Genomic DNA, 114,338 nt, shown 5'->3' with positions numbered 1-114,338 from the left:
TCGAAGCACCGCAAGGAGTTCGGCAAGGGCGCCGTCGAGGGCGTCGCCGGCCCGGAGTCGGCCGCCTCCGCCTCGGCGGCGGGCACGCTCGTCTCGATGCTGACCCTCGGGCTGCCGACGACCGCCGTCGCCGCCGTGATGCTCGCCGCCTTCCAGCAGTACGGCATCCAGCCGGGGCCGCTGCTCTTCGAGCGGGAACCCGAACTGGTGTGGGGGCTGATCGCCTCGCTCTTCATCGGGATGGCGATGCTGCTCGTCCTCAACCTGCCGCTGGCGCCCGTCTGGTCCAAGCTGCTGCGCGTTCCGCGCCCCTACCTGTACGCGGGCATCCTCTTCTTCGCGGCGGTCGGTGCCTACGCGGTCGGCGGCCAGGCCGTCGACGTGGTGATCCTCCTCGTCATCGGGCTCCTCGGCGTGCTGATGCGGCGCTACGGGCTGCCGGTGCTCCCCGCGATCATCGGCGTCATCCTCGGCCCCAACGCCGAGCAACAGCTGCGCAGGGCACTGCAGATCAGCGACGGGAGCGTCACCGGGCTGGTCGACACCCCGTTCTCCGTCACCGTCTACGCGGTGATCGCGACCGTCCTGCTGTGGCCCCTGCTGAAGCGCCTGCTGCCCGCACGGCGCGGCGGTCCTGCCCCGTCGGCCGTCGCGGACGGGGAGCGCGCCACGAGCGCGGACGGGACCGGCGGGAAGAGCGAGCAGGACCCGGCCGTGCGCGGAGACTGAGTCCCTCGACGACGCATCCCGCTGAGCCCCGCGTCCCGTCCCGTCCCGGTCCGCCGTCCGGGACGGGACGGGACGCGGTCTGCGTACCCGCAGCGCGTGCGCGGCTCACGTGCCCGCAGCTTGCCTCGCCTGGAACGTCCGGCCCGTCTTCGGGCGCTTCCGGGCGCTTCCGGCCCGTCGGAACCTGCCCGACGTACCGCGCCCGGGGGCGCGATGTCAGTGGCCTGAGCTAGTTTCGCCGGTCATGGACTCGGATTCGCTGCTCCGCCATCTGCGCGACGAACTCAGCACGTTCCAGGGGTACCTCGGCGGGGACGTGGGCGCACCGATCGAGCACTGCGGCGAGTGGACGCTGCACGACCTGGCCGAACATCTGGGCAGCTCGAATCTGTTCGCGGCGGCAGCCGTCACCGAACAGCGGGGTGACCATCCGGCCACTCCGGCTCCCCGCGATCCGTCGGAGCTGTCGCGATGGTTCGAGGACACCTCCCGGATGCTGCTCACAGCCCTGGACACGGACCCGGCAGCCCGTGCCTGGACGTTCCACCCACCAGGCACTGTCGGGTTCTGGCAGCGGCGCCGCGCCCTCGAGGCCCTCGTGCACCGGTGGGACGCGGAGAAAGCGCTGGGTGCCGCCCGGCCGCTCGACCCGGAACTCGCCGGAGAAGGGGTGGCGGAAGTCTTCGACACCCTGGCGCCCAGGCAGGTGGTACGAGGCAGGGCGCACCCGCCGCGGAGCGCCCTGCGCCTGGCGGCCACGGACCTCGGCACGTCCTGGACGTACGGTCCCGGGGCTCCTGTCGCCACACTCGCGGGGCCCGCGGATCATCTCCTGCTCCTGCTGTGGGGCCGGTTGCCCCGGACGAGCGCGGCAGTCACCTGGCACGGCGACCGCGAGGCCGGCCTGGAGCTGCTCTCCGGCCCCCTGACGCCCTGACCCCGAACTCCTGAACGGGGCCGGGCTGCTCGGGAGCTGCGGGGCCCCGGGAGCGCCCCGGACCGTCAGCCGATCCGCCGGACGTGTCTCAGCGGCGGGCGTGCCGACCGCGCCCGGTGCGGTTCTGGGGAGCGGACGGGTCCTCGGGCGGGGCGGGCGGGCCCTGCGGCGCCGCGCCGTCGTCGTACGCACCCGGCGCACCGTGCGGGTTCTGCGCCCCCGCATCGGCGCCGTAGGGGTCCTGGGGAACCTGGGAGGCCCCCGGTGCCGCACCACCGTACGGAGTGCCCTGCGGCGCGCCGCCGGGGGCACCGTACGGGACCTCCGGCGGAAGCGGACGGCTGCCGCCGTACTGGGCGCCGGGAGCACCGGGGGCACCGGGGGCACCGGGGGCACCGGGGGCACCGGGAGGCATCATCCCGCCATGGGCGGGTCCGTGGCCGGGTCCGTGGCCGGGTGCCGCCTGGCCACCCTGGCCCTGGTAGCCGCCGTGCCCCTGATACGCGCTCTGGCCCTGGTACAGGTCCCGGCCCTGCCCCTGGTACGGGTCCTGGCCCTGGTACACGCCCTGGCCCTGGTGCGGCCCCGGGCCGGGACGGCCCTGCCCCGGTCCGCCGGGGGCGCCCGGAGGGGTGCCGACGCCCGGGTGGTGTCCGGGGGCGCCGTAGGGAGCGCCGGGGGCACCCGGGGCCGGAGGGTGGTCCTGCGCCTGCGCGGGGGAGTTCGGTGACTCGTCCTCGGCGTCGGGGCCGCCCTTGCGGCGGCTGCGCAGGTACTCGATCACGATCGGGAGGACCGACAGCAGCACGATGCCGACGAGGAACGACTCGATGTGCTCGTGCACCAGGTCGATCTGCCCCAGCGCCGCGCCCAGCAGGGTGACACCCGCGCCCCACAGGGTGCCGCCGATGATGTTGAAGAGGACGAAGGACCGGTACCGCATCCTGCTGACCCCGGCGATGATCGGGGTGAAGGTCCGCACGATCGGTACGAACCGGGCCAGTACCAGCGACTTCGGGCCGTGCTTCTCGAAGAACTCGTGCGCCTTCTCGACGTTCTCCTGCTTGAAGAACCGCGAGTCGGGCCGCTTGAAGAGCGTCGGCCCCACCTTCTTGCCGAACAGATATCCGGCCTGGTCGCCCAGCACGGCGGCGAGCACGATCAGCAGGCACATCAGCCACAGCGGCATGTGGAGCTGGTCGGTGACGATCAGGAGCCCGGTGGTGAACAGGAGCGAGTCGCCGGGCAGGAAGAAGCCGATGAGCAGACCCGACTCCGCGAAGACGATCGCCAGGATCCCGACCGGGCCGAAGGTCTGGATCAGGAAGTCCGGATCCAGCCAGCTGGGTCCTAGTGCGAGGTTGGTCACGGAAGGCTCCTGATCAGGGGCGCGCGGGGCGGGGTGTCTCCCGGCCGGTGGGCCGGTGGGCGGCACGGAGAACGGCACACGGGCGGTATCGGACGCTACACGCTACCAACGCGGGCCCCCGCCCCCTGCGTTCCCGGCCCGCATTCCCGAGGCCGGGCGCCGGAGCCGGGAGCGGGACGCCGGAGCGGGACGCCGGAGCCGGAAGCTGCGCCCGGCAGCCGCGCCCGGCAGCCGGGAGCCGCCTCCGCAGCCGGGGCCCCGGAGCCCGCGGGTCGGGCCCGGGAGAAGGCCCCGGGACCGGGGCCCGGGACGGGCCGCGTACCCGCCGGGCGACGCGGCGGTACACGCACAGGCGTTCCCTCCGGGCCCGAGGGCCACTAGCTTCCCTCTCACCGAGTCCGTGCGTCCGGATCCCGGACGCACGGACATGGAGCACCGAGCACCAGAGAGCACCACACGCCGAACAGCCGTTCCCCGAAAGGATCACGACTGTGTCCGTACCGCTCCGCTCCCCTCGCTCCTCGCGCGCGCTGCGCCGGAGATCCGTGGCGGCGCTGGCCGCGACCGCGCTGGCCACTCCGCTGCTGCTGATCTCGTCCCCAGCAGCCGCGGAGCAGTCCGCCGCCGACCGGAAGCCGCCCCGGCAGTCCGCGAAGAAGGGCGACAAGCTGGCCAGGAAACTGGTCCGGCGCACCAGCGGGCACGGTGCCCGCAAGCATCTGGCGGCTCTCAGCGCCATCGCCCACTTCAGCGACGGCAACCGCGGAGCCGGCTCCGCGGGCCACGACCGCTCCGCACGCTACGCGGGCACCCTGCTCAAGGCGGCCGGCTACAAGGTCACCTATCAGAAGTTCGAGTTCACCTTCCGCGAGACCCTCGCCGAGAAGCTCACCGTCCTCGGCCCGAACCAGCGCGACGTCCCGATCACGCTGATGACCTACACGAAGAGCACCCCCGAGGGCGGCGTCGAGGCCCCGGTCGCGGTGGTGCCGGTCGACGCCGACGGCACCACGGGCTGCGAGGCCGGCGACTACGCACAGGGCACGTTCGACGGCAGGATCGCGCTGATCAAGCGGGGCGGCTGCACGTTCGCGCAGAAGCAGGCCGCAGCCGCCGACGCGGGCGCGGTCGGCGCAGTGGTCTACAACAACACGGACGGCGCGCTCAACGGCACCCTCGGCAGCCCGGACGCCGCCCGCATCCCCACCGGCGGCATCACGCTGGCCGACGGCGAGGCGCTCGCCGAGCAGGCAGCCGACGGCGACGTCACCGTCAACCTGGAGGTGCGCGAGCACCAGGAGCAGCGCACCACGCACAACGTCCTCGCGGAGACCCGCGGCGGCGACCCGGACAACACGGTGATGCTCGGCGCCCACCTCGACTCCGTCCCCGAGGGCCCCGGGATCAACGACAACGGCTCCGGCTCGGCGGGCATCCTGGAGACCGCCCTCCAGTTGGCCAAGGCCGACCACAAGGGCAAGCACGCGAACAAGGTCCGCTTCGCGCTGTGGAGCGCCGAGGAGCTGGGGCTGCTGGGCGCCGAGCACTATGTGGCGGAGCTGCCGGCCGCCGAGCGCGAGAAGATCTCGCTGTATCTGAACTTCGACATGATCGCGAGCCCCAACTACGGAATGTTCGCGTACGACGGCGACGACTCCGACGGCACGGGCGCGGGCCCCGGTCCGGAGGGCTCGGCGGTGCTGGAGAAGGACCTGGTGGACTTCCTCGCCACCCGCGGGACGGAGACCCGCGGCACCGACTTCACCGGCCGCTCCGACTACGGTCCGTTCATCGAGGCGGGCATCCCCTCGGGCGGCACGTTCACCGGCGCGGAGGGGATCAAGACCGCCGAGCAGCAGAAGCTGTGGGGCGGCACGGCGGGAGCGGCCTACGACGGCTGCTACCACCAGGCGTGCGACAACCTGGAGAACATCGACCCCCGCGCCTTCGATCTGAACGTCAAGGCCATCGCCAACGCCGTCGGCCACTACGCGTGGGACACCCGTGCGCTGCCGCGCGGCACCGACCGCCCGGCGGCCCAGCGCCTGGCCGCCACGGAGGCGGCCGACGACGCCCCGTCCGCGGCCCGGAAGCCGGCCACGGGCCCGTACAAGGGCTCCCGCCTGGTCCGCTGACCCGGCACCGGACGGTCCGCATGCGGCACCGAGCGCTCGGCGTCCGGCGCCCGTGCTGACGCGGAGGCGCCGTGTTGTCCACAGCCTGTGGACAACACGGCGCCTCCGCATTCCGCGCCTCGCCCTCCGACAGCTCCGCCACACGTTCTCCACCGTCCGCCCACGGTCTGCCCACTTTCTCTCCGCTTTACCGGCGAATCACCCGGATTGCACCACCGGCACAGGGCTGCGCCCGGTACCGGTGGCCCGGTAGGCTTTCCGTGTGATCTTCAAGCGAATCGGAAACGGGCGGCCGTACCCCGACCATGGCCGGGAGAGCACCCGTCAGTGGGCGGATGTGGCCCCGCGCCCGGTGCGCCTTGACCAGCTCGTCACCACCAAGGGCCAGCTCGACCTGGAGACGCTGCTCGCGGAGGATTCGACGTTCTACGGCGATCTGTTCGCCCACGTGGTGAAGTGGCAGGGCGACCTGTATCTGGAGGACGGGCTGCACCGCGCGGTGCGCGCGGCACTCCAGCAGCGCCAGGTGCTGCACGCACGCGTCCTCGAGCTGGACTGACCACCGCACCGGATCGGCCACTCCGCCGGATCGGCCACTCCGCCGGGTCGGCCACTCCGCCGGATCGCCGCCGCCCATGAGCCGCGCCCGGACCCGACCACCGGGACCCCGGCCACCGGGACCCCGGCCACCGGCACCACGGCCGGCCCGGCCGCCCGGACCCCGACCGGTCACGCTCCCGGTCCGGCAGCCGGAGACTCCCCGCGTTCCTCCGTTCGGGTGCGCGTCGCGGGCACGAGCGAGAAGCCTTTGATCATCTAGTAGGCAGTACCGCATCCGGCCACTACCCTGCGCACATGAGCATGCTCACTCCCCCGGGCCTGGGCGGGAAGTACCGCATCAAGGGTGACCGCTACCCGCGGATGCGCAGACCGCGCAGGTGGGGGCGGATCGTCGCCGCCTCGCTGGCCTCGGTGCTGGCCGCGGCCGTACTGGGATGGGGCACGCTCCAGGTCATCGGCATCTTCTCCGGCAGCGGCCCGGCCAAGGCAGCCGATCGCTCCGTCAAGCGGGCGAAATGCGCCTCTGCCGCCCCCGCCGCGGAGGCCCGCACCGGCGGCAGGAAGGCCGCGGAGGGCAAGGCGGGGAGCAAGGCGGAGGGCAAGAAGGCCGCAGGAGGCGGCGACGACCTCCCCGAACCCGGTGACATCACCGTGAACGTCCTCAACGCCACCTCGCGCAGCGGGCTGGCCAAGGACACGGCCGACGAACTGAAGAAGCGCGGCTTCAAGATCGGCAAGATCGGCAACGCACCGGCGGAGTTCGACGAGAAGATCAAGAAGGCCGCCTTCCTCGTCGGCGCTCCCGGCGCGTCGACCTCGGACCGCATGCACGTCCTGGGCACCCAGCTCGCGCACACCGAGACCCGGTACGACGAGCGGGACGGCAAGGACGTGGACCTGATCCTCGGCAACGGCTTCGCACACCTGGCGAAGAAGAAGGCGGCCACCGCGGCCCTGGCCGAACTGGCCGGCCCCGCGGCGGGGCCGGGAGAGCCCGGGAAGCCGGGAGCGTCACCCTCGGCCTGCTGACGCCCTGCGCCCCTGCCGTACCGGCCCCGCCGGGGCCCGCGGTCTTCTCCGGGGCGCGAGGCACGGGGCGCGGGGCGCGCGCAGGACGGCTACGGCGGACGCCTCAATCCGCTTCCGCAGCGGACGTCAGCCGCACAGCGGGCCGGAAGCAGGGGTCGGCAGGGGCTGAAAGCCGGGCCGGCAGCCGATCGGCCAGGGCCACGACCAGAAGGCCAGGTCCGCGGCCGACCAACCGACCGGACGACCGGATCCCTCAGGACGACCGGACGACCGGATCCGTCAGGACGACCGGACGACCGGATCCGTCAGACGGTCCCGTACATCCGGTCGCCGGCGTCGCCCAGACCCGGCACGATGAAGCCCTGCTCGTTGAGACGCTCGTCGACCGAGGCCGTCACGACGGTCACCGGCGTACCGGCCAGGTCGCGCTCCATGACGGCGACCCCTTCGGGTGCGGCCAGCAGGCACAGCGCGGTCACGTCGTCGGCGCCGCGCCGGATCAGCTCCTGGATCGCGGCGACGAGCGTGCCGCCGGTGGCCAGCATCGGGTCGAGAACGTAGACCTGCCGCCCGGACAGGTCGTCGGGCATCCGGTTGGCGTAGGTCGACGCCTGGAGCGTCTCCTCGTCGCGGATCATCCCGAGGAAACCGACCTCGGCCGTCGGCAGCAGCCGGACCATGCCCTCCAGCATGCCGAGCCCGGCGCGGATGATCGGCACCACCAACGGCCGGGGCCGGGACAACTGCACGCCGGTGGTGTCGGTCACCGGCGTGGTGATCCCGACCTCCTCCACGCGCACGTCGCGGGTGGCCTCGTACGCCAGCAGCGTCACCAGCTCGTCCGCGAGGCGGCGGAAGGTCGGTGAGTCGGTGCGCGCGTCGCGCAGGGTGGTGAGCTTGTGCGCGACCAGAGGGTGGTCGACGACGTGGGTCCGCATGCTTCGACAGTATCCGAGGCCCCGCGCACCGGATCCCTCCGGTACCCGGACCGGCGCTCGGCCCCGGTACCGAGGCGCCCGGCGCACCTGACCGGCGCGTGTCCGACCGGCGCACACCCGACCCGTCCGCGCGAGGTTGTCGCACCGGCCGCGCGGGGTCGCACGGGTCGCGACACAGTACGCACCGTGGCCGGATGCGCCGGGGCGCACTGGCATACGCCCGGCGGACCGGGGAAGGTGGCTCTACACCGGAGGTGCATATGTCAGAGCCACGCGAGCCCGGGCTGCGAGCGCGCCGACGTCCGGGAAGGTCCTCCCGGCCCCACCCGGGATCGAGCGCCCGCGCGGAACCCGACCGCCGCGGGGATCCCCGTACGCAGACGGAGTTCCGGACGGAGGGGGACCGCGACGCGGACGCCGAGCGGCTGCGCCGACGCGCACGCTTCCTCCGCGAGCTGAACGAGGCGAAGGAGCTGCGCGAACGCGTCCACCCCCGCCGGTCGCGGGCGGTGCGCCGACGCCGGCAGGCCCTGCGGATGCGCACCTTCCGCTGGTGACGTTCTCCGCTGCCGAGACCGTCCACGGGCGAAGACCGGCCCGCGGTGCGGCGGCCGCCGACAGGCCCCGGCTGCACGGCAGTCCGGCGACCCGAACGCACACCCCGCGCTGAGTGGCGAGTTGTCACACTGCGTCGATGCAGGCGGGCGCCGGGTGAACGTTTGTGCAACAGTCGGGCAAACAGCACGGCGACGCACTGCCGAAGACCCTTCGCACGGCGCAGGTTTCTGCCACGATTCCGATGGGGCGGGGCACGGTCCTCGTCAGCACTCGGGCACATCTTGAATCAGTGGGAGAGTCACGGTGTATTTCGCCGCGCTGCTCGCGCGCACCGAAGACGGGTGGGAAGCGAGCGACACAGAGCTGGACGATGTGGAGACCCTGGCCGACCTGGCCGACCTGGCCCGCGAGGCCACGACAGACGAAGAGACGGTGCTGGTCTGCATCGAGCAGGACGGCACATGGTTCGGCGTCGTCCGCGTGGACGGCGAGGAGGACCCGCGCGTGTTCGTCTCGGACGCCGCGGCGGCGATGCGCAGCTCGTACGGCGAGATACTGCTGTCGGACGAGCTGCTCGGCCGCCAACCGGAGGATCCGTCGGCCCTCGACCAACTCGTGGACCTGGACGGCACGGAGGACGGGGAGCCGGAAGGCAGCGAGGACGACGACGAGACGGCCGAGCGCGCCGCGGCAGCCGATGCGGAGACCGCCCCGGCGGGCCCGCTGGGCGACGCGGACCTCCTCACCGACCTCGGCATGGAGGAGAAGGTGCTGCTCACGCTCTCTCCCGAGGACGCACTGAGCGAGGTCGCCGACGCCCTCGGCTGCACCGATGTGCTGGAGGCCGTCCGCTGAGCCGGAACACAGCAGGCGCCACACTGGCACCATGACCCCCGCGACACCCGCACACGGCGACCGGCCGACCGCCGCGTCCCCCACCCCTGGCCCGGACACCGCCTCCGGGCCGGGGGCCGCCCCCGACGACCCCGTACGCGATCCCTGGCGCGCGCCCATGCGGCTGGCGCTCACGGAAGCGGCACGGGCACCCGGGACCGGGGACGTGCCGGTCGGCGCCGTCGTGCTCGATGCGGACGGCACCGTCCTGGGCCGGGGACACAACGCCCGCGAGGCGGACGGCGACCCCACGGCCCACGCCGAGCTGCTCGCCCTCCGCGCCGCCGCCCGGACCCGCGGCGGCAGCGACTGGCGACTGACCGGCTGCACCCTGGTCGTCACCCTGGAACCGTGCACGATGTGCGCGGGCGCGGCCGTGCTCTCCCGCGTCGACCGCGTCGTCTACGGCGCCCCCGACGCGAAGGCCGGCGCGGCGGGCTCCCTGTGGGACGCCCTGCGCGACCGCCGCCTCAACCACCGCCCCGAGGTCGTCAACGGTGTCCTGGCGACCGAATGCGCCACCCTCCTCACCAGCTTCTTCCGCCCCTCCGACCCCACACCCCCCACCGCACGGAGCACCGCCCCGGATACCGATTTCGGCCCCGGGCCCTCAGTGGGCTAGAGTTCCTCTCGGTAGCGTGTCCGAGCGGCCGAAGGAGCTCGCCTCGAAAGCGAGTGAGGGGGCAACTCCTCCGTGGGTTCAAATCCCACCGCTACCGCTTCTGAGCAGCACGAACGAAGGGCCGGACCCCGCTGGGGTCCGGCCCTTCGTCGTGCGGGGCCGGGCTCACCCTGATGTCGGGAAAGCGGGCAGGGTGAGGGCCGCATGGGCCGGTCGTCCCTCCGCGGGGGGCATGGTGTCGAGGTTGCGCAGCATGGCGTTGCGCTGGTCCAGGGCCTGGGCGGAGGTCGGGAAGAGTACGGCGTCGCCCTCGCCGACCAGGTCCTGGTTGGCGGTGACGAACTCACGGGTGTGCTGCTCGTAGGCGGCGAAGCCCGCGACGTGGTCCCGGTCGGCCAGGGAGGCGGCGAGCATGTACGCGCCGACGAGCGCGAGGCTGGAGCCCTGTCCGGTGAGGAACGAGGGTGCGTACGCGGCGTCGCCCACCAGCGCGACCCTGCCGCTGGACCAGCGGGGCATACGGATCTGGCTGACCGCGTCGAAGAACAGGTCGTCCGCGTCGTGCAGGGCGGCGAGCATGCCTGGGACCTCCCAGCCCGCGTCACCGAACACGCGGATGACCAGGTCGCGTTGGGCCCGCGGGTTCCGGAACGCCTCGAACGGCGGTTCCGGGTGGGCGAAGTTCAGGAAGGCGTGCACCTCGTCGCCGTCGGTGGAGCTGCCCTGGGCTGAGCTGTCCCCGGCGGTGCTGCCCCCTGCGGAGCTGTCCTCCGCGGAGCCGCCTCCGACGGCGTACAGGACCGCGGCCCGGCCCGGGGTGTTCCAGATCAGGGCCTCGCGGGAGAGGCCGAAGGCGTTGCGCATGGTGAACCCGGCGAAGCAGTAGCCGAGATAGCGGTGGAACTGCTCCTCGGGACCGAAGAGGAACTCGCGGGTACGGGAGTGCAGCCCGTCGGCGCCGAAGACCAGGTCGAACGTACGGGTGCTGCCCCCGTGGAAGGTGACGTCGACCCCGTGGTCGGTCTGGTCGAGGGTGTCGACGGAGTCGTCGAACACGAACTCGACGTCGTCGCGGACCGCCGCGTGGAGCGCGCCGACCAAGTCCCCGCGCGGCACCTCCAGGTCCCGTCCCTCGACACCGCCGGTGACGGTGTGCGGGTGGATCGAGGCCACTTCGCCGCCGTCCCCGTCGAGGAAGGCCAGCCGGCGCAGGTCGATGTGCGCGTCCCGCAGCCGAGGCAGGATTCCCATCCGCCGGACGACCTCGAGTGCGGTACCGCGCACGTCGATCGGGTAGCCGCCGCCGCGCAGCGCGCTCGCCTTCTCGACGACCGTGACCGCGAACCCGCAGCGGTTCAGCCAGAAGGCGAGAGCGGGCCCCGCGATGCTCGCGCCGGATATCAGGGCGGTGCGCCGGAGTGTGGCAGCTCCCGTACGTGTGATGCCGTGCGGCAGGTCGGTGCGGGTCATTCCGTGACTCCCTTGCTCATGGTTCGGGCGACGAAGAGGGACAGGGCTGTGACGGCGCCGGCGAGGACGAAGCCGGTGACGAAGGCCGATTCGGCCGGGACCTCCGACCCGGACGGGGTTCCGGCGGTGAGGATCGCGCCGCAGACCTGCATCCCCACGGCGTAGCCGAGCACGCGGGTCACCAGGACCAGGCTGGTGGCGATGCCGGTGTCGCTGTGCTCGACGGAGGTGGCGGTGCTGGTCACCATCGCCGTGACGCAGAGGCCGTTGCCGAGCGCGATCGCCGCCTTGCCGGCGACGAGGTGCCAGATCTCGGTGTGCACGGCTGCCAGGGCGAGCAAGGACGCGGCCATGAGGACGATCCCGGCGGTGACCACGGCACGCGAGCCGAACCGCCGCGCCCCCATGCCGCCGAGCGGCCCCGCCACCGACGCGGCCACGGTGCCGGGCAGCAGGAAGAAGCCGATCTCGGTGGCGCCCGCCCCGAACCCGTACGCGTCCGTGGGCACGTCGAAGAGCTGCGGGACGAGATAGAGGGCCCCCGAGGTACCGACGCAGATCATGAACGTCAGCACGCACGACTTCCACACCGCGGGCCGCGCCAGCATGTGCAGGTCCACCAGAGGCGAGGCCGCCCGGCGCTCGACGGCGATCCATCCGGTCACGAAGGCGGCCAGCACCACGACGAGTGCCCCCAAGGCGAGCGGCTGCGAACCGGCCTCGGGCGCCAACTGGAGCACGAGCATGAGCGTGATCAGCGTCCCGCTCAGCAGGGCCAGGCCGGGCCAGTCGATCCCGGTCCCAGTCCCGGCCCCGACCCCGGCCCCAGTCCCAGTCCCGGCCCCAGTCCCAGTCCCAGTCCCAGTCCCGGCCCCGACCCCAGTCCCAGTCCCAGTCCCGGTCCCAGTCCCGGTCCCGGTCCCGTCCGACCGGGCCGGCGGATCCTGCGGCATGAGCCGGTTCACCAGCAGGGTCGCCCCGATGACCGCGAGCGTCGGCAGCGCGAACATCCAGTGCCGGGACAGCCCTTCCGCCACCGGACCGGCCGACAGCGTCCCCGCCATCCCGCCCGCCACGAACAGCCCGCTCACCACCCCGATGGCCACCTTCGACTCGCCCTCGGGGAGGTGCGCGCGCACCAGGATGAACGACAGGGGCAGCGCACCGACCATCGCTCCTTGCAGCAGCTGACCGAGCAGCAGCACCGGCAGGTTGGGGGCCAGGGACGACAGCAGTCCCCCGACGCCGACCACCGCCATCAGCCGGACCATGACCCGTTTCCCGCCGTACCGGTCGCCGAACTTGCCTGCGACCGGTGTGACGAGCGCGCCCGTGATGAGCAGCATGATGCTGAGTAACGCCCCCTCGGCGGGGCTCATGTCCAGCTCGCGCTGCAGGAGCGGAAGCGTCGGCGCCACCACCGACTCCAAAGCGCCGGTGGCGACTGCCAGCAGGCCGAGCGCTGCGACAGCGGACTTGCCGATGCGGATGGGGGGAGCCGTCGTTGCGGTCATGGATGTCCTTTCGTCTGTGCCGGGCGAGTCGTCTGTGCCGCCCGGCCCGTCCCTGCCGGGCGTTCGTGCCCGGGCGGGGAAGAGGGACGGGGAGCGGGGCGGGGAGCGAGGCGGGGAGAGGGGCGGGAAGAGGGACGAGGAGGGGGGCGGGAAAAGGGGCGGCCTTGGGCGTGTACCGCCGCCGCTGTTGCCCGCCCTGACCGGCCCTCGGCCCGGTGCGGACTGCGGCTGTACGTGCTGCACGCAGCACATGGGCCGCAATGCGCGGGAGTTCTGTGGTCGGGTCCGGGGCCGCCGCGGCGGGTGGCCCCGGAGAAACGGGTGGTCGGATGGTGCCGGCGCTGCCCCGCCGGGGGCAGGGCGGTGCACGGGTGCGGTGCGGAGGAGCAGTGGGCACTGCGACGCGAGCTCGAGAACTACACTACACGGTGCAGTGTAGAACGCTAGGATGTGCCCATGCCGACCACGAAGACACTGCGCGAGGGGTCAGCGCAGAAGCGGGCCGCGATCCTCTCGGCGGCCCGGGAACTGTTCCTCGCCGACGGCTTCGACCGGTCCAGCGTCGACGCGGTCGCCGCGCGGGCCGGGGTGTCCAAGCGGACGGTCTACGACTACTTCGGCGACAAGCAGACGCTGCTGCACGCGGTCGTCGACACCGTCGGCCAGTCCCTGATCACCACGGTCCGGCGCACCCTGGACGACACCCTCACCGACCGCACCGAGGCGGCCGGCCTCGAGGACGCCCTGGTCGCGTTCTCGATGCAGATCGCGACCGAAATGCTCGACTCGGCGGAGTACGCGACGCTGCTCCGGCTGGTCCGGACGGAGTCCGGCCACCTGCCGCACCGGGGCTACAACCCCATGGCCGACACCCCCGACGAGGCGATCGGCGAGCGGTTCGCCGCCCTCGCCGCCGCCGGACTGCTGGACGTCCCCGACTCGCGGCTCGCGGCCGACCAGTTCCTCGCGCTGACCTTCGGTGTCGCACTGGACAGGCTCGGCTCCGCGAACGCGGCGGAGGACACCCGCGTCCGGCCGCTCATCGTCGAGGGAGTGCGGACCTTTTTGCGGGCATACGGCACGAAGTAGGAGCCGGCCGCGGGCGGCACGGAAGAAGCGTGCGCTGTCGACTCGCCTTCGGCGCTGTCTTCCGGTGTTCATTCGCGTGTGCCGACGTTTCTCGATGTGCAGTCGCGTTCATCGATCTTCGACGCGACGTGATGTTCACACCTCCTCCACCGATTTCTTCAGCGACTTCTTCATCGACACTTGCGACGACGCTCAGGAATGTCCGTCGATGTTTATTGGTGTCTGCTGGTGTTCACGGAAGTTCGCCGGTGTTTCCGGAGTTCGCTCCACCGCCGCCGCTCCGGGCGGTGCGCCGACGGAACGCCGCGCGGAGGGCCGCACGGAGGGCCGCACGGCTGAACGCCGAGGACCGCACGGAGGGTCGGATTCCGCGCGATTCATACTGATAAGCGCGCACGTGGGCGCCCTCGTCACCCGGTACTCGCCCGTTCGGACGGCCGTTGGGGAGCGTGAAGCTGCGCGCGCATCACGATCCGGAACCGATCAAGTGGTGCGGCGCCGGATTCTCTCGCCAGAAAGCGCTTCGCTTTCCTAAGCTCCAGCCTCCCGGCCCGAAAGTGTGACCGCATACGCGGTATGTGCCAAAGGGCGCTTCCGCAGCACAGGGAGTAATACATGATCGCCCTGACCGTCCCCGTCATGATCACCTTTGGCGTCTTCCTGATCGCGATGGTCATGGTCGGTGTTGTGACGCACGAAGAAACGACCACATTCGATGATTTCACCGTCGGCAGCCGCCGACTCACCGCACCGGTGGCGGCACTGTCCGCCGGAGCCGCCGATATGTCCGGCTGGCTCTTCCTGGGGCTTCCGGGCGCTGTGTACATGGCCGGGATCGGCGCCACCTGGATCGCCGTCGGGCTGATCGTCGGCACGTATCTCAACTGGCGTTTCGTCGCACCCCGCTTGCGCATCTACACCGCACGGGTGGGGGCTGTGACCCTGCCGTCCTACCTGGAGGAACGCTTCGAGGACGGAAGCAGGATGATCCGGCTGCTGTCGGCCGTCGTCACCGTCGTGTTCTTCACCGTGTACGTCGCCAGCGGACTCGTCGCCTGCGGACTTCTGGCGGACGAAATATTCGGTGCTGGCTTCGAGTTGGGGCTCACCGTCTTCGCCGTGGTGATCGTCATCTACACCATTCTCGGCGGATTCCGGGCCCTGAGCATCAGCCACTCCATCCAGGGAACCCTGATGTTCCTCACGGCGATCGCCCTCCCCGCGATCGCCCTGTGGCAGCTCGGCGGCTTCGGCGCCCTGCACGACCAGCTCACCACCGCCACCCCGGCGCTGCTCGACCCGCTGGCCGAGGCGTCCTTCGCCGACAAGGACTGGACGTCGGGCCACTCGCTCGGAGCCGTCGCGACGATCTCGCTGCTCGCCTGGGGGCTGGGCTACTTCGGCCAGCCCCACATCCTGACCCGCTTCATGAGCATCCGCAGCACCCGGGACATCCCGCTGGCCCGCCGACTGGGCGTCATGTGGGTGATCGTCGTCCTGACCGGCGCCTCGCTCGTCGGACTCGCCGGGATCGTCGCCCTCGACAAGCCGCTCGACAACCCGGAGACCGTCTTCATCGCCCTGTCCACCCAGCTGACCTCCCCCTGGCTCGCGGGAGTCCTGCTGGTGGCCGTGCTCGCCGCGATCAAGTCCACGGTGGACAGCCAGCTCCTGGTCTCGGCCACGTCCCTCACCGAGGACCTCTACCGGGGGTTCTTCCGACGGCGGGCCCAGATCTCGGACACGATGCTGCTGCTGATCGGACGGCTGAGCGTGGTGGCCGTGGCGCTGGTGGCCTATGTGATCGCCTTGAGCGGGGGCGCCGTGCTCGACATCGTCGCGTACGCCTGGGCGGGATTCGGCGCCGCCTTCGGTCCCGTCATCCTCCTGTCGCTGTTCTGGCCGCAGATGACAGCAGCCGGCGCGAAGGCGGGCATGCTCACCGGAGCGCTGACAGTGCTGCTGTGGAAGCACATCGATCCGCTTCTCGGGCCGCTGCAGACGGGCATCTACGAGATGGTGCCCGGAGTACTCGCCGCCACCGCGGCGGCCCTGTTCTTCGGCACGTTCGTCGGGCGCCGTCCGGCCCTCGACTGGTCGGGGGTGGCGGAGGAGCCGCTCCACACCGAACCGGAGGGCCAGGCCCAAGGGCCGGTCCCGGGACAGGTGCAGGGCCAGATGCAGGGCCAGATGCAAGGCCAGGAACAGAGGCAGAGCCAGGGTGCGTGGCAGGGCCAGGAGCAGCGTCGGCAGGAGCGCCCGCAGCAGGGGGCCTCGTATCCGGCGCCTCCCCAGTCGCCTTCGTATCCCACGTCCTACCCCTCCGCCTACCCCTCGTCCTGGCCCGCACCGCCCGCGGACGGCGGCGGCACCTCGTACCCCGGGCCGCCCGCCGACGGCTCCGGGCGGTGACCCGGTCCCGGGGCCGGTCTCGGGGCCGGTCCCGGGGCCGGTCTCGGGGCCGGTCCGGGGGCCGGCCCCGGCGCTGACGGGCGACCCGTGCGCATACCGCCACCGGGCACCCGGCCCTCAGCACCGCAGGGCGGGGACGGAGGGCCGGACGGAGAACCGGGCGGAGGGCCGGGCGGAGGGCCGGGGCGCGGGTCAACTCTCCGCGTCCGAGGTGCGGCGCGCCCGGGTCAGGCGCGTTCCGTACCGAACGCCTCCGCCAGCGCGGCGGGTGTCAGGACGCGCAGGAAGGGGAGGACGGCGACGGCGACCGAAGCGGCGAACACCAGGAACGCCGCGCGCATGCCGCACCATTCGGCCAGGAGGCCCATCAGCCCGGCGCCGAGGGGCATGGCGCCCCAACTGAAGAGGCGGCTCCCGGCGTTGTAGCGGCCGAGCATGCTGTCGGGCACCAGATGCTGGCCGATCGTCCGGGAGTTGACCGTCCACAGCGTGCCGCCTGCGCCTCCGGCGAAGGCCGCGGCGGCGACGGCCCAGACGCTGGTGGTGAGTGCCGGTACGGCCATCATGACGAAGGTGCCGACCAGGTCGGCGAACATCACCCTGCGACGGCCGAGAAGCCGGTTGGCCCGGGTGACGACGAGGGCGCCGACCAGGCCGCCGATCCCCAGCGCGCTCAGGATCGCGCCGTACTCCTGGGGACTCACCCCCATGACATCGGTGGCGAACAGCGGCATCAGCGCCAGCCAGGCGCCCCAGCACGCGCACAGGACGGTCAGGATCAGAGCCATCGTGCGCAGCAGAAGATGCCGCCACAGATAGCGCAGCCCGCCGGCGATCTGCCGGTTGACGCTCTCGGGCCGGTCCGGCACCGGGGTCTCCCGGACCGCGCGGAAGCGGCCGACGAGCAGCAGCGGCACGAACGAGACGGCCAGGTAGGACACCCAGGTCGTCCCCAGGGCCACGGCTGTGCCCGCGGCGAGCAGCAGGCCGCCGACGAAGGGGCCGCAGAACTCGTTGCAGACCGTCTCGGCCCCGGCGATCCAGGCGTTCGCCCGCTCCCGTCCCTGCGGCGGAGTCAGGGCCGGGATCAGGGCGGAGGCGGCAGTCAGCGCGACGACCTCGGCGAGGCCGAGCACGGTGCCGACGGCGCAGAGTGCGGGGACGGTGGCGCCGTCGGTCGCCGCGGCTCGGAAGAGGATGCCGAGCGCGAGCAGTCGCAGGCCGTTCGCGCCCCACAGCAGGCGGCGCCGGTCGACGCGGTCGACCAGCACTCCGACGTGCAGCGCCGCCAGCAGCCAGGGCAGCGACAGGCTGAGGGACACCGCCGCCACCTGGGCCGGGGAGCCGGACGCGCGGGTGGCGAGGAGCGGCAGCGCGATCTTGGTGACGCCGTCCGCGAGGTTGGTGACTGCCGTGAAGACCAGGAGGGCGACCGTGTTGCGCGTGCCGTACCGCACGGCAGGGTCCGGCGCCGACGACAGACCCGGTGCGGACGGACGGTCCGGCACGGAGGGATGATCCGTCGCAGGCGGACGATCCGGCACGGAGGGATGATCCGTCGCAGGCGGACGATCCGGCACGGAGGGACGATCCGTCGCAGGCGGACGATCCGACACCGACAGATGATCCGGCGCAGGCGGACTGTCCGACGCGGGCGGGACGGTGGACGGCGCTGCTGCGCGCGCCGCCGCCTCAGCCGCGGGTTCCGGTCCCGCGTCCGCCCCCTTCGGCGCTCTCGCGCTCCCGGTGGGCGCCACCGCGCCCGCTGCCGGTATCGGTCCACCACTCATCAAGTCGTCCCCCGTCACACCTCGGAACCGAAGAAATCGCCGCAAGCCGCCTGTACACGGCCGCACGGACACGCGGCGAGCCGCCCCAGAGCCACCTCGGAGCCCTCTCCCTAACCACCTAATCGTGTTCACCAGTTAGGGCGAGACCGGAGTCTGGCACAGCACCGCACACTTCCGCTACCGGTAAAACAGTTAGCCGGTTAGTCGGGGGTAGAGTGGGGCCGGGAGGAGGTGGCCATGCGTGATGCCCCGGCTTCGGCCCAACTGATCGAAGCCTTCGCCAACACCGTCGACGTGGAGCTCGGCACCGACGAGCTGGACTCGGCGGGCGGACTCGCCACCTGGCTCGCCGAGCGGGGGATGCTGGACCGCGGACACGAGGTCGGCCCCGGGGACCACGCCCTCTGCCTGCGTCTGCGCGCCGGCGTCCGGGAGGAGCTGGGAGTCAACGTCGGGGACCACGCCGACCCTGCACTCAGCGCCGGAGCCGACGAAGCACTGCGCGAACTTCCCGTACTGGTCAGCGTCGGCCGCGGCCCGGACGGCGGCGCCCTGTCCCCCGCGCCGGACCTTCCTCCGGCCCGAAGGGCCCTGGCCGCACTCGCGATCGCCTGGTGCGAGCTGACCCTCACGGGGGAGGCCGCACGGCTCAAGCGCTGCTCCGAGCACACATGCGCCTGGGTCTTCTGGGACGCCTCCAAGAACCGCAGCCGCCGCTGGTGCTCGATGCGCGTCTGCGGAAACCGGGCCAAGGCCCGGCGGCACAGCGCGAAGCAGGCCGGAGCCACCGGAGCGGCCGCTCCCGCCGACTGAGCCCCCGCTCCCCGGCGACGACCAGGAGGAGCCCGGACCGCCCGGACGGGAGAAGACTTCGCCCGGACAGAAGGAAGGCGCCGGCTGCTCGTCCGGCATGTGCAGCGCGAGCTACGCCTCCGGCGCGGGCGGCACGTACGGCACGGCTTCCCAGCGGCCCGCCGAGCCGGCCGAGTCCACCGAGTCCGCCGAGTCCGCCGAGTCCGCCGAGTCCGCCGAGTCCGCCGAGTCCGCCGAGTCCGCCGAGTCCGCCGAGTCCGCCGAGTCCGCCGGAGGGAGCAATTCACGCATTGCCCAGGATTGCCATTCGACAATTCGCCGGAACAATAATGGCGTTTTTCTTCGGGATGTGCTTGCACGTTGCTGTATCGTCATCCCAACCTCCCTTTGAGAGGGGGTGAGGAGAAATGGCCGGTGCGGGCTGGAAGTCTGAACCGGCGAGGACGACATTGCAGCGTTTCGCTGATCTCGCACGAGCGATCGCCGGCCTCTTCCAGGCGGTGTACTACGCCGTCCGGACAGAGCAACTGTGGTAGTTCCCCTACGAGATGATGGGCCCACCCCCGGCACGGGATGAGCCCATCGGAGGTCCTCGTCCGCGGCCCCGCTCTTCGTTCCGACAAAGGTGCGGGGTCCGCATCCTGCGGACCGTCAGCAATGACGCTGCTGGCTGCAGACTAGCATTGTTCCTGCCGTTTTTCCGGTACGGTTTCGGCTCCGCCTCGCCGGAAAACCGCGGCCGGAGAGAACCCGCTCTTTCCCGGAACCCCCGCCTCCCCGCGACGGTGCACAGCGCCGCCCGCCTCCTGTCGCGCTGCCGTTTCCCGCCTCGTTCCGCACCGGGAGCGCCGGTGCTCTGCGGGGGACTGTGTGCTGTCGTACGTTGAGAGAGGTCCGCTGGTCCCAGGGGGGAGCAGGGAGGCGCGGGTGGATGCGTGCTGTCGGTGTACGGGAGCGGAACGGGCGGCCCGAGATCCTGCAGGCGAGGCGGCCCGAGCCCGGCGAGGGCGAGGTGCTGGTCCGGGTCGTGGCGGCGGGCCTGAACCCGCTGGACTGGAAGATCGCCGAGGGCATGCTGGAGAGCCTGGTCCCTTACGACTTCCCGCTCGTCATGGGGGCGGACTTCGCCGGGACCGTGGAGAGCTGCGGCGCCGAGGCGTACCGCTTCACCCCGGGTGAACAGGTCTTCGGCCACGTGGTGAGCGAACCGGTGGGCGGCGGGACGTACGCGGAGTACGTGGTGGTCAACGAAGCGGGCAGCATCGCACGCGCCCCCACCAGCATCCCGCTCACCACCGCGGCGGGCGCCCCCACCGCGGGCATGACGGCCCTCGGAATCATGGACTCCGCAGCGCTGCGCTCATACGAGAGCGTGCTGATCATCGGAGCCGCGGGCGGCGTCGGCACCTTCCTCACCCAGCTCGCGTCAGCTCGTGGGCTGCGCGTGATCGCCGCCACGCACGGCCACGACCAGGCACGGATGGGCGCCTTCGGCGCGGCGTCGGCCGTCGACGTCCGTACGACGGAGCTGGCAGCGGCCGTCCGGGAGGAGTACCCCGGCGGCGTGGACGCGCTGGTCGACTTGGGGTCGACGTCGGCCGAGGAGTTCGCCCGGAACACGGCACTGGTCCGGGACGGCGGCGTGGCCGTCTCCACCCTGGACGCGGCCTCGCTGGACGCCCTCCACGGACGCCGCATCGAAGGCATCAACTACCACCTCGCGGCCTCCGCCGAACTGCTGGAACGGCTCGGCGAGGAGATCGACAGCGGTCCGCTGACCGTGCCGATCGAGGTCGAGGTGCCACTCGACGAGGCGCCGGGGGCCGTGGCACGCAACCGCGCGGGAGGCGCCCGGGGAAAGACCGTCCTCCTCACCTGAGCCGGCTTTCCCGGCACCGGGCCACAAGCCGCTCCGCGGCTGCCGTCCCGCACCGCCGCTGCCGTCCCGCACCGGACCTGCGCCCGTCCCGCACTGCGCTGCTCAGCGTTCGCGCTGCGGTTCACCCTGCGGTTCGCTCTGCGGTTCACCCTGCGCTGCTGGGACGCCCGCACAGCGCCGCTCCGGCAGTCGCGTCGGCGGGTCCGGGCGGGGCCGTCCCCGTCCCTCGTGCAGTGCCCCCGCACAGCCCCGCAGCGCCCTCCCCGGCCCCGCCACGGCGTCGCACAGCCTCGCAACGCCCTCCCACGGCCCTCCCAGGGCGTCGCACGGCCCTCGCCACGCCGACCGAAGAGGGAGGAGAAGAGAAGAGGAGGGGGGAGGAGGGGAGGAGCCGAGATGTGCGCGAGGCGGGAAGACACGTGCGGGAAGCGGGAGGCGGGAGAGGCCGGAATCTCCTTCACCTGCTGGCGGCTCACTGTTCCCGCTACACTCGCACCGCCACATCGGTGGACAGGGTGTCGATGATCGAACACTCGGGGGTCGGAACGCCCGGGGGAGGGACAGCGCGATGGCGCAGACGAAGAAGATCGCGGGCTACGTGCTTGTCGTCTTCGTGCTGTACACGATCATCACGTCCCCCGAACGCTCGGCCGACTTGGTCCAGATAGGTTTCGAAGGCATCTCCAGTGCGGCCCAGGGCGTCGGCCGGTTCATGACCTCGCTGATCAACTGAGCCCTCGCTCAGCCCTTCGCCGCAGCCCCTCGCGAACGGCGCCGCGAACGGCGCCGCGGGCCCCGTCCCGCCCTGTCACACCCCGCCGCGCCCCTACCGCTCCCCGTCGGCGCGCACATACCGCCGCTGCGGCCTGCGTTCTCCTCGGCAGTGCGACCGGCGTGCGCCCCGGCGCAACTGGTAGGCAACACGGAGTCATTCGGTGCTTGCACACGGTGCACATGTCTTGTGATGCTATGACCGCTTTTTGGCTGATGAATCGCGCCCGCACCGACACCGCGGGTGACATGGCAGGGGCACGCCGAGCAAGCGCAGCACGCGACGCGGTCCACATGATCGACCAGGACAGATCTGCACCGTAAGGGGTGGTGGCTGAGTGGACGGGACCCGTACCCCCACCCAGACTCCCTCCGGCGACGCCGAAGCGCCCCCTTCCCCCGCCGAGGCGCAGCGGGAAAGAGCGGCACGGACCCGGGCGCTGACCCAGTCCCTCTTCGAGCAGCTCGCCCGGCACGAGCACGGCTCGGCCGAGCGCGAGCGGATCCGCGCCGCCCTCATCGAGGCCAATCTGCCGCTGGTGCGGTATGTCGCGGCGCGGTTCCGCAGCAGGAACGAGCCGATGGAGGACGTCGTCCAGGTCGGCACCATCGGCCTGATCAACGCCATCGACCGGTTCGACGCGGGACGCGGGGTGCAGTTTCCGACCTTCGCGATGCCGACGATCGTCGGGGAGATCCGCCGCTACTTCCGGGACAACGTGCGCACCGTGCACGTGCCGCGCCGGCTGCACGAGATGTGGGTCCAGGTCAGCGGCGCGACCGAGGACCTGACGACGCTGCACGGCCGGTCCCCGACCACGGCCGAGATCGCCGAGCGGTTGAAGATCAGCGAGGAGGAGGTGCTGGCCTGCATCGAGGCCGGACGGGCCTATCGGGCCACCTCGCTGGAGGCCGCGCAGGAACGCGAGGACGGGATGCCGGGACTGCTGGACCGGCTCGGCTACGAGGACCCCGAGCTGGACGGGGTGGAGCATCGGGACCTCGTCCGCCATCTGCTCGTACAACTGCCCGAACGGGAGCAGCGGATCCTGCTGCTGCGGTACTACCGGAATCTGACGCAGTCCCAGATCAGCGCCGAGCTCGGGGTCTCCCAGATGCACGTGTCGCGGCTGCTCTCGCGCAGCTTCGCGCGGCTGCGCGCCGCGAATCGCATCGACGCGTAACCGGATCAAGCGACGTCAACTTCCGTCCCATCGCTCTCAACTGTGCAGTTTTATCGACATGAGGCTACGTCGCGTTGCCTACTTGTGACATTCTGCAAGAGCTGCGTTTGCCGCAGTGGCGTGCCCGGTATGGAGGGGGAGGTGCTTCCCTCCGAGCCGAGGGCGCCGCAGCGACCGTCCGCGACCTCAAGGGGGTGGCATGTCCGTAGAACTGGGCAGCTCCAAGGTGCTCGCCGAGAACACGTCCCCGACCCCGGGGGCACCTCCCGGGCCCGCCGAGCCCGGCAGTGTGCCACCGATGCTCGACGAAGTGGCGCCGGACGACCTCGCGGCAGAGGCGCCGGCAGAGCTCGCCGGGGCCGCGACGGCGTTGCCGGGCAGCGACACGCTCGACACCCGCACCCTGTCCCGCTCCCTCTTCCAGCGCCTCGCCGCGCTGGACAAGGCGGCGGCCGACCCACCGGGGAGGGCCAACACCGCGGAGCGGATGTACGTCCGCGACACCCTCATCGAGCTGAACCTGCCGCTCGTCCGCTACGCCGCGGCCCGCTTCCGCAGCAGGAACGAGCCGATGGAGGACATCGTCCAGGTCGGCACCATCGGCCTGATCAAGGCGATCGACCGCTTCGACTGCGAACGGGGCGTGGAGTTCCCCACGTTCGCGATGCCGACCGTCGTCGGGGAGATCAAGCGCTTCTTCCGCGACACCTCGTGGTCGGTGCGGGTGCCCAGGCGCCTCCAGGAGCTGCGGCTGGCGCTGACGAAGGCGAGCGACGAGCTGTCGCAGACCCTGGACCGCTCCCCGACCGTGACCGAACTCGCGAGCTGCCTCGGCGTCTCCGAGGAGGACGTGGTCGACGGGCTGGCCGTCGGCAACGCCTACACCGCCTCCTCGCTGGACTCCCCGGCGCTGGAGGAGGACGGCGGCGAGGGCTCGCTCGCGGACCGGCTGGGCTACGAGGACAGTGCGCTGGAGGGCGTCGAGTACCGGGAGTCCCTCAAGCCGCTGCTGGCCAAGCTCCCGCCGCGGGAGCGTCAGATCATCATGCTGCGCTTCTTCGCGAACATGACGCAGTCGCAGATCGGCGAGGAGGTCGGCATCTCCCAGATGCATGTCTCCCGGCTGCTGACGCGCACGCTCGCACAGTTGCGCGAAGGGCTGATCGCGGAGGACTGACCGGAACGGGGGCGGAGTGGCACGGGGGACGACGGCAGGGATATCGACCGGGACACCTGCAGAGAGATCAGCACACACACCGATACAAACGCCGACACAAACACCAGCAGATACGCCCGCAGAAACGCCCGCAGAAACGCCCGCAGAAACGTCGGCAGAAACGTCGGCAGAGACCCCGACAGCAGGGCCGCGACGCACTGTCCGCGGCACACCTGCGGGGATGTCGGGGAAGAGAGCCGCAGGGACACGGAGAGGGGTGCCGACAAGGGCCGGGAGAACGAGGAGCACCGCGGAAGGGACACCTGGAACCGCCGACAGAGGCTTCACTTCTGATGAGGCGTCAGCAACACTGACGCCATGCGGACCCAGGGGAGCACGACACGAAGCCGTCGAGGCAGCCGGTTAGCCGCCTCGGCGGCTCTCGTCTGTCTCGGGACGCCGCTGGTCGCCGGCTGCGGCGCGGGCGACGACGACGGCTATGTGGCGGTCGGCGCGGCGGATCCGGCGGCACGGAGCGGCGATCCGGTACGGCCGGACGGCAAAGTCCGGATGGTGCCGCTGCCCGACGGCGCGGACGATTCCGACAGCGGCTCCGGCCGCGGCGGCGACAGCACACCGAGCGGCGACAGCGCCTCGAAAGGGGCGCGCGGTGGCGGGAGCGCTGATGCGGAGCGCGCCGGGGGCGGACCGGGCGCGAAGAGCGGCACCGGCGGCACCGGCGGCGCCGGCGGCACCCAGGACGGCGGTGGTCCGGGCGCGGAGCGGTCCGGTTCGGCGGCCCCGGGCTCGGCCGGCAACTCGCCCGGTTCCCGCACAGGCGGCGGCTCCGGCGGCGGCTCCGGCGGGAACCCGTCCCCCGGAAGCGGCTCGTCCGGACCGGACGCCCCGGATTCGCCCGTCCCGGACCCGCCGAGCGGGCCCGCCGTGCTGGCAGCGGGCAAGCCGCGGCGGGAGAAGGCGGACGACCGGTGGTGCGAGAAGGTGACCGTCCGCCTCACCAACTCCGGCGGCCAGGCGGTCACCGGGGGCAGGGTCACCTTCGGCACGCACATCATCGGCGCCCTCGGCGTGGACTGGGCCACCCGCGAGAGCACACATGCGCTGCCCGTACCGATCGCGGCCGGGCAGGCGAAGGAGAAGACCTGGAAGGTGTGCGTGGCCGCCTGGCGCGTGCCGTTGGGCATGCACATCGAGACCCGCGAGGTCCGGCTGACCGGCTGGAAGTAGCCGCACCCGGTCCCGACCCCGATCCCGGTCCCGGAGCAGCCCTCCGGAGCCGCCGGGCGGTCGGCGGTCGGCGGTCGGCGGTCGGCAGTCGGCAGTCGGCAGTCGGCAGTCGGCAGTCGGCAGTCGGGGCGTCAGGATGGGGCCGCCGGGCTCGTCCGACGCCGTCACCCCCGTGCGGGCATCAGGCCATCGGACGCCCGCACATCGGCGGCACCTCACAGGGCGTCAGCCGACGACACGCCGTCAGGGCGTCACGCCGTCACGCCGCCACGCCGCCACGCCGCCAGGTGAACTGTCACGCCGTCAGGAGAAGGCGAGCCAGGCGACACCGGCGAGAACGACGAGCGCGACGACGACGCCGACGATCACGCCGACCCGGGGACCCGCGGGGGCCGGTGCGGCTGCCTGCCTGCTGCCGGGCCGGGGACTGCCCTCGTCGACGAAGGCGCGGAACATCTGCGTGCTGCCTGCCGGGTCGTGTGCCTGTCCGTCCGGACCCTGCGGCGCCTGCGGGTTGTGAGCCATGTCCCAGGACCCTAGCGAACCCTCCCCCGGATGGCACAGCCGCACCGGGGAGGAGGCTGTGCACTCCCTCACACCCGGCCCACCGCCGATCACCCCACCACCTCCTCCCGTACCTCCCTGCGCACAGTCGACCGCACTCCGTGTCCGGTATCCGGCCGCCCACGCCGGCCCCACCGCCCCCTCGCGGGCGCATACCAGCAGCACACACGCTCTTTGCCAAGCGTTTGCCTGGGTTGTCCGAAATCAATTTGCCTACAGCAACCAACCATCCGTATGGTTGCCTTAAGCAACAAGTACATGGGGTGCAGATGGCCGAACGCAGTCAGTACGAGGAGCTGGCCCGGCAGATCAGCGCCATCGGCGCCGTCAAACGAGAGATGGCGCGCGGCCTCCCCCCGGAGTGCCCACCCGCCTCGGCGGCCGTCCTGACGCTCCTGGACAAGCACGGGGAGATGCGCACCAGCAGACTGGCCGAGCTGATGGCGATCGACATGTCGGTCACCAGCAGGCACGTCACCCACGTCGCCGACCGCGGCTGGATCGAGCGCCGCCCCGATCCGCAGGACGGCAGGTCCCGACTGCTGCGGATCAGCGAGAGCGGTGAACGGTTCCTCGCGGACCTCACCGCGCATCTCGTCGAGGCATTCGCCTCCCACCTGCAGGACTGGAGCGACGAGGACGTCGCCCGGCTCAACACGCTGCTCAGCCGGCTCCGTACCAGCTTCGGGGACTGCCGCGCCCGCGGCGGGACGCCCCACGAGACAACACCGACCGCACCACTGAGTTAGAAGGACGCCGAATGGCAACAACCCGATCCCAGCCGCCGGCTGGGGGGTCACGCGACGCCGCGCAGGGAGCCGGCGGTGGGGCCCGGCACGCGGCGCACGCCGCGTCGTCCGGCCGCATCCAGGCTGCCGGGGCCGAGTCGGCCGCGGCGGCGGACACCACCGCGACGGCATCCGGGCGCACGGCACCGATGACACACCGGCAGATCATGGAGGCGCTCTCCGGGCTGCTGCTCGGCATGTTCGTCGCCATCCTGTCGTCGACGATCGTCTCCACGGCGCTGCCCAAGATCATCTCCGATCTGAACGGCAGCCAGAGCTCCTACACCTGGGTCGTGACCGCGTCGCTGCTGGCGATGACCGCCTCGACCCCGCTCTGGGGCAAGCTGGCCGACCTCACCAGCAAGAAGCTGCTGGTGCAGATAGCCCTGATCGTCTTCGTCCTGGCCTCGGCCGGAGCCGGCCTGTCGCAGAACCCGGGAACGCTGATCTCCTTCCGGGTCGCGCAGGGCATCGGCATGGGCGGCCTCTCGGCCCTCGCCCAGATCATCATGGCCGCGATGATCTCCCCCCGGGAGCGCGGCCGCTACAGCGGCTACCTCGGCGCCACCTTCGCGATCGCCACCGTCGGCGGCCCGCTGCTCGGCGGCGTGATCACCGACACGAGCTGGCTCGGCTGGCGCTGGTGCTTCTACGTCGGTGTCCCGTTCGCCGTCATCGCACTGATCGTCCTGCAGAAGACCCTGCACCTGCCCGTCGTCAAGCGGCCGGGCGTCAAGGTGGACTGGGCGGGCGCGTTCTTCATCGCCGCCGCCGCCTCCACCCTGCTGCTGTGGGTCACCTTCGCCGGGGACAAGTACGACTGGCTGTCCTGGCAGACCTACACGATGGTCGGCGGATCGATCGTGCTGGGCCTGATCTTCGTACTCGTCGAGTCGAAGGCCAAGGAGCCCATCATCCCGCTGCGGCTGTTCCGCAACAGCACCATCACGCTGGCCGCGATCGCCTCGCTCTTCGTCGGTATCGCGATGTTCGGCGCGACGGTCTTCCTCAGCCAGTACTTCCAGCTCGCCCGGGGGAAGTCCCCCACGATGGCCGGCGTCATGACCATCCCGATGATCGGCGGGCTGTTCGTCTCCACCACCGTCTCCGGGCAGATCATCACCCGGACGGGCAAGTGGAAGAAGTTCCTGATCTCCGGCGGCGTGCTGATGGCCGCGGGCATGGGCCTGCTGGGAACACTGCGGTACGACACCGAGTACTGGCACATGGCGATCTTCATGGCGCTGCTCGGCCTCGGCGTCGGCATGATGATGCAGAACCTGGTGCTCGCCACCCAGAACCAGGTGGCGGTCAACGACCTCGGGGCCGCCAGCTCCACGGTCAACTTCTTCCGTTCCCTGGGCGGTGCGGTCGGCGTCTCGGCACTCGGCGCCGTGCTCTCCAACCGGATCACCCACTACATCGAGGACGGCTTCGCCAAGCTCGGCATCAAGCCGGGCGGCGGCGCCACCGGCGGTGGCGGCAGCGCCCTGCCGGACCTGGACGAGCTGCCCCCGCCGGTCCGTACCGTCGTCGAGAGCGCCTACGGGCACGGCATCGGTGACATCTACCTGTACGCCGCGCCGGTCGCACTGCTGGCGCTGGTGTGCGTGCTGTTCATCCGGGAGGTCCCGCTGCGGACCACCTCCGGGCACCAAGCGAGCGAAGACGAGAACGGCTCCGCCGCGGCGGAGCACCCTGCCGACGCGGTCGCGGACACGGACGCCGCCAGAGAGGCCGAAGCCCCCGTTCCGGCCGCGGCGACGGCCGCACCGCACCGCGGGCACACGCCGTCCGCGGCCACCGCACCGCAGAACTCCGCGGTGACCGCCCCCACCTGGGCGCCCGCGGGCACCGCGTCGGGGGCCGACACCCAGCAGCTCAGGGAGTACGCGGCCATGGCCACAGCACAGTCCCCGGCACCGATGCCGACCAGCGGCTACGGCGTCTACGGCACCGTCCGCAACGCGGAAGGAATCGGCGTCGCCCGTGCGGCCGTCACCCTGATCTCGCTCAGCGGCCGCCAACTGGGCCGCTCCGTCGCCCACGCGGACGGCTCCTACGGGCTGGACGCACCCGGAGCCGGCTCCTACGTGCTGATCGCGGCCGCCGACGGCCACCAGCCGCAGGCGTCCACGGTCGTGGTCGGCGAGGAACCCCTCAGCCACGACCTGCTGCTCTCGGGCACCAGCGGCCTCTCGGGCCAGGTCCGCGGCCGGGCCGACGGCGCCCCCGTGCAGGGCGCGATGGTCGTCGTCACGGATGTCCGCGGCGAGGTGCTCGCCACGGGCGTCACCGGCGAGACGGGCGAGTACCGGTTCGACGAACTGGTCACCGGCAGCTTCACGGTCGCCGTGAACGCGCCCGGCCACCGGCCCACCGCCCTCCCGGTCGAGGTGCAGGGCCAGGGCACGACCCGGCTGGACGTCGACCTGGCCACGGGCGCCCGGGTGACCGGCACCGTGCGCGCCGGGAACGCGCGCAGGCCGCTGCCCGACGCGCGGGTCACGCTCGTCGACGCGGCGGGCAACGTCATCGCCACGTCCACCACCGGTGAGGACGGCGCCTACGCCTTCACCGACCTGGACGCGGGCGACTACTCGGTCATTGCCGGCGGCTACCCGCCCCAGGCGAACGCCCTGCATGTGACCGGGCCCGGAGTGGACGCATACGACATCGAGTTGCACCACCCGGACGAATGACCCCCCGGTCCTGGCGGCGCGTGACACGAGCGGAGCACGCACCGCCGGGTCCGGTTCGGGGAAGGGCCCCGGCGGCCCGGATCAGCGCACTGCGCGAGCGCGGGCAAGGGACGGCCCGCCGCCGGGACGCCGGGGCCCGTCATCCACGAGACCGTTGGGGCCATGGGGCTATGGATGCCATGAGGCCATGAGGCCATGGGTGCCATCAGTTCCATGGGGCTGTGAGGCTGTGAGGCTGTGCAGCCATGAGGCCGGGGTCCGTCGGCGCCCTCAGGACCGTGGTGGACGACCCGACACCAGGAAACCGGCGTGTACCTCGCCGGGGTTCGCCGTCGCAGGTGAGAGAGAGCTGGGAGAAAGATGACAGGCGGGGCAAACGGAGCGGACCCGGGCGGAGCCGACGGCGTCACCGGCAACGGGGCCGACGGCGGGTCCGAGGCCGGGTCCGAGTCCAAGGCCGTGTCCGAGGCCAAGGCCGGGACCGGGACCGGGGCTGCGAGCGGCGGCGTACGGGCCAGGGTGCGCACCCGGGACGGATGGGCGGTGCAGCACGCGGTGCTGACCGTCACCGACATGACGGGCGCCCAGGTGCTGCGCGCCGAGGCCGACGAACAGGGCGTCGTGCACAGCGGACAGCCGCTGCCGCAGGGCGCGTACACGGTCATCGCGACAGCAGTGGGCTACGCGCCCGCCGCGTCCACGGCGATGGTCACCGCCTCCGGGCGCGCGGACCTGGGGGCTTTGGTACTGGCCCGGCAGGGCGGTGTCGAGCTGCCGCCACCGGGTCCGTGGACCATCGACCCGATGCACTCCACGGTGGCCGCGAGCGCTCAGCACCTCGGGATGACCAGCGTGCACGGCCGGTTCACCGAGTTCGGCGGCCGTATCGAGATCGCGCAGGACCCGGAGAAGTCGTCAGTGGAAGCCGTCATCAAGGCGGAGTCCATCCAGACCGGCAACGCCATGCGCGACCAGCATCTGCGCTCGGGCGACTTCCTCAACGTCGAGAACCACCCCGACATCACCTACCGGAGCACCGGCATCGACGTGGCCGGACCGGACCGGTGGACCGTACACGGCCGTCTCGAGATGCACGGCGTCGTGCGGGAGGTGGACCTGGACCTCACCTACCTGGGCAGCGGCCCCGACCCCTGGGGCGGCCAGCGCGCCGCCTTCCGGGCCACGGCCGAACTGCGGCGCTCGGACTTCGCGATGAACTACAACCAGGTCGTCGCCGCCGGGATCGCCGCCGTCGGAACCACCCTGAAGGTGGACCTGGACATCCAGGCAGTGCAAGGCGAGTCACTGCCGTTCTGAGACCAGTCGCCCCGGCAGCCTGGAGGCGCCGAGGGCGGTCCCCGGTCCTCGGCGCCGGCCGGCCGGTCCCCCGTCCTCGGCGCCTCCTGGCCGGTCAGCGGTCCTCGGGAGCCGGGGGCTGGGGCGGAATCACGGGCGTGGCCCGGTCCTGCGGGGCCGGGCCACGCCCGTACCGCGCCATGGCCTCGATCCCGGCGATCACGCAGTCCAGTGCGACGCCGAAATCCCGCTGCTCGACCGGTCGTACGGCCTCTGCGCGTACGCCCGCGCCGCACTCCGCGTACTCGGGGCGCGCACCGACCGTGGAACGCAGCGCGTCCACGCAGTCCTGCGAACTGACCCCCGCCTCGCTGCACCGCCGTTGCCAACTGGCGTCTACGGCGGCGTGCCCGTAGACGAACGAGAACAGCGCCGCCAGCGCCCCGTCGGCCTGCTGCTCGGGCAGCCCGGAGCGCAGCAGCACGCGACGCACGCCCAGTTGGAAGGACATCGCGCTCGGCCCGACGTTCAGGAAGCTGCCCAGCGTCCCCGAGGCCCACGGGTGGCGGTGCAGGAGTCCGCGCAGCGCGTAGGCCGCCTGCCGCAACTGCTCACGCCAGTCCGCCCCCGCAGCGTCCGCGTCCGGCACCTCCAGCTCTCCCTCGACGGCGTCCAGCGCGAGCTCGAGCAGGTCGTCCTTGCGATCCACATACCAGTACACGGACATCGCGGTGACTCCCAGGCGGGCCGCCAGGCGGCGCATGGAGAACTTCGCCAACCCCTCGGTGTCCAGCAGCCGTACGGCAGCCGCCGTGATCTTCTCCCGGTCCAGCCCCTCGGTCTGACCGCTCCCGGTGGCTCTGCGGCGGCTCTCCGTCCGTTCCTCCAGCCACACGCTGGTCCTGCGCATCCGGCTCGTGCGGCTGCCGTCGCTCATGGCACGCGCTCCTTGGGGGGCCGGCTCCGCGGGCCGGTCGGAAGACGGAACGGGGCGGCAACGGCCGAGATCAGCACGGACCGTCACCCCTCGATATTAATCCGTATCCGGCCCTTCATCCGCCTTCGGCGACCGGAACGCCGGTATGACGGACTCGCCGGGTTTGAAGACATAGCCCGCGCCGCGCCGCGTGTGGATCAGCGGCTCCCCGCCTGTGTCGATCTTCCGTCGCACATACGAGATGTAGATCTCGACCAGGTTGACCCGGCGACTCACGTCGTAGTTCCACACCCGGTCGAGAATCTGCGCCTTGCTGAGCACCCTGCCCGGGTTGCGCATCAAGAAGCGCAGCAACTCGAACTCCGTCGCGGTCAGCCGGATCCACACCCCACCGCGCCGCGCCCTGCGGTTCTCCTCGTCCAGCGCCAAGTCCCCGACGACGAGCATCCGCGGGGTGGCGGTCTGCCGCGGGATGCCGGGCTCCTGCGGAGTGGCTTGATCCCGCGGGGCGCCAGGCTCCTGCGGAGTGGCGTGCTCCCGCGGGGCGCCAGGCTGCCGCGGGGTTGCTTGATCCCGCGGGGTTGCTTGATCCCGCGGGGCACTCCGCTGCCGCGGGGTGGCGAGCGCGCGGGGGGCTGCATGCTCCCGCGGAGTACCGGGCTGCCGCGGGGTACTTCGCTGCCGCGGGATGCCGGGCTCCCGCTGGTCGCCGCGCTCGCGCGTGGCACCTCGCTGCCGCGGGGCCCGTTCGGCCCCTGGCGTCGCCCCCTCGGAGCGCCCGGCTCCCTCCGCCCGCGCCTGCTTCCTCGTCCCGGCCCGCTGCGCCGCCGGCACCTGCACTGCACCCGCTCCACTCCGCACCATGGGTTCACCTTCGGGCGCGGGGGTGAGAGGAATCTTGCCGTCATATGTGAATTGCCTGAGAAGCATGGGGTCCCGGGCCTCGCCACCGGCCCGGCGGCCTCCCGACCGCGTGCCGTCGCGCACGTTCGCGGCCGTCCCGCACGACAGGCGTACTCCCCAGCGGACCGGATCGCGCCCCAGTGGGCCACGGGCCACGCTCGGAGCGCTTCATCCCCCTGCCTCGAGAACCGCCCACACGACCTTCCCCCACTGCCGCTCGTCCGCGCCCCAGCCGACCGCAAGTGCCTCCACGAGCGCGAGCCCCCGCCCGCCCTCGTCCCCCTCACCCACCTCGCGTGCCACGGGCCGCGCCCGGGAGAAGTCCGCAACAGCCACGCGCACCGTCCGCACGGCGGTCCGCTCCACCACCACACGGATGGACTCCCGCCGAGCATGCTGCACGGCGTTGGCCACCAGCTCGGAGACGACCAAGGCGCCGTCGTCGGCCATGGTCTCCAGTCCCCATGCAGCGCAGGCGGCTCGGACCAGGCGCCGGGCTATGGCGGCGCTCTCGGGCTCGCGCGGCAGGGTCTCGCTGTAGCCAGGGTGCCCGGTCGGTCGGGATGTGGTGGTCGCGGTCATCTGGACCCCTCGTCGTTGGGCGGGAGGTGAGGCCCACCCCGAGGGGAACGGGCCACGCCAGCGGCCGCACGGTCCCTCCGGTGGCGGCCTGCACCCAGTGAACGACGGGCTGTGACAGCACGTGAGGAAACATCGGGCTGCCGTACAACGTGATCGACCGGAAATTTCGCGCCCGCTCCAGCCCGGACGTCCTGGTGTCTCGCTACCTTGAAGCCGTGGAGGCGAACAGACACCTGGCGGATGCCCTCGATGAAGCGGGATTCACACAGGTCGAGTTGGCAGAAGCCGTGAACGACTACCTTCGGTCCCTCGGCCGGGAAGGCACCGTGAGCGACCGCACGGTGCGCCACTGGCTGACCGGAAAGACTCTCTGGCCGCACCCCCGACAGCGCGAAGCCTTGGAAGCTGTATTCGGCCGTAGCGCCGGGGACCTCGGGTTCCGGCTCCCACCAGGTCGACGAAGCTCTACCAGGACGGAGGACCCTGTGCACCGCAGGAACTTCCTCACCGCGGCCACCGGCACGACCGCCGCCGTCGTGCCCTTCGTGGCCACCCGGCCGCACTCGGTCGGCACCACCGACGTGATCCGGCTGCGCAACGGCCTGGACACCCTGACGGCCCTGGACGCCGCCAAAGGCGGGCACGAAGCACTGGAGCGGGCCGCGCTTGCCGGTGCCGCCGAGGCGCTGGAGTTGCAGAAGCGGGCCGCCTCGCAGCGCATCCGACAGCGCCTCTTCAGCGTGGCAGCGAACTACACCGCGTCGGCGGCATGGTCGGCAGTGGACGCCCGCCGGAGCGCCCGTGCCCTCAGTCACCTGAATCGGGCGCTCTACCTGGCGGGCATGGCGAAGGATCCCGTAGCGGAACTGCGCGTGTGGAACTCGCACGCCATGCTCGCCCTGCATCGCGGAGAGTTCTCACAGGCTGTGGACGCGGGACAGGCCGCGCAGGCGACCGCTGTGACACGCCGGGACCCGCTGTTCGCCTCGCTCGCACAGGCCCGTACAGCCATCGGTCATTCCAGTGCCGGGGACCGGCGGGGCGCCCTGCGGTCCCTCGGGTACGCGGAAGAGGCGCCGTCGAAGGCGTCCTCGGAGGAAGCCCGACCGACATGGGTGGCCTTCTACGGGCCGGCCGAACTGCTGGCCATCACCGCCATCGTGCGGGACGAAACCGGGGACCCGGCGGGCGCAGAGGCAGCCTCGCACCGTGCCCTCTCAGCTATTCCGCAGCACTACCGCCGGAACCGCGCGCTGACCACCCTCCAACTCGCCACAGCTCAGCTTCACCAACGCGATGTGGACCAGGCGTGCGGCACAGCCGACCAGGTGTTCGCCCTGATGGACGGCACCGCTCTCCCCGGCCGGATGCGCTCCTACCTCGGAGACTTCTACCGCGACTTGACCACCCTCGCGCCGGGCTCCGGTACCGCGCGAGAGTGGAAGGACCGCTACCGATCAGAATGGAGCCAGGCTCGATGACCTCAGCTCTGGAGCTGCGACACTACGGTCACGACGACCTGTCGGAGATCCGGCAGACGTTGATCGGCGTACACGCGGACGTCCACGCCGAGCGGATGGCTGACGACGAGTTCCGGCAGAAGTTCCCCTGGTTCGTCGATCACTGGGGCAGCAATCCGGGCTTCTCGTGCGTGATCGCCTACGACGGGGACGAGCCCGCGGGCTTCACCTACGGCGCCCCCGGTCCGGAAGGCCGCGAGTGGTGGAGGGAGCACCTGGACCCGGCACCGGAGATGCCGCGTACCTTCCACTTCTCCGAACTGATGGTGCGTGAGCCATGGAGGAAGACGGGCACCGCCGAGCGGCTGCATCGAGCTCTCATGGACGCTCGCGACGAGCCCCGGGCCGCCCTGCTGGTCGACGTGACGCACCCGAAGGTGGAGGCGCTTTACGCGTCCTGGGGGTACCGGAAGGTCGGGGAGGACCAACCGTTCCCTGACTCACCCGTGTACGCCGTGATGATCGCGGACCTGCCGCTGCGCTGAGCCCTTGAGACGGTTTCCCATGCGGTGAGAGACGGCCTGCGGTCCGTCATCGGGACACCAGGGCTTCCGAGGTCCGCACCGCATACTGACCGTGCGGCAGGCCCTTCAGAGGGTCGGCGGTGAGTTGGTCATCGTCCCGCCGAAGACCCAGCGGTCCGCGCGCCGTATTCCGCTTCCCCGCGAGTGCGTCACCGCGCTCCGCGCCCAGCGGGCACAGCAGCTCGCAGACAAGCGGCTGGCCGGGGAGAAGTGGCGGGGAGACGTTAGCGGGCTGATCTTCACCACGAAGAACGGCACCCCGATCGAGCCCCGTAACCTCAACCGCTCGTTCGAGGCGTTGTCGGCGCGCGCCGGGGTGCGGAAGGTCCGCTTTCACGACCTGCGGCACACCTGTGCCTCGCTGCTGCATGAGCAGGGTGCCAATGCCCGGACGATCATGCAGGTCCTCGGGCACAGCTCAATCCGAGTGACCATGGACATCTACACCTTCGTGCGCCTGGACGAACAGCGCGACGCGATCGGACGGCTGGGAGACGCCCTCAACGAGGACAACGACCCCACCGATTCATGATCCGCTAGGTGGTTGCCGTCAAAACTGCCGTCAACGGGATACACCAAGGGCCCTGTTCGATGCTGAACAGGGCCCTTGAGCTGCTGCGCGCTCGGCAGGATTCGAACCTGCAACCTTCTGATCCGTAGTCAGATGCTCTATCCGTTAAGCTACGAGCGCTTGCTGTCCGGCGGTTTTTCTTGCCGGTCGGCGTTGCGGGAACAACATTACATGACCTGCGGTCCCAGGCGAAATCCATTGTCCGAACCCGCACTGACCTGCGGAAACGTATCCATGAGGGGTTTTGGGACGGAGTGGGTCCACGGTGGTCCCGATCGGACCCCACAGAGGCTCGGGGCCGCGAAGGCGCCGGGAGACTGCCCCGGAACGAGTGAAGCCCCGGACGGGCCGGGGCTTCGGTGATCTTGAGATCCGTATGCAAGGACGGACCCGTAGACCTCAAGCGGAGGCTGAGGGATTTGAACCCTCGATCAGGGGGTTACCCCGAAACCGCATTAGCAGTGCGGCGCCATAGACCAGACTAGGCGAAGCCTCCAGACACACTCCGAGCACCCGCAGGCGCGACAAAGTGTGTGCTGATGATGGCACAACCCTGGGGGCTGTCTCCAATCGGCTCCCACCGTACTCGGTCCGCGGACCCCTGGGCAAAGCACTTCGGCGGCCGCCGGGACTGAGGGCGCGGACGGCCCTGCCGCGCGCCCCGTCCCCGCGGTGCGCCCATCCGGGCCGGGTGGTGCGCCCATCCGGGGTGCGGCCGGGGTCCGGACGGGTCCGTCCGCGCAACGGCGGGCCGGAAGCGGCGTTGAACAGGGCGGGGCGTACTCGCGGCGCCCCCATCCCCTCGCCCTCGTGGAGCCGCCCCGTCCGGCCGGGCGGGAGCGCTCTCGACCTCTGGAGCCAGCCATGCCGCGCCGTACCGTCCCCGTCCTCCTGCACATCCGCCCGCTTCTCACTCTCACCGCGGTCACCTCGGCGGCGGCCGGACTGCTCGCTCTCCTCGGGGCGCCCGAGGCGACCGCGGCGGGTCGGGCAGCCACCCCTGCAGTCGCCGCCGGCGGGGCCGCGGCAACCGTGCGTCCTGTCGCGCAGCGACCGGCCGACAAGCTGACCTTCACCGTGACCCGCAGCGGGCGGGCCGCGCGGGACGGGTCGTACACCCTGCGCTGCCACCCCGCAGGCGGCGGGCACCCCGCGCCGGGCCGGGCCTGCGCCGCGCTGGACCGGGCGGCTTCGGGGGGCAGGGACCCGTTCGCGCCCGTGCCGGGGGACGCGGTCTGCACGATGATCTACGGCGGCCCCGCGCAGGCCCGCGTGACGGGCACCTGGCACGGGCGGAAGGTCGACGCCCGGTTCAGCCGGACCAACGGCTGCGAGGTGGCCCGGTGGAACCGCCTCGTTCCGGCACTGCCCCGGACCTCCTTCTGACCCTCTTCTGACCCTCTTCTGACCCTCTTCTGCTCCTCCCCTGCTCCTCTCCTGATCTTCTTCCGGCCTCCTCCTGTTCCCCTGTCCCCCTTCCTCCCTCATCCCACCGGCCCCTGCCGACCCTCCGGTCCCGTCCTGACCGCCGTGCGTCCCGCCATCCCGCAGCAGGACGTCAAGCGGAACGGATGATTCCGCGCCGCCGGGGTACCCTCGGGCACGCGCTGCCCGAGGCCCCGGACAGCGCCGCGAAGCAGCCGGGAAGCAGCCCGCGGGCAGTGGCCACAAGCCGGCCCTGGGCAGCGGCCGGAAGCGGCCTTGACGGAGGCCCGGCAGGAGCCATCAGCCGAAGCCCGGAAGGGTGACCCGGTGGTGCTCGGCGTACTCGCCTCCGTGCGCCGCCTGTTGGGCGGAGACCGCAGCGAGGGCGGCCGCCCGGCCCCCCGTACCAGGTGACCTCTCTCGCATCCGGCGCCGCGCCCGAAAGGGTGGCCCGTAGACTCCCCCTAGTGACACGCCCGGAGTGAACGGCAGACTGGCAGCCGTGACCTGACCGGACCAACTGGGAAGAAACGGGCGGAAGGTCACGCGCACCTGAGGTCAGCAGGAGGGAATTGTCGCCGTGAGCAGCAGGCCATCCCGAGGCGCTGCTCGCCTCGCCGCCATACTCGACGCACTGCCCGACGCGCTGCTCCTGGTGAACTGCAACGGCACGGTGGTGAACGCCAACGCCATCGCGCTGGAGACCCTGGAGACACCCGGCACGGCCCTCGTGGGGCGCGGGCTGCTGGATCTGCTGCCCGAGTTCGACTCGAAGCGCATCCCGGGGTCGATGCGGCGCCCGGACGAGGCCGAACAGAGCCAGGAACGGCAGAAGCCGACCCGGATGGTGGCGCGGCGTACCGACGGCAGCGAGTTCCCCGTCGAGGTGACCAGTGCGAACCTGGAGGACGGCCGGACGCCCTACGCCTCCGCGATCGAAGCCGCCTTCGCCGACAATCCGGGCGGCGGGTACACCGGCGACGAACTGCTGATGCTCGTCGTACGCGATCTCACCGGCACCCTCGACACCGAGGCCGAACTGGCGCGCCAGCAGCGTCAGACGGAGATGATCCTGCGTGCCGCCTCGGAGGGCGTCGTGGGGGTGGACTCCGAGGGCCGGGTGGTGCTCGTCAACCCGTCGGCAGCGCAGATCCTCGGCTATCGCGCCAGCGACCTCGGCGGCCAGGAACTGCACCCCCTCGTGCACCACTCGCGCCCCGACGGCACCCCACTGCCGTTCGAGGAGACCCCGTTGGCGGACAGCCTCCGCTCGGGGCGCAAGCACCGGGTGCGGGCCGGGCAGGTGCTGTGGGCGAAGGACGGGCGCGCGGTGCCGGTCGACATGACGACGGCGCCGGTGCGGGACGGCGAACAGTTGGTCGGCGCGGTGCTGACGTTCACCGACCGCCGCCCCTACGACGCCGTAGCGGGGCGGCAGACGCAGTTGCGGGCCGTACTGGAGGAGTCGCTGCGCGGACCGCTGGAGGAGCTCCGCCAGGAGCTGTCGGGGCTCTCCTCCGACCCGGCGGCGCAGTTGTGGCCGGAGGCGAACCAGATCCTCCACCATCTGTCGGCGGGCTACGCCCGGATGACGACGCTGGTCGACAACGTGCTCGGCTACCAGCGGCTGGATTCGGGCCAGGAGCGGCTGCGGACCGAGCCGGTGCCGATGGACGCGGTGGTCTCGGCGGGCGTCGAGGGGGCCACGGAACTGATCGGTCCGGGGCGCGCACAGTTCGCCGTGCACGCCCCGCCGATCGAGGCCGAGGTCGACCCGGAACGGCTCGCGGTGGCGCTGGCGCACCTGATCGCGGACGTCGCGGGCGTGGATGCGACGGGCCGCGCGCAGGTCGCGCCACCGCCCGGCGCGGACCCGACCATCGTGGTCGCAGCGGCGCAGCGGGGCGAAGTGGTCCGCATCGAGGTACGCGGCCCGTACAGCGGTGGCAGCCCGGTGCACGAACCGCTGGTGCGCGGCATCGTCACCCGGCACGGCGGTGTGCTGCAGACCCACGAGGTACCGGGTTCGGCGGGCGGCAGCGCGTACGTGCTGGAGGTCCCGGTCAAGGCGGTCGGCAACACGGCCAGGCAGTCCGGCAGCCGGGCCCGCAGGGGCGGGCCGGCCGACACGGACGGGTCCGGCACGGGCGACAGCCAGAGGGACACATCCGGTGCGGGCCACACGGCAGGCGGCGGTCACGCGGCGGGCGACGACTCGACCGGCGGCGGTGGCCGCACCCGCGCGCGTACCGGCAGCCACGCGCGGGGCGGCAGCCATGCCGGCGGCGGCGCCTCGCAGGGCGGTGGGGCCGGCGCCTTCGGCGTGCCGGGCGTGCTGCCCGGTGCGGAGCACGGCGAGACGACGGTCATGCCCGTACCGGCGGCCCCGGCCCGGGGTGTCGCCGAGCAGCCGCCGGAGGGCACCCCCCGGGGCGGCCCCCCGGCCTCCCTCCCGGCACCGGTCGAGCCCTCCGACACGGACGGCCAGGGCCAGAGCCAGAGCCAGAGCCAGAGCGACGGTACGTCGGCAGCGGCGCTGGAGCCGGTGACGGATCCGCGGCAGGCGCGAGCCGGGCTCGCCCAGGTGCCGGACCCGCGACAGAGCATGGAACTCACCGCCGGTCCGGACCCGTCCGCGCCCGACGGGGCCCCCAGTGGCCCTCCCGGGGCCGGGCCGCCCGCGCTGGGCCCCGCGCCGTCTCCCGGTGGCGCCCCAGACACCGGAATCGCGCAACCGGACCCCGGGGGCGCGCAGTCCGACGCCGGGGGCGCTCCCGGGACCGGCTCCGTGGAGGGCCCGTCGCCGGTGCCCGGCCGTCCGGTCGCGCCGGTGCCCGCGCAGCGCCCGCACCAGGAGGATCCCCGCGACGACGGCTCCGGCACGCCCCCCGACATGCCTCGCCCCACCGGGCGGCGGCGCGGGCGCCCGAGCCCGGCGGAGGAGCGGCTCGCGCAGGCGCCCTTCGAGGGCGAGGCGGGCCCTGGCGGCGGATCCGGTGCACTCGAACTGCCCGCGGGCGCCCCGGGCGGGAGCGCGACGCCCGTGCCTGTGGCAGCACAGGGGACCGGTCGGCGCGCCCGGCGTGCGCTGGGTGAGCGCACGGAGACCGCTCACGACCCGCAAGGTGCCGCAGAGGCGCCGGGTACGCAGGTTGCGGCGGAAGCCGGCAGCGCGGTGCCCGAACTGCCGGGACAGCCCGGCCCGCAGGACACGAACGGCGCCGGAGGCGAAGGGGCCGCGGGCGATCCGGAACTCTCGCCGGCCGACGGCGGGCGCAGGGCGCGGCGCATCGCGGCGGCCCGCGCGCGGGCGGAGGCGGAGGCCGAGGCCCAGCAGGGCCCGCGCCACGCGCCGTTCGCGCTTCCTCCTGCCGCCTCGGAGGTGGACCCCGTTCCCCCGTTCCAGGGCCCCGGTGCCCCGGTCCAGGACGCCGTTCCCCCGTTCCAGGGCCCCGGTGCCGAGCCGGGCGCCGGTTCCGGCACCGAGAGCGGCGCCGGTCAGCCGCCCTCGGGGGCCCCGGCGGAAGCCGCGGGCGGCCCCGGCACGGTCCCGGGCGTCCCCGGCGCGGTCCCGGGACCGCGCCCGGCGCCCGGAGCAGAGCCGGGTGCTGCGGCGGACGATCCGGCGTACGCCCCATATCCGGCGCCCCCCGCGCCCAACGGCGCCGGTCCGGGTGCGCCGCCACCGGCCGCGCCCGGCATGTGGGCGGCGCCGGGAACCGGCACCCCGGACGCCGCGGACCCGGAGACCGCGAGCCCGGACGCCGCGAGCCCGGACGGAAGCGTGCCCCCTGCCGGAGGCATGCCCGCGGACGGCAGCGCGCCCTCCGACGGAACGCCGGAGGCGGGCGCAGCAGTGGGCGCCCCGGACCCGCACGAGGAAGGCGGTGAGCCGCGGCGCGGGGACTCCTCGGTGGTCGCCGCCAGCCCGATCCTGGGCGGCGGGGTGCTCCCGGACCAGCAGCAGGCGCGGCAGGCGCACGCGCCCTCTTCCCGGCCGGAGCAGGGGCAGCCGGGCGAGTCGGGGGCCTCTGAGACCGGCCCGGGTCCCCGGGTGCGGACGCTGGGTCAGGGAGTTCCGTTCGCCGAGCGGATGGCGGAGCAGTCCGCGGCCCAGGCACAGCAGTGGCCACCGGCGCAGCATGCGACGCCGTCGGCCATGTCGGCCATACCGTCCACCCCGTCGACCCCCGCACCGCCGCCCGGCTCCGGCCGCCGCCGGAAGCTGGCGACCCCGGAGGAGCGCGTGCAGGGCAACGCCTCGCCGGGTGCCCAGGGGGGCGCTCCGACGGGCGCGTCCCAGACCGGCGGCCCGACCGGCGCGCCGCAGGGCGGTACGGGCCCGTCGGCCGAGCCCCCGCACGGACTGCCCCGCCCGGGCCCGGAGGCGGCTCCCGGCCACGGCCGGTCCTGGCCGGGGCTGCCGGGACAGCCGCAGGCCCAGGCCCAGCCCCAGGGGGGACCGGGTCAGCCGCAGGCCCCGGGACAGGGGTACGCGCAGCCGCACGGGCACGCGCAGCCGCAGGGACAGCCCGGCGCGGTGCCGGGACCGATGCCGCTGCCGCAGTCCGAGGCAGGTCCTCCGGGAACCGCCGTTGCCCCGCAGTCCGGTCGGCCTGGCCCGGGCCCGGGCCAGGCCCCAGGGCAGAGCCAGGGCGGACAGGCACCGGGCCAGGGCGGACTGGCGCACGGCAGGCCCGGCGGTCCGCAGGAATTCGCCGTCGGCGGACCAGGCGGCGGACCGGGCGCGGAGCTGGCGGAGGGACCGGAACCGCTGGACGGTCCGGACAGCCCTGTCGAGGTGACGGACGGACGGGGTTTCGGCGTACCGCCGCACGCTCTGGACGACGAGCTGCCGCCCGAGCCGCTCGACAACCCGCGGCGGCTGCTGGTCTGGCCTGAGCCGGACGTCTCCACCCAGCAGGCGCTCTCCGACCGCGGCTACCGTCCCGTCCTGGTGCACTCGCGCGAGGAGGTGGACGCGCAGATCGCGGCCTACCCTGCCGCACTGTTCGTCGACCCGCTGACCGGACCGATCACCAGGACGGCGCTGCAGTCGCTGCGTACGGCGGCAGTGGCTGCCGAGGTGCCGGTACTGGTGACGGCCGGGCTGGGCCAGGCCACCCGGGAGGCGGCCTACGGCGCCGACCCCGCGGTGCTGCTGAAGGCGCTGGCACCGCGCGACAGCGAGCAGCATCCGCCCCGGGTGCTGCTGGTGGAGGAGGAGCAGGCCATCGCGGCGGCCTTCGCGGCGACCCTGGAGCGGCGCGGCATGCAGGTCGCGCACGCGCCGACGGATTCGGAAGCGGTGCAAGTAGCCGCCCAGGTCCGGCCGAACCTCGTGGTGATGGATCTGATGCAGGTGCGGCGCCGCCGAGCCGGCATCATCGACTGGCTCCGGGTGAACGGGATACTCAACCGGACTCCGTTCGTCGTCTACACCTCGGCCGGTCTGGACCCCGAGGAGCTGCCCCGGCTGGCCTCGGGCGAGACGGTGCTGTTCCTGGCCGAGCGCTCGACCAGCGCCGAGGTGCAGGCGCGGATCGTCGACCTGCTGACGAAGATCGGCGCGAACTGACCCACCGGGACCGGCGCGAACCGCCCCACCGGGAGCGGCCCGAACCGACCGACCGGGGGTGCCCGGAGCCCGGTCCCGGGTGTGGTGGCGCCTCGCTCGGGCCGACCCGCCCCCGGCAGCCGCAGGCCAACGCGCCCCGCCCGCCGCAGGCCCGCCCGCCGCAGGCCAACGCGCCCCGCCCGCCGCAGGCCGACGCGCCTCCAGCGGGCACGCCGGCCTGCGGCTGCTCCGCGCTCAGCGCAGCTTGGTCACCTCCAGCTCGCCTGCCGCGTACTGGCGGCGCAGCACCTTCTTGTCGAACTTGCCCACGCTCGTCTTGGGTACGGCGTCGAGCGTGACCCAGCGTTCGGGAAGCTGCCAGCGGGCGATGGTCGTACCGAGGAACGTGCACAGCTCCTCGTAGGGCAGTGGTTCGCAGCCCTCCCTGAAGACGACGCCGGCCAGCGGACGCTCGCCCCACTTCTCGTCGCTGACGGCGACGACAGCGGCCTCGGCGACCGACTCGTGCGCCATCAGCGCGTTCTCCAGCTCGACGGAGGAGATCCACTCGCCGCCGGACTTGATCACGTCCTTGGCGCGGTCGGTGAGCGTCAGATAGCCGTCCGGGCTGATGACGCCGACGTCTCCGGTGCGCAGCCAGCCGTCCGGGCTGAACTTCTCCTCGGGGCGCAGCGGGGGCTTGCCCACACCGCCGAAGTAGGCATCGGCGATCCAGGGGCCGCGTACCTCCAGCTCGCCCGGCGAGGAGCCGTCCCAGGGTGCGAAGCCGCCGCCCGGAGCGGCCAGGCGGGCCTCCACTCCGGCGGGGAAGCGGCCCTGGGTGACCCGGTAGGGCCACTCCTCCTCGGGGGTGAGGCCGCCCGGCGGGTGGGCGAGGCTGCCCAGCGGGGAGGTCTCGGTCATCCCCCAGGCGTGGCAGACCCGGACGCCGTGCAGGTCCTCGAAGGCCCGCATCATGCTCCGCGGGCAGGCGGAACCGCCGATGGTGACGGTCTTCAGACTGGAGATGTCGCGCGGCGTGGCGGCGAGCTCGTCCAGCAGTCCCTGCCAGATGACGGGGACGGCCGCGGCGTGGGTGGGCCGCTCCGCGGCGATCATCTCGGCGATCGGCCCGGGCTGCAGGAAACGGTCGGGCATGAGCATGCTGACGCCGGTCATGAAGACCGCGTGCGGCAGTCCCCACGCGTTGACGTGGAACATCGGCACCACCGGCAGCGTGGTGTCGGCAGTGGTCAGCCCCATCGACTCGGCCATGTTGACCTGCATGGAGTGCAGGTAGACGGAGCGGTGCGAGTAGACGACGCCCTTGGGGTCGCCGGTGGTGCCGGAGGTGTAGCACATGGCCGCCGCCGTGCGCTCGTCCAGCTCGGGCCAGTCGTAGGCGGTCGGGCGTCCGGCGAGCAGTTCCTCGTAGTCGTGCACCTGGGCGGCGCAGTCGGCCAGCACCGAGGTGTCGCCCGGACCCACGACCACTATGTGCTCGACGGTCTCCAGCCGGGGCAGCAGCGGCGCCAGCAGCGGGAGCAGGGTTCCGTTGACCAGGATGACGCGGTCGGCCGCGTGGTTGACGATGAAGACGAGCTGCTCGGCGGGCAGCCGCAGGTTGAGCGTGTGCAGCACGCTGCCCATGGAGGGGATCGCGAAGTACGCCTCCACATGCTGCGAGTTGTTCCACATGAGAGTCGCGATCCGGTCCTCCGGTCGCACCCCCAGTGCGTCCCGCAGGGCGTGGGCGAGCTGCGCGGCGCGCTCCCCGGTCGCCCGGAAGGTCGTGCGGTGCGGCTCGGCCTCGCCGGTCCACGTGGTGATCCGCGCGTCCCCGTGGACGGTCATTCCGTGGCGCAGGATGCGCGAGATGGTCAGCGGTACGTCGTCCTGCATCGTGCTCAGCACCGGGGCCTCCCCATGGGCGGTGGATACGCGGAACGGACGCATGCCGTGCGGTGCACACCCGGTGCGCTCACGCGAGGAAGCGGTTACGCACAGGTGTGGATTTACGCACGGGTAATGCGCCGGTTTCGCGGAAGCCTGCCACCGACCGCTCGGTATGTCACGGGGTCCTGTACGGATCCGTCGCCGATCCCGGGTCGTGGACCCGCCCCCGACTCCAGTCGCGGACCGCCGCCGACCCACTCCCGGTGGTGCCGATGTTCCACGTCAACGCGTGGGGACTGCCGCCGATCCCGGTCGTGGACCCGCCGCCGATCCCGGTCGCGGACCCGTCCCCCCTCCCCCGGACACCGCCCAGGTGACCCCTTCCGGCCGCCCGGCAGGCGGCCCCGGCCGGACTGCCGGATCACCCCCGGTTCAGGCCGCGACAGCCTCCTGAGCCGGGGAATCGGCCCTGGGTCCGGCCACGGGAGCGTCCGCCCGGACGTCCGCCGCGAGCTGCGCGTCCTCCCGCAGCTTGGCCAGGGCACGCGAGACGGCGCTCTTGACCGTGCCGACGGAGACGCCGAGCACCTCGGCCGTCTGGATCTCGCTCAGGTCCTCGTAGTAGCGCAGCACCACCATGGCACGCTGCCGGGCGGGCAGCTTGAGCACCGCTCGCCACATGGCGTCTCGTACGGCCTGCTGCTCGGCCGGGTCGGGCGCGGGCAGCGGGTCGGGTTCCGGCAGCTCCTCGCAGGAGAACTCGTCCACCTTGCGGCGGCGCCACTGCGAGGTGCGGGTGTTGACCAGCGCCCGGCGGACGTAACCGTCCAGCGCGCGGTGGTCTTCTATCCGCTCCCAGGCCAGATAGGTCTTCGTCAGTGCCGTCTGGAGCAGGTCCTCGGCGTCACTGGGATTGGCCGTGAGGGAGCGGGCGGTGCGCAGCAGCACCGGGCCGCGCGCTTGGACGTAGGAAGTGAACGTCAGTGGCTGTCCCCCGGAGCCTGGCTGCACCGCAAGGGACCGCGCGTGCTTCGCATTGAAGGTCCGGGGAGTCCGAACTGTCCCAGGCGTGGTCATGGCATCCACGCTAGGAGCCGACCGGCCTCCCCGGATCGCCCGAAGGTCCCGATGCCGCGTCCGCCTCAGGGTGTAGTGGTGGTGCTTCCTACACCTCCTGTAGGTGGAGAGAATCCACCAGGCGGATCAGGGTGCGCCGGAGCCGCTCATCCGACGACCGCCACCGGGGCGTCCACGAGGTTCTGGTCGATGTGCACCGTGTGGCCGCCGTAGGTGCGCTTCACGTTGCCCGTGTGCTGGTGGATGCGTCGGTGCGGCTGCCACGCCTCCGGATCGAGGTTGCGCTCCCCGTCGAGCGACGGCTCGGTGCGCCAGCGGGCGAACCACATCGCCGACGGCAGCCCCCGGGCGCCCGCGGCGCGGGCCTTCTCCAGGTGTGCGACGCCGGAGTCCGCGCTGCTGTAGAAGCCGGCGACGTACCCCTCGGCGCGTACCGCGCTGTTCCATCCCTGGATGAAGCGCAGCGTGGTGTCGGCGCACTTCTGCTGCTTGTACCGGTACGCCTCCATGTCGAGGTAGACGGCGCTGCTCCTGCCCATCCCGAGCTTCTCCGCCTGGCGTACGGCGTCCAGCCCCTCGCGCTTCCCCTGCCCGTAGGGGTCCTTGTCGGACATCCGGAACCTGCGCTTGTTCTTGGCGATGACACAGGGCGCCTGCGAGCCCACGTAGACCGGCATCAGCTTCCAGCCCTGCTGATCGACCGTACGCACCCAGTCCGGGCTCAGATGCTTCTGCTTCGGGCACCCTCTGCCGCGGCCGCCGATGTAGACGCCGGCGGCACCGAACGGCGAGGTGCCGTGCCAGGCCCGCATGGTGTCCGCCGAGGGAGCCTGGCAGGTGTCGAAGGCGTTGCCGCGGAAGATCTGCGCCCCGAACTCACGAGGGTCGCCGCGCACCAGGGAGGGCTGGTCCCCCGGGTCGGCGCCGGGCGTCTCCGGGTCGGCGGGCGCGTCCGGCGCGGCCGGGTCGGTCAGCCTCCCGGATTCGCCGGGGTCGCCCCCCGGTTCGCCCGGCTCGCGCGGTTCCCCCGCCCCCGGCTCCCCGGGGGGCGGCGCGCCGCCACCGGGGGCGGTGTCGGACGGGGTGCCGTCCAGGGCGGGAGCGGCGGGGCGGTAGGCGGCGGAGTCAGGGGGAGTGGGTTCGGCACCGGAGGCGGGGACAGCACCTCCGGTGAGCACAGTGGCGAGCGCGGCCGACAGCAGGGCGGCCCGTCGCATCATCTGATTTTTGGTCGCCATGGGCCGAGTGAACGAGCCGGAACCCGCGGAACCGGTCAGGCACGCCCGCCGCGCTCCACGATTCAGCCATCTGCCGCACGGCCCCGGACCCCCTTCCCGCCCGTCGGAGTACCGGCGAGGCACCGAGAGCGTCCGGCGGAGCAAGGGGAACGCCCAACGGAGCAAGGGAAAGCACCCGGCGGAGCAAGGGGAACGCGCGGCGGAGTGCCGGAGCATCCGGAGGGAGTGCGCTGCGCGGTCACCGGGTCAGCACCAGTCCGGAGGTGGGCACCCCGGTACCCGCCGTGACGAGCACCCGGGCACATTCGTCAACCTGGTTGACGGATGTGCCGCGAAGCTGGCGCACCGCCTCCGCGATGCCGTTCATACCGTGCAGATACGCCTCCCCCAACTGGCCCCCGTGGGTGTTGAGCGGCAGTGTCCCCGCGGCGACGAAGTCCGCTCCCGCACCCCGCGGGCAGAAGCCGAACTCCTCCAACTGCATCAGCACGAACGGAGTGAAGTGGTCGTACAGCACGGCCACGTCGATGTCCCCGGGCTCCAGACCACTGGTGCGCCACAGTTGCCGCGCCACGACACCCGACTCGGGCAGCCCGGTCAGGCCGTCGCGGTAGAAGCTCGTCATCTGCTCCTGCCCGCGCCCCGCCCCCTGGGCCGCCGCCGTGATCAGCGCGGGCCGGTGCGGCAGGTCCCGGGCCCGCTCGGCCGAGGTGACGACCAGAGCCTGGCCGCCGTCCGTCTCCTGGCAGCAGTCGAGCAGCCGCAGCGGCTCCACGATCCACCGGGAAGCCGCGTGCTCGGCCAGGGTGAGGGGCCGTCCGTGGAAGTGGGCGGCGGGATTGGTCGCCGCGTACTTCCTGTCGACCACCGCGACCTGACCGAAGACCTCCGGAGACAGTCCGAAGGTGTGCAGGTAGCGCTGCGCCGCCATGGCCACCCAGGACGCGGGAGTCAGCAGGCCGAAAGGCAGCGACCAGCCGAGCGCGGCACCCTCCGCCGACGGCTCGCGCTGCTGCACACCCGAACCGAAGCGCCGCCCCGAGCGCTCGTTGAACGCCCGGTAGCACACCACCGTCTCCGCGAGGCCGCAGGCGACGGCAAGTGCCGCCTGCTGCACCGTGGCACAGGCCGCGCCGCCGCCGTAGTGCACCCGTGAGAAGAACGACAGCTCTCCGATCCCGGCCGCCTGCGCGACGGTGATCTCCGGACTGGTGTCCATGGTGAAGGTGACCATGCCGTCCACGTCGCCCGGCACCAGCCCGGCGTCGTCCAGCGCCGCCCTGACGGCTTCCGCCGCGAGCGCCAGTTCGCTGCGCCCCGAGTCCTTGGAGAACTCCGTCGCACCGATACCGACGACTGCAGCCCGGCCGCCCAGCGAGTCCGCTCTCCGCAGGCTCATGCGGGGACGCCCTCTCCGCCCAGCGTGACGGTGACCGAACCGGTGACGTGCGTGCCGAGCCGGTTGTCGCCCCGCACGGCGATCTCGACCGTGGCGCCCTCGGTCGCCGACGCACCGGGAGCGGGCGGCGTGACCGCAGTGACACGTCCCGACAGCGCCATGGTGTCCCCGGGGTGGTTGGGAGCCCCCAACCGGATGGCGACCTTGCGCAGTACCGCGTGTGGGCCTGCCCAGGCGGTGACGTAGCGGCCCACCAGACCGTTGGTCGTCAGGATATTCATGAACACATCAGGAGAGCCCTTGTCCTTCGCCGCCTCGGCGTCGTGGTGGACGTCCTGGAAGTCGCGGGAGGCCAGCGCCCCCGAGACGATCAGAGTACGGGTCACCGGGATGTCCAGCGGCGGCAACTCGTCCCCTCGGCGAAGGCACGACGAGGCCGTCGCGTCCGGCCCGGGACCGGCACCCGCCCCGCTGCCGGCATCGTCGACAGCGCCGGCATCGACCACGGCGTCGGCATCGACCACGGCGTCGGACTGGGTGCCGGGGCCCCCGGAGCCGGGACCGGGACCGCTAGGGCTGGGGCGGGGGCTGGGACCGCTGGGGCTGGAGCTGGGATGCGGATGCGGATGCGGATGCGGATGCTGCGTCACTGTGGGACCGGCCTCCGTTCGGAATCGGCTGCCTGGGGAAGGGGATGACTGCGGAGAAAACTGCGCTCGGACCGGCCGGACCCGGATCCGGCCGCGCCCGGGTCCGCCGCGCCCCGGGGCGAGAGGGCCCGGCCCATCAGGCCGCTCCCCGGAAGACCGGAAGTTCCAGGTCGTCCTCGACACGCAGGAACTCCAGCTCGACCGGCATCCCGATGCGCACCTCGTCGCAGCGCACGCCGGTGATGTTGCTGACGATCCGCACCCCCTCGTCGAGTTCGACCAGGACGACCGCATAGGGCGGATCGAAGGCGGGGAACGGCGGATGGTGCATGACGACGTAGGAGTGGACGGTGCCGCGTCCGGACGCCGCGACGGCCTGCCATGCGGCGGAGCCGCAGGCGTTGCAGCCGGGCAGCCACGGAAACCGGGGGGTGGCGCACTCCGCGCAGCGCTGGAAGAGCAGCTCGTGCCGGGCGACGCCCGCCCAGAAGCCCGCGTTGTCCCGGTTGACGACCGGACGAGGTCGCTGTGCGGCACGCGGGCGAGAGCCGGGGTCGGCGGCTGGCGTCCGGCCCGCCCGCCGCTCCGGGCGGTATTTGAGGATGCGGAAGCGATGCGTTCCGACCAGCTCACCACCGACCCGCACATCCATACGGGTCGTCACGAAGTATCCCGTCCCCAGCCTGGTCGCCTTGCGCGGGGAGACCGACTCGATCACCGAGTCGAAGACGATCTCGTCCCCCGGGTACAGCGACCGCGGATACTCCTGCTCGCAGTCGGTCGCCACGACCGAGGTGCAGCCCGCGTCGTCCAGCACGCCCAGCAGTTCGCCGTACGGTCCGGCGCGGCGGTCGGGCCCCGCGAGTCCGGCCATCGTCCAGACCTGGAGCATCGTCGCGGGTGCCGAACCGTCGACCGGTACGGGGTGCCCCACCGCTTCGCACCAGTGCCGGATCATCGACGTGGCGACCGGGTCCCGGCCGCGTTCGGCTTCCGCCGCCGGACGTCCGGCGTATGCCCGCAACCGCTCGTACAGGGGGTCCGGTGCCTGCGCCGCGTCGGCTGCCTTCGGCGTGTCCGCCCCGCTCCGCGCTCTCGCACTCTCCGCGCCCTGCGCCCCCTCCGCCCCCACCGCCGCTCCTTCCGCATGCCGGGGCGCACAGTCCCGCGGCATCCTCCCCGCCCTGCTCGTACACCTGACTGTTCGTCAGATATGACGTGCTGTCAACCACGGGCACAGGCTCGGGCCCATATGTCTCGGCGCAACACGGAGGGGATCCGGGGAACGGCAGCGAGAACGGCGACCGCGCGTCCGCGACAGCATCGCGAACGCGCGGCCTGAGCCCATCCCCACGAACGACGGCCGCTCAGCGCGACCGGCCGTCAGCCCGTCACCACATGTTGCTGAAGACGACGGTGGCGGTCTCGTTGTGCGTCTCGTTGACCTGGTTCACGACAGCACCGTTGCCGTTGACGGTGGCGTTGTTGGCGTTGTTGGTGTTGTTCCCGCTGCCCACCGCGCCCTGCACCTGGGAGCTGGAGCTCGCGTTGGAGTTGGATCCGTCGTCCGCGAGGGAGCCGTTGTCCGCCTGGGCCACGCCGGACATGACGGCGAAAGCGAACGGAAGGGCGGCGGCCGCCGCGATGACGCGGGCGGTACGGATGCGTGCCATGTTCATTCCTCCAGGAACGGTAAGTGCGCCACGAGGGACGCTGCACCGGAAGTGCGTTGCTGCCGTGCACAGTTGGCCCACTGTCCACGGCTTCGCTTGCGACGTCGCGGGTCCAGAGTTGCCCACGGCACCGGGGGCGGATTCGCCCGGACGGCTCCATTCCCCCGCACGTATGACGAACTGTCGATAAACCTCCTGTACGCCCCCGAGCCCATGCTTTCCGCCCCTGCTGCCCGCGTCGGTACCGCGATTCCCGCACGTCAGAACGAGATCGGAGGCAGGAGCCTGCCCCTCGGCGAAGACGGCTCCGCGCGGGTGTCGCGTGCGCGAGGCCGAACGGCGGGGGTGGGCTGACCGCTCCGCACCCTGTTCGGCCACGCCGCACCGCCCTCGACCGGAGGTCGGGGATCCACGCGCTGACCCCGTCACCCACCCGCCACGACGCGGAGAGAACCCATCGACCGCCGCGCCGCCCCACGGCTCGGCCCCGGCGCTCGTCGACCGCGCGCGCCGCCGTCCGGGCGCCCCCCCCGGATCATCCCGCCACCCCGGGCCACCCGGCCGGGACCCACGCCGAGCGGCACCGGCCCGGGTGTCCAGGTGCGTCTGCGCGCCGGCGCCCCGGACAACGCCTGCCCCGGGCGCGCGGCACACCGAAGCGCCCTCGTCAGGCCGGAGCGTAGGGCCGGAGCGTCATCGGACCGGAACGGCGCCAGAACCGGAACGGCGCCAGGACCGGAACGGCGTGAGGGCCGGAACGGCGCCAGGGCCGGAACGGCGTCAGGTCGGCGGCCGCCAGCCCGGATCCCGCCCGGCGAGGCCCACGATCCTGTCGAGCAGCGGAGCGTCCGCGCCGACGTGCACGACCGGGCCGAAGATCCCCTGCTCCCCGTCGTCCGTGACCGCTCCGGCCAGGAAGCTGTGCACGGCGCGCAGACTCGGCTCGTCCAGCTCGTACTCCTGCCCGGTGGCCCGTGCCAGGTCCCAGCCGTGCACCACGAGTTCGTCCAGCGTGACCAGGCCGCCCTCCGTCCCCGTCAAAGTGATGCCGCCCGCCTGCGTACTGCCCGTCCAGGCGTCGGGCGCCGACCACGCCACCGCAAGGTCCGCCAGCGAGTGCGGCAGGCTTTCGCGCCAGTCGCCGGGGAGCTGCTCTCCCGAGGAGGCGCCCGGAGCCGCAGCCGTGCCCTCGCCCACCTCCTTGCGTGCCGTGCGCTGGAGGCCCACCGCCAGCTCGCCGATGTGCCGGAGCAGGTCACGCACGGCGAACTCCGTGCAGGGCGTCGGATCGCCGAGCTGGCCGTCGGCCACCCCGGTCACCACCGCCGCCGCGCGACGCGCTGCCGGACGCAGGTCGACGGGGACATCCCCACCGCCGCCCGGCCCGGCCCCCGCCCCGGACACCGCGTCACTGACACCGTCCACCATGCCGCTCGCCTCCCGTTCCGCGCCTACGTCGCTGCCGCCCGTGCGGGGTGCCCGCGCCACGGCCACCGCGCCGGGCACCGCCCTGCTGAACGGTGTCCGGGCCGTGCGGCCGTGCGCCCATGCGCAACCCTCGACAACAGCCTCCGCCCCTGCAGACCATCCGGCACGGCAGAACTCATCGCTCCCGGACCCGGCATCGCCTCGGTGCCCTCCTCTCGCCCGGTTCGCAGGCAGGTGCCGTACGGCCACCACGCGGGAGGAGCCCTCCGCGGGCACTCCGCCGTACGGGTGGACCCCGTGCCGGCATGCACCGAAGAGCACGGGAGCAGCGGGGCCGCGGGGTTCGGGTTTCGGGATTCGGGGTTCGGGGTTCGGGGTTCGTTCGCCCGGCCCGCAGTGGCCGCGGTGCGCCGCGTTCCCGCACGCCAGGGCACGTTCCCGTTTCCCGACGGCCTGCCGGGGAATGATCAATATCGAGGGGAATCACGGAGCGTCGGGGGGCAGCTCATGAGCGAGACGTCGCGGTCGCGTCGCATCAGCGCGCAGGCAGACGACACCGAAACCGCCGAGGACACCGGATCCGCGGTGAAGTGCCCCGAGGCGGAGCAGGCCGCGAGCCGGCACCCCTCGCCGGGACCGCTGCCCCGGCACGACCCCGACCGATTCGCCGACGGCCCTCCCGACCCGCTTGCCTCGCTGTTGGCCAAGGTCACCAATGGGGAGACGATTCCGACTCCCGGGAGCAGAATCCCCGGAGCCCGCTCGGACGACGAGGAACGCGACCCCCGCGAGGAGGAGTGGCGGGAGCACGACCGCCACGGCCCGTACGGGCAGGGCCGTCGCCGCAGGAACTGACGGCGCTCCCTTCTTCCACTCTTCCACCCGTTCCCCGAGGCGCCGGGCGCTTTCATGGTCAGGTCCATGCCGCCGATCCACTGGGCATGTACAGAACAGTGCTCCCCTCAGCGGCGCCTCGTGGCGCGGACGATGCGGGGCGCGCCTGTGGCGTTCCGAGCGCCAGAGGAACGGGGCGCACCACAAGCGCGACCGGAGAGCACCGGCACCGGCACCGGCACCGGCACCACGAAGGCCACGAGCACTACGCACACGTTGAACGCGACGAACGCGACGAACGCGACGAACGCGACGAACGCGACGAACAAAGTGAACATGGCGAACACAGCGAACACGACGACGGGGCACCACCTCGGCGGTGGTGCCCCGTCGTGAGCCGGACCCGGCCAGGGTCTTCATCCGGGCTGCGGAGGCGGTGGGATTTGAACCCACGGAGGTGTTGCCACCTCTACGGTTTTCAAGAGCGATGCGGTCGAAGACGTCGACAAGCACTTTGACCTGCGGCTTCTCTCCTGCGCGACCGTTCACCACGACGCCGTGGCCCGCCACTGGCCCACACGCTCTCTCACAGGTGGGATTCAGCGGTCTACTCAACTCTCGTCAGGCGGCGGGCCGACGTAGGTACCGCGACCCTGCACAGTCCAGACCACACCTTGCTCGGCGAGCAGGGCGATAGCCCGGCGAACGGTCGACCGGGCAAGGCCGTACTCCTGGACGAGACGCGTCTCCGAAGGGATCGGCCGGCCCTCTGCCCAGTCGCCGCGCGCGATACGGGCACGCAGGATCTCGGCAAGCTGCCGGTATGGGGTTACCGGCCCTTCGTGGTCAATCTCCGCATTCGGATCTACGCCCATGGTCACGAAGCTAAATAGGCGCATACGCTGCGGCATCTTCAGATCCGTCTTAAGACGTATCGAGACAAGGCGAGACAGGCCGATACAAGTAGCTCTACGGTTGAGGGCAGAATGAAGCCCCGACAGCCGCAGCAACGGCTTCGGGGCGCGGACACCAGCCCAAGGAGCTGACGCCGTGGGCGACCATAGCCCGACCGATCGAACAGATGAAGAGACCCGTCACCCGGGCCTCACCATCAAGATCTACACAGTGAACTCGAAGACGCTGGAACGCGGCCCAGCCACCCTGTACACCCTGCCGCCCGCCAGAGGGCCGATGGACTCCAGCACATACCCCGTGTGCGAGTGCCCCCGTTGTCGAGCGCACCCGGAGCGTGCCCGGTAGCTAGTCCGTCTCGTCGTGGAATCCGTGCTCCGACGGCCCAGTGGGGCGCTGTGCGAGCCATCCAGAAACGCGCGGGCCGCCGTTCACTGCGCCGCCCTCACGAACGGTACGAACGTGGGTGAATCCCTGGCGGAGGTAGTAGCGCTGGAGCCCTTCGTTCGTGGTCCAGGCATCAAGCCGAAGCCATTTGGCGCCATTGCGGTAGGCACGGTCCCCTGCCCAGTCGAGCAGCCGGCCGCCGAGATTCTGCCCCGCGTGTGTCCGCGCGACGGTCAGCTTGTTGATGTACCTGGCAGGCTCGCTCAGTTCCTCCTCCGTCCAAAGCCCGGCCTCTGCGTCCGGAGTGAGGGTGATGGTGGCGACCGTCGCGCCGTTGTCGAGGACGTTGAAGACAACACCCGCTTCGATCGTGGCCAACAACCGGTCAGCAGGGTACGGGCGCTGCCACTGATCAGAGCCAAGCCGCGTGAGCCAAGCCGCCGCCTCCTCCCGGAAGGCGAGCAGCTTGCTCACGTCGTCGGGCTGTGCGCGGACGATTCTCACCGGGGAGCACCCTCGCCTCGGGCGGACTGGTCACCGATCTCGTAGTTCATCCGGTTGAGGTCACCGCGGAGCGTGGTGATCGTGCACCGAATCGGGCGCTCTGCCGAGTAGCCCGTACGCATCCACAAGAGCACCGGGACGCCTGCCCCGACTTCGAGCAGGCGTGCTTCGTCGGGAGTCGGCATGCGCGTGGAGATCTCGTCGAAGTAGCCGACCTGTTCAATGCCACGATCCGCGAGGTAGCGGGTCGTGCCCTCTTCGATGTCGCCTGGTTCGGCAAGCCGCGGGGCTTCGTCGATGAGCCAGGACGGGTAGTACGTGGCCTGCGTGGACCACGGCGTGTCATCTACGAACCGGTGGCAGAACCGCAGCACGGTACGAGACTCCGGCTCGGCCTTCAGCCGCTCGGCTACCGCCGCCGGCGCCGGAAGGATCTCGACCCTGAACGTCTGGTGCGGCCTGCGCCCGGCATTCGTGACATCCGTGCTGTACGCGTCGCCGTTCTGCTCGAAGTTCAGGTTCTCGAAGCGGGAGGCGTTCAGCTCGAACACCTCGTGCTTGGCCACCTCGTACCCGAGCCCCTGGCTGGACGTGACCAGCCCTTGCGAAACGAGCAGCCCGAGGCCCGACCGCACGGTGTTGCGGGACGCTTCGAAACGCTCTGACAGCTCGCTCTCGGACGGGAGGCGAGCGCCGGGCGGGTGCGTGCCGTTGTCGATTTCACGGCGCAGGGCGTCCGCGACTTGGCGGTACTTCGGCTGCCTACTCATACCCCCATCATGACGCACTCGCGCAACTTGTTGGTACATGCCGACTCCTAAGACTTGACGGCTCACCGTCCGTGCGGGCAGTATCACCGCATCAGCTTGTACCAACAAGCTGAGCAAGCGGTGCAATACCCCTAAGCATGCCGAGTTGCAGAGGTATTCCCGCTGGCGCCCGGAGGGCCCGTGAGACGGGTTCGAAGGAAGCGTCCGTTCATTGCGAACTGAACAGCGTGATCCACCACCGCTGGAAGGCCGTGACGATGCCGGCCGAGGTGCGTGGAGATCCGTCGCCAGGCGCCATTTCCGCTGGTGGTGGCAGCCGACACGTGTCAGGACCTCGCAGGGCTCATTGCTGCGAGCGAGCACGGAGGGTCGGCAGCCTCGCGACGCAAAAGAACGACGCGGCCTTCTACGGCTGGGACTACGGCTCGGGATGAAGGTCTCCCCGGGCCCGAACAGCGAGCAGACCAGCCGCCGCGTGAATGAGACCACCGCAGTCCTGTGCTGCACGTCGTCCCCCTCCCACCGTCCTCGTTCGCGGGGCCGGGAGGGGCGGCGGCGTGGGGATGCAGGACGACCCCACGTCAGTGCGCCGCCCGGAGTTGCAGCTCCGGGCGGCGCTTCTACAGGCACCTGAGTTGGAGGAGCCCGTGAAGTTCAGGATCACACATCTGCTGTCGATGACGGACGCCGAGCGTCAGCAGATGGAGGAGGAGGTGCGGCGGCGGAACGAGCAGTCGCAGCAGGACGCGGCCGCCAAGCGCGGTTGAGCGCAGTCATACAGGCCCGCGCCGCCCAGACAGCGGCGGCGCGGGCCCTCACGCGTCACGGCATCCGGCATCCGGCCGCCCGCGCCCTTCTGGCCGCGGCGGCCGGTGCTGCTGCCGCCGCCTACGCGGCCGGCCACCGGGTGCAGGACATCCACCACCCCACGTTCTGGAAGGAAGCAGACCGATGAATGTGCTGCCGCTCATCCCCCGCAGCCACACCCCCCGCACCCCCGCCGACGGGCCGAGCGCGGCCGAGCTGGACGCCATCGAGGACGAGATGCCGGTCATCGACGCCGAGGTGGAGTTGCTGGACGCGCAGATCGCCGTGCTGGACCGGACGCCGAGCGAGGTGGACGGGCAGCGTCTGCGCCGGGCCCGCCGGCGCCTGCTGGCCGCCCGCCGGGCCCTGGCCAACCAGCGCAGCGCGCCGGAGGTGGCCTGATGTCCGGGATTTTCACGGCGCAGATGTCCAGCCTCCGGGGCGGGGGTTGGCGGCTGTATGTCGTCCTCTACGACACCACCGCCCCGTGGCCCGAGCACCGGTTCGAGGGTGCCGAGGCGCCGACGTTCACGGAGCGGGCCGAGGCGTTCAGCCTGCTGGGGTTCGAGCCGGTGGCGGGCGCCGAGTGGCGGTGGACCGAGTACAGCACCACCCTCGATGACCCCGCCTCGGCGGTGGTGCTGGTCGCGGCCATCCAGGTGTGTTCATGCGCGGGGGTGGTCGCGTGAACGGCGTTCAGGTGCGTTCAGCAGAGCGCGCGCTCTCGGTCGGCACGTGGCTGATCGTGGCCGGGGCGATGCTCTACTCCATCCTCACCGTCACTCCCCTCGCCGCCGCCCACACCCCCAAGGAGTGGGCGTGGACGGCGCCGATCCTGCCGCTGGTGGTGGACGCCGCGGTCGTCATCGTCGTCCGCCTGGACGCCGTGCTGGCCCGCCTGGGCGGGAACGGGGGCCGCTGGCCGGTGGTGCTGCGGTGGATGACCGGCGGCATGACCCTCGCCCTGAACGTGGCCGACTCGGCCCTGAACAGGGACCTTGTCGGGGTTGCCGTGCATGCGGTGGCGCCGCTGCTGCTGATCGTGACCGCCGAGACCGGACTGGCCTACCGCCGGGCCATCACCACCGCCGTGAACGCCCTGGAGGCCCAGCGCCGCATCGAGCGCGCCGAGCGGGAGCAGGCCGCAGTACAGCGGCGTGAGGCCGCCGAGCGGCGGGCCCGTGAGGAGCGCGAGCACGCGGCGATGCTGGCGCGTGAACAGCGTGAACACGAGGCCCGACTCGTGCGCGAGCAGACCGAGCGCGAGGAGCGGGCCCGGCGGGAGGAACGCGAACGCGAGCAGGCCCGGGAGCGGGCCGAGGCGAAGGAGCGTGAACGCCAACAGCGCGAGCGTGAACACGCTCAGGCCGAGCGTGAACGCCGTGAACGGGAGGCCCTCCAGCGGCGGGAGCGGGAGGCGTGGGAGCGGGCCGAGCGTGAACGCCAGGAGCGCGAGCGTGAACAGGCCCAGGCCGAGCGTGAACGCGCCGCCCTACTGGCGGCCGGCCCCGCCACCGAGAAGCAGGACGAGGAGACCGCCCGGCACACAGTGCAGGCCGCGTTCGGCGCCGGGCTGCCGGTGCGTCAGGCGGCCGAGCTGTGCGGCTGGTCGGTCGGCTGGGTCTCCACCCGCTACCAGGAACTGCGCGACACCCACACCCCGGCCCTGGAAGGAGCTTCCGCATGATCACCCTCGTTCGCCGCAGCACCCTGCATGCCTCCGAGCAGGGCACGCACCACTTCGTCATGACCTGCCAGAAGCCGCAGGCCGGGGGCCGGGGTATGGCGGTGGCCACCTGGGACGGCGATTTCACGCCCAACCCGCAGGCCACCCGCCGTGAGGTCTTCGACTGGCTGCGCCGCGAGTTCGGCCGCGAGTTCCCCGACCTGGCCCGCGGCAACGTCCTCTTCTTCTGTCTGGAGCGCAACACGCTCTGAGCCCCCTTGCAGCGAGGGCCCGGCCGCCCCACCTCCTACAGCGTGCGGCCGGGCCCTCTTCTCCTGAAAGGAGCCCCCTCAGGATGACCGAGACGACGATGGAGGCGGTAGAGCGGGCCGAGCCCGCCATCCCGCCGCCGGACACCCTGCCCTCGGCGCCCGCGCCGAGGGCGGTGGAGCAGTCCGGCACGGCGGTGGAGCACACCCCGGGTGGCTATCCGGTGCTGCCGCTGACGCTTTCCGGGGTCAACAGCGCGGCTGGGCTGGTCGGTGCTGCGGGCCTGTCGGGCGGGCCGGTGGCGGCTGCGGGTGCCGCCGCGGGTGCCGCCTTGTTCGGGGTGGCGGCTGCGGCCCGCTCCCGTAGGGCCAAGGCCCGCAACGGGGCCTCCACCACCCGTAGTGCCGCAGCACCGAGCGGGGCCCGAAGGCGCGGTAGTGCGGGTGCCGCTCGCACTGGCCGGGCGGGCGGGCCCCGCAGCGGCCCCGGCGGCCGAGGCCGAAGCCCTGCGGGCAGCGGCCGGGCGGCGGGGAAGCGGTCGGCTGCGGGCTCGCGCTCGCGGCCGGGCGGGTCCGCCGCGAGCCGTTCCGCCCATCGGGCGGGCGGCATCTCGCTGCGCAAGGGCCAGGCCGCCGCCGGAAGCGGTGCCGGGGGCACGCGCGGCAGGGGCGCGGCCGGCGGTCGCGTTCCGGGGGGCCGGGTCGGGCAGGTGCGCGGGCTGCGGGCGGACAAGGCGCGTCAGTCGCCGTCGCGTTCGGCCGCCCGCCAGCAGCAGACCCGCGACCGTCGGAACGTGGCGGACGCGCGCCGTCAGGCCAGGCAGGCAGCACGCGTGGCCAAGGCCGCCCAGCACGGGGGCCGTGGGCCTGTGGGCCGTAGCACCGCCTGGGCGGGCCGTCAGGCTGCCGCCGGGGCCCGGCGGGCGGTGGACAGGGCCCGCAGCAGGCGCGATCGGGCCAACGACCGTGAGGTGGCCGCGAAGCGGTCGGCCGTGCGTAAGGCCCCGGCTCGGCGGGCTGCCCGGTGGGCGCTGGCGAAGTCGGCCGCCCGCTTCCACGGCCGCCGCGTCCTGGCCGGTCTGCTGGCCGGTGTGGCCGGCACTGCCGGGCTGGCCACCTCGCCGCTGGGCCGCAAGCTGGGCCTGCCCGCTCTGGTGCGTCCCGGACGGCGCCTCTACCGGCGCCTGATGCTCTCGGCCCGCGCCTCCCGGACGGAACGGGACACGGCGATACGTGAGCAGCGGCAGGAGGCGGAAGCCGCGGCCGACGCCGCGCCCGAGGACGACATCAAGGACCGGGTGGAGCGCCCCACCCACCTCACACCCCGCATCCCCTCACCCCCTGTGGAGGTCCGTGTGTCCGGTTTCAAGTTCGAAGAGGCTGCCGCCGAGATGGAGCAGGCCGCCCGCACCTACGACCCCGACGGAAACATGGAGGTGGTCGCCATGGTCGACAACCTCCCCCAGGCCATGGAGTCCATCGCCAAGACCTTCCTGACCCTGGCCGAGCGTGCCGACGGTGAGTTCGCCTTCGAGAAGGAGGTGGCCGCCGCGTTCGACGACATCTACAAGACCCTCATGTCGGCCGTGGACGGGGCGGAGGACCTGACCAAGGCGTTCCGGCAGGTGCACGCGGCCGACATCGCCCGGCACGAGGACCCCCGCAACGGCACCGAGGCAGAGAAGGGCTGGAACGTCTGAGATGAGCACCACGGCCAAGCAGAACAAGCCCGCTACCAAGGCGGATGCAGGTTCTGGGCCGGTGTGGGACTGGGCGGCCGGTCACGGACCCGTGACCGGCGCCCTGTCCGCCACCACCGGAGCCTTCGCCGTCGCCACCCTCGGCGCCGCCACCCACATGCCCCCTGGCTGGGCCCTGATGGTCGGCGCCACCGGGGCCCTGGGCCACACCGCCGCGGGGTTGCGGATGCGCAACGCCGGACGGACCATCGCCGCCCGCGCCGCCTCCTGGCTGGTGGGAGCGGGATGGACCACCTGGGCTCTGACCCACGGCCCGCTGACGTGGGCCGCCCTGGGCTCCCTGGCCACGATCGGTGTCGGGATCGGCACCGCCACCCGCTCCACCACCCTCTACGAGGAAGCCCGCGAGGATGAGGCCCTGGCGGCCGAGCAGCGGCAGATCGCTGCCGAACTGTCGGCCGGGCGGAGGGAGGTGGCCGCCGAGTGGGCCGAGCGTATCCAGCGCGTGTGCGGGATCGGGGTGCGCATCCTGGCAGTGGAGACGTGGCCCGCGGGGACGGGCTTCACGCTGGATGCGGAGCTTCCCGGCGGTGTCACCTACGACAAGATCGCAGCCCACGCCGCCGGTCTCTCGGCCGATGCGCACCTGCCGCACGGCTGCACCGCCACCGCCGGCATCGGCATCCACCAGGGGCGCACCCTTATCGACGTGGGCACGGTCAACGTGCTGGAGCGCGAGACCACCTACCCCGCCGACTACGGGCCGCTCTCCCTGCTGACCGGTATCCCGTGGGGCTACCGCACCAACGCCGAGGAGGTCTGCGCCTACCTGCGCGAGCAGTGCGCGCTGGCCGTCGGGCCCACGGGGTCGGGCAAGACGAACCTGGTGCACGTCATCCTGGCCGGGTTCGCCCGCGCCACCGACGTACTCACCTGGGTCATCGACCTCAACGCCGGATCGGCGGGACTGCCCTGGGTGCTGCCCGCCCTGGAGAACAGCGAGCACGGCACCCCCACACAGCCCGGCATCGACTGGCTGGCCTCCACCTACGAGGAAGCCACGCTCATGCTGGACACCGCACTCGCCGTCGCCCGGCATCGCAAGACCGTCTACCAGGGCCTCATGCGGCAGCACAACACCGACCTGCTGCCCATCAGCCCGGCCATCCCGCAGATCGAGCTGGTCATCGACGAGGGAGCCGAGATCCTGGCCAGCACCGACCGCAGCGTGAAGAAGCTCGCGGAGAGGATCCTGGAAGTCATCCGCATCGCCCGCGCCATGGGCGTGCGCACCGTGATGACCGCACTCGGGGCCACAGGCGGCGTGCTGGGCAACCTCCTCATCCGCCGTGAGGCCAAGGTCCGCGTCGCGCTCACGGGCGGGGAGCTGGAGGGCATGGACCTGGGCAAGATGTTCCCCGGCACCCGCGGCATGCGCACCGAGCAAGCCCCCTACAAGGGCTCCGGCTTCATGGGAACCCCCGAGTCCCCCGCCGGACTGTTCAAGACCTGGCAGATCCTCCCCAACCAGATCGGGGAGATCGTGGCCGCCACCAGCAACCGCCACCCCGCCCTGGACGAACCCTCCGCGACAGCAGCCGGTGCCGCGTATGCGGAGCGGTGGGATGCCGACCGCATCGCCTGGATGCGCGACCCTCACCACCTGCCCGAACAGCGCGCCACACCATCAGCGGCCGAGACGGAGCCGCAGCGCGGGCTGAACCTGCGCGCCCTGCGCGACCAGCCCGCCGAGAAGCACAGCGGCGAAGCGGACGAGCTGGTCTCACAGTTCCGCGCACAGTTGGATGAGCAGTTCGGCACCACCGAGGAGCCCGCACGTCCGCACGCGGACCGCCCCGGGCTCAACCTCCGGGCCCTGCGCGAGGACAACAACACGCAGGAACAGCAGAACGCCCGGTCGGCCGCCCTGGCCCTCATCCTCGCCGCCGGCCCCGACGGCACCGGCGCCTCGGCGATGGAGCGGGCGCTGGCCGACGACTACGGCACCCGCCGCCCGGTCATCCAACGCTGGCTCAAGGAGTGGTCCGAGACCGGCGAGATCGTCCGCGTCGGAGAGGGCAGCAAAGCCCGCTACGTCCACCACCAGCACACCCGCGAGCAGTAACGCCCCCACCGCCTGTCTGTCACCTGACACCCCGCCCCTCCAAGCCCCGCAACGGGGCTTGGAGGGCTGTCATCCCGCCTGTGACCTGCGGAGTACAGGTGACAGACAGGTGACAGGTGACAGACAGGTGACACCCCCAGTGACAGGCACACAGCCCCGACGGAGGCGCCTTGTGTCCACCCCGCATCAGATCACCACCCTGGCCCGCACCGACCACCCGAACCCGCCCGCACACCTCGGCCGGGCCCCGCTCGGCCCGGCCGAGATCCCGCCCGGAGTCGAGTTGGTGACCCTTCCCGACGGGCGCCGCACCCTCGCCTACACCCAACCCCCCACCCCCACCGGGCACCCCCAGACGGCCCCGGGGGTGCCCGGGTGGGCGAAGACGACCGCGCTCCTGGCCCCGACCGTCGGCGCGGGGATCGGCGCCGGCGGCTTCGGCCTCTCCTACGCCGCACCCGGAGTCATCGCCATGACCGACGCCCTTTGGGCCACCGCCGCTCTCATCGCCACCGGCTGCGGCGCCGCCGCCCTCCTATTGTCCCGCTGGCGCAATCGCACCCCCGCCCACATCACCCAGAACATCACTGCCCACGGCTTTATGAGTCGTGCGGGCGGCACCATCAACCGCTGAAGCGACAACCCCACCCCCGTTCTGAATCCGCCCGGGGGCGAGTGCCCGCTCTCGCCACAGGATGCGCGCTCGCCCCGGCTCTCCCCCATCCCCGTTTTCGACAGGAACAGGAGGCCCCTGTGAACGAAGCCTCTCCAGCGCTGCGGCTGGGGTCGTTGTGCACGGGCTACGGCGGGCTGGACATGGCCGTACAGGACGTCTTCGGCGGTGAGCTGGCCTGGGTCTGCGACAACGACCCGGGCGCCGCCGCCGTCCTGGACCGCCACCACCCGCACGTGCCCAACCTCGACGACCTCACCGCCCTCGACTGGCACCAGGTCGAGCCCGTGGACATCGTCACGGGCGGCTATCCGTGCCAGCCCTTCAGCACCGCCGGCAAACGGAAAGGGACCGCTGATGACCGGCACATCTGGCCCCACATCGCCCGTGCCCTTGGCGTACTACGACCCCGACTCGCGGTCTTTGAGAACGTCGCAGGGCACCTTTCCCTCGGTTTCGACACCGTCCTCGCCGACCTTGCCGCCCTCGGGTTCGATGCACGCTGGTGCTGTGTACGCGCATCGGACATCGGCGCCGCACACCAGCGCAAACGCCTCTTCCTCCTCGCCTGGCCTGCCCACCCCCAGGGCCCGGGACGCCAGGGGCCGCGGCTACCCCGACGGACTGCCCACCGTGGCCTCGCTGCTGCCCACCCCCTCCACCTCGGAAGCCACGGGCACCGGGCACGCGGCGCAGGGCGGGATGAACCTCCGCCACGCCGTCTCGCTCCTGCCGACACCGGTGGTGGGGGACTCGAAAGGTGCGCGGCAATCGACCGCGCCGCATCCGCGCAGTTCGTCACCGACGCTGACGGACCTCGCCTTCGCCCGGTCGCTGCTGCCGACGCCCCAGGCGACCGACGGCAGCAACGGGGGCCCGAACCAGCGGGGCAGCAAGGGGGATCTGACGCTGCCCTCGGCGGCGCACCGGATTGGGGCCCCTACCGGGAGGCCGTCCACCGCTGGGAGGCGGCCTGCAGGCGCCCCGCCCCCGGGCCAACTGACCCTGTGGGACGGCTGAACCCGCCCTTCGTCGAATGGCTCATGGGCCTGCCTCCCGGATACGTCACCGACACCCCCGGCCTCTCCCGCACGGCCCAGCTCAAGGCCCTGGGCAACGGCGTCATCCCCCAGCAGGCCGCCTACGCCCTGCGGCTGATGGCCACACCCGGAAGCCTGGCCCCCGCCGCCTGAACACGCCCCGGGGCGAGCGCCCGCTCTCGCCAAAGATGCGCGCTCGCCCCGGCTCTCCCCCATCCCCTATTTCGACAGGAACAGGAGACCTCCAGCATGCCCCAACAACCCCCGTCCACGCTGCAGGCCGCAGCCCTCGACCTGGCGGCGCACGGGCTGCCCGTGCTGCCCCTCAGCCGCGGGAAGCGCCCCTTCGGCAACTGCACCGCCTGCACCGGCAACGCCTGCGGCGGACGGCCGAACATAAAGCACGCCGGCGCCTGCCACTGCCCGCACGTCTGCCACGCCTGGGCAGCCGCCACCACCGACCCGCACGTACTCACCTCCCGCCCCTGGCAGGCGGCCTGGCAGCGCGCCGCCCACCTCGCCTACAACCCGGCAGGCGCCGGACTGACCGTCGTCGACCTCGACCACGCCGACGCGGTCGCCTGGGCCCGCGCCACGCTCCCGGCCACCCGGGCCGTGCCGACGACCCGGGGTGAGCACTGGATCTACCGGGGTGCCATGCGGTCGGTGAACGGTGTGCGGGATGGCGTGGACATCAAGTCCACCATGGCCTACGCCCGCTGGCTCGGCCCCGGCACCGGCACCATGACCGCGCTGCCGGACGTGGTGCGCGCGCTGGCAGTCAAGGAGCCCGCTGCGGTGCGTCGGGGGCCGCTCGCCGTGACCGTGCCCGCTCAGGGCGGGGAGTGCCGGCACCGCACGCCGGTCTTCCTTGAGCGCGGGATCGCCATGGCCGAGCAGCGCATCACCGAGGCCCGCAGCGCTATCCACGCGACCACCTACCGCACGTTCCTCGCGGTGCTCTCGGCTCATGGCCGGTGCGGCTGTCTCACCGACGCGCACGTGGCGCGGTTGTTCGCCGCGGCGCAGACCAAGGGCGAGAGCGCCCGGCACTGCACGGAGGCGTGGAACAACGCCCGCACCGCCCTGGGGATGTGAACCATGTCCGACGAAGAGAAGACACCGGCGCGCGAGGTCATCACCGACTACGCGCAGGCCCACTTCCGGTACTTCCGCACCGCCGACGGGACCGTGTACGCGCAGAGGAACGGCCACCCGGTCGCCCGTCCCATCCGCTCCCAGGGCACCACCGGCAGCCACCGGCAGGAACTCATGGTCGGCCTCTACCGGGACGGCTGCGGCGTGTTCAACGGGACCGCGCTGAAGGAGGCGCTGGACCTGATCGAAGCACTCGCGCTCACCGAAGAGGTGCAGTCGGTCCATATCCGCGTGGCGCCGGGATTCGACGGCGCAACGTGGCTGGACCTTGGCCGCGCCGACGGACAGTCCGTCCGTATCCACCCCACAGGGTGGGACATCCTCACCCCCGACCCGCGTGAGGTGTGCTGGCGCCGCACCCAGCTCACCGGAGAGCTGCCCCTGCCCGCCCGCGACACCGACGGCAAGGGCATCGACCTGCTGTTGAGGCTGACCAACTTCGCCAACGCGGAGACCGAATGCCTGGCCCTGGCCTGGCTCATCGGCAGCCTCGGACCCTCCGTTCCGGTGCCGGCGCCGTTCCTCACCGGCCCACAGGGCGCAGGGAAGTCCACCGCCGGGCGGATGCTGGTGCGCATCATCGAGGGCATGAGCAGCGACCTGCGCCGCGCGCCCAAGGACGAGGAGAACTTGGTCGCCGCGGTGGCGGCCGGGTGGGTCACGGCGCTGGACAACCTCTCGTACATGACCCCGGACCTGTCCGATGCGATGTGCTGCATCGTCACCGGAGCGGAGAACGTCAAGCGCGCGCTGTTCACCGACGGGGACGTCTTCCGGGCCCGCTACCGCCGTCCCATGCTGCTGACCGGCATCGACGTCGGAGTCATCCGGCCCGACCTGGCCGAACGGCTCCTGCCCCTGCGGCTGGAGCGGCCCACGGTCCGCCGCACAGAGGCAGAGCTGTGGGCCGAGTACGCGGAAGTCCTGCCCGTGGTGCTCGGGTCCCTGCTCGACCTCACGGTCAAGGTCCGGGCGGCCGAAGCCGAGACTCCCACCGACCTGCGCATGGCGGACTTCGCGCACCTGTGCGCCCAGCTCGACGCCGCGACCGGCTTCGGATCGCTGGCCGCCTACCGGAGGAGTCTGGACGACCTCAACGACGACGTGATCGAAGGGGATCTGCTCGCGCAGACCGTTCTCCAGCACGCCGAGAGCATGGAGGCAGGCGCGGATCAGCGGATGACCTCCACCGAGTGGCTGCACAACCTCAGCCGTCTCTACAGCGGTGAGGAGTGCCGTCCGCTGCCCAAGGGGTGGCCGACCACGGGCAAGGTCCTCTCCGACCGTCTCAAGCGCCTCCAGCCCACCCTCGCGGCCCGAGGCGTGCTCATCGACTCCGGCCGCACCCATGAGGGCCGCTACCTCGAAATGACACGCCAACCGGCCTCGGCTCCGGCCGAGCAGCAGCCGGCGTTCTGACCGGCTACGCGCGGACAAGCAAGAAGAGCACCGGGCGCCACGGACCAGGTGCTCTTCTTGCTGTTCGGCGCTTGCGCCGCCCCAAGGACGCGCCGCGAAGCGGCTCCTTCTTCACGCCTTGAGCCGCACGGCACCACAACAGGAAGCCCCGCCTCTTTTTCCTAAGTGGGGAATGCTGCGTCACCTGCGTCACCCAGAGCACCAAACCACCCTCTGAGCTGCCAAGACAGGGGTGACGCAGACAGGCGGCGGCTGCGTCATCGTGCGTCACCTGCGTCACCCGATGACGCAGCCCATGACGCACCGGTGACGCACACCCAGACCCCTGCGTCACCCAAACCCGCAGGTCAGAAGCGCGAATGACGCAGATGACGCGGTGACGCAGAAATCCGCACCTCGGACACACGCGCACTCCTGCACGCCTGGAACCCGCAGAGGAGCTGTCCATGGCCCACCCCCAGAAGCTCAAGCTCAGCGAAGTCCTCGACGAGATCGGAATGAGCCGCGCAGCCTTCTACCGCATGCGCGCCCGCGGCCAGGCCCCGACGCTCATCAAGCTCCCCAACGGCCAGCTCCGCGTTCGACGCAGCGACCTCGACGCCTGGTGGGCGGCCCACGAAGAAGACGCCGCCTGACCGATGACCACCCCAGGGGCCCGCTTTCGGCGGGCCCCTTCGTCATGGAGAAGCATGCTCACGTACGACGTTGAAATCTGGTCCATTCGGCGCCGCAAGGGGCGTCCGAAACCGTACGAGCTGCGATGGCGCGTCGGCACGCGCGCTCACTCGAAGAGCTACAAGCTCCGCCCCCAAGCCGATGGGCGCCGGTCGGAGCTTCTGGCCGCGCTCCGCAACCGCGAGCAGTTCGAGGAGTCGACGGGACTGCCGGCCAGCGAGTACGAAGCTCTCAGCTCGCCCACCTGGTTCGAGCACGCCACGGCCTACGTGCTGATGAAGTGGCCACGCGCGGCAGCCAAGCATCGTGTGGGCATCGCCGAGGCGCTCGCGGTCGCGACGCCGGTCTTCGTGTCGACCACCCGTGGCGCGCCCGACAGAAAGGTGGTGCGCCACGCGCTCTACGCGTGGGCCTTTCGAGCCGTCATCAACTCCGACGGCAAGCTCGTGCCCCGCGCCGAGGCGGAGACGCCCCCGCAGGACGTGGCCGCCGCGCTCGCGTGGCTCTCCAAGAACTCGTTGAAGCTGACGGATGCCGCGAAGCCAGAGCACATGAGGTCGGCCCTCACTGCACTGTCGCTCAAGTTGGACGGCAAGGCCGCTGCCGATAACACGGTGACTCGCAAGGTCATGGTGCTCAGCAACGCGATGCGCTTCGCCATCGAGAAGGGCATCCTCACGAAGCACCCCATGCTGGGGATCGACTGGAAGCCGCCGGAGACTGACGACGAAGTCGACCTGCGGCACGTTCCGGGACCCAAGCAGGCACGTGCTCTCATCCGGGCAGTAGGGGAGCAGGGCCCTCGCGGTGCGTACCTGGAAGCGTTCTTCGGCTGCTTCTACTACGCCGCCATGCGCCCTGGGGAGATCGCCTCACTGAAGAAGGCTGACTGCCACCTGCCGGCCGAGGATGAGCCGGACGCCTTCGGCGAGCTGCTGCTTGCGGAGAATCGGCCGGAGACGGCTACGGGCTGGACCGACAGCGGGAAGCCGTACGACGAACGAGGGCTCAAACGTCGCGCCCGCGGTGCGACCCGCCCCGTTCCGATCCCTCCCACCCTGGTACGGATGCTCCGGGCACACATGAAGAAGTACGGCACTGCTCCCGACGGGCGGCTGTTCTGGGCTGCTCGCGGAGGCCGCGTACGAACCACCGAGTACTGCGACCTCTGGGCTGTCGCGCGCGCCAAAGTGCTGACCCCGGAGGAGGCAGCGAGCCCCTTCGCCGACGACCCGTACTCCCTGAGGCGTGCGGGCATCTCGCTATGGATCAAGGCAGGGGTCGACCCGGTCGAAGTCGCTCGCCGGGCCGGGCACAGCTTGGCGGTCCTCTACCGCTTCTACGCCAGGCTGCTCCGGGGTGGAGAGGGCCGGGCGAACCGGCTGATCGCACGTGCGCTGGAGGCCGAGGAGTAGCCCACATCCTGGCCCACGTATGGCCCGCACACGCTGGTCAGAGGTGGCATATGAGTGAAACGAGGTGAGACACGCACGCGCAGAGGGGGTTCCTCTCCGACGGAGGAACCCCCTCTGACCTGCACGCTTTCTAGCTGTGCGGAGGCGGTGGGATTTGAACCCACGGAGGTGTTGCCACCTCTACGGTTTTCAAGACCGCTCCCTTCGGCCGCTCGGGCACGCCTCCGGGCGTCGTCGGGCGTACGACACGGGAACAGCCTAGCGTGTGATCAGCCGTCGCCCTTCCGGGATCCGAGGGTCAGCTCGACGGTCTTCTCCTTGCCGTTCCGCTCGTAGGTGAGCTTGACCTTCTCGCCCGGCTGGTGGGTCCAGATGGTGCCGATGAGGGTGGGCCCGCTGTCGATCAACGTGTCGTCCAGCTTGGTGATGACGTCGCCGGGCTCGAGGCCCGCCTTGTCCGCCGGTCCGCCCGGGGTGACCGGGTCGGCGCCGCCCTCGCCGGTGTTGGAGATGGTGGCGCCCTTGCCGTTGCCGCCCAGTTGGACGGTCGCGCCGATCACCGGGTACACGGGCTGCCCGGTCTTGATGAGCTGCTTCGCCACGCGCTTGGCCTGGTTCGAGGGGATCGCGAAGCCGAGGCCGACGCTGCCGGACTGGCCGCCCTCCATGCCGCCTCCGCCACCACCCGGCTGGATGGCCGAGTTGACGCCGATGACCGCGCCCTGTGCGTTCAGCAGCGGGCCGCCGGAGTTCCCGGGGTTGATCGAGGCGTCCGTCTGGAGCGCGCTCATGTACGACGCCTTGCTGCCCTGGCCGTCGCTGGACGCCACCGGACGGTTCTTCGCACTGACGATGCCGGTGGTGACCGTGCCGGAGAGGCCGAACGGGGCGCCGATGGCGATGGTGGCGTCGCCGACCGCCACGTTGTTGGAGTCGGCGATCGGCAGCGGGTCCAGCTTGCGGCCGCCGAGACCGCTGAGCTTCAGCACGGCGATGTCGTAGCCCTGCGCCTTGCCGACCACCTGGGCGTCGTACTTCTTGCCGTCGGAGAACGTCGCGGTCAGCTTGCCGCCCTGCGCGCCGTTGGCCACCACATGGTTGTTGGTGAGGATGTGGCCTTCCTTGTCGAAGACGAACCCGGTTCCGGTGCCCTCTTCGCCTCCGCCGGAGGAGCGGATGGTCACGACGCTCGGCAGCGCCTTGGAAGCTATCCCGGCGACAGATTTGGGCGAGCGGTTCAGCTTCTCGGGGTCGCCGGAGGAGCTGATCGTGGTGGCGCCGCCGTCGCTGCGGTCGGCGGCCCAGAAGCCGATGCCGCCGCCGATCCCGCCTGCCACGAGGGCGGCGACGAGGACACCGGCGAGCAGGCCGCCGCGGCGCTTTCTGCCACCCGGTTCGGGGCCGGGCGAGCCGGACGGCATCGCCCAGGGGTCGTGCGGCGGCATTCCGCCACCGCCCGGACCACCGGCGCCCGGACCACCCGGACCTGCCGGGCCGCCGGGGCCTGCCGGGCCGCCCGGACCGCCGTAGGGCGGCGGCGGGGGCGGCATCGGGGTTCCCGCTCCGCCCTGGCCCCAGCCGCCGGACTGTCCCGCGTGGGGCGGGCCCGAGCCGGGACCCGAGTCCGGTCCGGAACCGGCGCCCGGGTCGTCACCGGGCTGCCGCGGGCCGCCGGCCTCGGATGCCATCGGGGCCGGCGCGGCGGAAGCGGGGGGTGCGTCCGGCGCGGGCGGGGTTCCGGGCGCGGCGGGGGCCGCAGCCGGGTCGGGGACAACCGGTGCGTCGGCGGGCTGCTGGGGGGTGGGCACCCCCTGGGCGTCCCCCGCGGACTGCTGCGCCGGGGGCGGCGCGTCGGTGTCGCTCTGCGGCGGCTGCACCAGCGTGTCGTCCATGGGGTCCCTCTTCGGTACGACCGTGTCCTGGACGTCCGGCCCCTTCTGCGTACGGTCCGCGCCAGTGGCGGCGTCGGCGGAGGCGGGGGCGGAAGAGTCGGGGGAGGGCAGCGAGAAGTCGCCGTCCTCGCGGCTCGTCGGGGCGCCGGTCGACGGGGCCTGGGCCGGCGCCGGGGGCGTGGGACCCGGCCCCGCCGCAGGCGTCACGGCAGCGCCCTCGTTCTCGGTGCTCACAGCTCACTCCTCATCAGGTACACGACATCGCAGAGATGGGTGTGTTCACGTACGCGGGTGTCCAGAGACAGCTTTTCCCATCACACATCAGACGGGCGTAAACCGACGCTGAGCGTCCGTACCCCCTTCTTCACATCGGGCCAATACCAGACAGAGCACCTCATTTTCCCCGCAGCTCTCGGGTTTCCGGCCGCTGTCGGGTGCGCGCGGGTCGAGTTCGGCGCGACGTCACCCACACGCGTGATCACGGCACCCAGCCTATGCGCGCCCGCACCGAACCGCCCCTCGGCGAAACGGGCCCCGGCGCACCGGGACCGGACTCCATCGGCCCGAAACCCGTCCCGAAGCCCGGCCCGAGGCCCGGCCCGACAATCGACCCGAAACCCGCGACCGCGGGCGAAGTGCTCCGCAGAACCCTGCACAGTGTGTCCAATCGGCCCGGTGGCACGATATCCCGGTGAGCAACGAGATCCGTGCCGGGTCGCGCCACCGCCTCGACCACCTGCCGTCCGTCATCGCCCACCGCGGCGCCTCCGAGGCGGTACCCGAGCACACACTGGCCGCCTACCGCCGGGCGATCGACGAGGGCGCCGACGGGCTGGAGTGCGACGTACGGCTCACGGCGGACGGCCATCTGGTCTGCGTCCACGACCGCCGGGTGAACCGCACCTCCAACGGGCGGGGCGCCGTCTCGGCCCTGGAGCTCGCGGACCTGGCCGCACTGGACTTCGGCTCGTGGCGGGACCGGCATACCGACCCGTACGAGTCGCCGGACAGCGCACTGGACACGGACGCCACCGCCACGCGCGGCCCGACGTCGGACCCGGTCGGCGCCACCGAGCCGGCCGAGGGCACCGACCACTGCGCCGGGACCCCGGTGCGCCGCGGCGCGTCCGGACGCCCCCGCACGTCCGGACACCTCGGCACGTCCGGACACCTCGGCTCTGCGGACCACCCCGACCGCGCGGGACGGGACGGCGCGGCGGGACGGCTCGGAGTGGCGGCGGACCCGGAGAGCACCTCCGTGCTCACCCTCGACCGCCTGCTCACCCTGGTCGCCGAGGCACCGCGCCCGGTCGAACTGGCCATCGAGACCAAGCACCCCACCCGCTGGGCGGGCCAGGTGGAGGAACGACTGCTGGAGCTCCTGGACCGGCATCGGCTCCGCACACCGGTGCGCATCATGAGCTTCTCGGCCCGCTCCCTGCAGCGGGTCCGCACGGCGGCGCCGGACATACCGACGGTGCTCCTGACCCAGTTCCTGCTCCCCCGCCACCGGGACGGCAGGCTGCCGTACGGCGTGCGCGCGGTCGGCCCGAGCATCCGCATCCTGCGCACCCACCCGGAGTACGTGGCCCGGGCGCACCGCGCGGGCCACGAGGTGCACGTGTGGACGGTCGACGAACCCGAGGACGTCGAGCTGTGCGTGCGGCTCGGTGTCGACGCCGTCATCACCAACCGTCCCCGCCAGGTACGCGCCCAACTCCGGCGCGGGCTGCCCGGTTGAGGCCGCAGGCCCCGGTAGGACGGTGTGCACCGGCGCACTCGGTGCTTATTCCAGACGCGCGGGTGCGTCAAGAGAAAGGGCGTGGCCGGTTTCCGCCGCACTCTGCTGGGGCATTCATCCCGATGGCGTGGGGCAAAGGAGGTCTCGGGGGTGGCGTTGGTGGTGGCACAGGAGGTGCCTACTTCGTCGACCATGGCCGTGCCCCATGGTCCGTCGGGAGTACGCGTCGCACGGCGCAGGATGCGCGAGGAACTCCTCGCGTGCGGAGCACCCGACTCGGTGGTCGATGATGCGATCTTGATTCTTTCCGAACTCCTCAGCAACGCGTGCCGTCACGCGCGGCCGCTGCACGAGGAGGCGACCGGAGCAAGCAGCGCGAGCAACCCGGTGGAGACCGTCAGGGCGTCGTGGCGCAGGGACGTACGAGGCGAGGTGACCATCGCGGTCACGGACGGGGGCGGTCCGACCCGTCCACTTCCGGCCAAGCCTTCCGTCACCGCCCGCGGCGGCCGAGGGCTCGCCATCATCACGGCTCTCGCCCGCGACTGGGGGGTGCGCTCGGAACCCTGCACCCCCGCGGACGAACCACCCGGGGTGACGGTCTGGGCTGTGCTGCGCCCCGACAGCTCGTTCAGCGGCCGAGTCGCCGCCAGCCTCGGAGGCGGGTTGAGCGGCGAGTTCGATCTGGCCTCCGTGGAGGAACTCCAGTAGCCGGGGCGGTCCTGGACCGCCCCGCCCGGGAGGCGCCGGCCCGTGTCCATCCATGTCGGTCCTGCGTCCCCTGTCGGTCCTGCGCCGACCCCTGTCCACTCGGCGCCAGGTGTCCGCACTGCGCCAGGGCGCGCTGCGGAGCCCGACGGTGTCCCCCGGTGCGCCCCGGTGCGCCCCGGTGCGCCCCGGTGCGCGGCGAGCTGCAGCACCGCACCGGACCTCCCGAACAGACCGGATATCCCGAACGGGCCTGTTCACTCACCGGATGTCCCTACCGGACGTCCCGGCGGACGTCCCGACCGCACGTCCTGGCGGAACATGCGACCGGCCCGAGCGGGACCGACCGGCCCCGGCCACGCACGCCCCGGAGACCCAGGCGTCTTCCGCCCCGGGGACCCGGACGGAGCCGCGGGCTCGCCCCCATGCCGTCCGGCCGCGCCGAGTGCGGACGGCGGCGCGTGCCGTCGAGCTACTAGGATCGCGGACTCCACAATCGCCGCACACCTGGAGAACCGCTCGCATGGCAAAGAAGCGCCGACCCCAGACATCCGCCGCGGCGCCCGCCGGAACCTCCGCGGGCGCGGCAGCAGCCGGAGACTACCCGGTGGTGGGAGCCCGGCAGCCCTGTCCGTGCGGTTCGGGCCGCCGCTACAAGGCGTGCCACGGCCGGGCAGCAGCCCACGCGGCCACCGAACTGGTGCGTCGCCCGTTCGAGGGACTTCCCCACGAGAGCGACTGGGTCGCGATGCGCGAGCTGGTCCCGGCCGCCACGGCACGCCTCACGCTCAAGGACGGCCTGCCGGAGGGGGTTCCCGCGGTGACCCTGGCGACGGTGCTGCCGATGGCGTGGCCCGCGCTGCGCCGCGACAGCGGCGAGATCCTGCTGGGCCTGCAGAACGACACCGCGTCCGGCGACATCAGCCGCGACCTGGCGGACACGCTGAACCGGGCGCTGGCCGCCGAGCCGGGTACTCCGGTCGACGCGGGCCGGCCGGCGCCGGACGGGCCGCGGCTGCAGGACCTGCTGGACCTGGAGGCGCCGTTCGTGCCGGAGGTGCACTCGGGGTTCGAGTTCTGGCTGGACGGCGAGGAGCAGGCGGCCGGTGAGGTGGCGGCCTCTCTGGAGAGCGCCAACGAGGCCGTCATCCCGACCGCCAGGCTCGCGTCCGTGGAGGGCGCGTACTGGTGCGAGGCGCCGGAGAAGAACCATCTGCGCTGGGTGATGACCCACCCCGAGGAGCAGCTGCTGGACGCGCTCGCGCGGCTGCACGCGGCCGGCGCCTCGTCGCTGGGCGAGCCGGGCGACGGCTCCGGGGACTCGCGGCTGGTGGGTTCCTTCCGCGCCCACGGGCTGACGGTGCCGGTGTGGGACCTGCCGCGCAGCATGAGGTCCGAGGACTGCGAGAAGCCCGCGGCGGCGTTCGCCGAACGGCTGACGGAGGCACTGGCGGTGACGGCGCCGCTGACGTCGGAGGAGCGCCGGGCGCGGAGCGGCCTCACCAACCGTCAAGTGACGCTGAGCTGAAGGCTTTCGGCGGGATTCGGTGTGGATTCGGCGAAGGTTTCATGACCGTGACTCCCGTCACACTGACACCTCAACTCGCCCTACCCACAGGTAAATCGGCGTCCGGATCTGGGCGATCGAATTTGCTAACCGCCGATCTCTTGTTACCGTTCTAAGAGCCCGGTCGCTGGTGCATCCCCCGTCGCCAGCGACCGGGTTCTTTTGTGCCCGGCGCCGGGCGGCTGCGCCGACTCCGGCGAACTCTGCCTGCAGCGCGACGAGTTGATGCCCTGTCGAGGGCTATCGAGCGCTTCCGGCGCGCAGCAGCCGGTCCCCGTTCACCGAGCTGACCTCGGCCACCGCGGAGTACGCGTGCACCGCCACCGGGGCTCGGTCCTCCGAGGTCTCCGGGGTCCCACCGCGCGGCGTCTCGCAGACGCCGCCCTCGTGCCCGTCGCGCAGCACGCAGCGCACCCGCGCCGTCCGCCCGTCCGGTCCGCGCAGGGTGAGCAGAGCGGGCAGCCGGCTGCCGGTCGGGTTGCGGTAGTACGTACGGGCCCAGGTGTCACCCCCTTCCGTCAACACGCAGACGCGAGCCGCCACGCCGTGGGGCGAGACGATTTCCAGCCCGCACGAGGTGGCCGAATCCTCCGCTGCGGACGAGGGAAGAGCGGAGGGGCGCGCCCCGGGCGTCCCGTTCCCGGTCCGATGTGGCTGGGCGGCCTGGAACACCTCCGCGGCAAGATGCGCGTCCTGGCCCGCCACCGCTGCCGCGAGAGGCACCGCGGCGACGAGCGCCACCGCACTGGCGAGTGTGACCACACGGAGCCGGGAAGCTCTCTGTTGCGGCTGGTGCATGAGGGAACCCACCTGGGACGCGGAGAGGACCGGACCGACTGATGAGGTGAACATATCGGGACGGAGGGGCCGCCCAAGCGCTACAGCGACCCGTTTCCCCCGTAACTCCGCTCGGCTCCTACCCGTACGGGTGAATTCCGCATTGCCGGGCCGACGCCGGTGAACCGGCGCGGCGGGTACGGGCGACGGAACGAGCCGGGTACGGGAGACGGCACGAGCCGGGTACGAGCGCCACCGGGCCGACCCCGGCCGCTGGGCAACCGGCTCGGACACCACCGGCTCGGACACGGTGCTCCCGGACACAACCGCCCCGGACACAACCGCCCTGGACACAACCGCCCTGGACGCAGCCGGTGCACGGCGAGAGCGCGGGCGAGACCGCGGGCGGGACCGCGCCGCGCACGTCGCTCAGTAGGCCAGCCGGCTTCCGCTGTCCGGGGACGCGGCGCTCTCCTCGACCAGTACGTCGAGCAGCGTCTCCATCCGGGGCAGCCACGGCCGGCCCGCGTCCGCGCCGCCGGGCTCCCGCTCCCAGCGCACCTTGCCCGCGCCGGTGAGCGAGCCGGGGAGTGCCACGTATCCCCCGTCGCCGTGGAACCGCAGCGAGCTGGGCACCCGGTCCTGGGCGTACAGCAGTTCGCCCAGCTCTTCGAGGGCGTACGGCTCGACCAGCACCGAGAAGCGGGTGGGCGTCGCGATCACCGGGCCGACCCGGACGCCGGTGCGGTCGAACGTCGCGAGCGCCCGGGCCCCGGCGACGGCCGGAAGACTCAGCGCGCAGGGCGCGGTGCCGCCGGTCGCGAGAATGACGGGCGCGTCCGGGCGGTTCCGCCACCACCAGCGCACCATCGTCGGGTCGGTGGTGGCCGCCAGCAGCACGGGGTCGAAGGGGTGCGCCCCCGGAACCACGCACTCAGGGTCCGGACACGCGCAGACAGCAGACGCGCCGCGGGTCCCCGGGGCGGCCAGAGCGGCGCCCGGCACCACCGGCCACTGCCACTCGGCGGCCGCCGTCAGCGCCGTGCTCCGCATCGGTGACCTGTGGTTGTACCGTCCGGACCGCGCCCAGAGCCGTCGGCCCTGGAGCTGCGCCCAGGCCCGGAGGGAGCGTCGCCTTCCGAGGATCTCGCGCATGAGCGCTCGTTCCTTTCCGTGAACGCCGAACAACGCCTATTTCATGAACACCGCAAACACCGCCAACTGGCCGTGCCGACCGATCTCTAGCTCAATCCACCACGCGGAACTCTGGTGACCGTGCGTGCCGAACAGCGCATCATGTTGCGGGTCGCGCATGGAACGTGGCGGGGGGTGGCGCGCACATGGCGTTCGCTCCGTGGACTGCCACCTGCGCCGGTGCTGCTCGTACTTGCTCGTCTTCTACCGGGAACCACTCGTGGTCCGCCCGTACCGCGCATGTGCTGACTGGTGCAATCCTGCGGCTGGTGCCCTCCCGCGAGAGGCGGGCGGGTCAGCGCCCGCTGCTCCCTAGGACGCCGTGACTCTCCACAGGGTTCCGTACCCGCAACAGCGGTGCCAACGCGCCGCCGAATGGCCTCAGTCGACAGCAGTATGCACGCCACGTGGGCGATTTTCCGCCAATCTTCTCATGCCTCGGCCTGCCCCCGTGAGACAGGTCCGCTCGCCGGACATTCTCGGCACCGCAGCGCACGTGCTGGACATGCCCCAACGGCATGTGTAGATGTAGTGGCATTGATAGCGGAGCAGCATGACATGGGGGTTTGCGATGCTATTGGGACAGTTCACCCGCAGCCTGAGCTGCCGTCCATGACCTCCCCGCACCTGCCGAAAGTGGCTGGAATCCAACCGGCGGTTTCCTCGAACCCGTCGCCGACCGCGGCGGCCTCTGCCGCCGCGTCCTCCAAGGCGGCTCCGGGGCCCACTGCCTCCGCCTCTTCCGCCGCCTGTGCTGCGGATTCGTCCGCGCAGGCCGCCGCGCTCGGTCCCGGAGGCTCGCCGGCCGACCGGGACCGGATCGGTGACCTCTCCTGCCTTCACGACCTCACCATTCGCCTCGTTCGCACCACGAGCCTCGACGCGGCGCTCCGCGAGACGCTGCGCGCCGGTGCCACGCTGCTGGGCGCCCCCCGCGGTATGGTCGCGCTCGCGCCCGGCACCGACCCGGGAAGCGAACCCTCCGATTCCCCGGAGCGCGCCACCGAACGCACCATCGGCCTCGGTCTCGGCCGTGCCGACCTGGGCCAGATCGAGACCGTTCCGCGCTTTTCCGCCACTTACGCGCGCGTCCTCGACGCGGAAACCAGCCGCGGCCCTACCGGCGGACCCGATTCCGGTCGCGGCTGTACGACGGGACCGGACTCCGGACCGTCCTCCGGACCGGACTCCGGACCGGACTCCGGACCGGAGGACGGTCCGGAGGACGAAACGGACGGGACGCGTGCGGCGGACGGGACGAGCCGGCCGCACAAACCCGGCCACGGTCTCCACCACGATTCCGGCCACCGAACCGGCCACCGAACGGGCCACGAGCCCGCCCCAGGGGAAGCCGCCCCGGGGGCAGCCGCCCCGGGCGAGGCCGGGACGGGCACCGTCTCCGAGACGGGCCCCGTGCCCGACCCGGGTGCCGGACTCGCCCACCCCGCCCTCGTCTGCCCCGACATCGCCGCCGACCAGGAGCTCTCCCCCCGCCACCGGGAGGTGGCGGCCCGCCTCGGCTACGCGGCCACCTACGGCGTGCCGCTCACCACCGGCTCCGGCACCCGGCTCGGCGCCGCCGTCTGGTTCTTCGACGAACCGGGTGCGCCCGCGGTCCGTCGCCGGGAACTCCTCGACAGCTATCTGCGGCACGCCACTGAGCACTGCGCGCGCCTGGGAGAGCGCGCCCGCACCCGCGCGGACATGGCCACCCTCCGTGAGGAACTGCTGCCCAGCGCGCTCCCCCGCGTCCCCGGGGTCTCTCTCGCGGTACGGCACCGCACGGGTCCGCGCGGCGGCGGAGACTGGTACGACGCGCTGCCGCTGCCGGACCGGGCGGTAGGACTCGCGGTCGGCGGCGTCACCGGCAGCGGACCGGCGGCGGTGGCCGCGATGGGCCGGCTGCGGGCCTCGCTGCGGGCGTATGCGGTGATGGAGGGGGAGGACCCGGTCGCGGTCCTGTCCGATCTGGAACTACTGCTGCGGCTGACCGAACCCTCCTGCTCGGCCACCGCGCTGTTCGCCTACGCGGAGCCCGCGAGCCGCAAGATCCTGCTCGCCGGGGCCGGTCACTGCGCCCCGCTGATCGTCGGCCCCCGGCGCATCGAACCGGTGGAGACCGCGGTCTCGGCGCCGCTGGGGATGCTGGCGTGCTGGGAGGCGCCGAGCGCGGAGGTCGTCCTGCGCGAAGGCGAAACGCTTCTGTGCTACACGGACGGGCTGCTGCACCGCACCGGTCACTCCATGGACCGCGCCTTCGCCCGGCTGCGCTCGGCTGCCGCCTCCGCCCCGCGCCCGGCCCGGGAGGATCCGGACGCCCTCGTCGACCACGTGCTGCGCACGGTGCTGCCCGGGCCACTGGCCGATCTGCCCGACCACCCCGAGGACGTCGTCCTGCTGGCCGCTCGGTTCTGAAGGGCGCCCACCCGGCTTCCGGCCGCTCCCGGTCCCTCCCGGCCCGGGCAACGCGAACGCGCAGCCGCAGACGGGCGCACGGCGGGCGCGCAGTCGGGCGCACAGGCGCGGACGAGCGACGCACCGGCGGCCGGGCAGAGCGGCGCGGCCCGGCGGCGCAAGCGCGCGGCGGTAGCCGCTCGACGTCACCGCCCCACGCCACCACCCGACGTCACCACCCGACGTCACCACCCGACATCGCTGCACAACGTCACATGCGCACGGCTGTGGACCGGACGGGCCCCACCCATACGATGGAAGGTGGTTTTATCCGTCAAAGAGGAGGCAGACGTGGCAGACGCCGCTGACGAGCAGCCGATCAAGCAGCGGAAGAACGGCCTGTACACGGGCGTCTCCGACGAGCTCGCCGCGAACATGAAGTCCGGCTGGAGCGACACCGAGCTGCACGATCTGGAGCCCGTCGCCCAGGCCGCGGAACTCGCCGAGCGGCGCGAGCGGCTGTCGGCGCGCTTCCCCGGCGAGCGTCTGGTGGTCCCCGCGGGCAACCTCAAGACCCGGTCCAACGACACCGAGTACCCCTTCAGGGCCTCCGTCGAGTACGCGTACCTGTCCGGGAACCAGACCGAGGACGGCGTACTCGTCCTGGAACCCACCGGTGCGCACGGCCACCGCGCCACGCTGTACCTGCTGCCCCGCTCCGACCGGGAGAACGGCGAGTTCTGGCTGGACGGCCAGGGCGAGCTGTGGGTCGGCCGACGGCACAGCCTCACCGAGAGCGCGACCCTCTACGGGATGCCCTGCGCCGACGTCCGGACGGTCGCGGACACGCTCCGCGCGGGCACCGGCCCGGTGCGGGTCGTCCGCGGCCACGACGCCGGGGTCGAGGCGGCGCTGGCCGACAAGGTCACCGCCGAGCGGGACGAGGAGCTGCGGGGCTTCCTGTCCGAGATGCGACTGGTCAAGGACGCGTTCGAGATCGGCGAGATGCAGAAGGCCGTCGACTCCACTGTGCGCGGCTTCGAGGACGTCGTCCGCTCCCTCGACAAGGCGGAGGCCACCTCCGAGCGCTACATCGAGGGCACGTTCTTCCTGCGCGCGCGCGTGGAGGGCAACGACATCGGCTACGGCTCCATCTGCGCGGCCGGACCGCACGCCACCACGCTGCACTGGATGCGCAACGACGGTCCGGTGCGCTCGGGCGAGCTGCTGCTGCTCGACGCCGGCGTGGAGACCCACACCCTCTACACGGCCGACGTGACGCGCACCCTGCCGGTCAACGGCCGCTTCACCGAGCTGCAGCGCACGATCTACGACGCGGTGTACGAGGCGCAGGAAGCGGGCATCGCCGCGGTCAAGCCGGGCGGCAAGTACCTCGACTTCCACCGTGCGGCGCAGCGGGTGCTCGCCACCAAGCTGGTGGAATGGGGTCTGGTGGAGGGCCCGGTGGAACGCGTGCTGGAGCTGGGCCTGCAGCGCCGCTGGACGCTGCACGGCACCGGCCACATGCTCGGCATGGACGTGCACGACTGCGCGGTCGCCCGCCGGGAGACCTACGCCGACGGCACGCTGGAGCCGGGCATGTGCCTGACAGTGGAGCCGGGGCTCTACTTCCAGCCCGACGACGAGACCGTGCCCGAGGAGTACCGCGGCATCGGTGTGCGCATCGAGGACGACATCCTGGTGACCGAGGACGGCAACCGGAACATGTCCGCCGCACTGCCGCGCAGCAGCTCCGAAGTGGAGAGCTGGATGGCGAAGCTGCGGGCGTGAGCCCGCGCGCGCACCGGGCGGCAGCACGCGCGGTGCCTCCACGCTGACGGGCACCGTCCGGTACCGGACGCCGCGGGGCGTACCCCGGCACCCGGCCGGCCGGCAGCCCCGGCACCCTCCGGGCGGCAGCCCCGGCACCGGCCGGGTTCCGGACCGGACCATCGAGCACAGCGGCGATGACGGGAGACGACGTCACGGCACGAGCCTGCTGGGCCTGTCATCGACAAGGAAGAGAGCACGCTTTGGTTCCCCGGTTGCGGACCGGACTGCTGTCCGCGTTTCCCTTCCTCGCCATGGGTGCCGTCGGTGCCGCCGATCTGACCGGCGGGTCCGGCATCGGCCTGCAGCCGATGATGGCGCTCGGTCCGGCGTTCGCCGGGCTGAGCGGCGGCAAACGGCGCACCGCGCTGGTCGGTGCGCTGGCGATGGCGCTGTCGATCGCGCTCAGCCTCTACAACGGCCAGTTCGGCGAGCGGCGCGGCAACGCGACGCTGATCTCCGTGGCCGGGGTCTCCGTGGCGGCGCTGCTGGCGACCGCGATGCGGCAGAAGCGGGAGGCGGAGCTGGCCAACGTGCGCTCCATCGCAGAGGCCGCACAGCGGGTGCTGCTGCGCCCGGTGCCGCGCAGCGCCGGGCGGCTGCAGGTGGCCGTCTCCTACACCTCGGCCGTCGCGGAGGCCCGGATCGGCGGCGACCTGTACGAGGTGGTCACCTCGCCGCACGGGGTGCGGGTGATCATCGGCGACGTCCAGGGCAAGGGGCTGGAAGCGGTGGAGACCGCCGCGGTGGTGCTCGGCGCGTTCCGCGAGGCCGCCTACGACGAGCCGGACCTGGCCACCGTGGGGGACCGGCTGGAACGGGCCCTGGACCGGCACCTGCTGGGCGAGAAGTTCGTGACGGCGGTGCTCGCCGAGGTGCCGCACGGGGCCGGGACACGCACCGCGACGCTGCTCAACTTCGGACATCCCGCCCCGCTGGCGATCCGGCAGGACGGCAGCGTGCACTTCGCCGAGCCGCCGCGGCGCTCCCTGCCGCTGGGCCTGGGCCTGCACGGCAGCGAGCCGCCGCGTCCGCACGAGGTGCCGTTCGCGCCGGGCGACCAACTGCTGCTGTACACCGACGGCGTCACCGAGGCCCGCGACAGCGACAACCTCTTCTATCCGCTCGACCACCGTGCCCATCTCCTCAAGGACGCGGACGCGGAGGGCGCGCTGGAGGCGGTGCGGCAGGACATCCAGGAGCATGTGCGCTCTCCGCTGCACGACGACGCCGCCATGCTGCTGCTGCGCTACCGGAATCCCACGGTCTCCCACGCGCAGCGGGCCGCCGCGACCGAGACCTGAGGCAGCGGACGGTCCGGACGGAAGGGCGGTTCCGCCGCATCTGCCGGGGTCCGGCTGCGCCGGACCGGGAGCGGCGTTCCGGCCGCCGCCCGTCGCGCCTGCGGCCCGGACCGGTCCCGCCGGGCACCGGGACCTCCCGGGTCAGGAGGCGGTCATCAGATGCCCGTCGCGGCGGTCGAGCACCTTGTCGAAGCTGACGACGGCTCCACCGCGCCCGGAGCGGTTGCGGAACCGCACGTGATCGGCGAGGGACGCGATCAGGTAGAGGCCGCGCCCGCTCTCCGCCTCGCTCCCGCAGCGGGGGTCGTATCCGGCGGGGAAGCCTGGACCGGTGTCCGCCACCTCGATGCGGCAGCGGTTGCCCTCCAGGTAGGCCGAGACACGGTAGGCGCCGCCCAGGTCACCGGCGGCGCTGCCGTGCTCGACCGCGTTGGCGCACGCCTCCGACAGTGCCAGGCACATGTCGTAGGCGACATCCGGGTCGACGCCGGCCGAGGCCATCGAGCTCAGCAGGAGTTGGCGCGCTAGCGGCACACTGGCGGCTTCGCGCCGTAGCCGGAGAGACCACCACAGGCTGCTCATGCTCACCCTCCATGCGGCTCGACACACGCTTACCTATTGCCTGCGCGTACCGGCACTACGCGGTGCCGCGGCGATGCCCCCCGTACGGCGGAGAGCCCGGCGCCGGGTGGCGGGACCGTGGCCCTTCGTGCGGGTACGGCGGAAGCGCGGACCGGCCTGCACGCCCCCGGCGGAGGGCGCCTGCGCACGCTGGCGCGGAGCACCGGTGGGTCGGTTGAGCACCGGTGGAGCGGGTGTGGCCCTGGTGTGTGCGGCCTGGGACGGCGGTGAGATGATGGCGCGGCCATGACTGCCGGTGCGGACCTGAGACTGCTGCGGGCCGCGGTGTTCGCCGCGGTCTGCGTCACCGTGTCCGCCGCGGGCCATGTGCTCGCCGCCGGAACCGTGCTCCCGTTCGGCACGCTGGCACTCGGCTTCGGCTGCGTCTTCGCGGTCGCCGTCGCGCTCGCCGGGCGGGAGCGCTCGCTGCCCGGTATCGCGGGGCTGCTCGCGCTGGGGCAGGTCGCCCTGCACCTGGTGTTCTCGATGGGCTCCCACAGGCTGCACGCCGAAGCGGCAGCGGCCGCTCCGGGCGCCCCGCAGCCGGGCGGCATCCAGGCTCTGGCGGGGAAGCTGCTGTGCCACGGCGGCGGCGCGCCCCTGAGCGACGCCGAGGCGCGCCGGGTGGTGGTGAGCGCCGGGCTCGATCCGCAGACCGCCGCGGGCGCGAGCGATGCCGGAAGCGCGGCCGGAGGTGCGGCGCACGCCGCGCACGAGACCGCCGCCGCGGGCGCCTTCCCCGGCACCCCGCTCGACTGCCTGCACGAGGCGGCACGTGCCGCGGCCGGTCTGCTGGACGTACCGATGCTGCTCGGGCACCTGTGTGCCGCGCTGCTGCTCGGCTGGATGCTGCGGCGGGGCGAGGCCGCGCTGTGGCGGCTGGTGCGGCTGTCGTCCGGAGCCGCAGCAGTGGCCGAGGAGCTGGTGGCCGCGCGTGCCCTGCGCACCGCCCTGGCCTTCGTCCGGGCCCTGCACAACGGGCTGCTGCCGGGGGTTCCGGCGCGGCCCGTTCCCGAGCGCGCGGAGGACGAGACGGCGCCCCCGTCCTCCCTGCTGCTGCAGCACTCCGTCCACCGGCGCGGCCCGCCCGTGCGGCAGGCGGACGCTTTCGCGCTCGCGGCCTGACGCACGCACGACGCTCACCGGGACCGACCTGCCCGCCCCGCTAGGGGGTGCGGCCGGCGCGGCCGTGGCAGCGGCGCGCGATGCGGGCCCTCGCGCGCCTGCGCCCGCCTCCGGTGCCATGCCATCCGTCCTGTGCCATTCAGGAGCTCATTTCATGAAGATCGCCAACCGCCGCGCCGCAACCGTCTGCGCCCTCGCCGCCGGAACCGTCCTGCTGGTCGCGGGGCCCGCCTCGGCGCACGTCGGCGTCGACCCGCAGGAGGCCGCCAAGGGCGGCTACAGCACCGTCAACTTCAAGGTGCCGAACGAGAAGGACGACGCGTCCACCGTCAAGCTGGAGGTCGCCTTCCCGGCGGACCATCCGCTGACGTCCGTGATGCCGCAGCCGGTACCCGGCTGGGACGTCAAGGTCGAGAAGAAGAAGCTGGACAAGCCGATCACGATGCACGGCGAGAAGGTCACCGAGGCCGTCTCGAAGGTCACCTGGAGCGGCGGGAAGGTGGGGCCGGGCGAGTTCCAGCAGTTCCCCGTCTCCATGGGGCAGCTTCCGAAGGACGCGGACCATCTGGTGTTCAAGGCGCTGCAGACCTATGACGACGACGATGTCGTGCGTTGGATCGAGGAGCCGCAGGAGGGCGCGGCGGAGCCCGAGCACCCGGCGCCGGTGCTGAAGCTGGCGGCGGCGGAGGAGTCCGGAGCGGACGCGGGCGACTCCGCGGCCGACGCCAAGTCTGCCGGAAAGGCCGCCGGAAAGGCCGCGGCAGCCCCTGAGGAGGACGCCGGTTCCGGCTCCGACACCACCGCGCGTGTCCTCGGCGTGGTGGGCATCGTCGTCGGCGTCGCGGGCATCGCCTTCGGCGTCCTGGCGGGGCGCCGCCGCACTGCCTGACCCCGGCCCCGTACCTTCCCCCGCGGTGGTGCGGGCGGCGCCGGTCGCCGCCCGCACCGTCCCGGCCCTGCACGATCCCTACTGCACGATGCGGACAAGCACTATGCGCACCATGAGAACGGCCGCGGCAACCGCGGCACTGGTCGCGGCCGCCGGGCTCGCCCTGGCGGGCTGCGGCTCCGACGACGACGGCGACAGCGCCGCGGACAAGCCGGCGACGGTCGAGCAGCAGCAGCCCAAGGGCGGCACCGTCCTGGACCAGCCCTTCAGCAAGCCCGATCTGACGCTCACCGACACGCACGGCAAGAGCTACGACCTGATCGAGAAGACGAAGGGCCACCCCACGCTGCTCTACTTCGGTTACACGCACTGCCCGGACATCTGCCCGCTGACCATGAGCAACATCTCCCTGGCCAAGTCCAAGCTGCCCAAGGAGCAGCAGAAGAAACTGCGGGTCGTCTTCGTCACGAGTGATCCGAAGCGGGACACCCCCAAGGAGCTCCGGAAGTGGCTGGACGGCCAGGACCCGTCCTTCATCGGGCTCACCGGCGACTTCGACACCATCCAGGCCGGCGCCCGCAGTGTGGGCGTCAGCATCGCGCCCTCGTACAAGAAGAAGAACGGCGACGTCGTCTCCACACACGGTGCCCAGGTACTCGCCTTCTCTCCCGAGGACGACAAGGCGCACGTCCTCTACACGGAGGGCAATTCCGGGCCGGACATCCTCAAGAAGGACCTGCCCAAGCTGATCGAGGGGAAGAACCCGTGACCGCCGCACGCCGCCCGCTCCCCGCCCTGGCACTGGGCGCCGTGTTCGCGCTCGCCCTGACCGGCTGCTCCTCCGGCGGCGGGGACGGGAAGGACGAAGGGAAAGGGGACGGCCGTCCGGAGCTGAAGGTCAGCGGCGCCTACGTGCCGCAGCCGCCGACCGAGGAGATGGCCGGGGGCTTCCTGACCGTACGCAACAGCGGCGACAGCGCCGACAAGCTGACGTCGGTCTCCAGCGACGTGGCGGGCAAGGTCGAACTGCACAAGACCGTCGAACAGCAGATGCAGCGGGTGAAGTCGCTGTCCGTGCCCGCGCACGGCAAGCTCGAACTGGGGCGCGGCGGCAACCATCTGATGCTGATGGAACTGGAGCACAAGCCGACGAAGGGCCAGACGGTCACCTTCGTGCTGCACTTCCAGCGGTCCGGCGCCGTCACGGTCAAGGCTCCCGTCGAAGCGACGAACTACACACACCAGAAGTGAGGTTCGCAGGCGTGTCGTCCACCGTCCCAGGCTCCCTCCGCACCACCTCCCGCGCCACTGTCCGCACGCTGTCGGCCCTCGCCGCGGTCGCTGCCGCGCTGCTGGGAGTGCTGGCACTGGCGGGTCCGGCAGCGGCGCACGCCGCTCTGACGGGCAGCGATCCCGCGGAGGGCGCTGTGGTGGACGACGCGCCCCGGCAGGTCACGCTCGACTTCTCCGAGGGCGTGGCCATGTCGGACGGTGCCATCCGGGTCCTGGACCCGCGGGGTGCGCGGGTCGACACCGGGACGGTCCGCGACACCGGCACGGGCGGCACGGTGCGGCGCACGGTCGCGCTCGACCAGGGGCTGGGCCAGGGCACCTACACCGTCGCCTGGCAGGCCGTCTCCGCGGACAGCCACCCCGTCTCGGGCGCGTTCACCTTCTCGATCGGCAAACCGTCCGAGACGAGCGCGAAGGTGCCGCAGCAGGACGAGAACGCGGGCGGCGGGACCGTGGGCGCCTGCTACGGCATCGGGCGGTACGCCGCCTACGCGGGCTTCGTCCTGCTGATCGGCGGGGCGGCTTTCGTGCTGCTGTGCTCGCCGCGGGCCGCCTCCTCACGCGCGGTGCAGCGCCTGGTGACCACCGGCTGGAGCCTCCTGGCGGCGTCGACGCTGGCGCTGCTGCTGCTGCGCGGGCCCTACACCGGTTCGGGCCGGTTCGCGGACGTCCTCGACCTGGGCGGGCTCAAGGACGTGGTCGCCACCAAGCCGGGAGCCGCTCTCGTCTCCCGGCTGCTGCTGCTCGCGGCCGGTGCGCTCTTCACCTCGGTGCTCTTCGGCGTGTACGCGCGGCAGCGGGCAGCCGACGAGCCGGAGGAGGCACCCCGGGACGGCCGAACCCCTCCGCGGCAGGCAGCCGACGAGCCGGAAGAGACACCCCAGGAGGGCGAAGGCGCGCGGCAGCGGCGCGACCTGCACTACGGGCTGTCCGCCGGCGGCGCCCTGGTGGCCGTCGGTCTCGCGGCGACCTGGGCGCTGGCCGAACACGCCTCCACCGGTATCCAGACCGGGCCGGCAGTGCCCGTGGACGTGCTGCACCTGCTCGCCGTCGCCCTGTGGCTGGGCGGTCTGACCGCACTGTTCTGCCTGCTGCGCTGGGGCCCCTCGCCCACGGGCACGACTGTGCGGCGGTTCTCCCGGCTGGCGTTCGGCTGCGTCGTGGTGCTGGCGGGGACGGGGCTGTACCAGTCGTGGCGGCAGGTGGGCTCCTGGAGCGCGCTGACGGACACCTCGTACGGGCAACTGCTGGTGGTGAAAATCCTGCTGGTGGGGGCCGTGCTGTCGGTCGCCTGGTTCTCCCGGCGGTGGACAACCCGGTTGACCGAACTTCCGGAGCAGACCGGGACGGCACCCCGGAACGCAGCCTCCGGGAGCCAGGGTGCCCCGGCGGGTGCGGCGGCAGCCGTCCCGCACGGTCGCGCCCCGGAACGCGCCACTGTCCGGACAGCCGCACCAGGCGCGGACGACACACCGCAGGCGCGCCGCGCCCACTCGCCGGAGGGCAGCCACCCCGCGCAGGCCCAGGAGAGCACCTCCGACGACCCCGTCCGGGCCGCCCAGTTGGCCCGCCAGCGGGCGGCCGCCGACGCCGCCCGGCAGCGCCGGGAGCGGGAAGCCGATCCGGGGCGCAGCGCGCTGCGCCGCTCGGTTCTGGCCGAGACGGCCCTCGCCGTCGTGCTGCTCGCCGTCACCACGGTCCTGACCGGCACCGAGCCCGGCCGCACCGAGGAGCAGGTCCGTGCGGCCGAGGCGGCGCGTGACCCCGGTGGGCCGGTGGATGTGGAGGTGCCGTTCGACACGGGCGGCCCGGGCGGGAAGGGGAGGGCCGCGCTGGAGATCTCCCCGGGCACCCGCGGCGGGAACACTCTGGAGCTGCGCACCACCGCGCCCAGCGGCAAGCCCGTCGAGGCAGCCGAGGTGAAGGTCGCCTTCACGCTGCCCGCGCGGGACCTCGGCCCGCTGTCCGTTCCGCTCGAACCGGTCGGGCGGGAGAAAGGGCACTGGAGAGCCAGCGGACTCCAGTTGCCCATGGCTGGAAAATGGAAGGTCGCGGTCACCGTCCGCACCTCCGACATCGACCAGGTCACCAAGACCACGACCGCCACCATCGGCTGAGCCGGAACCGAGCGACGACATGAGCACTCAGAACACCCGTAAGACGCGTAAGACTCCGCCCGCGCAGCGCACGCCCGAGGCGCCGGACACACCGGACGGCAGCGACAGCAGCGGCAGCGGCAGCGGCAGCGGCAGCGGCAGCGGCAGCGGCAGCGGCGACAGCGGGGCCGACGACAGCGGGGCCGGCGGGCAGGGCCGGGAGCCGCAGCAGAACGGGCGGATCTCCCGTCGGCGGCTGCTGGGCACCGCCTCGGCGGCAGGCGCCGCAGGGCTGGCCGCGGGCGCAGCAGGCGGCGCCTGGGCCCACTCGGCGGCCCAGGACGCGCCACCCACCGCCCTGTCCTCGCTGGGCTCCGCAGCCGTGTCCTTCCACGGCACGCACCAGGCCGGAATCGTGGCCCCCGCCCAGGCGCACGGTCATCTGCTCGCCTTCGACCTCGCGCCCCGGGCAGGTCGCAAGCAGGCCGCGGCACTGCTGCGCCGCTGGTCGGAGGCGGCCCGGCGGATGATGGCCGGCGAACCGCCCGCGGACGGCGAGCGGGACACCGGGATCGCGCTGGACGCCGGTCCCGCCTCGCTGACGGTCACCTTCGGATTCGGCCGTACGTTCTTCTCCCGTACCGGGCTCACGGACCGGCTGCCGACGCAGCTCGCACCGCTGCCGGACTTCTCGGCGGACGCGCTGGACAAGAAGCGCTCGGACGGGGACCTGTGGGTGCAGATCGGTGCGGACGACGCGCTGGTCGCCTTCCACGCGCTGCGGGCCCTGCAGCGCGAGGCGGCGGACACGGCACGGGTGCGCTGGCAGATGTCCGGTTTCAACCGCTCTCCTGGCGCCACCGAGCACCCCCGCACGATGCGCAACCTGATGGGCCAGGTCGACGGGACCAACAATCCCCGACCCGAGGAGAAGGACTTCACCGAGCGGATCTTCGTACCGGCTTCGGGTGCCCCCTCCTGGATGGCCGGGGGCTCCTACGTGGTGCAGCGGCGGATCCGGATGCTGCTCGACGCGTGGGACACCCACTCGCTCGGCGAGCAGGAGCAGGTCATCGGGCGGCGCAAGTCCGACGGAGCGCCGCTCTCCGGGGGCCATGAGCGGACCACGCCCGACCTGGACAAGCGGGGGCCGGACGGGCAGCCGCTGATCGCCGCGAACGCGCACATCCGGGTGACGGCCCCGGCGAGCAACGGGGGAGCGGCGATGCTGCGCCGCTCGTTCTCCTTCCACGACGGGTTCCGCGACGACGGCACGCCGGACGCCGGGTTGCTCTTCGTGGCCTGGCAGGCCGATCCGCTGCGCGGCTTCGTCCCGGTGCAGCGCAAGCTCGACCGGGGGGACGCCCTGTCGCGGTTCCTGCGGCACGAGGCGAGTGCGCTGTTCGCGGTGCCGGGAGGCCCGCGCAAGGGCGAGTACGTGGGCCAGCGGCTGCTCGAAGGCTGAGATCGGCAGCCGGTGCCCTGCGGACCGGACTACCGTGGCGGCATGTCATCTGCGAGCCGCTACACGTACCTCGGCCCCGAGGGCACCTTCACCGAGGCCGCGCTGCACACCCTGCCGGAGGCAGCAACCCGCCAGCTCACCCCCATGGTGTCCGTTCCGGCGGCCCTGGACCCCGTCCGGAACGGGGAGGCCCAAGCGGCGTTCGTGCCGATCGAGAACTCGGTGGAGGGCGGCGTCACGGCCACCCTGGACGAGCTGAGGGGCGGCAGCCGGCTGATGATCTACCGCGAGGTGCTGCTGCCGATCGCCTTCGCGCTGCTGGTGCGGCCCGGCACCCCCCTGGCGGAGGTCAAGACCGTCACCGGCCATCCGGTCGCCCAGCCGCAGGTGCGCAACTGGCTCGCAGCGCATCTGCCGGACGCCGTGTGGGAGTCGGCGGCCTCCAACGCGGACGGCGCCCGGCTGGTGCAGGAGGGCCGTTACGACGCCGCGTTCGCGGGTGAGTTCGCCGCCGCGACCTACGGTCTGGAGCCGCTGGTCACCGACATCCACGACGCGGAGAACGCGACCACCCGGTTCGTGCTGCTGGGGCCGCCCGGGCGCCCGGCGGCGCCGACGGGCGCGGACAAGACCTCGGTGGTCTTCTGGCTGCGCGGGGACCAACCCGGCGCGCTGCTGGAGGTACTGCACGAGTACGCCTCGCGCGGCGTCAACATGATGCGGATCGAGTCGCGGCCCACGGGCGAGGGCATCGGGCAGTACTGCTTCCAGATCGACTCCGAGGGCCATGTGCAGGACCGCCGGGTGGGCGACGTGCTGATGGGGCTGCGGCGCTCCTGCCGCGCGGTGCGCTTCCTGGGGTCGTACCCGCGTGCCGACCGGCAGCCGCCGACGCTGCGCTCGGGCACCGCGGACGAGGACTTCGTGGCGGCGGCCGACTGGCTGTCGCGGTGCCTGGACGGGCGGGACTGAGCGGACGGTGTCGAGGGGACGGTGCTGAGCGGACGCGGTCCTGAACGCGCTGGGCGGCGCTGGGCGGCGCCGAGCAGACGGGCCGGATCGCGACCGGGGCTGCACCGGCAGCACCGGATCGCGGCGGGACGGTCGCGCGGGCGCCGGGATCCGCCGGACGGGGGTGCACCGGGGCCTGGACCGATCGGTTCCGGGCCCTGGGGTGGCCGCCGCCCGGGTCCCGGGGGCCGTTCCGGCCGTCGCAGGGGGCCGGGAGGCGCCGTACACAGGTGCCGCGAAGTTATCCACAGGCGTGGAGGGCGACCTGTGCACAAGTCGACAGAGAAAACGGACGCAGTCGACAAAACGGCATACAGACCGCATCCCTCTCCACAGGCCGCACCCCTCACCGCGTCACCGCAATTCCCTTGATCAACTCTTTGGGGTGAGCTATTCCCCCTCGATTGGGTGGGAATTTCGGGTTTACCCCAGGAATTCTGCGCCGATCACACAGGCGCCGGAACGGAACGCCCTCATTTCCACAGCACCTCTTCCACTCCTGTGGAAAACTCGACCGCCACACTCCCCGTCTGTGGATAAGTGCACCCGGAGGGCCCGCTCAACTCCCCCGCGAGCACCCTCAGTCCACCCGGTCCCCGCGCGGTGCGCGACATCGAGCCGCCCTGCACGGAAGGCGGAAAGCCGGAGAATCGGAAGAACGGAAATCCCCGAGAGGCAGCATTTCACCGGAATAACAAACCCCTCAATTCGGACAAAATACATCAAAGGGATGTCGAATCGAGCGGCGCCCGGGGCCACCGGTACCCTGGCGGGGTGATTGACCTTCGCCTGCTCCGTGAGGACCCCGACCGTGCGCGCGCCTCCCAGCGCGCCCGTGGAGAGGACGTCGACCTCGTCGACGCGGTGCTCTCCGCCGACGAGCGGCGCAGGTCCTCCAGTGTCCGCTTCGACGAACTCCGCTCCGAGCAGAAGCAGCTCGGCAAGCTCATCCCGAAGGCCGCGGGCGAGGAGAAGGACGAACTGCTGCGCCGCGCAGGGGAACTGGCGGGCGCCGTGAAGGCCGCCGACGCGGAGAAGGACGAGGCCGCGGAGGAGACCCAGCGGTTGCTGCGCCGGCTCAGCAACCTGGTGCACCCGGACGTCCCGGTCGGCGGCGAGGAGGACTTCACCGTCCTGGAGACCCTCGGGACGCCCCGCGACTTCGCGGCCGAGGGCTTCGAGCCCAAGGACCATCTGGAGCTGGGCCAGAAGCTCGGCGCCATCGACGTCGAGCGCGGCGCCAAGGTGTCGGGCTCGCGCTTCTACTTCCTCACCGGCGTGGGGGCCCTGCTGGAGCTCGCCCTGGTCAACGCGGCGATCGCCCAGGCGACCGAGGCCGGCTTCACCCCGATGCTGACACCGGCGCTGGTCAAGCAGCAGGCCATGGACGGCACCGGCTTCCTCGGCCAGGCCGCGCAGGACGTCTACCACCTGGACAAGGACGACCTGTACCTCGTCGGCACCTCCGAGGTGGCGCTGGCCGGCTACCACATGGACGAGATCATCGAGGCCGACCGGCTGCCGCTGCGCTACGCCGCCTTCTCGCCCTGCTTCCGCCGCGAGGCGGGCTCGTACGGCAAGGACACCCGCGGCATCTTCCGCGTCCACCAGTTCGACAAGGTGGAGATGTTCTCCTACGTCGCGCCTGAGGACTCCCAGGAGGAGCACCGCAGGCTGCTGCAGTGGGAGAAGCAGTGGCTCTCGTCCCTGGAGCTGCCGTTCCAGGTGATCGATGTGGCCACCGGCGACCTGGGCTCCTCGGCGGCCCGCAAGTTCGACTGCGAGGCGTGGATCCCCACCCAGGGCAAGTACCGCGAGCTGACCTCCACCTCGGACTGCACCGAGTTCCAGTCCCGCCGGCTCGCGGTCCGGATGCGCGACAGCCGCGACGGCAAGGCCGTGCGGCCGCTGGCGACACTGAACGGCACACTGTGCGCGGTCCCCCGCACCATCGTCGCGCTGCTGGAGAACCACCAGCAGGAGGACGGCTCGGTGTGGATCCCGCCGGTGCTGCGGCCGTATCTGGGCGGCCGTGCGGCACTGGAACCGGTCGCCAGGTGAGCACGCCGTCCGCAGCCCCTTCCGGCCCGCCCGCCTTCCCCTACCGTCTGATCGCCACCGACCTCGACGGCACCCTGCTGCGCTCCGACGACACCGTCTCGGAGCGCACCCGGACCGCGCTGCAGGCCGCCACCGCGCGGGGTGCCGCGCACATCGTCGTCACCGGCCGGGCCGTGCCGTGGACGAAGCAGATCCTGGCGGACCTCGGCCACCACGGGCTGGCGGTGTGCGCACAGGGATCGCAGGTGTACGACGCGGGCTCGGGCCGGCTGCTGACCTCCGTCACCCTCGACAGGCGAGTCGCCGAACAGGCGCTCACCCTGCTCGAAAAGGAGGTGGGCACCGTCGCGGTGGCCGCATCGCGGGACGGCCTGGACGGCGAGGTACTGGCCGGGCCCGGGTACCGCGTCCACGACGGGCCGCTGCCCTACGTCCCGTTCGAGGACCGCGAGACCATCTGGCGGAAGCCGCTCAACAAGCTCTACATCCAGCACCCGCAGCTCGGCGACGACGAGTTGGTGAAGGCCGCACGGGCCGCCGTCGGCGACCTGGTGGGCGTGGTCATGGCCGGTGAGGGCATCGTGGAGCTGCTCCCGCTGGGTCTCAGCAAGGCCAAGGGGCTCGCGCTGGCGGCCCGGCGGCTCAAGGTCCGCGCGGCCGAGACCCTCGCCTTCGGCGACATGCCCAACGACATCCCCATGTTCGCCTGGGCGGGGCGTGGTGTCGCCATGGAGAACGGCCACGAGGAACTGCTGGCCGTCGCCGACGAGGTGACCGCCTCCAACGACGAGGACGGCATCGCCCGGGTGCTGGAGCGGCTGGCCGCGTAGGAAGTCGCCTTCGCCGCCCGGCGCGCTGCCGGAGGCCGGGCGCGCCCGTCCGGTGGCCAGGCTGTCGACGGGCGCGCCTCAGGGCGCCCTGTGCGGATCCTGCCGGGCTCGCGTGCTGCGGACCTGGCTCTGCAGGAAGGGGCCGGGCCCCTTCAGGCTGCGCACGACCGGGTAGGTCTCGACATTCTGCACCCCCGAGAGCCGCGCGACCGGACCTGTCAGGTACGCGTAGAGCTCCCTGGTGTCCCGGCAGACGACCGTCAGGAACAGGTTCGCCGCACCCGTGGTGGCGCACGCGAACGCCACCTCCTCGTGCGCGGCCAGTGCCTCCCCCGTGGCGTGCAGCCGGGCGGGCGGTACGGAGAGCCACACCGCTGCCCGCAGCCCCTGGCCGAAGACGCGCGGCCCGTACTCGACGTCGAAGTAGAGCGCTCCGCAGCCGCGCAGTTCCGCCATCCGCCGGCGCACCGCGGACGGCGACCAGCCGGTCGCCGAGGCCAGTTCGGCCACCGGGGTGCGGCCGTCGTGAGCCAGCCGGGTGAGCAGCGTGCGGTCGTCGGCGGTGAGCCGGACCGGCTCCTCGGGCGGGGTGGGCGGCGGCGGGGCGAGCTGCGCCACCTGGTCGGGCGAGAGCATCCCGGACTTGAGGATGAGCCCCTCGGCGCCGCCGAAGAACTGGTGGAGCTGGCAATAGGCGTGCACGGCCAGCACGCGTGGGGTGCGCGGCAGTTCGCGCAGCAGCAGCGCCTCACCACCGCCCTCGTGCGTCCAGTCGGAGCCGGCCCGCGCGACCGCGCTGACCTCGGTGCCGCCCGCCATCATCGCCACCCAGGTGGTGTCCGTGCGGCGCGCCAGCGCCTCCGCCAGCGGGACAGCCGCATCCGGAGTCGTGGAGACGCGGACCAGCCAGACGGTCTCGCCCAGGACGGCGGGCTCCGTGAGTCCCAGGACGCGCATGCTCCGGTCGGCGCGCAGCCGCGCCCAGCGGCGCGCGATCGTCTGGTCGGAGACCCCGAGCACCTCGGCGATCCGCGAGAAGGCGAGCCGCCCGTCGAGCTGCAGGGCGTGGGCGATCCGCCGGTCGAGGTCGTCCAGGGGCGCGGAGTCCCTGGACGGTCCGCCTCTTCCGGCGGTCGGACGGTGACCGGCAGAGGTCCTGCTGCCGCGGCGGCTGATGTCGGATCGCACCGTCAGAACGCTAGCCGATGTCGGATCCCGCCACCTCCGCGACTGTGAATGGGTCCTGAGGGGAGGCCAGGCCGAGCCTGGCGGCATGGAGAACGAGAACAACGGCGGCCGCTCATGGTGGCCGCTGGCCGCCCTCTGTCTGGGCGGCTTCATGCTGCTGATCGATGTGACGATCGTGAACACCGCGCTGCCCAGGATGGCGACCTCGCTGGACGCCTCGTTCACCTCCCTGCAGTGGGTGGTGGACATCTACGCCGTGGCGCTGGCCGCGCTGCTCCTGGTGGCGGGCTCCCTGGCCGACCTGCACGGCAGACGCCGGGTCTTCGTCGTCGGTCTGGTGCTCTTCGCCCTGGCCTCACTGGCCTGCGGACTCGCGCCGGACGCCGGGACGCTGATCGCCGCGCGCGCCGTACAGGGGGTGGGCGCCGCAGCGGTGTTCGCGGCGAACGCCCCACTGATCACCGCGACCTACCAGGGGCGCGACAGAGGCATCGCCTTCGGTGTGTGGGGCGCGGTCAACGGCGCCGCGGCCGGATGCGGACTGGCGCTGGGCGGGGTGCTGACCGAATACGTCAACTGGCGCGCCGTCTTCTTCGTCAACGTGCCGCTGACGCTGATCGCGCTGTGGATCACTTTCCGCACCGTGCCGGAGTCCCGTGCGCCGCGACGGGCAGGTGCGCGTGTGGACCGGGCGGGCGCCGTGCTGTTCACACTGTGCGCGGGCACGTTGACGTACGGACTGGTGCGGGGCGGCGACGCCGGATGGAGCGACCTGCGCGCCGTCGGCTCGCTGGTGGTGTCGGTGCTGACCGGCGCCGCTTTCGTCCTGGTGGAGCGGGCCCGCTCCGCTGCGCGGCCCCGCGGAGCCGCGCAGCGGGGGGACGCACCCGCGGGCCCGGAGCCGCTGCTGGACCTGGCGCTGCTGCGGAACCGCTCGTTCGCCGTCCTGATGGCCACCGCGCTGCTGACGCAGGCCGCCGCGTTCGCACACTTCATCTACAGCGCGCTGTGGGCGCAGTCGGTGCTGGGAATGAGCCCGCTGGAGACGGGGCTGGCCATCCTTCCGATGGCCGGGGTCTCCTTCGTCGTCGCGAGCCTCTTCGGCGGCCGGCTGCAGCGGCTGCGGCCGCAGTACCCGCTGGGTCTCGGCGTACTGGTGATCGGCGCGGGGGTGCTGACCCAGCTCGCGGTGGTGCCGGAGTCCTCCTGGACGGTGCTGCTGCCCGGCTGCGTCCTGATCGGTGTCGGAGTCGGCATGGCCGTCCCGGTGCTGATATCGGCCGCGCTGAGCGCCCTGCCGCCGGAGCGGGCGGGGGTCGCCAGCGGCGCCGTGAACACCTTCCGGCAGTTGGGCTACGCACTCGGGGTCGCCGTGCTCGGTACCGTCTTCGCCGGCCGGGTGCGGGAGGTGCTGACCGACCACGGTGTGCCGCGGGCGGCGGCCGAGGCCGCCGGAGGCGGCCGCGCACGGGAGGCCGGGGTTCCGATGGAGTTGGTCCGCGAGGCGTTCGCCGCCGGGCTCGACCGGATCTTCCTGCTCTGCGGCGCCGCGGCGCTGGCGGCGGGCGCCGCGGTGCTGCTGTGCGTTCGCGGACGCGCGGCGACCGAGCACGGATCCGGTGGCGGGAGCGGCCCCGGGCACCCGGAGACGCCGGAGCAGGGCCACGGACCGGACGGTGCGGCCGTGCCGGACGCGCGGCGGCCGGTTCACTCCACCGCGCCGTAGGGGCCTTCCTGGGAGACCCCGTGGAAGACCCCGTCGGACGGGTCGCGGGGCGGCCTCGGATCGGCCCTCCGATCGGCCCCCCGGGATCGGCCCTCGGGACGGCCCTCAGACCGGCCCTCGGAGCGGCCCTCGGAGCGGCCCTCGGAGCGTCTCCGGAAACGCCCCCGGGGGCCTGCCGTCCGACCCGTCCGACGGGGCACCCGCGCCCTGCTGGTCGTACAGCGCGGCCGTCTCGCGGACCCGGAGCAGCAGTTCGTCGACGGCCTCGGGCGGATCGACCACCCGCACCCAGGGGCCGAACTGGAGGAGCACCGAAACGGCGGGGAGGGCGGAGAACGCGAGACGGGCGGTGACCCAGTCCCCCTCGTCTCCCTCTCCTTCGGCTCTCTGGTCTCCCTCGTCCCCACCGTCCCCCGTGCCCCGTCCCGCGGAGTCGCCGTCCGCCTCGGTACCGAGGGGTGCGGCCAGGACGGGCGCGACGATCCGGGCGAACATGTCCAGCCGGGACCTGTGCACCCGTGCGGTCACCCGCACGTCCCGGTTCCGTTCCTCCACCCGGCGCCGCAGCGTCCGCCACACCTCCGCGAGTTCGATCCCCTCGCGCCGCCGCACGGGGTCCTCCAGCGCGGTCGCGGCGGCGATCCGGTCGGCGCGGAAGAGGGCCGGGGAGCCGCGCCGGTCGGCGACCAGATACCAGACACCCGCCTTGTTGACGAGACCGTACGGATCGACGGTGTAGGTGCGCGGTCGGCTGTCGCCGCTGTGCCGGTAGCGGATGCGCAGCCTGCGGTCGGCGAAGACCGCGGTGTGCAGCACATCCAGTTGGACCTCGGCGCGGGGGCCGGGCAGCCACCGGTCCGGGTCGACCAGGATGCGGCGGCTGGTGAGGTCGGCGGCCGGACGGTGCGGGGCGGGCAGCGCCGCCATCACCTTGCGGAGCGCGGATGCCAGCGCGCTGTCGAGGCCGAGCGCCGAGTGCGGGCCCGGTGCGGCCAGCACGAACAGCGCGCGGGCCTCGTCCGCCGTCAGTCCGGTCACGTCGGTGCGGTAGCCGGGCAGGAGCGTGATGCCGCCGTGCCGGCCGCGCTCCGCGTACACCGGGACCCCGGCCGCCGACAGCGCCTCGATGTCCCGGTAGATGGTGCGTGCGGAGACCTCGAGCTCCGCCGCCAGCTCCTCGGCGGGCACGCGGCCGCGGGTCTGGAGGAGCAGCAGGATGGCCAGCAACCGGTCGGATTTCACCCCACCAGAGTGCCGGAAGAATGTTGACGGGTCGTGTCAGGTTTTCCCGGCAGACTCTCCTCCGTCGAAGCCGCGGCTCCGCACCCGCGGAGCCTGACGCACCGAGGAGAGAACTGTGAGCAGCACACCGGCGATCCCCGACCCCCGCCCGCTGTACGCCCGCGCCACCGCGCAGTTGGCGACGCTGGTCGCCGCCGTCCGGCCCGCGCAGCTCGACGGGCCGACTCCGTGCACCGAGTACGACGTGCGCTCCCTGCTGGGCCATCTCGTCGGCGGCACGCGCCGCATCTCCGCGGTTCCCGGGGGCGGCGACGGCAAGGGTGCCGACGTACCCGAGTGGACGGCCGACGTACCTGCAGGACAGTGGCCGGAGCTCTTCGAGGACGGCCGCACGCGCATGAGCGAAGCCTGGGCGGACGACGCGCTCATGGAGACCGTCGTGACGGTGCCCTGGGGCCGGGTGCCGGGCCGGTTGGCGCTCTCCGGGGCGGTGATGGAGACCGCGGCCCACACCTGGGACCTGGCCCGTGCGATCGGCTGGAGCGGAACGCTGGACGAGGAGGTGGGACGGTTCGCACTGGGCGTCGCGCAGCAGGCGGTGCCCACGGCGGGCCGGGAGCGGCTGCCCTTCGGTGAGGTGCGGGAGGCCCCGGCCGGGGCCGACGGTTACGGGCAGCTCGCCGCCTGGCTGGGCCGGGACCCCGAGTGGCGGGCACCCGCGGCAGCTCAGTAGGGCGGCGGACCGAGCAGGAGCAGGAGCGGCAGGTGGAACCGGACGACGAGTCGGCCCGGCCGGCCGGCAGGGCCCGAGGAGCGGACAGGATGCGGACGAAGGCGCTGGAGGCGCTGCGGCACGCGGTGCGCGGCAGCGTGCTCCTTCCCGGTGACACGGGGTACGACCAGGAGCGCACCGGATTCCAGAGCGGGGACCGGCACGGTCCGGACGTGCTCGTGGCGGCACAGGCGCCGGAGGATGTGCGGGCGGCGGTGGACCACGCACGGCGCCACGGGATGCCGCTGGCCGTGCAGGCGACCGGGCACGGACTGGGCGAGGCGGCCCGCGAGGGCGTGCTGGTCGGTACGCGCCGCATGCGGGGAATCCGGATCGACGCGGCGGCCCGTACCGCCTGGATCGAGGCGGGGGTCCGGGCGGGCGACCTGGTGGCGGAGGCGGCGCGGCACGGTCTGGCGCCCGTCAACGGTTCGGCTCCCGGCGTCGGCGTCGTCGGTTATGCGCTGGGCGGCGGGGTCGGGCTGCTGGGGCGGGAGTTCGGCTACGCGGCGGACCTGGTGCGGCGGCTCGACGTGGTGACCGCCGACGCCCGGCTGCGCCAGGTGACCGCGGAGAGCTGCCCGGAGCTCTTCTGGGGGCTGCGCGGTGGCGGGGGCGGCCTGGGAGCGGTGACCGGGCTGGAGCTGGAACTGGTGCCCGTGGAGCGGATCTTCGGCGGCCGTCTGGTGTTCGACGGCGGGCAGGTCGCCGAGCAGGTGTTGCGGACATGGCAGGAATGGACCCGGTCGGTTCCCGACACGCTCACCTCTGCCGTGACGCTGCTGCCGATGCCGGACCTGCCCGCTGTCCCCGCGGCGCTGCGGGGGCGGTACCTCGCCCAGGTGCACCTGGCCTTCACCGGATCGCGGGAGGAGGGTGAGCGGTTGGTCCGGCCGCTGCGGCAGATCGGGGCGCTCCTGGTGGACGAGGTGCGGGAGATGCCGTACACCGAGTGCGCCACGGTCTTCAGCGAGCCGGAGACACCGCACGCGTACCGCAGCACCAACGTCCTGCTGGACGCGGCGGGACTGGACGACACCGCACGGCGTGCCGTACTGGCCGAGGCGGGCCCGTCGGCCGCGGCGATGTGCGTGCTGAGCGTGCGGCACCTGGGCGGCGCGTTCTCCCGCACACCAGAGGTACCGAACGCGGTGGACCACCGGGACGCGGAGTATCTGGTGTACGTGCTCTCCCCGGTGTCGGAGCCGGCTCAGGACGGCGCGGTGCGGAGTCTGCACGCGCGTGTGCTGGCCCCCGTGACCGGTCGGGCACCGGCCCGGAACGGCAACTTCCTGTACGGCCCGCAGGATCCCGCCACCACCCGGTCGGTGTACGGGGACGAGACGGCCGGGCGGCTGGAGCGGCTGCGGGCCGAGTACGACCCGCACCGGCTGTTCCGCCGCATCGGCGGGTTCGCCGGGCGCGATTGAGCGGCCCGCGGAAGCGGTTGAGCTGCTCAAGCGCGGTCGAGCAGCTCACGGAGGATGCGGAGAGGAGTGGGGAAAGGGGCCGGGGGAAGGGGCGGGGGGAAGGGGCGGGGAGGGTGCCGGATCCTCGCCCCCTCCGCCTCGCGTAACTGTGCGAACGTCGAATCGTTGTACCTCTTGCGCGGAGGCGATGTGCCAACGACGGCGTCGAGAGTGTGTGAAGTGGTGGTAGCCGGTGGGGACGAGGCCCGATGCGGGGCCTCCCGCCGGTCGTGCGGTACGCGGGAAGACATGAGCTGACCTCCGCTCCTGGCTCCTGGATACGGACACCTGACGGCCCCCAGGCGAACGGGGTCCCCCGGACGTGTCCGCAGCAGAGTCCGCATCAGGGCCCAGGAAGGTCTGCCATGTTCACCGAATCCGTCCTGCTGGAATCGCGCAGCGCGCGCTCCGGTATGACCCACCGGATCGACGCGCTCGACGACGTGAAGGCGTTGCCCCGACCCGCCACCGGCGCCCCTGCCACCACCCGGGAGGTGGCCGACTACTTCGACGTCCCCGTGCGGGTTGTGGAGGCACTGGCCGCACAGCACCGCGAGGAGCTGCTCGGCAGCGGGATGGCGCTGCCCGACGGTGCCGGCCCGGGCGGGCGCCCGGCCGGCGCACCGCCACGCTCCCCGGAGCAGGCGCCCGGCGGGGCGCGGCTCCGCGGCAGCTCCCCCGTCTTCAGCCCGCGCGCGATGCTCACGACGGCAATGCTGCTGCGCGGCAGTCCGACCGCCCGGCGGATTCGCCGACGCCTCCTCGCCCTCGATGCGGCCGCCCGTGCGCACCCCCGGGTGGAGACGGTGCGGCAGTCCGTCGAGGAGCTGGGGCGGACGGTGCGCACGCTGGCGGCCGGATACGGGGCGCTCGACCGCGGGGTCGGCAGGCTGGAGGCGACGGGGGCCGAACTCGTCTCCGTGCTGCGGGACCTGGTTCCGGTCGTGGGTGTGCTGTCGAGCCGGGCGGAGCGGGTGGACCACCGGCTGGCGGAGACGGAGCGCCGGACGGAACGCGCCGAGGAGCGGGTGTGTGCGCTGAGCCGGCGGCTCGCCGACCTGACCGAGCGGACGGGTGCGGGGGAGTCCGGCGGTCGCCCGGCCCCGGAGTGACCGGAAGCACGGCGGAAGCACGGCGGGACAGGTGTGCGAGGCCCCCGGCTCGTCGTCAGCGGGCCGGGCGCCGCGCCGGGACTCGGGACGGGACCCGCCCGGGGCTCGGCCGGGACCCGGGAAAGACCAGTTGTAGGATGACTGGGCAACCGGGTCAATACGGTCGGAGGAACCGGTCAGGACTCCACCGCCGGCCGTGCCGGCCCGAGGCGACCAGGGGGACCCGGGTCGGCGAGACGCGCCGGGGCCGCGAGACGAAGGAGCAGAGGATGGCGCTGCGGGCCGCGGGGCGGCAGTCCCTGGTGGACACCGTCGTCGCAGAGCTGCGGGCGCAGCTCGCCGCGGGCGAGTGGCCGGTGGGCGAGCGCATCCCCACCGAGCACACACTGGCCGAGCAGCTCCAGGTGGGACGCAACACCGTCCGCGAAGCGGTGCGGGTACTGGTGCACGCCGGAATGCTGCGTTCCCGGCAGGGCGAGGGCACGTTCGTGGTGGCCACCGCCGACCCCGGCGAGATCGTCCGCGGGGTGCAGCGCGCGGACGTGCGGGACGTGCTGGAACTGCGGATCGCCCTGGAGGCCGAGGGCGCCCGCCTGGCGGCACTGCGCCACACCTCGGCCGACCTGGAGCGGATGCGCGCCGCGCTCGCCGCGCAAGCCGCCTTCCGCGACCCCCTCGGACAGCCCGCGCACGGGCAGTACGAGCTGTACGCGGAGCACGACATCGAGTTCCATGTCGCGGTCGTCGACGCCGCGCACAACGCCGCGCTGAGCGCGACGTACGGCTGGTTCAGCAGCTCCGTCCGGGACGCGCTGGTCGCCTCGCTGCACGACCGGCACATGCCCCGCATCCACGAGACCGACCACCACGACCTCGTGGACGCCATCGAGACCGGCGACCCGGAGGCCGCCGAGCGCGCCGCGAGATCGCTGCTCGCCAAGCCGAAGCAGGCCGTGGACGCGCTGCTCGGCACCGGCACCAGCACCGACCCGAATGCTGCACCCGGCACCGGCACCGGGACGGGCACAGCCGCCGTCCCAGGCACCGGCATCGACCCCGGCGGGGACACCGGCTGAGGCACCGGCTCCCGCGCACCACCTGCTCGTCGAGAAAGGCACCACCCCGCATGTCCCCGTCCCCGTCCCCGCACCCGCCGTCGCCGTCGCCGAAGGAAGGGCTCAGCACCGAGGAGCTGCTGGCCGCCGAGCTGATCGACGCCGAGGAGGATCCGGCACCCGCGCCCGCCGTGGCAGCGGCCCGCCGCAGGCTGCGGTCCCGTCCGCTGCTGCTGTTCGCCGGCATCGTCCTGGCCTCCCTCAACATGCGCGCCGCACTCGCCGGGGTCTCCCCCGTACTGGGGCAGATCAGCGACGACTTCGGCATGACGGCCACGGTCAGCAGCCTGGTGACGACCATTCCGCTGATCTTCATGGGGGTCGTCTCACCACTCGCCCCCGGGCTGGCCCGGCGCTGGGGCACGGAGACGGTGCTGTTCGGCGCGCTGGTGCTGCTGACGGGCGGCATAGTGCTGCGGATCGCGCCGCCGATGGCCACGCTCTTCCTCGGGTGCGCGGTGGTCGGCTCCGGCATCGCGCTGCTGAACGTGCTGATGCCCGGCCTGATCAAGCGGGACTTCCCGGAGCAGGCCGCCGGGATGACGGCCCTCTACTCGACGGCGATGATCCTCGGCGCGACCGCCTCCGCCGCCGCTGCCGTGCCGTTGGAACGCGCCCTGGGCGGCTGGCGCGGTTCGCTCGTCTCCTGGGCGCTGCTGGCCGGTCTCGCGGCCTGTGTCTGGCTGCCCCAAGCCCTCGTCGTCCGGCGCGGGACGCCGCACGGGCGCCCTACCGCTGCCGCACCGCGCACCGCGGCCGGTGCTGCGGGCCCGCGGGAACAGCCCGGTCCCCGGCTGACCCGGTCCGTACTGGCCTGGCAGATCACGCTGTTCATGGGCTCGCAGTCGCTCATCGCCTATGTGACCATCGCCTGGCTGCCGACCCTGTTCACCGACCACGGGATGAGCGAGACGAGCGCGGGCCTGGTCTTCGCGTTCAGCACGCTGGTGCAGATGGCCGGATCGTTCGTGGTGCCCGTGCTGGCCGGGCGGATGCGCCGGCAGCGGCTGCTGTGCACGGCGGTTGCCCTGTCCATGGCAGCCGGGATCGCTGGACTGCTGGTCGCGCCGGTGGCCGGCGCGTGGGTGTGGGCGGCGCTGCTGGGACTGGGCCAGGGCGGTGCGCTCGGGCTGGCCCTCACGCTGATGGTGCTGCGCTCGGCGGACGCGCACACCGCAGCGCGACTGTCCGGCATGGCGCAGACATGGGGCTATCTGCTGGCCGCCGCGGGCCCGTTGCTGCTCGGCGCGGTGCACCAGGCGACGGACGGCTGGACGGTGCCGATCGTGCTGCTGCTGTGCGTCTGCGCGGGGCTGGTGCTGCTGGGCCTGGGTGCCGGCCGGGACCGCAGAATCGGCGACGGCGGAGCGGCAGGCTGAAGGCTCCGGCCCGGCGGGAGTTCTCCCGCCGGGCAGCGGAGCGGTCGGCCGCGGCGGCCTGCCGGCGGGAGGGCAGGCGCTCCCGCCGGCAGGCCGCCGTCCCGCTACTCCTCCCCGGCCAGCGTCAGGGTCCGCAGCTTCTGCCCCGCGAAGAGGGTGCCGCCCCCGGTGACGACTGCGAGGAGCACCACCGCGGTCGGCACCGCCACCGACGAGCTGATGTCCGCACCGCTGCCCGCGACCTTCTCGGCGAGCGCGAGCGCCCACTGCTGCACGCTGAGCGTCTTGGCTCCGGGCACCAGGCTGCCGATGAGCGCCTCCCAGATCAGCGCGTACACCAGGCCGATGACGACGGCATGCCTGCTGACCGTGCCCAGCAGCAGGAACAGCGCGCTGTAGGCGAGGGAGGCGACCGTTGCGGCCACCGCGTAGGCGACGGCGATCTGCTGGCTGTTGCCGTTCAGGACGAAGCCCGCGACGAGGACCGGCACCGCCGCGAAGACCGCGGTCGTCCCGGCGGCGACGAGCAGTTTGGTGACGATGATCGAGGTGCGGCCGACCGGCTTGGAGAGCAGGTAGACGACCGAGCCGTCGTCGATCTCCGGACCGATGGCGCCGGTTCCGGCGATCACGCCGATCAGCGGTACCAGGGTGGCGAGTGCGAAACCGCCCAGCAGTTGGCTGGTGACCGCGTCGTCGGCACCGTTCATGGCGCGTACGGCGGCGGCCACCACGAGCAGCAGCGCCGGCAGCACACACAGGATCAGCGCGCGGCGGCGGCCCAGGAGGGCGCGCCAGGTGAGCCGCGCGACCGTCGGGTTGTACATCGGGTCAGCTCCTTTCCGCCGCTCAGGCCGCGACGAGGTACGAGAAGACGCTCTCCAGGGACTCGTCGGAGGGCGAGACGGTGTGGAGCCGGATGCCGTGCTCCCGTGCGACACGGGGCAGCAGCGTGGTGAAGCGGGTGAAGTCGACGGCCTGGATGCGCAGCGCCTGCTCGGTCCGGTCCAGTTCGATGCCCGCCGTGGAGGCGTCCGCGATGAGCGCGGCGGCCAGCCGCCGGTCGTCACTGGAGCGCACCAGGTAGCGGTGCGGCCGGTCGGTCATCAGGCGGCGGATCTTGCGGAAGTCGCCGCTGGCCGCGTGCCGTCCGGCGACGATGACCTCGATGTGCGAGGCGAGCTGTTCGACCTCCTCCAGGATGTGCGAGGAGAACAACACGGTGCGGCCCTCGTCGCCCATCTTGCGCAGCAGTTCCATCAGATGCATGCGCTGTCGCGGGTCCATCCCGTTGAACGGCTCGTCCAGCAGCAGCACCGTCGGGTGGTGCACCAGCGCGGAGGCCATTTTCACGCGCTGCCGCATGCCCTTTGAGTAGGTGGAGATGCGGCGGTCCCGGGCGTGTTCCATCTCCACCGTCGCCAGCGCCTCGGCGGCAGCGGCGCGCGGGTCGCGCAGGCCGTGCAGTTCGGCGTTGGCCAGGACGAACTCCTCGCCGGTGAGGAAGTCGTACATCCCCTCCCGCTCCGGCACCAGGCCGATGTGGCGGTAGGAGTCCTCGTTGCGCCAGATCGGCGCCGCCGCTGCCGGCTTGCCGTCCGGACCGGGCGAGGGCTCCAGCGTGACGGTCCCGTTCGAGGGCGAGAGGAAGCCGCCCATCATGTGGATGAGGGTGGACTTGCCGGCGCCGTTGGGTCCGAGGAGACCGGTGACACCGGGGGCGATGTCCATGGTGATGTCGTTGACCGCGACGACGTTCCCGAACCAGCGGGAGACGCGGTCGATGTGGATCGTGCTCACAGTCCGGCCTTTCGGTAGCGGCGCAGCAGCAGGGTGCAGAAGCAGACGATCAGTGCAGCGAGGACGACGAGGTAGACGGCGCCCTGGGCGCCGGTGAGGGTCTGCTCGTCGGGGAACCCGGAGCGGCCGCCGAGGAACCGGCTCTGCACACCGTCCAGCAGCGTCCCCGGCGACCCCAGGCCGAGCCAGCCGATGGCGCCGTTGTTGTCCGAGGTCCAGGCGATGCCCTGGAGCGCGGAGACGAGGAAGTACGGGACCGTGATCGCGACGATGATCGCGGCGACGCCGAAGCCGCGGCGCGGGGTGAGGGCGGCGATCCAGGCGGCGATGGCGGCGTGCAGCAGTGCGAACAGCGCGCAGAACACCAGGCCCTGCACCGCTCCCTCGGTCTGGTCGCCGAAGTCGAGCTTCGCCAGCAGGGCACCGATGTACATGATCAGTACGGGAACGGCTGTGAACAGGAAGAGCGCCGCCGACAGTGCCGCATACTTGGCGGCCACGTAGTCGCTGCGTTCCATGGGGCGCGAGAAGTAGAGCGGCGTCGTCTTGAAGCGCAGGTCCATGGAGATGGCCTGCGGCGCGGCGGCCGCCAGGTAGATGCCCAGCAGCGGCTGCATGAGCAGTACGTACTCCGCGTAGCCGACCTGCAGTTCCTTGGCCTTGGTCAGGGCCGCGACCGCCACCAGGATGGCGGCCGGGATGCACACGGCGGCGAACAGCAGCAGTGGCAGCACCTTGGACTTGGCCGAGCGGCCCAGCCCGTACGTACCGCGCAGCGACTGGCTGAACAGCGCGCGCCGGGCGTAGGAGCGGCCCAGCCGGGGTCCCTCGTAGCCGCGGTAGCCGATGTTGTGGATGACGTTCTGGCCGCGTTCGGCGGTGGCCGCCCCACCGCTCGCGGTGGCCTGGGGCGCGGGGGTCTGGTCAGGCGACATCGCCGGTGCTCCTTTCCGTGAAGACCTCGGAGATCTGGTGCCTGCGCCGTTCCATGCGGACCAGGCCCAGGCCGAGTTCGGCGACCGTGTCCCGCACGGTGTCCAGGACCGATTCGTCGGCGTCTCCGCTCTCGCCGCCGATGTCGAGCATGACCACGTGCCCCGCGCCGGGCGCCGGCGCGCCGCCGGATGCGGGCTCGTGCGGGTCCAGGCCGCCCTGCCGGAGCGCGGCACGGAGGACCGCCGTACCGTCGGGGTGCTCGTCGGTGTCGGTGACCTCGACGGCCAGGACGGCGGTGCGCTGGGTGAAGTCGGCGGTCGAGGAGGAGCGCAGCAGCCTGCCGCCGTCGATGACGACTATGTGGTCGCTGGTGCGCTCCAGTTCGCCCAGCAGATGCGAGGTGACCAGCACGGAGATGCCGAAGTCGGTGTGCACCCGGCGGATCAGGCCGAGCATCTCGTCGCGGCCGACCGGGTCGAGTCCGTTGGTCGGCTCGTCCAGGAGGACGAGCCGCGGGTCGTGCACGAGCGCCTGGGCGAGCTTCACCCGCTGCTTCATGCCGGTCGAGTAGCCGCCCATCGGCCGGTAGCGCTCCTCGTAGAGGCCGACGTGGCGCAGGGTGTCGGCGGTGCGCTCCCGGGCCGCGGTGGCGGGCAGTCCCGACATCCGCGCCATGTGGACGACGAACTCGGTGGCGGACACATCCGGGGGCAGGCAGTCGTGCTCGGGCATGTACCCCACGCGCTCCCGGATCGCACCGCCCTGGGTGGCCACGTCCATGCCGAGTACGGACGCGGTGCCCTCGGTGGCGGGTGAGAGCCCGAGCAGGATCTTGATGAGGGTCGACTTCCCGGCTCCGTTGGCGCCCACCAGACCGGTGACGCCCGGCTCTATGCCGACGGTCAGCCGGTCCAGGGCGGTCACCCGGGGGAACCGCTTGCTGAGGCTTTCGATCGCGATCACAGTCACGCTCCGACGCTATGAGCCGCTCGCCGCGTCCGCGTCAGACGCTGCGCCGGTTTCGGCGCGGAGCACGTACCCCTCAGGTGCTCCGGCGCCTCACTCTCAGGTCGGAGTGACCCGTAGGGGAGCGCCATGACCGGCCCCGGAGTACCTGGCGGCGACCGCGTCCCGGAGTTTCCACAGGCTGGGAGGACCTCTTGACCCCGCCACGGGCCGATGTCACATTCATCGGTGTCAAATTGCTCACGAACCGGTGTGCGCCCGTGGCTCCGTCGCGGTCCGCACCGGCCCCCGGCTTCGGGACCGGGACCGGGACCGGGACCGACAAACCGACACGAGGAACGCCCACGGACGGAAGGCTGGCGATGCGCGCGGCGACGAGCAGTTATTCCTCCGCTGACCTGCGGGGTTTCAGGGAGGTCCAGCAACTGGCCTACGCCTGCGCGGAGTCGGTGGCCGCCCGGCTGAAGCCGGGAGTGACCGAGCGGGAGGCAGCCCGTATGCAGCGCGATTGGCTGCGCGAGCGCGGGGTGGCGGACTGGTTCCATCTGCCCTTCGCCTGGTTCGGGGACCGCACGGCGTTCACCGGCTTCAAGGTCCCGCTCCAGTTCTTCCCCACGAACCGCAAGCTGGCACCGGGTATGCCGTTCATCCTGGACATGGCACCGATCCGGGGCGGCTTCACCTCCGACATCGGCTACTCCGGCTGCCTGGGCCCCAACCCGCTGCACGAGCGCCTGCTGGCGGACCTGCTGGAGCACCGCGAACTGATCCTGGCCGCCGTGCGGGAGCGGCGTCCGCTGCGTGCGGTGTACGAGGACGTGGGGCGGCTTATGGTCGCGCAGGGGTATGCGAACCGGCACCGCGCCTATCCGTTCGGCGTGATCGCGCACAAGATCGACCGCGTCCCGGAGCGCCGCCGGTCGCCCACGGTGCTCGGATTCGGCACCAACGCGCTGCGCGGACTGGCGCGGGACGCCCTGCACGGGCACCGGGACGGCTGGTCACCGCTGTGGAGCCCGTACCGCTTCTCGGACCACCCGCCGCAGCCCGGACTGTGGGCGGTGGAGCCGCACCTGGGGTTCCGCGGCACAGGCGCGAAGTTCGAGGAGATCCTGGTCGTCACCGACTCCCGGGATCCCGTCGAGAGCGCATTCTGGCTGGATGACGATCTGCCGCACGTGCGGCGCCGGCAGGAGGAGGTACAGGCGGTATGAACGCGAAGACGGACGGCGGCACGGAGGCCGGCGGACTGCCGGCGGGCGCACGGGAGCGCCGGATCGCCACCGGGGGGATCGACCTGTGCGTCGCGGAACTCGGCGACACCGCACGGCCGACGGTGGTGCTGCTGCACGGCTACCCGGACAGCAAGGAGGTCTGGTCCGCGGTGGCGCACCGGCTCCAGGACCGCTTCCACGTGGTCCTCTACGACGTGCGCGGCTGCGGCAGGTCCACCGCGCCCAAGCCGCTGCGCGGCGGGTTCACCCTGGAGAAGCTCACCGACGACTTCCTCGCGGTGATCGACGCGGTCAGTCCGGGCGAGCCCGTGCACCTGGTGGGCCACGACTGGGGATCGGTGCAGGGCTGGGAGTTCGTGACGGTGCGCCGTACCGAAGGGCGGATCGCCTCCTTCACCTCGATCTCCGGCCCGTCCCTGGACCACTTCGGGCACTGGATCAAGAAGCGGGCGACCCGGCCGACGCCGCGCCGCGCCGCCCAGCTCCTCGGCCAGGGCGCCAAGTCCTGGTACGTGTACGCGCTGCACACCCCGATGCTGCCGGAGCTGGCGTGGCGGGGGCCGCTCGGCAAGCGCTGGCCCCGTCTCCTGGAGCTGTCCGAGAAGGTGCCGCGCGGCGGCTATCCGACCGACTCGCTGCCCGACGACGCGGCGCACGGCGCCTGGCTCTACCGGGACAACGTCCGCGCCCGGCTGCGCCGCCCGCGCACCGACTGCTACGCACACGCACCGGTGCAGCTCGTCACACCGACCGGGGACGCCTTCCTGAGCGAACACCTGTACGACGATCTGGAGCAGTGGGCGCCGCGGCTGACTCGGCGCACGCTTCCGGCCAAGCACTGGGTGCCCCGTACCCGGCCCGACCGGCTGGCGGACTGGATCAGCGAGTTCATCGACGGCAGCGATCCGGTGCTGCCGGCCCCGGCGTCCTCGGCGACCGGCTCGTACGCGGACCGGTTCGCCGGTCAACTGGTGCTGGTGACAGGAGCCGGCAGCGGCATCGGCAGAGCCACCGCGTTCTCCTTCGCGGAGGCCGGAGCGCGGGTGATCGCCGTCGACCGGGACGCGGAGAGCGCCGCCCGCACCGCCGACATGGCCCGCCTGGTGGGTGCCCCGCAGGCATGGGCGGAGACGGTCGACGTCGCGGACGAGCAGGCGATGGAGAAGCTGGCCGAGAAAGTGGCCGCCGAATACGGCACGGTCGACGTGCTGGTCAACAACGCGGGCATCGGTATGGCGGGCCCCTTCCTGGACACCTCCACCGAGGACTGGAAGCGGACGCTGGACGTCAACCTCTGGGGGGTCATCCACGGCTGCCGCCTCTTCGGACGGCAGATGGCCGAACGGGGCCAGGGCGGGCACATCGTCAACACCGCCTCCGCCGCCGCCTATCAGCCCTCCCGCGCGCTGCCCGCGTACAGCACCTCCAAGGCCGCCGTGCTGATGCTCAGCGAGTGCCTGCGTGCCGAGCTGGCGAGCAAGGACATCGGGGTGACGGCGATCTGCCCCGGCTTCGTGAACACCGGCATCACCGCGACCGCACGCTTCGCCGGAGTGGACGAGGCGGAGCAGCAGCGCCGCAGGCGCCGCACCTCCCGGCTCTACGGGATACGGAACTACCCGCCGGAGAAGGTGGCGGACGCCGTCCTGCGCGCGGTCGTACGCAATCAGGCCGTCGTCCCGGTGACGCCCGAAGCCCGCGGCGCCCGGCTGCTGTCCCGCTTCACCCCGCGGGCACTGCGCGGGATAGCCCGCATCCAACCGCCCGCGTAGACCGAGGTGACAGCCGGCGGGCCGCGAGGCCCGTCCCGCTGTGCCGACCGTCAGAGGAGTTCACGACCATGCCTCCGTCCCCCCACCCGGCGGGGCCGACATCGGCTTCGACGTCCGAGTCCGAGTACCGCATCGAGGACCTCGCGCAGCGCAGCGGCGCGACAGTGCGCACCATCCGCGCGTACCAGGACAAGGGCCTGCTGCCCAAGCCCGGACGGCGCGGCCGGGCCAACGTCTACGACGACTCGCATCTGGCACGGCTCCAGCAGATCGCCGACCTGCTGGAGCGCGGCTACACGCTGGCCTCGATAAGGGAGCTGCTCCAGGCGTGGGACGAGGGTCGCGGACTGGCCGGGGTGCTGGGGCTGGTGACGGAGGTGGACGGGCCGTGGACGGACGAGGTGTCGGGCCGCATCTCGCGCGCTGATCTCGGCGAGCTGTTCGGCGGGAAGTACGACGAGGAGGCGGTCTCCGAGGCGCTGGCCCTGGGGGTGCTGGAACCGCTTCCGGACCGCGAGGACGAGTTCCGGGTGCCGAGCCCGCAGGAACTCTCGGTGGCGGCCGAGCTGCACAAGGCGGGCGTGCCGCTGCTGGCCATCACCGAGCAGCTACGGGAACTGCGCGGCCAGGTGGAGCACATCGCGGCCCGCTTCCTGGACTTCACCAACGAGCATGTGTTCGTCCGCTATCTGGGCGTCCATCTCTCCGACGGGGACGCCTCCGAGGCGGCGGACCTGGTGCGCCGCCTCCGTCCGCTGGCGCAGCAGACCGTGGAGGCCGAACTGGCCCGGGCGATGCAGAAGTTCGCCGCCCGCAATCTGCGCGACCATCTCCGCTCGGCGGCCGCGGCCCCGACCGGCCCCGAACCGGCCGACCCGACCGACCCGGCCCGCACCGCACAGATACGGCTGCCGACCGAAACCGTCGAGGCGGTAGGCGCCCTCGTCGGCGAGGAACGGGTGCCGGACTTCATCGCGGCGGCGGCGGAGCGGGAGGTGCGGGCCCGGCAGATGGACCGGATGAGCACGGAAGGGAGATGAACTGCGGGCGGGACGGATGACCGGCATGCTCGCCCGGCGCACTCACCCGGCGGGCGCACCGGGCGGGCGCACCGGGCGTGCTTGACCGGCGCCGCTCACCCGGCGGGCACACCGGGGAAGCACGCCTGACGAGCTCGGCCGGGACGGCATCGTCGCCAGGCTTGGCCGGCACGGCCCCCGGCTCGCCCGGGACGGCCGGGACGGCACGGGGCGCCCCGGGTCACCCGGCGCGGCCGAGCTGGGCGGGTGCTTCGGTGGCGATCCGCTCGAAGATCTTCTCGTCGGCCTCGAAGCGGGTGCCCGGGAGGGGCCAGTGGAGGACGAGTTCGTCGAAACCGAGGGCGGCATGGCGGCCGGCGAAGTCCACGAAGGCGTCGAGGGACTCCAGCGGGCGGTCGGGGGTGAAGCCGGTGAGCAGCGTACGGCCCAGGGTGTCCGGCGCCCGGCCGGTGTCGGCGCACGCTTTCTCCAGGGCATCGGCCTGCCGGGCGAGAGCGACCCGGGAGTCGGCGGGCGTACCGGACTCGTTGGCGGCCGGGTCACCCGTGGTCACCCACGCCTGGCCGTGGCGGGCGGCCAGCCGCAACCCGCGCGGACCGGTCGCGGCGACGGTGAACGGCAGCCGGGGCCGCTGCACGCAGCCGGGGAGTCCGCGTGCCTCGTGGGCGGCGTAGTAGGTGCCCTCGGCCGTCACCTCGTCCTCGGTGAGCAGCCGGTCGAGCAGCGGAACGAATTCGGCGAAGCGGTCCGCCCGCTCCCGGCGCGTCCACGCTTCCCCGCCCAGGGCGGTGGCGTCGAAGCCGGAGCCTCCGGCGCCGATACCCAGGGTGATGCGGCCGTCGCTGAGATCGTCGAGGGTGATCAGTTCCTTGGCCAGCGGGACCGGGTGCCGGAAGTTCGGCGAGGTGACCATCGTGCCGAGACGCAGCCGGGAGGTGGCGGCGGCAGCGGCGGAGAGGGTGGGGACGGCACCGAACCAGGGGCCGTCGCGGAACGGGACCCGCCACGAGAGGTGGTCGTAGGTGTACGCGGCGTGGAAGCCCAGTTCCTCGGCCCGCCGCCATCTCTCCCGTCCGCCCTCGGACCAGCGGCGGACGGGGAGGATCACGGTGCTCAGACGCATACCCCCGAGCTTAAGCGCACCTTCCCGCGCACCCCGCTTCGCGGCCCGGCCCGGGAACAGGCATCCTCGGTGGTATGGACCACACTCGCCCTCCGCACCGTGTGCCGGAGCTCCACAGCACCGAGTCGGCCGTCTCCGTGCTGTGCGCACTGGCGGAGCGCAGGGGACTCCCGGTATCGGTGGAGCACGCCATCGGTGCCGACGAGTCGTCCCGGCGCACGGCGGCCGGAGCATTCGCGGTCACCGACGAGGACGGCTCCCTCCCGCACGAGGCGCTGCTGGAGCTCCCCGCGACCGGCGGCACGGAGGACGGGGGCGGTACGGCCCCGCTCACCCCGAAGATCTCGATTCAGCTCTTCGAGGAGGGCGACGCGCACATCACGCTCGACGGGGTGACCTTCCACGATCTGCCGCGCGAGGCGACCCCGGCGTTCCTGGAGGCAGTCTTCGACCGGCGCGCTCATCTGAAGCGGACCTGGTACCCGCCGTTCTGCCGACTGGTGGTGTCCCTGGACGACGAACTCTCCTACAAGGAGGTCGTTCCGATGGCGTACGGCGGCCTGTCCCGCTGGCTGAACTCCCTTCCGGGATGACCGACATGACCGGATGACCTGCATGACCGGGACGACCGGCATGACCGGGACGGCCGGGGTGACCGGAACGACCGGGACGGCCGGGACGGCCGGGATGACCGGGACGACCGGGACGACCGGGACGACCGGGGTGCCGGACAGCCGAAACGGCCGGAACACCCAGGAGGCAGGACGGTCGGGCAGGGCCTGCCGCGCCGCCGGTCAGTCCAGTCCGCAGACCCGTGCCGCGTTGTCGTGGCACACGGCCCGCAGCCATGCGGAGCCGAGGCCGGTGCGCTCCTCCAGCGACTCCAGCGCGTCGGCGTACGGATACGGGATGTTGGGGAAGTCGGTGCCCAGCAGCACGCGCTCGCCGAGATCGGCCAGCCGGGGCAGCGCGTCGCGGGGAAAGGGGGCGGCCTCCTCGGCGAAACCGGTGAAAGCCATCGTCGTGTCCAGCATGACCTCCCGGTGGCGTGCGGCCAGTGCGAGGAAGTCGGTGTACTCGGGCATGCCCAGATGCGCGACGACCAGGCGCAGCTTCGGATGCCGCTCCAGTACGGCACCGATCGGGCCGGGTCCGGTGAAGGCGCCGGGTACCGGCCCGGATCCGCAGTGCGTGACCACGGGGACCCGGGCGTCGGCGAGCAGACCCCACACCTCCTCCAGCGCGGGGTCGCGCGGATCGAACCCGCCCACCTGGAGATGGCATTTGAAGACGCGGGCGCCTTGGCCGAGTGCGCGGCGCACGTCGTCGGCGGCGCCGGGTTCGGCGTAGAAGGTGGCGGTGTGCAGGCAGTCGGGCGTGCGGGCCGCGAAGTCGGCAGCCCAGTCGTTCAGGGAGCGGGCCATACCCGGCTTGTGCGGATAGAGCATCGAGGTGAACGCGCGGACGCCGAAGCCGCGCAGCACGTCCAGTCGCCGCTGCTCGTCGGTGCGGTAGGTGATCGGCCAGGAGCGGCCGACCAGCGGCCCGGCCGCGTCGAAGTAGGCCCACACCTTGGCCAGCAGTCGCTCCGGCATGAAGTGCGTGTGGATGTCGATCAGCGCGCGAGCACCGATGCGGGTGCGGAACGCGGCCACGCGCTCCTGCTCCGCCGCGGCCCGCTCCTCCGCGGCTCGGTCCTCTTCCACGTCTGCGGCTGCGCGTTCCTCTCCTACCGCTTCTGCGGCGGCGCGCTCCTCCGCGGCTCGGGCTGCCGGTATCCCGGTCCCCGGCGCCCCGTTGTCCTGCGCCTGCTCGTACCTGCTCATATCCGACTCCTGTGACTCTCGGGTGGGCGACGAAGGCGGGCCGCCGCGCTCGTCCGACCGCCCTTTCCGAGCCGGTTCGTCCCGGATCCGCCCCCGCGGCAGCCCTCCGCATCCAGGCGCTCCGGGCGGTCCTGGCGCAGGATGTGCGCGGTCCTGGCGCAGGCATGACGCGCCCGAGCGAGAGACCGCGCGGGGCTACAGCACCTCGTTCGCGACATCGGCCGGGCGTGCCAGCCGGGTGCCCTTGTCCGTCACCACGAAAGGCCGCTGGATCAGTGCGGGGTGTGTGGTCATGGCCTTGATCAACTCGGCGTCGGTCACCTCCGGCCGGCCGAGGCCGAGTTCCTGGTAGGCAGCCTCCTTCGTGCGGACGGCGTCCGCGGTCCGGATCCCCGCGTCAGAGATGAGTCCGCGCAGGGTGTCCGCGTCCGGCGGGGTCTTCAGATACTCCACGATCTCGATGTCGTAGCCCGCGTCCTCCAGCAGCGCCAGGACCTTCCGGGAGGTCCCGCAGCGGGTGTTGTGGTAGAGCGTCGCCGTCTTCGCCATGGCGTCATGCTATGCGGGGCACCTCGGCCGAGCTCCGCTTCGCGCCGTGTCAGTCCAGCACGCCGTCGGTCCAGCATGCCGTCGGTCCAGCACGCCGTCAGTCCAGTG

General features: G+C 72.4%; 99 protein-coding genes, 4 tRNA genes and 2 pseudogenes (2 of these 105 only partly in view). 66 read left to right on the top strand and 39 right to left on the bottom strand.

The genetic code is table 11. The features are described from left to right. A protein-coding gene (locus BMX65_RS06810; RefSeq protein ID WP_074999197.1) for a tripartite tricarboxylate transporter permease crosses the window boundary here: on the top strand, positions 1–729 show its 3' end. It extends 855 nt beyond the left edge of the window; only the last 729 of its 1,584 coding nucleotides appear in the window; its start codon lies off the left edge, out of view; the stop codon is at positions 727–729. Positions 730–973: 244 nt separating this feature from the next. After that, complete coding sequence (locus BMX65_RS06805) at positions 974–1,666, top strand: maleylpyruvate isomerase family mycothiol-dependent enzyme (protein ID WP_074999196.1); 693 nt, start codon at positions 974–976, stop codon at positions 1,664–1,666. Positions 1,667–1,754: 88 nt separating this feature from the next. Here the strand turns inward: BMX65_RS06805 and BMX65_RS06800 are convergent, their stop codons facing one another. After that, on the bottom strand, positions 1,755–3,035 hold the full coding sequence (locus tag BMX65_RS06800; RefSeq protein WP_074999195.1) for a DedA family protein: 1,281 nt from the start codon (positions 3,033–3,035) through the stop codon (positions 1,755–1,757). 491 nt (positions 3,036–3,526) lie between these two features. Between BMX65_RS06800 and BMX65_RS06795 the strand changes: the two genes are divergently transcribed. From BMX65_RS06795 to BMX65_RS06785, 3 genes are all read left to right on the top strand, one after another. Beyond that, a complete protein-coding gene (locus tag BMX65_RS06795) occupies positions 3,527–5,170 on the top strand; it encodes a M28 family metallopeptidase (protein WP_074999194.1) in 1,644 nt (547 codons plus the stop codon). 262 nt (positions 5,171–5,432) lie between these two features. Continuing rightward, positions 5,433–5,729, top strand: a complete 297-nt coding sequence (locus BMX65_RS06790; protein WP_003999914.1) for a type II toxin-antitoxin system VapB family antitoxin — start codon at positions 5,433–5,435, stop codon at positions 5,727–5,729. A gap of 296 nt (positions 5,730–6,025) precedes the next feature. Beyond that, on the top strand, positions 6,026–6,760 hold the full coding sequence (locus BMX65_RS06785; RefSeq protein WP_074999193.1) for a LytR C-terminal domain-containing protein: 735 nt from the start codon (positions 6,026–6,028) through the stop codon (positions 6,758–6,760). Positions 6,761–7,065: 305 nt separating this feature from the next. Here BMX65_RS06785 and upp read toward each other — a convergent pair whose 3' ends face one another. Then, the gene (upp, locus tag BMX65_RS06780) at positions 7,066–7,698 is read right to left on the bottom strand and encodes a uracil phosphoribosyltransferase (RefSeq protein WP_074999192.1); all 633 of its coding nucleotides are present in this window, start codon (positions 7,696–7,698) and stop codon (positions 7,066–7,068) included. Positions 7,699–7,958: 260 nt separating this feature from the next. Here upp and BMX65_RS06775 point away from each other — a divergent pair, with 260 nt between their 5' ends. The 4 genes from BMX65_RS06775 (at position 7,959) to BMX65_RS06760 (ending at position 9,869) form a co-directional block, all read left to right on the top strand. Beyond that, on the top strand, positions 7,959–8,255 hold the full coding sequence (locus BMX65_RS06775) for a hypothetical protein (RefSeq protein ID WP_074999191.1): 297 nt from the start codon (positions 7,959–7,961) through the stop codon (positions 8,253–8,255). A gap of 304 nt (positions 8,256–8,559) precedes the next feature. After that, complete coding sequence (locus BMX65_RS06770) at positions 8,560–9,111, top strand: tRNA adenosine deaminase-associated protein (RefSeq protein WP_074999190.1); 552 nt, start codon at positions 8,560–8,562, stop codon at positions 9,109–9,111. Positions 9,112–9,142: 31 nt separating this feature from the next. Continuing rightward, positions 9,143–9,772, top strand: a complete 630-nt coding sequence (tadA, locus tag BMX65_RS06765) for a tRNA adenosine(34) deaminase TadA (RefSeq protein ID WP_074999189.1) — start codon at positions 9,143–9,145, stop codon at positions 9,770–9,772. A 10-nt stretch (positions 9,773–9,782) separates the two neighbouring features. Next, positions 9,783–9,869 (top strand) — tRNA-Ser (locus BMX65_RS06760). Between the two features lie 68 nt (positions 9,870–9,937). Here the strand turns inward: BMX65_RS06760 and BMX65_RS06755 are convergent. Then, positions 9,938–11,242 carry a Rossmann-fold NAD(P)-binding domain-containing protein gene (locus tag BMX65_RS06755; protein ID WP_074999188.1) on the bottom strand — a complete coding sequence of 435 codons (1,305 nt, stop codon included), beginning with the start codon at positions 11,240–11,242 and terminating at the stop codon, positions 9,938–9,940. Beyond that, on the bottom strand, positions 11,239–12,756 hold the full coding sequence (locus BMX65_RS33355; RefSeq protein ID WP_239502054.1) for an MFS transporter: 1,518 nt from the start codon (positions 12,754–12,756) through the stop codon (positions 11,239–11,241). The genes BMX65_RS06755 and BMX65_RS33355 overlap by 4 nt, the downstream gene beginning before the upstream one ends. A 456-nt stretch (positions 12,757–13,212) precedes the next feature. Here BMX65_RS33355 and BMX65_RS06740 point away from each other — a divergent pair, with 456 nt between their 5' ends. Together BMX65_RS06740 and putP are read left to right on the top strand one after the other, a co-directional pair. Next, positions 13,213–13,845, top strand: coding sequence for a TetR/AcrR family transcriptional regulator (locus tag BMX65_RS06740; protein ID WP_074999187.1), 633 nt, complete (start codon positions 13,213–13,215; stop codon positions 13,843–13,845). 615 nt (positions 13,846–14,460) lie between these two features. Then, positions 14,461–16,257, top strand: coding sequence for a sodium/proline symporter PutP (gene putP / locus BMX65_RS06735; RefSeq protein ID WP_074999186.1), 1,797 nt, complete (start codon positions 14,461–14,463; stop codon positions 16,255–16,257). 227 nt (positions 16,258–16,484) lie between these two features. On the opposite strand, the gene BMX65_RS06730 is transcribed toward putP, so the two are convergent. Next, positions 16,485–17,765: an MFS transporter gene (locus BMX65_RS06730; protein WP_079171724.1), complete on the bottom strand. Its 1,281-nt coding sequence runs from the start codon at positions 17,763–17,765 to the stop codon at positions 16,485–16,487. Between the two features lie 519 nt (positions 17,766–18,284). Between BMX65_RS06730 and BMX65_RS06725 the strand changes: the two genes are divergently transcribed. Further along, positions 18,285–18,860 (top strand): CGNR zinc finger domain-containing protein, encoded by a 576-nt coding sequence (locus BMX65_RS06725; protein WP_074999185.1) that lies wholly within the window; start codon positions 18,285–18,287, stop codon positions 18,858–18,860. Positions 18,861–18,971: 111 nt separating this feature from the next. Here BMX65_RS06725 and BMX65_RS06720 read toward each other — a convergent pair whose 3' ends face one another. Then, complete coding sequence (locus tag BMX65_RS06720; protein ID WP_074999184.1) at positions 18,972–19,151, bottom strand: hypothetical protein; 180 nt, start codon at positions 19,149–19,151, stop codon at positions 18,972–18,974. 640 nt (positions 19,152–19,791) lie between these two features. Between BMX65_RS06720 and BMX65_RS06715 the strand changes: the two genes are divergently transcribed. The 5 genes from BMX65_RS06715 (at position 19,792) to BMX65_RS06700 (ending at position 25,098) form a co-directional block, all read left to right on the top strand. Continuing rightward, positions 19,792–20,739 carry an NADP-dependent oxidoreductase gene (locus BMX65_RS06715; RefSeq protein ID WP_074999183.1) on the top strand — a complete coding sequence of 316 codons (948 nt, stop codon included), beginning with the start codon at positions 19,792–19,794 and terminating at the stop codon, positions 20,737–20,739. A gap of 568 nt (positions 20,740–21,307) precedes the next feature. Further along, on the top strand, positions 21,308–21,472 hold the full coding sequence (locus tag BMX65_RS32755; RefSeq protein ID WP_177214203.1) for a hypothetical protein: 165 nt from the start codon (positions 21,308–21,310) through the stop codon (positions 21,470–21,472). Between the two features lie 376 nt (positions 21,473–21,848). Beyond that, on the top strand, positions 21,849–22,694 hold the full coding sequence (locus tag BMX65_RS06710) for an RNA polymerase sigma factor SigF (protein WP_074999182.1): 846 nt from the start codon (positions 21,849–21,851) through the stop codon (positions 22,692–22,694). 199 nt (positions 22,695–22,893) lie between these two features. Then, positions 22,894–23,871, top strand: a complete 978-nt coding sequence (locus BMX65_RS06705) for an RNA polymerase sigma factor SigF (RefSeq protein ID WP_074999181.1) — start codon at positions 22,894–22,896, stop codon at positions 23,869–23,871. Between the two features lie 357 nt (positions 23,872–24,228). Beyond that, positions 24,229–25,098 (top strand): hypothetical protein, encoded by an 870-nt coding sequence (locus BMX65_RS06700; RefSeq protein WP_074999180.1) that lies wholly within the window; start codon positions 24,229–24,231, stop codon positions 25,096–25,098. Between the two features lie 303 nt (positions 25,099–25,401). Here BMX65_RS06700 and BMX65_RS06695 read toward each other — a convergent pair whose 3' ends face one another. Then, complete coding sequence (locus BMX65_RS06695) at positions 25,402–25,623, bottom strand: hypothetical protein (protein ID WP_177214202.1); 222 nt, start codon at positions 25,621–25,623, stop codon at positions 25,402–25,404. A 308-nt stretch (positions 25,624–25,931) separates the two neighbouring features. On the opposite strand from BMX65_RS06695, the gene BMX65_RS06690 reads away from it, so the two are divergent. The 3 genes from BMX65_RS06690 to BMX65_RS06680 all read left to right on the top strand — a co-directional run bounded on the left by BMX65_RS06690 (position 25,932) and on the right by BMX65_RS06680 (position 30,469). Next, the gene (locus BMX65_RS06690; protein WP_074999303.1) at positions 25,932–26,411 is read left to right on the top strand and encodes a MarR family winged helix-turn-helix transcriptional regulator; all 480 of its coding nucleotides are present in this window, start codon (positions 25,932–25,934) and stop codon (positions 26,409–26,411) included. Between the two features lie 188 nt (positions 26,412–26,599). Continuing rightward, positions 26,600–29,152 carry an MFS transporter gene (locus BMX65_RS06685; RefSeq protein ID WP_239502075.1) on the top strand — a complete coding sequence of 851 codons (2,553 nt, stop codon included), beginning with the start codon at positions 26,600–26,602 and terminating at the stop codon, positions 29,150–29,152. 360 nt (positions 29,153–29,512) lie between these two features. Next, positions 29,513–30,469 carry a YceI family protein gene (locus tag BMX65_RS06680; protein ID WP_239502052.1) on the top strand — a complete coding sequence of 319 codons (957 nt, stop codon included), beginning with the start codon at positions 29,513–29,515 and terminating at the stop codon, positions 30,467–30,469. Between the two features lie 94 nt (positions 30,470–30,563). On the opposite strand, the gene BMX65_RS06675 is transcribed toward BMX65_RS06680, so the two are convergent. The 3 genes and pseudogenes from BMX65_RS06675 to BMX65_RS06665 all read right to left on the bottom strand — a co-directional run bounded on the left by BMX65_RS06675 (position 30,564) and on the right by BMX65_RS06665 (position 32,870). Then, positions 30,564–31,385 carry a TetR/AcrR family transcriptional regulator gene (locus BMX65_RS06675; protein WP_074999178.1) on the bottom strand — a complete coding sequence of 274 codons (822 nt, stop codon included), beginning with the start codon at positions 31,383–31,385 and terminating at the stop codon, positions 30,564–30,566. Positions 31,386–31,481: 96 nt separating this feature from the next. Continuing rightward, positions 31,482–31,832, bottom strand: a pseudogene (locus BMX65_RS06670) (winged helix-turn-helix domain-containing protein); the annotation flags it as partial. Between the two features lie 624 nt (positions 31,833–32,456). Beyond that, on the bottom strand, positions 32,457–32,870 hold the full coding sequence (locus BMX65_RS06665) for an ATP-binding protein (RefSeq protein ID WP_074999176.1): 414 nt from the start codon (positions 32,868–32,870) through the stop codon (positions 32,457–32,459). Between the two features lie 149 nt (positions 32,871–33,019). Between BMX65_RS06665 and BMX65_RS06660 the strand changes: the two genes are divergently transcribed. From BMX65_RS06660 to BMX65_RS06650, 3 genes are all read left to right on the top strand, one after another. Continuing rightward, positions 33,020–34,351 (top strand): NsdA family TPR-like regulatory protein, encoded by a 1,332-nt coding sequence (locus BMX65_RS06660; protein WP_483316221.1) that lies wholly within the window; start codon positions 33,020–33,022, stop codon positions 34,349–34,351. Next, positions 34,348–34,875 carry a GNAT family N-acetyltransferase gene (locus tag BMX65_RS06655; protein WP_074999175.1) on the top strand — a complete coding sequence of 176 codons (528 nt, stop codon included), beginning with the start codon at positions 34,348–34,350 and terminating at the stop codon, positions 34,873–34,875. The genes BMX65_RS06660 and BMX65_RS06655 overlap by 4 nt, the downstream gene beginning before the upstream one ends. Before the next feature lie 91 nt (positions 34,876–34,966). After that, on the top strand, positions 34,967–35,446 hold the full coding sequence (locus tag BMX65_RS06650) for a tyrosine-type recombinase/integrase (RefSeq protein WP_239502051.1): 480 nt from the start codon (positions 34,967–34,969) through the stop codon (positions 35,444–35,446). A gap of 86 nt (positions 35,447–35,532) precedes the next feature. On the opposite strand, the gene BMX65_RS06645 is transcribed toward BMX65_RS06650, so the two are convergent. Both BMX65_RS06645 and BMX65_RS06640 read right to left on the bottom strand, forming a co-directional pair. Continuing rightward, positions 35,533–35,605, bottom strand: a tRNA-Arg gene (locus tag BMX65_RS06645). A gap of 284 nt (positions 35,606–35,889) precedes the next feature. Beyond that, positions 35,890–35,981, bottom strand: a tRNA-Ser gene (locus BMX65_RS06640). 368 nt (positions 35,982–36,349) lie between these two features. Between BMX65_RS06640 and BMX65_RS06635 the strand changes: the two genes are divergently transcribed. Together BMX65_RS06635 and BMX65_RS06630 are read left to right on the top strand one after the other, a co-directional pair. Beyond that, entirely contained in the window at positions 36,350–36,871 is a 522-nt protein-coding gene (locus BMX65_RS06635; protein WP_079171723.1) for an SSI family serine proteinase inhibitor, read from the top strand. A 619-nt stretch (positions 36,872–37,490) separates the two neighbouring features. Further along, the gene (locus BMX65_RS06630) at positions 37,491–42,488 is read left to right on the top strand and encodes a PAS domain-containing protein (RefSeq protein ID WP_079171722.1); all 4,998 of its coding nucleotides are present in this window, start codon (positions 37,491–37,493) and stop codon (positions 42,486–42,488) included. A 234-nt stretch (positions 42,489–42,722) separates the two neighbouring features. Here BMX65_RS06630 and BMX65_RS06625 read toward each other — a convergent pair whose 3' ends face one another. The 8 genes from BMX65_RS06625 to BMX65_RS06590 all read right to left on the bottom strand — a co-directional run bounded on the left by BMX65_RS06625 (position 42,723) and on the right by BMX65_RS06590 (position 51,828). After that, positions 42,723–44,381 carry a long-chain fatty acid--CoA ligase gene (locus tag BMX65_RS06625; RefSeq protein ID WP_074999173.1) on the bottom strand — a complete coding sequence of 553 codons (1,659 nt, stop codon included), beginning with the start codon at positions 44,379–44,381 and terminating at the stop codon, positions 42,723–42,725. A 414-nt stretch (positions 44,382–44,795) separates the two neighbouring features. Next, a complete protein-coding gene (locus tag BMX65_RS06620; protein WP_239502050.1) occupies positions 44,796–45,440 on the bottom strand; it encodes a SigE family RNA polymerase sigma factor in 645 nt (214 codons plus the stop codon). Between the two features lie 146 nt (positions 45,441–45,586). Continuing rightward, positions 45,587–46,678: a glycoside hydrolase domain-containing protein gene (locus BMX65_RS06615; RefSeq protein ID WP_239502049.1), complete on the bottom strand. Its 1,092-nt coding sequence runs from the start codon at positions 46,676–46,678 to the stop codon at positions 45,587–45,589. 238 nt (positions 46,679–46,916) lie between these two features. After that, positions 46,917–48,077, bottom strand: a complete 1,161-nt coding sequence (locus BMX65_RS06610; RefSeq protein ID WP_074999170.1) for a lipid-transfer protein — start codon at positions 48,075–48,077, stop codon at positions 46,917–46,919. Then, positions 48,074–48,463: a hotdog family protein gene (locus BMX65_RS06605; protein ID WP_275435179.1), complete on the bottom strand. Its 390-nt coding sequence runs from the start codon at positions 48,461–48,463 to the stop codon at positions 48,074–48,076. Before BMX65_RS06605 ends, BMX65_RS06610 begins: the two co-directional genes overlap by 4 nt. A gap of 400 nt (positions 48,464–48,863) precedes the next feature. Then, positions 48,864–49,901, bottom strand: a complete 1,038-nt coding sequence (locus tag BMX65_RS06600; RefSeq protein WP_079171721.1) for a Zn-ribbon domain-containing OB-fold protein — start codon at positions 49,899–49,901, stop codon at positions 48,864–48,866. 217 nt (positions 49,902–50,118) lie between these two features. Next, positions 50,119–50,400, bottom strand: a complete 282-nt coding sequence (locus tag BMX65_RS06595) for a hypothetical protein (protein ID WP_074999168.1) — start codon at positions 50,398–50,400, stop codon at positions 50,119–50,121. Positions 50,401–51,180: 780 nt separating this feature from the next. After that, positions 51,181–51,828 carry a TIGR03086 family metal-binding protein gene (locus BMX65_RS06590; protein ID WP_079171743.1) on the bottom strand — a complete coding sequence of 216 codons (648 nt, stop codon included), beginning with the start codon at positions 51,826–51,828 and terminating at the stop codon, positions 51,181–51,183. A 507-nt stretch (positions 51,829–52,335) separates the two neighbouring features. Between BMX65_RS06590 and BMX65_RS06585 the strand changes: the two genes are divergently transcribed. Continuing rightward, positions 52,336–52,683, top strand: coding sequence for a hypothetical protein (locus BMX65_RS06585; RefSeq protein ID WP_074999167.1), 348 nt, complete (start codon positions 52,336–52,338; stop codon positions 52,681–52,683). Positions 52,684–52,790: 107 nt separating this feature from the next. Here BMX65_RS06585 and BMX65_RS32750 read toward each other — a convergent pair whose 3' ends face one another. The 4 genes from BMX65_RS32750 to BMX65_RS06565 all read right to left on the bottom strand — a co-directional run bounded on the left by BMX65_RS32750 (position 52,791) and on the right by BMX65_RS06565 (position 55,235). After that, on the bottom strand, positions 52,791–53,018 hold the full coding sequence (locus BMX65_RS32750) for a hypothetical protein (RefSeq protein ID WP_074999166.1): 228 nt from the start codon (positions 53,016–53,018) through the stop codon (positions 52,791–52,793). 255 nt (positions 53,019–53,273) lie between these two features. Continuing rightward, positions 53,274–53,537, bottom strand: a complete 264-nt coding sequence (locus BMX65_RS06575) for a GntR family transcriptional regulator (protein WP_074999297.1) — start codon at positions 53,535–53,537, stop codon at positions 53,274–53,276. Between the two features lie 385 nt (positions 53,538–53,922). After that, entirely contained in the window at positions 53,923–54,465 is a 543-nt protein-coding gene (locus tag BMX65_RS06570) for a GNAT family N-acetyltransferase (protein ID WP_074999165.1), read from the bottom strand. Beyond that, a complete protein-coding gene (locus tag BMX65_RS06565) occupies positions 54,462–55,235 on the bottom strand; it encodes a GntR family transcriptional regulator (RefSeq protein WP_074999164.1) in 774 nt (257 codons plus the stop codon). Before BMX65_RS06565 ends, BMX65_RS06570 begins: the two co-directional genes overlap by 4 nt. Positions 55,236–55,998: 763 nt before the next feature. Between BMX65_RS06565 and BMX65_RS06555 the strand changes: the two genes are divergently transcribed. The 15 genes and pseudogenes from BMX65_RS06555 to BMX65_RS06495 all read left to right on the top strand — a co-directional run bounded on the left by BMX65_RS06555 (position 55,999) and on the right by BMX65_RS06495 (position 68,182). Further along, positions 55,999–56,190: a hypothetical protein gene (locus BMX65_RS06555; protein ID WP_074999162.1), complete on the top strand. Its 192-nt coding sequence runs from the start codon at positions 55,999–56,001 to the stop codon at positions 56,188–56,190. Beyond that, entirely contained in the window at positions 56,187–56,444 is a 258-nt protein-coding gene (locus BMX65_RS06550) for a DUF6284 family protein (RefSeq protein ID WP_074999161.1), read from the top strand. Before BMX65_RS06555 ends, BMX65_RS06550 begins: the two co-directional genes overlap by 4 nt. Next, entirely contained in the window at positions 56,444–56,731 is a 288-nt protein-coding gene (locus tag BMX65_RS06545; protein WP_074999160.1) for a DUF6303 family protein, read from the top strand. The genes BMX65_RS06550 and BMX65_RS06545 overlap by 1 nt, the downstream gene beginning before the upstream one ends. Continuing rightward, positions 56,728–57,729 carry a DUF2637 domain-containing protein gene (locus BMX65_RS06540; RefSeq protein ID WP_074999159.1) on the top strand — a complete coding sequence of 334 codons (1,002 nt, stop codon included), beginning with the start codon at positions 56,728–56,730 and terminating at the stop codon, positions 57,727–57,729. The genes BMX65_RS06545 and BMX65_RS06540 overlap by 4 nt, the downstream gene beginning before the upstream one ends. Then, positions 57,726–57,980 (top strand): hypothetical protein, encoded by a 255-nt coding sequence (locus tag BMX65_RS06535; protein WP_074999158.1) that lies wholly within the window; start codon positions 57,726–57,728, stop codon positions 57,978–57,980. Before BMX65_RS06540 ends, BMX65_RS06535 begins: the two co-directional genes overlap by 4 nt. Before the next feature lie 989 nt (positions 57,981–58,969). Next, positions 58,970–59,677: a hypothetical protein gene (locus BMX65_RS33345; protein WP_239502048.1), complete on the top strand. Its 708-nt coding sequence runs from the start codon at positions 58,970–58,972 to the stop codon at positions 59,675–59,677. Between the two features lies 1 nt (position 59,678). Continuing rightward, a complete protein-coding gene (locus BMX65_RS06525; RefSeq protein ID WP_074999156.1) occupies positions 59,679–61,802 on the top strand; it encodes a hypothetical protein in 2,124 nt (707 codons plus the stop codon). 172 nt (positions 61,803–61,974) lie between these two features. Next, positions 61,975–62,436, top strand: coding sequence for a hypothetical protein (locus BMX65_RS06520; RefSeq protein WP_074999155.1), 462 nt, complete (start codon positions 61,975–61,977; stop codon positions 62,434–62,436). Positions 62,437–62,618: 182 nt separating this feature from the next. Continuing rightward, positions 62,619–62,984 (top strand): annotated as a pseudogene (locus BMX65_RS33340) (DNA cytosine methyltransferase); the annotation flags it as partial. A gap of 1 nt (position 62,985) precedes the next feature. Next, on the top strand, positions 62,986–63,495 hold the full coding sequence (locus BMX65_RS33335) for a hypothetical protein (RefSeq protein ID WP_244905665.1): 510 nt from the start codon (positions 62,986–62,988) through the stop codon (positions 63,493–63,495). Next, entirely contained in the window at positions 63,483–63,668 is a 186-nt protein-coding gene (locus tag BMX65_RS33330) for a hypothetical protein (protein ID WP_079171720.1), read from the top strand. The genes BMX65_RS33335 and BMX65_RS33330 overlap by 13 nt, the downstream gene beginning before the upstream one ends. A 96-nt stretch (positions 63,669–63,764) precedes the next feature. Beyond that, on the top strand, positions 63,765–64,613 hold the full coding sequence (locus BMX65_RS06510) for a bifunctional DNA primase/polymerase (protein WP_074999153.1): 849 nt from the start codon (positions 63,765–63,767) through the stop codon (positions 64,611–64,613). Positions 64,614–64,616: 3 nt separating this feature from the next. Further along, positions 64,617–66,092 (top strand): ATP-binding protein, encoded by a 1,476-nt coding sequence (locus BMX65_RS06505; protein ID WP_074999152.1) that lies wholly within the window; start codon positions 64,617–64,619, stop codon positions 66,090–66,092. A gap of 446 nt (positions 66,093–66,538) precedes the next feature. After that, positions 66,539–66,727: a helix-turn-helix transcriptional regulator gene (locus tag BMX65_RS06500; protein WP_074999151.1), complete on the top strand. Its 189-nt coding sequence runs from the start codon at positions 66,539–66,541 to the stop codon at positions 66,725–66,727. Between the two features lie 54 nt (positions 66,728–66,781). Continuing rightward, the gene (locus BMX65_RS06495; RefSeq protein ID WP_074999150.1) at positions 66,782–68,182 is read left to right on the top strand and encodes a tyrosine-type recombinase/integrase; all 1,401 of its coding nucleotides are present in this window, start codon (positions 66,782–66,784) and stop codon (positions 68,180–68,182) included. A gap of 139 nt (positions 68,183–68,321) precedes the next feature. Here the strand turns inward: BMX65_RS06495 and BMX65_RS06490 are convergent. After that, positions 68,322–68,408: transfer RNA gene (locus BMX65_RS06490), tRNA-Ser, on the bottom strand. A 43-nt stretch (positions 68,409–68,451) separates the two neighbouring features. Further along, complete coding sequence (locus BMX65_RS06485; RefSeq protein WP_420856823.1) at positions 68,452–70,074, bottom strand: S1C family serine protease; 1,623 nt, start codon at positions 70,072–70,074, stop codon at positions 68,452–68,454. A 703-nt stretch (positions 70,075–70,777) separates the two neighbouring features. Here BMX65_RS06485 and BMX65_RS06480 point away from each other — a divergent pair. From BMX65_RS06480 to BMX65_RS06470, 3 genes are all read left to right on the top strand, one after another. Next, the gene (locus tag BMX65_RS06480; protein WP_420856822.1) at positions 70,778–71,815 is read left to right on the top strand and encodes a glycerophosphodiester phosphodiesterase; all 1,038 of its coding nucleotides are present in this window, start codon (positions 70,778–70,780) and stop codon (positions 71,813–71,815) included. Between the two features lie 192 nt (positions 71,816–72,007). Beyond that, positions 72,008–72,526, top strand: coding sequence for an ATP-binding protein (locus tag BMX65_RS06475; RefSeq protein WP_338068941.1), 519 nt, complete (start codon positions 72,008–72,010; stop codon positions 72,524–72,526). A 520-nt stretch (positions 72,527–73,046) separates the two neighbouring features. Next, on the top strand, positions 73,047–74,051 hold the full coding sequence (locus tag BMX65_RS06470; protein ID WP_074999147.1) for a DUF5926 family protein: 1,005 nt from the start codon (positions 73,047–73,049) through the stop codon (positions 74,049–74,051). 279 nt (positions 74,052–74,330) lie between these two features. Here the strand turns inward: BMX65_RS06470 and BMX65_RS06465 are convergent, their stop codons facing one another. Together BMX65_RS06465 and BMX65_RS06460 are read right to left on the bottom strand one after the other, a co-directional pair. Further along, positions 74,331–74,888 (bottom strand): hypothetical protein, encoded by a 558-nt coding sequence (locus tag BMX65_RS06465; protein ID WP_074999146.1) that lies wholly within the window; start codon positions 74,886–74,888, stop codon positions 74,331–74,333. A 408-nt stretch (positions 74,889–75,296) separates the two neighbouring features. Beyond that, a complete protein-coding gene (locus BMX65_RS06460) occupies positions 75,297–76,022 on the bottom strand; it encodes a bifunctional DNA primase/polymerase (protein WP_074999145.1) in 726 nt (241 codons plus the stop codon). A 651-nt stretch (positions 76,023–76,673) separates the two neighbouring features. On the opposite strand from BMX65_RS06460, the gene BMX65_RS06455 reads away from it, so the two are divergent. From BMX65_RS06455 to BMX65_RS06445, 3 genes are all read left to right on the top strand, one after another. Beyond that, complete coding sequence (locus tag BMX65_RS06455; protein WP_079171718.1) at positions 76,674–78,476, top strand: PP2C family protein-serine/threonine phosphatase; 1,803 nt, start codon at positions 76,674–76,676, stop codon at positions 78,474–78,476. A gap of 330 nt (positions 78,477–78,806) precedes the next feature. Continuing rightward, positions 78,807–80,246: an aminopeptidase P family protein gene (locus BMX65_RS06450; protein ID WP_239502047.1), complete on the top strand. Its 1,440-nt coding sequence runs from the start codon at positions 78,807–78,809 to the stop codon at positions 80,244–80,246. 242 nt (positions 80,247–80,488) lie between these two features. Next, entirely contained in the window at positions 80,489–81,589 is a 1,101-nt protein-coding gene (locus tag BMX65_RS06445) for a PP2C family protein-serine/threonine phosphatase (RefSeq protein WP_074999143.1), read from the top strand. Between the two features lie 141 nt (positions 81,590–81,730). Here the strand turns inward: BMX65_RS06445 and BMX65_RS06440 are convergent, their stop codons facing one another. Next, positions 81,731–82,171 (bottom strand): ATP-binding protein, encoded by a 441-nt coding sequence (locus BMX65_RS06440; RefSeq protein ID WP_074999142.1) that lies wholly within the window; start codon positions 82,169–82,171, stop codon positions 81,731–81,733. A 285-nt stretch (positions 82,172–82,456) separates the two neighbouring features. Here BMX65_RS06440 and BMX65_RS06435 point away from each other — a divergent pair, with 285 nt between their 5' ends. From BMX65_RS06435 to BMX65_RS06395, 9 genes are all read left to right on the top strand, one after another. Then, positions 82,457–83,335, top strand: a complete 879-nt coding sequence (locus BMX65_RS06435) for a hypothetical protein (RefSeq protein WP_074999141.1) — start codon at positions 82,457–82,459, stop codon at positions 83,333–83,335. 154 nt (positions 83,336–83,489) lie between these two features. After that, positions 83,490–84,224, top strand: a complete 735-nt coding sequence (locus tag BMX65_RS06430) for a YcnI family copper-binding membrane protein (protein ID WP_074999140.1) — start codon at positions 83,490–83,492, stop codon at positions 84,222–84,224. A gap of 103 nt (positions 84,225–84,327) precedes the next feature. After that, on the top strand, positions 84,328–84,993 hold the full coding sequence (locus tag BMX65_RS06425; protein ID WP_074999139.1) for an SCO family protein: 666 nt from the start codon (positions 84,328–84,330) through the stop codon (positions 84,991–84,993). Then, on the top strand, positions 84,990–85,475 hold the full coding sequence (locus BMX65_RS06420; RefSeq protein ID WP_074999138.1) for a copper chaperone PCu(A)C: 486 nt from the start codon (positions 84,990–84,992) through the stop codon (positions 85,473–85,475). Before BMX65_RS06425 ends, BMX65_RS06420 begins: the two co-directional genes overlap by 4 nt. Before the next feature lie 11 nt (positions 85,476–85,486). Continuing rightward, complete coding sequence (locus BMX65_RS06415; RefSeq protein WP_074999137.1) at positions 85,487–87,634, top strand: copper resistance protein CopC; 2,148 nt, start codon at positions 85,487–85,489, stop codon at positions 87,632–87,634. Positions 87,635–87,653: 19 nt separating this feature from the next. Then, complete coding sequence (gene efeB / locus BMX65_RS06410) at positions 87,654–89,078, top strand: iron uptake transporter deferrochelatase/peroxidase subunit (protein WP_074999136.1); 1,425 nt, start codon at positions 87,654–87,656, stop codon at positions 89,076–89,078. Between the two features lie 42 nt (positions 89,079–89,120). Next, positions 89,121–90,050: a prephenate dehydratase gene (gene pheA, locus BMX65_RS06405; RefSeq protein ID WP_074999135.1), complete on the top strand. Its 930-nt coding sequence runs from the start codon at positions 89,121–89,123 to the stop codon at positions 90,048–90,050. Positions 90,051–90,863: 813 nt separating this feature from the next. Further along, on the top strand, positions 90,864–92,150 hold the full coding sequence (gene serS / locus BMX65_RS06400) for a serine--tRNA ligase (RefSeq protein ID WP_074999134.1): 1,287 nt from the start codon (positions 90,864–90,866) through the stop codon (positions 92,148–92,150). Beyond that, complete coding sequence (locus tag BMX65_RS06395; RefSeq protein WP_074999133.1) at positions 92,147–92,980, top strand: HAD family hydrolase; 834 nt, start codon at positions 92,147–92,149, stop codon at positions 92,978–92,980. The genes serS and BMX65_RS06395 overlap by 4 nt, the downstream gene beginning before the upstream one ends. Positions 92,981–93,058: 78 nt before the next feature. Here BMX65_RS06395 and BMX65_RS06390 read toward each other — a convergent pair whose 3' ends face one another. Next, positions 93,059–94,168: an Lrp/AsnC family transcriptional regulator gene (locus BMX65_RS06390; protein WP_079171717.1), complete on the bottom strand. Its 1,110-nt coding sequence runs from the start codon at positions 94,166–94,168 to the stop codon at positions 93,059–93,061. Between the two features lie 85 nt (positions 94,169–94,253). On the opposite strand from BMX65_RS06390, the gene BMX65_RS06385 reads away from it, so the two are divergent. Continuing rightward, positions 94,254–95,894 carry an MFS transporter gene (locus tag BMX65_RS06385; RefSeq protein ID WP_074999132.1) on the top strand — a complete coding sequence of 547 codons (1,641 nt, stop codon included), beginning with the start codon at positions 94,254–94,256 and terminating at the stop codon, positions 95,892–95,894. A 105-nt stretch (positions 95,895–95,999) separates the two neighbouring features. Here BMX65_RS06385 and BMX65_RS06380 read toward each other — a convergent pair whose 3' ends face one another. Continuing rightward, positions 96,000–97,136, bottom strand: coding sequence for a helix-turn-helix transcriptional regulator (locus tag BMX65_RS06380; RefSeq protein WP_074999131.1), 1,137 nt, complete (start codon positions 97,134–97,136; stop codon positions 96,000–96,002). A gap of 115 nt (positions 97,137–97,251) precedes the next feature. On the opposite strand from BMX65_RS06380, the gene BMX65_RS06375 reads away from it, so the two are divergent. From BMX65_RS06375 to BMX65_RS06355, 5 genes are all read left to right on the top strand, one after another. Continuing rightward, complete coding sequence (locus BMX65_RS06375) at positions 97,252–97,869, top strand: TIGR03086 family metal-binding protein (RefSeq protein WP_074999130.1); 618 nt, start codon at positions 97,252–97,254, stop codon at positions 97,867–97,869. 89 nt (positions 97,870–97,958) lie between these two features. Further along, entirely contained in the window at positions 97,959–99,338 is a 1,380-nt protein-coding gene (locus tag BMX65_RS06370) for an FAD-binding oxidoreductase (protein WP_074999293.1), read from the top strand. Between the two features lie 404 nt (positions 99,339–99,742). Continuing rightward, positions 99,743–100,489 carry a hypothetical protein gene (locus BMX65_RS06365; protein WP_074999129.1) on the top strand — a complete coding sequence of 249 codons (747 nt, stop codon included), beginning with the start codon at positions 99,743–99,745 and terminating at the stop codon, positions 100,487–100,489. 269 nt (positions 100,490–100,758) lie between these two features. Continuing rightward, positions 100,759–101,565, top strand: a complete 807-nt coding sequence (locus BMX65_RS06360; protein WP_074999128.1) for a FadR/GntR family transcriptional regulator — start codon at positions 100,759–100,761, stop codon at positions 101,563–101,565. 50 nt (positions 101,566–101,615) lie between these two features. Further along, a complete protein-coding gene (locus BMX65_RS06355; RefSeq protein WP_244905662.1) occupies positions 101,616–102,983 on the top strand; it encodes a CynX/NimT family MFS transporter in 1,368 nt (455 codons plus the stop codon). Between the two features lie 104 nt (positions 102,984–103,087). On the opposite strand, the gene BMX65_RS06350 is transcribed toward BMX65_RS06355, so the two are convergent. From BMX65_RS06350 to BMX65_RS06335, 4 genes are read right to left on the bottom strand one after another with little or no spacing between them, the layout of a single operon-like run. Further along, entirely contained in the window at positions 103,088–103,810 is a 723-nt protein-coding gene (locus tag BMX65_RS06350; RefSeq protein WP_074999127.1) for an ABC transporter permease subunit, read from the bottom strand. Between the two features lie 22 nt (positions 103,811–103,832). Continuing rightward, on the bottom strand, positions 103,833–104,783 hold the full coding sequence (locus tag BMX65_RS06345; RefSeq protein ID WP_074999126.1) for an ABC transporter ATP-binding protein: 951 nt from the start codon (positions 104,781–104,783) through the stop codon (positions 103,833–103,835). Then, the gene (locus tag BMX65_RS06340; protein ID WP_079171716.1) at positions 104,780–105,718 is read right to left on the bottom strand and encodes an ABC transporter permease subunit; all 939 of its coding nucleotides are present in this window, start codon (positions 105,716–105,718) and stop codon (positions 104,780–104,782) included. Before BMX65_RS06340 ends, BMX65_RS06345 begins: the two co-directional genes overlap by 4 nt. After that, positions 105,708–106,688 carry an ABC transporter ATP-binding protein gene (locus BMX65_RS06335; RefSeq protein WP_074999125.1) on the bottom strand — a complete coding sequence of 327 codons (981 nt, stop codon included), beginning with the start codon at positions 106,686–106,688 and terminating at the stop codon, positions 105,708–105,710. Before BMX65_RS06335 ends, BMX65_RS06340 begins: the two co-directional genes overlap by 11 nt. 359 nt (positions 106,689–107,047) lie before the next feature. Between BMX65_RS06335 and BMX65_RS06330 the strand changes: the two genes are divergently transcribed. The 3 genes from BMX65_RS06330 (at position 107,048) to BMX65_RS06320 (ending at position 110,732) form a co-directional block, all read left to right on the top strand. Continuing rightward, a complete protein-coding gene (locus tag BMX65_RS06330) occupies positions 107,048–107,899 on the top strand; it encodes a M24 family metallopeptidase (protein ID WP_074999124.1) in 852 nt (283 codons plus the stop codon). After that, positions 107,896–109,692 carry an SDR family oxidoreductase gene (locus BMX65_RS06325; RefSeq protein WP_074999123.1) on the top strand — a complete coding sequence of 599 codons (1,797 nt, stop codon included), beginning with the start codon at positions 107,896–107,898 and terminating at the stop codon, positions 109,690–109,692. Before BMX65_RS06330 ends, BMX65_RS06325 begins: the two co-directional genes overlap by 4 nt. 68 nt (positions 109,693–109,760) lie before the next feature. Further along, positions 109,761–110,732 (top strand): MerR family transcriptional regulator, encoded by a 972-nt coding sequence (locus tag BMX65_RS06320; RefSeq protein ID WP_074999122.1) that lies wholly within the window; start codon positions 109,761–109,763, stop codon positions 110,730–110,732. A 220-nt stretch (positions 110,733–110,952) separates the two neighbouring features. Here BMX65_RS06320 and BMX65_RS06315 read toward each other — a convergent pair whose 3' ends face one another. Further along, positions 110,953–111,855 carry an LLM class flavin-dependent oxidoreductase gene (locus tag BMX65_RS06315; protein WP_074999121.1) on the bottom strand — a complete coding sequence of 301 codons (903 nt, stop codon included), beginning with the start codon at positions 111,853–111,855 and terminating at the stop codon, positions 110,953–110,955. A 74-nt stretch (positions 111,856–111,929) separates the two neighbouring features. Here BMX65_RS06315 and BMX65_RS32425 point away from each other — a divergent pair, with 74 nt between their 5' ends. Continuing rightward, positions 111,930–112,448 carry a hypothetical protein gene (locus BMX65_RS32425; protein ID WP_177214201.1) on the top strand — a complete coding sequence of 173 codons (519 nt, stop codon included), beginning with the start codon at positions 111,930–111,932 and terminating at the stop codon, positions 112,446–112,448. A 201-nt stretch (positions 112,449–112,649) separates the two neighbouring features. Here BMX65_RS32425 and BMX65_RS06300 read toward each other — a convergent pair whose 3' ends face one another. From BMX65_RS06300 to BMX65_RS06290, 3 genes are all read right to left on the bottom strand, one after another. After that, positions 112,650–113,681 carry an amidohydrolase family protein gene (locus BMX65_RS06300; protein WP_275435176.1) on the bottom strand — a complete coding sequence of 344 codons (1,032 nt, stop codon included), beginning with the start codon at positions 113,679–113,681 and terminating at the stop codon, positions 112,650–112,652. 195 nt (positions 113,682–113,876) lie between these two features. Then, entirely contained in the window at positions 113,877–114,230 is a 354-nt protein-coding gene (gene arsC, locus BMX65_RS06295; protein WP_074999120.1) for an arsenate reductase (glutaredoxin), read from the bottom strand. 97 nt (positions 114,231–114,327) lie between these two features. Next, positions 114,328–114,338, bottom strand: partial view of a Rossmann-fold NAD(P)-binding domain-containing protein gene (locus BMX65_RS06290; RefSeq protein WP_074999119.1) — the 3' portion only. 976 nt of this gene lie beyond the right edge of the window; 11 of the gene's 987 nt are visible here — the last part of the coding sequence; the start codon falls outside the window, past its right edge — the gene reads right to left on this strand; it ends in the stop codon at positions 114,328–114,330.

Origin of the sequence: Streptomyces qinglanensis, assembly GCF_900111245.1 — a bacterium.
GTDB lineage: Bacteria > Actinomycetota > Actinomycetes > Streptomycetales > Streptomycetaceae > Streptomyces > Streptomyces qinglanensis.
This window is presented reverse-complemented; position numbering and strand designations above follow the sequence as displayed.

Excerpts from the sequence above, each read along its gene's own strand:
- BMX65_RS06805 (WP_074999196.1), top strand. The coding sequence starts at position 974 with ATGGACTCGGATTCGCTGCTCCGCCATCTGCGCGACGAACTCAGCACG.
- BMX65_RS06785 (WP_074999193.1), top strand. The coding sequence starts at position 6,026 with ATGAGCATGCTCACTCCCCCGGGCCTGGGCGGGAAGTACCGCATCAAG.
- upp (WP_074999192.1), bottom strand. The coding sequence starts at position 7,698 with ATGCGGACCCACGTCGTCGACCACCCTCTGGTCGCGCACAAGCTCACC.
- BMX65_RS06775 (WP_074999191.1), top strand. The coding sequence starts at position 7,959 with ATGTCAGAGCCACGCGAGCCCGGGCTGCGAGCGCGCCGACGTCCGGGA.
- tadA (WP_074999189.1), top strand. The coding sequence starts at position 9,143 with ATGACCCCCGCGACACCCGCACACGGCGACCGGCCGACCGCCGCGTCC.
- BMX65_RS06755 (WP_074999188.1), bottom strand. The coding sequence starts at position 11,242 with ATGACCCGCACCGACCTGCCGCACGGCATCACACGTACGGGAGCTGCC.
- BMX65_RS33355 (WP_239502054.1), bottom strand. The coding sequence starts at position 12,756 with ATGACCGCAACGACGGCTCCCCCCATCCGCATCGGCAAGTCCGCTGTC.
- BMX65_RS06740 (WP_074999187.1), top strand. The coding sequence starts at position 13,213 with ATGCCGACCACGAAGACACTGCGCGAGGGGTCAGCGCAGAAGCGGGCC.
- putP (WP_074999186.1), top strand. The coding sequence starts at position 14,461 with ATGATCGCCCTGACCGTCCCCGTCATGATCACCTTTGGCGTCTTCCTG.
- BMX65_RS06725 (WP_074999185.1), top strand. The coding sequence starts at position 18,285 with ATGCGTGATGCCCCGGCTTCGGCCCAACTGATCGAAGCCTTCGCCAAC.
- BMX65_RS06720 (WP_074999184.1), bottom strand. The coding sequence starts at position 19,151 with ATGCGTGAATTGCTCCCTCCGGCGGACTCGGCGGACTCGGCGGACTCG.
- BMX65_RS06715 (WP_074999183.1), top strand. The coding sequence starts at position 19,792 with ATGCGTGCTGTCGGTGTACGGGAGCGGAACGGGCGGCCCGAGATCCTG.
- BMX65_RS32755 (WP_177214203.1), top strand. The coding sequence starts at position 21,308 with ATGGCGCAGACGAAGAAGATCGCGGGCTACGTGCTTGTCGTCTTCGTG.
- BMX65_RS06705 (WP_074999181.1), top strand. The coding sequence starts at position 22,894 with ATGTCCGTAGAACTGGGCAGCTCCAAGGTGCTCGCCGAGAACACGTCC.
- BMX65_RS06700 (WP_074999180.1), top strand. The coding sequence starts at position 24,229 with ATGCGGACCCAGGGGAGCACGACACGAAGCCGTCGAGGCAGCCGGTTA.
- BMX65_RS06695 (WP_177214202.1), bottom strand. The coding sequence starts at position 25,623 with ATGGCTCACAACCCGCAGGCGCCGCAGGGTCCGGACGGACAGGCACAC.
- BMX65_RS06690 (WP_074999303.1), top strand. The coding sequence starts at position 25,932 with ATGGCCGAACGCAGTCAGTACGAGGAGCTGGCCCGGCAGATCAGCGCC.
- BMX65_RS06685 (WP_239502075.1), top strand. The coding sequence starts at position 26,600 with ATGACACACCGGCAGATCATGGAGGCGCTCTCCGGGCTGCTGCTCGGC.
- BMX65_RS06680 (WP_239502052.1), top strand. The coding sequence starts at position 29,513 with ATGACAGGCGGGGCAAACGGAGCGGACCCGGGCGGAGCCGACGGCGTC.
- BMX65_RS06675 (WP_074999178.1), bottom strand. The coding sequence starts at position 31,385 with ATGAGCGACGGCAGCCGCACGAGCCGGATGCGCAGGACCAGCGTGTGG.
- BMX65_RS06665 (WP_074999176.1), bottom strand. The coding sequence starts at position 32,870 with ATGACCGCGACCACCACATCCCGACCGACCGGGCACCCTGGCTACAGC.
- BMX65_RS06655 (WP_074999175.1), top strand. The coding sequence starts at position 34,348 with ATGACCTCAGCTCTGGAGCTGCGACACTACGGTCACGACGACCTGTCG.
- BMX65_RS06635 (WP_079171723.1), top strand. The coding sequence starts at position 36,350 with ATGCCGCGCCGTACCGTCCCCGTCCTCCTGCACATCCGCCCGCTTCTC.
- BMX65_RS06620 (WP_239502050.1), bottom strand. The coding sequence starts at position 45,440 with ATGACCACGCCTGGGACAGTTCGGACTCCCCGGACCTTCAATGCGAAG.
- BMX65_RS06615 (WP_239502049.1), bottom strand. The coding sequence starts at position 46,678 with ATGGCGACCAAAAATCAGATGATGCGACGGGCCGCCCTGCTGTCGGCC.
- BMX65_RS06610 (WP_074999170.1), bottom strand. The coding sequence starts at position 48,077 with ATGAGCCTGCGGAGAGCGGACTCGCTGGGCGGCCGGGCTGCAGTCGTC.
- BMX65_RS06600 (WP_079171721.1), bottom strand. The coding sequence starts at position 49,901 with ATGCCGCGGGACTGTGCGCCCCGGCATGCGGAAGGAGCGGCGGTGGGG.
- BMX65_RS06595 (WP_074999168.1), bottom strand. The coding sequence starts at position 50,400 with ATGGCACGCATCCGTACCGCCCGCGTCATCGCGGCGGCCGCCGCCCTT.
- BMX65_RS06590 (WP_079171743.1), bottom strand. The coding sequence starts at position 51,828 with ATGGTGGACGGTGTCAGTGACGCGGTGTCCGGGGCGGGGGCCGGGCCG.
- BMX65_RS06585 (WP_074999167.1), top strand. The coding sequence starts at position 52,336 with ATGAGCGAGACGTCGCGGTCGCGTCGCATCAGCGCGCAGGCAGACGAC.
- BMX65_RS06575 (WP_074999297.1), bottom strand. The coding sequence starts at position 53,537 with ATGGGCGTAGATCCGAATGCGGAGATTGACCACGAAGGGCCGGTAACC.
- BMX65_RS06565 (WP_074999164.1), bottom strand. The coding sequence starts at position 55,235 with ATGAGTAGGCAGCCGAAGTACCGCCAAGTCGCGGACGCCCTGCGCCGT.
- BMX65_RS06550 (WP_074999161.1), top strand. The coding sequence starts at position 56,187 with ATGAATGTGCTGCCGCTCATCCCCCGCAGCCACACCCCCCGCACCCCC.
- BMX65_RS06545 (WP_074999160.1), top strand. The coding sequence starts at position 56,444 with ATGTCCGGGATTTTCACGGCGCAGATGTCCAGCCTCCGGGGCGGGGGT.
- BMX65_RS06535 (WP_074999158.1), top strand. The coding sequence starts at position 57,726 with ATGATCACCCTCGTTCGCCGCAGCACCCTGCATGCCTCCGAGCAGGGC.
- BMX65_RS06525 (WP_074999156.1), top strand. The coding sequence starts at position 59,679 with ATGAGCACCACGGCCAAGCAGAACAAGCCCGCTACCAAGGCGGATGCA.
- BMX65_RS06510 (WP_074999153.1), top strand. The coding sequence starts at position 63,765 with ATGCCCCAACAACCCCCGTCCACGCTGCAGGCCGCAGCCCTCGACCTG.
- BMX65_RS06505 (WP_074999152.1), top strand. The coding sequence starts at position 64,617 with ATGTCCGACGAAGAGAAGACACCGGCGCGCGAGGTCATCACCGACTAC.
- BMX65_RS06500 (WP_074999151.1), top strand. The coding sequence starts at position 66,539 with ATGGCCCACCCCCAGAAGCTCAAGCTCAGCGAAGTCCTCGACGAGATC.
- BMX65_RS06495 (WP_074999150.1), top strand. The coding sequence starts at position 66,782 with ATGCTCACGTACGACGTTGAAATCTGGTCCATTCGGCGCCGCAAGGGG.
- BMX65_RS06485 (WP_420856823.1), bottom strand. The coding sequence starts at position 70,074 with ATGGACGACACGCTGGTGCAGCCGCCGCAGAGCGACACCGACGCGCCG.
- BMX65_RS06475 (WP_338068941.1), top strand. The coding sequence starts at position 72,008 with ATGGCCGTGCCCCATGGTCCGTCGGGAGTACGCGTCGCACGGCGCAGG.
- BMX65_RS06470 (WP_074999147.1), top strand. The coding sequence starts at position 73,047 with ATGGCAAAGAAGCGCCGACCCCAGACATCCGCCGCGGCGCCCGCCGGA.
- BMX65_RS06465 (WP_074999146.1), bottom strand. The coding sequence starts at position 74,888 with ATGCACCAGCCGCAACAGAGAGCTTCCCGGCTCCGTGTGGTCACACTC.
- BMX65_RS06460 (WP_074999145.1), bottom strand. The coding sequence starts at position 76,022 with ATGCGCGAGATCCTCGGAAGGCGACGCTCCCTCCGGGCCTGGGCGCAG.
- BMX65_RS06455 (WP_079171718.1), top strand. The coding sequence starts at position 76,674 with ATGACCTCCCCGCACCTGCCGAAAGTGGCTGGAATCCAACCGGCGGTT.
- BMX65_RS06440 (WP_074999142.1), bottom strand. The coding sequence starts at position 82,171 with ATGAGCAGCCTGTGGTGGTCTCTCCGGCTACGGCGCGAAGCCGCCAGT.
- BMX65_RS06435 (WP_074999141.1), top strand. The coding sequence starts at position 82,457 with ATGACTGCCGGTGCGGACCTGAGACTGCTGCGGGCCGCGGTGTTCGCC.
- BMX65_RS06430 (WP_074999140.1), top strand. The coding sequence starts at position 83,490 with ATGAAGATCGCCAACCGCCGCGCCGCAACCGTCTGCGCCCTCGCCGCC.
- BMX65_RS06425 (WP_074999139.1), top strand. The coding sequence starts at position 84,328 with ATGCGCACCATGAGAACGGCCGCGGCAACCGCGGCACTGGTCGCGGCC.
- efeB (WP_074999136.1), top strand. The coding sequence starts at position 87,654 with ATGAGCACTCAGAACACCCGTAAGACGCGTAAGACTCCGCCCGCGCAG.
- pheA (WP_074999135.1), top strand. The coding sequence starts at position 89,121 with ATGTCATCTGCGAGCCGCTACACGTACCTCGGCCCCGAGGGCACCTTC.
- BMX65_RS06385 (WP_074999132.1), top strand. The coding sequence starts at position 94,254 with ATGGAGAACGAGAACAACGGCGGCCGCTCATGGTGGCCGCTGGCCGCC.
- BMX65_RS06370 (WP_074999293.1), top strand. The coding sequence starts at position 97,959 with ATGCGGACGAAGGCGCTGGAGGCGCTGCGGCACGCGGTGCGCGGCAGC.
- BMX65_RS06365 (WP_074999129.1), top strand. The coding sequence starts at position 99,743 with ATGTTCACCGAATCCGTCCTGCTGGAATCGCGCAGCGCGCGCTCCGGT.
- BMX65_RS06360 (WP_074999128.1), top strand. The coding sequence starts at position 100,759 with ATGGCGCTGCGGGCCGCGGGGCGGCAGTCCCTGGTGGACACCGTCGTC.
- BMX65_RS06355 (WP_244905662.1), top strand. The coding sequence starts at position 101,616 with ATGTCCCCGTCCCCGTCCCCGCACCCGCCGTCGCCGTCGCCGAAGGAA.
- BMX65_RS06350 (WP_074999127.1), bottom strand. The coding sequence starts at position 103,810 with ATGTACAACCCGACGGTCGCGCGGCTCACCTGGCGCGCCCTCCTGGGC.
- BMX65_RS06340 (WP_079171716.1), bottom strand. The coding sequence starts at position 105,718 with ATGTCGCCTGACCAGACCCCCGCGCCCCAGGCCACCGCGAGCGGTGGG.
- BMX65_RS06330 (WP_074999124.1), top strand. The coding sequence starts at position 107,048 with ATGCGCGCGGCGACGAGCAGTTATTCCTCCGCTGACCTGCGGGGTTTC.
- BMX65_RS06325 (WP_074999123.1), top strand. The coding sequence starts at position 107,896 with ATGAACGCGAAGACGGACGGCGGCACGGAGGCCGGCGGACTGCCGGCG.
- BMX65_RS06320 (WP_074999122.1), top strand. The coding sequence starts at position 109,761 with ATGCCTCCGTCCCCCCACCCGGCGGGGCCGACATCGGCTTCGACGTCC.
- BMX65_RS06315 (WP_074999121.1), bottom strand. The coding sequence starts at position 111,855 with ATGCGTCTGAGCACCGTGATCCTCCCCGTCCGCCGCTGGTCCGAGGGC.
- BMX65_RS32425 (WP_177214201.1), top strand. The coding sequence starts at position 111,930 with ATGGACCACACTCGCCCTCCGCACCGTGTGCCGGAGCTCCACAGCACC.
- BMX65_RS06300 (WP_275435176.1), bottom strand. The coding sequence starts at position 113,681 with ATGAGCAGGTACGAGCAGGCGCAGGACAACGGGGCGCCGGGGACCGGG.
- arsC (WP_074999120.1), bottom strand. The coding sequence starts at position 114,230 with ATGGCGAAGACGGCGACGCTCTACCACAACACCCGCTGCGGGACCTCC.